Origin of the sequence: Sphingobacterium humi (assembly GCF_009768885.1) — a bacterium.
Taxonomy (GTDB): Bacteria; Bacteroidota; Bacteroidia; order Sphingobacteriales; family Sphingobacteriaceae; genus Sphingobacterium; species Sphingobacterium humi.
Map to the genome: position 1 here is coordinate 1 of NZ_WSQA01000002.1, position 115,343 is coordinate 115,343.

The 115,343-nt window shown below is 41.2% G+C and carries 102 protein-coding genes and 1 tRNA gene (1 of these 103 running past the window's edge); 50 read left to right on the plus strand and 53 right to left on the minus strand.

Annotation, left to right across the window (positions count from 1 at the left end; all coding sequences use genetic code 11):
• Nucleotides 1-90: 90 nt before the first annotated feature.
• Nucleotides 91-570: a hypothetical protein gene (locus GQF63_RS02375; protein WP_160367518.1), complete on the minus strand. Its 480-nt coding sequence runs from the start codon at nt 568-570 to the stop codon at nt 91-93.
• 288 nt (nt 571-858) lie between these two features.
• Here GQF63_RS02375 and GQF63_RS02380 point away from each other — a divergent pair, with 288 nt between their 5' ends.
• The 3 genes from GQF63_RS02380 to GQF63_RS02390 all read left to right on the plus strand — a co-directional run bounded on the left by GQF63_RS02380 (nt 859) and on the right by GQF63_RS02390 (nt 5,727).
• On the plus strand, nt 859-3,066 hold the full coding sequence (locus GQF63_RS02380) for a bifunctional alpha,alpha-trehalose-phosphate synthase (UDP-forming)/trehalose-phosphatase (protein ID WP_160367519.1): 2,208 nt from the start codon (nt 859-861) through the stop codon (nt 3,064-3,066).
• 8 nt (nt 3,067-3,074) lie between these two features.
• The gene (locus GQF63_RS02385; protein WP_160367520.1) at nt 3,075-4,877 is read left to right on the plus strand and encodes a glycoside hydrolase family 15 protein; all 1,803 of its coding nucleotides are present in this window, start codon (nt 3,075-3,077) and stop codon (nt 4,875-4,877) included.
• A gap of 70 nt (nt 4,878-4,947) precedes the next feature.
• Nucleotides 4,948-5,727 (plus strand): DUF4382 domain-containing protein, encoded by a 780-nt coding sequence (locus GQF63_RS02390; RefSeq protein ID WP_160367521.1) that lies wholly within the window; start codon nt 4,948-4,950, stop codon nt 5,725-5,727.
• A 56-nt stretch (nt 5,728-5,783) separates the two neighbouring features.
• Here the strand turns inward: GQF63_RS02390 and GQF63_RS02395 are convergent, their stop codons facing one another.
• The 10 genes from GQF63_RS02395 to GQF63_RS02440 all read right to left on the minus strand — a co-directional run bounded on the left by GQF63_RS02395 (nt 5,784) and on the right by GQF63_RS02440 (nt 18,524).
• Entirely contained in the window at nt 5,784-6,551 is a 768-nt protein-coding gene (locus GQF63_RS02395) for a DUF3050 domain-containing protein (RefSeq protein ID WP_160367522.1), read from the minus strand.
• Nucleotides 6,552-7,352: 801 nt separating this feature from the next.
• A complete protein-coding gene (locus GQF63_RS02400) occupies nt 7,353-9,386 on the minus strand; it encodes a heavy metal translocating P-type ATPase (protein ID WP_160367523.1) in 2,034 nt (677 codons plus the stop codon).
• Between the two features lie 21 nt (nt 9,387-9,407).
• Nucleotides 9,408-10,610 carry an efflux RND transporter periplasmic adaptor subunit gene (locus GQF63_RS02405; protein WP_160367524.1) on the minus strand — a complete coding sequence of 401 codons (1,203 nt, stop codon included), beginning with the start codon at nt 10,608-10,610 and terminating at the stop codon, nt 9,408-9,410.
• 38 nt (nt 10,611-10,648) lie between these two features.
• Nucleotides 10,649-14,995, minus strand: coding sequence for a CusA/CzcA family heavy metal efflux RND transporter (locus tag GQF63_RS02410; protein WP_160367525.1), 4,347 nt, complete (start codon nt 14,993-14,995; stop codon nt 10,649-10,651).
• A 64-nt stretch (nt 14,996-15,059) separates the two neighbouring features.
• The gene (locus GQF63_RS02415) at nt 15,060-15,425 is read right to left on the minus strand and encodes a hypothetical protein (RefSeq protein WP_160367526.1); all 366 of its coding nucleotides are present in this window, start codon (nt 15,423-15,425) and stop codon (nt 15,060-15,062) included.
• A gap of 129 nt (nt 15,426-15,554) precedes the next feature.
• Nucleotides 15,555-16,625, minus strand: coding sequence for a hypothetical protein (locus GQF63_RS02420; RefSeq protein ID WP_160367527.1), 1,071 nt, complete (start codon nt 16,623-16,625; stop codon nt 15,555-15,557).
• A 113-nt stretch (nt 16,626-16,738) separates the two neighbouring features.
• The gene (locus GQF63_RS02425; protein WP_160367528.1) at nt 16,739-17,440 is read right to left on the minus strand and encodes a hypothetical protein; all 702 of its coding nucleotides are present in this window, start codon (nt 17,438-17,440) and stop codon (nt 16,739-16,741) included.
• Nucleotides 17,441-17,466: 26 nt separating this feature from the next.
• Nucleotides 17,467-17,913 (minus strand): hypothetical protein, encoded by a 447-nt coding sequence (locus GQF63_RS02430; protein ID WP_160367529.1) that lies wholly within the window; start codon nt 17,911-17,913, stop codon nt 17,467-17,469.
• On the minus strand, nt 17,868-18,053 hold the full coding sequence (locus GQF63_RS02435) for a hypothetical protein (protein ID WP_160367530.1): 186 nt from the start codon (nt 18,051-18,053) through the stop codon (nt 17,868-17,870). The genes GQF63_RS02430 and GQF63_RS02435 overlap by 46 nt, the downstream gene beginning before the upstream one ends.
• Before the next feature lie 96 nt (nt 18,054-18,149).
• Complete coding sequence (locus GQF63_RS02440) at nt 18,150-18,524, minus strand: nuclear transport factor 2 family protein (protein ID WP_160367531.1); 375 nt, start codon at nt 18,522-18,524, stop codon at nt 18,150-18,152.
• Nucleotides 18,525-18,819: 295 nt separating this feature from the next.
• Here GQF63_RS02440 and GQF63_RS02445 point away from each other — a divergent pair, with 295 nt between their 5' ends.
• The gene (locus tag GQF63_RS02445; RefSeq protein ID WP_160367532.1) at nt 18,820-19,404 is read left to right on the plus strand and encodes a hypothetical protein; all 585 of its coding nucleotides are present in this window, start codon (nt 18,820-18,822) and stop codon (nt 19,402-19,404) included.
• A 26-nt stretch (nt 19,405-19,430) separates the two neighbouring features.
• Here the strand turns inward: GQF63_RS02445 and GQF63_RS02450 are convergent, their stop codons facing one another.
• From GQF63_RS02450 to GQF63_RS02550, 21 genes are all read right to left on the minus strand, one after another.
• Nucleotides 19,431-20,978 (minus strand): sulfatase, encoded by a 1,548-nt coding sequence (locus tag GQF63_RS02450; RefSeq protein WP_160367533.1) that lies wholly within the window; start codon nt 20,976-20,978, stop codon nt 19,431-19,433.
• Nucleotides 20,965-22,365 (minus strand): alpha-L-fucosidase, encoded by a 1,401-nt coding sequence (locus GQF63_RS02455; RefSeq protein ID WP_212592445.1) that lies wholly within the window; start codon nt 22,363-22,365, stop codon nt 20,965-20,967. The genes GQF63_RS02450 and GQF63_RS02455 overlap by 14 nt, the downstream gene beginning before the upstream one ends.
• Nucleotides 22,352-23,830: a RagB/SusD family nutrient uptake outer membrane protein gene (locus tag GQF63_RS02460; protein ID WP_160367534.1), complete on the minus strand. Its 1,479-nt coding sequence runs from the start codon at nt 23,828-23,830 to the stop codon at nt 22,352-22,354. The genes GQF63_RS02455 and GQF63_RS02460 overlap by 14 nt, the downstream gene beginning before the upstream one ends.
• Nucleotides 23,831-23,841: 11 nt before the next feature.
• Nucleotides 23,842-27,135 carry a TonB-dependent receptor gene (locus GQF63_RS02465; RefSeq protein WP_212592446.1) on the minus strand — a complete coding sequence of 1,098 codons (3,294 nt, stop codon included), beginning with the start codon at nt 27,133-27,135 and terminating at the stop codon, nt 23,842-23,844.
• Nucleotides 27,136-27,305: 170 nt separating this feature from the next.
• Entirely contained in the window at nt 27,306-28,448 is a 1,143-nt protein-coding gene (locus GQF63_RS02470) for a FecR family protein (RefSeq protein WP_160367536.1), read from the minus strand.
• 96 nt (nt 28,449-28,544) lie between these two features.
• Nucleotides 28,545-29,132 carry an RNA polymerase sigma factor gene (locus GQF63_RS02475; RefSeq protein WP_160367537.1) on the minus strand — a complete coding sequence of 196 codons (588 nt, stop codon included), beginning with the start codon at nt 29,130-29,132 and terminating at the stop codon, nt 28,545-28,547.
• A 190-nt stretch (nt 29,133-29,322) separates the two neighbouring features.
• A complete protein-coding gene (locus GQF63_RS02480) occupies nt 29,323-29,532 on the minus strand; it encodes a YgaP family membrane protein (protein ID WP_160367538.1) in 210 nt (69 codons plus the stop codon).
• A 24-nt stretch (nt 29,533-29,556) separates the two neighbouring features.
• A complete protein-coding gene (locus GQF63_RS02485; protein WP_160367539.1) occupies nt 29,557-29,862 on the minus strand; it encodes a hypothetical protein in 306 nt (101 codons plus the stop codon).
• A 277-nt stretch (nt 29,863-30,139) separates the two neighbouring features.
• Nucleotides 30,140-33,331: an efflux RND transporter permease subunit gene (locus GQF63_RS02490; RefSeq protein WP_160367540.1), complete on the minus strand. Its 3,192-nt coding sequence runs from the start codon at nt 33,329-33,331 to the stop codon at nt 30,140-30,142.
• A 33-nt stretch (nt 33,332-33,364) separates the two neighbouring features.
• A complete protein-coding gene (locus tag GQF63_RS02495; RefSeq protein ID WP_160367541.1) occupies nt 33,365-34,447 on the minus strand; it encodes an efflux RND transporter periplasmic adaptor subunit in 1,083 nt (360 codons plus the stop codon).
• An 11-nt stretch (nt 34,448-34,458) separates the two neighbouring features.
• Nucleotides 34,459-35,769 (minus strand): TolC family protein, encoded by a 1,311-nt coding sequence (locus tag GQF63_RS02500; RefSeq protein WP_160367542.1) that lies wholly within the window; start codon nt 35,767-35,769, stop codon nt 34,459-34,461.
• A 181-nt stretch (nt 35,770-35,950) separates the two neighbouring features.
• Nucleotides 35,951-36,262, minus strand: coding sequence for a rhodanese-like domain-containing protein (locus tag GQF63_RS02505; RefSeq protein WP_160367543.1), 312 nt, complete (start codon nt 36,260-36,262; stop codon nt 35,951-35,953).
• 174 nt (nt 36,263-36,436) lie between these two features.
• Nucleotides 36,437-37,453, minus strand: a complete 1,017-nt coding sequence (locus tag GQF63_RS02510) for a hemin-degrading factor (RefSeq protein ID WP_160367544.1) — start codon at nt 37,451-37,453, stop codon at nt 36,437-36,439.
• Between the two features lie 38 nt (nt 37,454-37,491).
• On the minus strand, nt 37,492-38,370 hold the full coding sequence (locus GQF63_RS02515) for a ChaN family lipoprotein (RefSeq protein WP_160367545.1): 879 nt from the start codon (nt 38,368-38,370) through the stop codon (nt 37,492-37,494).
• A 125-nt stretch (nt 38,371-38,495) separates the two neighbouring features.
• Nucleotides 38,496-40,595, minus strand: a complete 2,100-nt coding sequence (locus GQF63_RS02520; protein ID WP_160367546.1) for a TonB-dependent receptor plug domain-containing protein — start codon at nt 40,593-40,595, stop codon at nt 38,496-38,498.
• Nucleotides 40,596-40,731: 136 nt separating this feature from the next.
• Complete coding sequence (locus tag GQF63_RS02525) at nt 40,732-42,006, minus strand: HmuY family protein (RefSeq protein ID WP_160367547.1); 1,275 nt, start codon at nt 42,004-42,006, stop codon at nt 40,732-40,734.
• Between the two features lie 42 nt (nt 42,007-42,048).
• Nucleotides 42,049-43,764 carry a hypothetical protein gene (locus GQF63_RS02530; RefSeq protein WP_160367548.1) on the minus strand — a complete coding sequence of 572 codons (1,716 nt, stop codon included), beginning with the start codon at nt 43,762-43,764 and terminating at the stop codon, nt 42,049-42,051.
• Nucleotides 43,765-43,811: 47 nt separating this feature from the next.
• Nucleotides 43,812-46,370 carry a TonB-dependent receptor plug domain-containing protein gene (locus GQF63_RS02535; protein ID WP_160367549.1) on the minus strand — a complete coding sequence of 853 codons (2,559 nt, stop codon included), beginning with the start codon at nt 46,368-46,370 and terminating at the stop codon, nt 43,812-43,814.
• Nucleotides 46,371-46,927: 557 nt separating this feature from the next.
• Nucleotides 46,928-48,637, minus strand: coding sequence for a hypothetical protein (locus GQF63_RS02540; protein ID WP_160367550.1), 1,710 nt, complete (start codon nt 48,635-48,637; stop codon nt 46,928-46,930).
• Nucleotides 48,638-49,214: 577 nt separating this feature from the next.
• Nucleotides 49,215-49,736, minus strand: coding sequence for a PIN domain-containing protein (locus GQF63_RS02545; RefSeq protein ID WP_160367551.1), 522 nt, complete (start codon nt 49,734-49,736; stop codon nt 49,215-49,217).
• Between the two features lie 36 nt (nt 49,737-49,772).
• Complete coding sequence (locus tag GQF63_RS02550) at nt 49,773-50,837, minus strand: helix-turn-helix domain-containing protein (protein ID WP_160367552.1); 1,065 nt, start codon at nt 50,835-50,837, stop codon at nt 49,773-49,775.
• Between the two features lie 531 nt (nt 50,838-51,368).
• Between GQF63_RS02550 and GQF63_RS02555 the strand changes: the two genes are divergently transcribed.
• Nucleotides 51,369-52,619: a site-specific integrase gene (locus GQF63_RS02555; protein WP_160367553.1), complete on the plus strand. Its 1,251-nt coding sequence runs from the start codon at nt 51,369-51,371 to the stop codon at nt 52,617-52,619.
• A gap of 172 nt (nt 52,620-52,791) precedes the next feature.
• The gene (locus GQF63_RS02560) at nt 52,792-53,712 is read left to right on the plus strand and encodes a hypothetical protein (RefSeq protein ID WP_160367554.1); all 921 of its coding nucleotides are present in this window, start codon (nt 52,792-52,794) and stop codon (nt 53,710-53,712) included.
• A gap of 54 nt (nt 53,713-53,766) precedes the next feature.
• On the opposite strand, the gene GQF63_RS02565 is transcribed toward GQF63_RS02560, so the two are convergent.
• From GQF63_RS02565 to GQF63_RS02580, 4 genes are all read right to left on the minus strand, one after another.
• Nucleotides 53,767-54,048 carry a helix-turn-helix domain-containing protein gene (locus GQF63_RS02565; protein WP_160367555.1) on the minus strand — a complete coding sequence of 94 codons (282 nt, stop codon included), beginning with the start codon at nt 54,046-54,048 and terminating at the stop codon, nt 53,767-53,769.
• Nucleotides 54,045-54,389 carry a helix-turn-helix domain-containing protein gene (locus GQF63_RS02570; protein WP_246163252.1) on the minus strand — a complete coding sequence of 115 codons (345 nt, stop codon included), beginning with the start codon at nt 54,387-54,389 and terminating at the stop codon, nt 54,045-54,047. The genes GQF63_RS02565 and GQF63_RS02570 overlap by 4 nt, the downstream gene beginning before the upstream one ends.
• A 52-nt stretch (nt 54,390-54,441) precedes the next feature.
• On the minus strand, nt 54,442-54,825 hold the full coding sequence (locus GQF63_RS02575; RefSeq protein ID WP_160367556.1) for a hypothetical protein: 384 nt from the start codon (nt 54,823-54,825) through the stop codon (nt 54,442-54,444).
• 508 nt (nt 54,826-55,333) lie between these two features.
• Nucleotides 55,334-55,828, minus strand: coding sequence for a DUF3408 domain-containing protein (locus tag GQF63_RS02580; RefSeq protein WP_160367557.1), 495 nt, complete (start codon nt 55,826-55,828; stop codon nt 55,334-55,336).
• A 548-nt stretch (nt 55,829-56,376) separates the two neighbouring features.
• Between GQF63_RS02580 and mobA the strand changes: the two genes are divergently transcribed.
• The 4 genes from mobA (at nt 56,377) to GQF63_RS02600 (ending at nt 59,938) form a co-directional block, all read left to right on the plus strand.
• Nucleotides 56,377-56,811 carry a conjugal transfer protein MobA gene (gene mobA / locus GQF63_RS02585; RefSeq protein ID WP_160367558.1) on the plus strand — a complete coding sequence of 145 codons (435 nt, stop codon included), beginning with the start codon at nt 56,377-56,379 and terminating at the stop codon, nt 56,809-56,811.
• Between the two features lie 4 nt (nt 56,812-56,815).
• A complete protein-coding gene (mobB, locus tag GQF63_RS02590; protein ID WP_160367559.1) occupies nt 56,816-58,081 on the plus strand; it encodes a conjugal transfer protein MobB in 1,266 nt (421 codons plus the stop codon).
• 96 nt (nt 58,082-58,177) lie between these two features.
• Nucleotides 58,178-59,080, plus strand: a complete 903-nt coding sequence (locus GQF63_RS02595) for a helix-turn-helix domain-containing protein (RefSeq protein WP_160367560.1) — start codon at nt 58,178-58,180, stop codon at nt 59,078-59,080.
• A gap of 144 nt (nt 59,081-59,224) precedes the next feature.
• Nucleotides 59,225-59,938 carry a LytR/AlgR family response regulator transcription factor gene (locus GQF63_RS02600; RefSeq protein WP_212592447.1) on the plus strand — a complete coding sequence of 238 codons (714 nt, stop codon included), beginning with the start codon at nt 59,225-59,227 and terminating at the stop codon, nt 59,936-59,938.
• 34 nt (nt 59,939-59,972) lie between these two features.
• On the opposite strand, the gene GQF63_RS02605 is transcribed toward GQF63_RS02600, so the two are convergent.
• Nucleotides 59,973-62,153: a tetratricopeptide repeat-containing sensor histidine kinase gene (locus GQF63_RS02605; RefSeq protein ID WP_160367561.1), complete on the minus strand. Its 2,181-nt coding sequence runs from the start codon at nt 62,151-62,153 to the stop codon at nt 59,973-59,975.
• Nucleotides 62,154-62,438: 285 nt separating this feature from the next.
• Between GQF63_RS02605 and GQF63_RS02610 the strand changes: the two genes are divergently transcribed.
• From GQF63_RS02610 to GQF63_RS02670, 13 genes are all read left to right on the plus strand, one after another.
• The gene (locus GQF63_RS02610; RefSeq protein ID WP_160367562.1) at nt 62,439-63,197 is read left to right on the plus strand and encodes a hypothetical protein; all 759 of its coding nucleotides are present in this window, start codon (nt 62,439-62,441) and stop codon (nt 63,195-63,197) included.
• 48 nt (nt 63,198-63,245) lie between these two features.
• Nucleotides 63,246-63,833: a hypothetical protein gene (locus GQF63_RS02615; RefSeq protein WP_160367563.1), complete on the plus strand. Its 588-nt coding sequence runs from the start codon at nt 63,246-63,248 to the stop codon at nt 63,831-63,833.
• A 33-nt stretch (nt 63,834-63,866) separates the two neighbouring features.
• A complete protein-coding gene (locus tag GQF63_RS02620) occupies nt 63,867-64,898 on the plus strand; it encodes a hypothetical protein (protein ID WP_160367564.1) in 1,032 nt (343 codons plus the stop codon).
• 2 nt (nt 64,899-64,900) lie between these two features.
• The gene (locus GQF63_RS02625) at nt 64,901-65,395 is read left to right on the plus strand and encodes a hypothetical protein (protein WP_160367565.1); all 495 of its coding nucleotides are present in this window, start codon (nt 64,901-64,903) and stop codon (nt 65,393-65,395) included.
• 54 nt (nt 65,396-65,449) lie between these two features.
• Nucleotides 65,450-66,238, plus strand: coding sequence for a hypothetical protein (locus GQF63_RS02630; RefSeq protein WP_160367566.1), 789 nt, complete (start codon nt 65,450-65,452; stop codon nt 66,236-66,238).
• 74 nt (nt 66,239-66,312) lie between these two features.
• Nucleotides 66,313-67,101, plus strand: a complete 789-nt coding sequence (locus GQF63_RS02635) for a hypothetical protein (protein ID WP_160367567.1) — start codon at nt 66,313-66,315, stop codon at nt 67,099-67,101.
• A gap of 6 nt (nt 67,102-67,107) precedes the next feature.
• A complete protein-coding gene (locus GQF63_RS02640) occupies nt 67,108-67,905 on the plus strand; it encodes a hypothetical protein (protein ID WP_160367568.1) in 798 nt (265 codons plus the stop codon).
• Nucleotides 67,906-67,950: 45 nt separating this feature from the next.
• Nucleotides 67,951-68,775 carry a hypothetical protein gene (locus GQF63_RS02645; protein WP_160367569.1) on the plus strand — a complete coding sequence of 275 codons (825 nt, stop codon included), beginning with the start codon at nt 67,951-67,953 and terminating at the stop codon, nt 68,773-68,775.
• A gap of 32 nt (nt 68,776-68,807) precedes the next feature.
• The gene (locus tag GQF63_RS02650; protein WP_160367570.1) at nt 68,808-69,677 is read left to right on the plus strand and encodes a hypothetical protein; all 870 of its coding nucleotides are present in this window, start codon (nt 68,808-68,810) and stop codon (nt 69,675-69,677) included.
• Nucleotides 69,677-70,207, plus strand: coding sequence for a lipocalin family protein (locus tag GQF63_RS02655; RefSeq protein ID WP_160367571.1), 531 nt, complete (start codon nt 69,677-69,679; stop codon nt 70,205-70,207). Before GQF63_RS02650 ends, GQF63_RS02655 begins: the two co-directional genes overlap by 1 nt.
• Before the next feature lie 75 nt (nt 70,208-70,282).
• Complete coding sequence (locus tag GQF63_RS02660) at nt 70,283-70,978, plus strand: hypothetical protein (RefSeq protein ID WP_160367572.1); 696 nt, start codon at nt 70,283-70,285, stop codon at nt 70,976-70,978.
• A gap of 2 nt (nt 70,979-70,980) precedes the next feature.
• A complete protein-coding gene (locus tag GQF63_RS02665) occupies nt 70,981-71,526 on the plus strand; it encodes a hypothetical protein (protein ID WP_160367573.1) in 546 nt (181 codons plus the stop codon).
• Nucleotides 71,527-71,758: 232 nt separating this feature from the next.
• Nucleotides 71,759-72,121 carry an NINE protein gene (locus GQF63_RS02670; protein WP_160367574.1) on the plus strand — a complete coding sequence of 121 codons (363 nt, stop codon included), beginning with the start codon at nt 71,759-71,761 and terminating at the stop codon, nt 72,119-72,121.
• 293 nt (nt 72,122-72,414) lie between these two features.
• Here the strand turns inward: GQF63_RS02670 and GQF63_RS19565 are convergent, their stop codons facing one another.
• From GQF63_RS19565 to GQF63_RS02680, 3 genes are all read right to left on the minus strand, one after another.
• The gene (locus GQF63_RS19565) at nt 72,415-72,855 is read right to left on the minus strand and encodes a hypothetical protein (RefSeq protein ID WP_170292223.1); all 441 of its coding nucleotides are present in this window, start codon (nt 72,853-72,855) and stop codon (nt 72,415-72,417) included.
• A gap of 22 nt (nt 72,856-72,877) precedes the next feature.
• Nucleotides 72,878-73,468, minus strand: coding sequence for a hypothetical protein (locus GQF63_RS02675; protein WP_160367575.1), 591 nt, complete (start codon nt 73,466-73,468; stop codon nt 72,878-72,880).
• 358 nt (nt 73,469-73,826) lie between these two features.
• A tRNA-Ser gene (locus tag GQF63_RS02680) sits at nt 73,827-73,914 on the minus strand.
• Between the two features lie 105 nt (nt 73,915-74,019).
• On the opposite strand from GQF63_RS02680, the gene GQF63_RS02685 reads away from it, so the two are divergent.
• The 4 genes from GQF63_RS02685 to coaA all read left to right on the plus strand — a co-directional run bounded on the left by GQF63_RS02685 (nt 74,020) and on the right by coaA (nt 76,963).
• Nucleotides 74,020-75,084 carry a patatin-like phospholipase family protein gene (locus GQF63_RS02685; RefSeq protein ID WP_160367576.1) on the plus strand — a complete coding sequence of 355 codons (1,065 nt, stop codon included), beginning with the start codon at nt 74,020-74,022 and terminating at the stop codon, nt 75,082-75,084.
• A 92-nt stretch (nt 75,085-75,176) separates the two neighbouring features.
• Nucleotides 75,177-75,545, plus strand: a complete 369-nt coding sequence (locus GQF63_RS02690; RefSeq protein WP_160367577.1) for a methylglyoxal synthase — start codon at nt 75,177-75,179, stop codon at nt 75,543-75,545.
• 10 nt (nt 75,546-75,555) lie between these two features.
• Nucleotides 75,556-75,966: an OsmC family protein gene (locus GQF63_RS02695; RefSeq protein ID WP_160367578.1), complete on the plus strand. Its 411-nt coding sequence runs from the start codon at nt 75,556-75,558 to the stop codon at nt 75,964-75,966.
• 52 nt (nt 75,967-76,018) lie between these two features.
• On the plus strand, nt 76,019-76,963 hold the full coding sequence (gene coaA / locus GQF63_RS02700; RefSeq protein WP_160367579.1) for a type I pantothenate kinase: 945 nt from the start codon (nt 76,019-76,021) through the stop codon (nt 76,961-76,963).
• On the opposite strand, the gene GQF63_RS02705 is transcribed toward coaA, so the two are convergent.
• Entirely contained in the window at nt 76,950-77,885 is a 936-nt protein-coding gene (locus GQF63_RS02705; RefSeq protein ID WP_160367580.1) for a mechanosensitive ion channel family protein, read from the minus strand. The genes coaA and GQF63_RS02705 overlap by 14 nt on opposite strands.
• Nucleotides 77,886-78,020: 135 nt before the next feature.
• Between GQF63_RS02705 and GQF63_RS02710 the strand changes: the two genes are divergently transcribed.
• Nucleotides 78,021-78,974 carry an acetyl-CoA carboxylase carboxyltransferase subunit alpha gene (locus GQF63_RS02710; RefSeq protein WP_160367860.1) on the plus strand — a complete coding sequence of 318 codons (954 nt, stop codon included), beginning with the start codon at nt 78,021-78,023 and terminating at the stop codon, nt 78,972-78,974.
• 27 nt (nt 78,975-79,001) lie between these two features.
• On the opposite strand, the gene GQF63_RS02715 is transcribed toward GQF63_RS02710, so the two are convergent.
• The 8 genes from GQF63_RS02715 to GQF63_RS02750 form a co-directional block, all read right to left on the minus strand.
• A complete protein-coding gene (locus tag GQF63_RS02715) occupies nt 79,002-80,336 on the minus strand; it encodes a PDZ domain-containing protein (RefSeq protein WP_160367581.1) in 1,335 nt (444 codons plus the stop codon).
• Nucleotides 80,337-80,400: 64 nt separating this feature from the next.
• A complete protein-coding gene (locus GQF63_RS02720) occupies nt 80,401-81,261 on the minus strand; it encodes a sugar phosphate isomerase/epimerase family protein (RefSeq protein WP_160367582.1) in 861 nt (286 codons plus the stop codon).
• A 609-nt stretch (nt 81,262-81,870) separates the two neighbouring features.
• On the minus strand, nt 81,871-84,084 hold the full coding sequence (locus GQF63_RS02725; RefSeq protein ID WP_160367583.1) for an NADP-dependent isocitrate dehydrogenase: 2,214 nt from the start codon (nt 84,082-84,084) through the stop codon (nt 81,871-81,873).
• A 198-nt stretch (nt 84,085-84,282) separates the two neighbouring features.
• Nucleotides 84,283-84,942 (minus strand): NAD(P)H-binding protein, encoded by a 660-nt coding sequence (locus GQF63_RS02730; protein WP_160367584.1) that lies wholly within the window; start codon nt 84,940-84,942, stop codon nt 84,283-84,285.
• Between the two features lie 12 nt (nt 84,943-84,954).
• Nucleotides 84,955-85,236: a GNAT family N-acetyltransferase gene (locus tag GQF63_RS02735; RefSeq protein ID WP_160367585.1), complete on the minus strand. Its 282-nt coding sequence runs from the start codon at nt 85,234-85,236 to the stop codon at nt 84,955-84,957.
• Nucleotides 85,237-85,240: 4 nt separating this feature from the next.
• Nucleotides 85,241-85,663, minus strand: a complete 423-nt coding sequence (locus GQF63_RS02740) for a nuclear transport factor 2 family protein (RefSeq protein ID WP_212592448.1) — start codon at nt 85,661-85,663, stop codon at nt 85,241-85,243.
• Nucleotides 85,664-85,814: 151 nt separating this feature from the next.
• Nucleotides 85,815-86,795: a cation diffusion facilitator family transporter gene (locus tag GQF63_RS02745; protein ID WP_160367587.1), complete on the minus strand. Its 981-nt coding sequence runs from the start codon at nt 86,793-86,795 to the stop codon at nt 85,815-85,817.
• A gap of 50 nt (nt 86,796-86,845) precedes the next feature.
• On the minus strand, nt 86,846-87,832 hold the full coding sequence (locus GQF63_RS02750; RefSeq protein ID WP_160367588.1) for a bile acid:sodium symporter family protein: 987 nt from the start codon (nt 87,830-87,832) through the stop codon (nt 86,846-86,848).
• A gap of 147 nt (nt 87,833-87,979) precedes the next feature.
• Between GQF63_RS02750 and GQF63_RS02755 the strand changes: the two genes are divergently transcribed.
• The 4 genes from GQF63_RS02755 (at nt 87,980) to rplI (ending at nt 90,725) form a co-directional block, all read left to right on the plus strand.
• Nucleotides 87,980-89,185, plus strand: coding sequence for a pyridoxal phosphate-dependent aminotransferase (locus tag GQF63_RS02755; RefSeq protein WP_246163254.1), 1,206 nt, complete (start codon nt 87,980-87,982; stop codon nt 89,183-89,185).
• Between the two features lie 451 nt (nt 89,186-89,636).
• Nucleotides 89,637-90,005 (plus strand): 30S ribosomal protein S6, encoded by a 369-nt coding sequence (rpsF, locus tag GQF63_RS02760; protein WP_160367589.1) that lies wholly within the window; start codon nt 89,637-89,639, stop codon nt 90,003-90,005.
• A complete protein-coding gene (rpsR, locus tag GQF63_RS02765) occupies nt 90,005-90,268 on the plus strand; it encodes a 30S ribosomal protein S18 (protein ID WP_103906215.1) in 264 nt (87 codons plus the stop codon). The genes rpsF and rpsR overlap by 1 nt, the downstream gene beginning before the upstream one ends.
• A gap of 13 nt (nt 90,269-90,281) precedes the next feature.
• Entirely contained in the window at nt 90,282-90,725 is a 444-nt protein-coding gene (gene rplI, locus GQF63_RS02770) for a 50S ribosomal protein L9 (protein ID WP_160367590.1), read from the plus strand.
• A gap of 252 nt (nt 90,726-90,977) precedes the next feature.
• Here rplI and bshB1 read toward each other — a convergent pair whose 3' ends face one another.
• Genes bshB1 through GQF63_RS02785 form a run of 3 tightly spaced genes read right to left on the minus strand, consistent with a single transcriptional unit; the run spans nt 90,978 to nt 92,892 of the window.
• Complete coding sequence (gene bshB1, locus GQF63_RS02775) at nt 90,978-91,697, minus strand: bacillithiol biosynthesis deacetylase BshB1 (RefSeq protein WP_160367591.1); 720 nt, start codon at nt 91,695-91,697, stop codon at nt 90,978-90,980.
• A 38-nt stretch (nt 91,698-91,735) separates the two neighbouring features.
• Nucleotides 91,736-92,236 (minus strand): glutathione peroxidase, encoded by a 501-nt coding sequence (locus GQF63_RS02780; protein ID WP_160367592.1) that lies wholly within the window; start codon nt 92,234-92,236, stop codon nt 91,736-91,738.
• A gap of 11 nt (nt 92,237-92,247) precedes the next feature.
• A complete protein-coding gene (locus tag GQF63_RS02785) occupies nt 92,248-92,892 on the minus strand; it encodes a DUF4294 domain-containing protein (RefSeq protein ID WP_160367593.1) in 645 nt (214 codons plus the stop codon).
• Nucleotides 92,893-93,029: 137 nt separating this feature from the next.
• On the opposite strand from GQF63_RS02785, the gene GQF63_RS02790 reads away from it, so the two are divergent.
• From GQF63_RS02790 to GQF63_RS02815, 6 genes are all read left to right on the plus strand, one after another.
• Nucleotides 93,030-95,234: a RelA/SpoT family protein gene (locus tag GQF63_RS02790; RefSeq protein WP_160367594.1), complete on the plus strand. Its 2,205-nt coding sequence runs from the start codon at nt 93,030-93,032 to the stop codon at nt 95,232-95,234.
• A gap of 80 nt (nt 95,235-95,314) precedes the next feature.
• Entirely contained in the window at nt 95,315-95,809 is a 495-nt protein-coding gene (locus GQF63_RS02795; protein ID WP_160367595.1) for a Fur family transcriptional regulator, read from the plus strand.
• Nucleotides 95,810-95,937: 128 nt separating this feature from the next.
• Nucleotides 95,938-97,209 (plus strand): adenylosuccinate synthase, encoded by a 1,272-nt coding sequence (locus GQF63_RS02800; protein ID WP_160367596.1) that lies wholly within the window; start codon nt 95,938-95,940, stop codon nt 97,207-97,209.
• A 3-nt stretch (nt 97,210-97,212) separates the two neighbouring features.
• The gene (locus GQF63_RS02805) at nt 97,213-98,505 is read left to right on the plus strand and encodes an anthranilate synthase component I family protein (RefSeq protein ID WP_246163257.1); all 1,293 of its coding nucleotides are present in this window, start codon (nt 97,213-97,215) and stop codon (nt 98,503-98,505) included.
• A 151-nt stretch (nt 98,506-98,656) separates the two neighbouring features.
• Nucleotides 98,657-99,661, plus strand: a complete 1,005-nt coding sequence (asnA, locus tag GQF63_RS02810) for an aspartate--ammonia ligase (RefSeq protein WP_160367597.1) — start codon at nt 98,657-98,659, stop codon at nt 99,659-99,661.
• Between the two features lie 70 nt (nt 99,662-99,731).
• Nucleotides 99,732-101,126 carry an exonuclease domain-containing protein gene (locus tag GQF63_RS02815; RefSeq protein WP_160367598.1) on the plus strand — a complete coding sequence of 465 codons (1,395 nt, stop codon included), beginning with the start codon at nt 99,732-99,734 and terminating at the stop codon, nt 101,124-101,126.
• Here GQF63_RS02815 and dinB read toward each other — a convergent pair.
• Nucleotides 101,112-102,182, minus strand: coding sequence for a DNA polymerase IV (gene dinB, locus GQF63_RS02820; protein WP_160367599.1), 1,071 nt, complete (start codon nt 102,180-102,182; stop codon nt 101,112-101,114). The genes GQF63_RS02815 and dinB overlap by 15 nt on opposite strands.
• 174 nt (nt 102,183-102,356) lie before the next feature.
• On the opposite strand from dinB, the gene GQF63_RS02825 reads away from it, so the two are divergent.
• The 12 genes from GQF63_RS02825 to GQF63_RS02880 all read left to right on the plus strand — a co-directional run.
• A complete protein-coding gene (locus GQF63_RS02825; RefSeq protein ID WP_160367600.1) occupies nt 102,357-103,232 on the plus strand; it encodes a carbon-nitrogen hydrolase in 876 nt (291 codons plus the stop codon).
• A 60-nt stretch (nt 103,233-103,292) separates the two neighbouring features.
• The gene (locus GQF63_RS02830) at nt 103,293-104,366 is read left to right on the plus strand and encodes an agmatine deiminase family protein (RefSeq protein WP_160367601.1); all 1,074 of its coding nucleotides are present in this window, start codon (nt 103,293-103,295) and stop codon (nt 104,364-104,366) included.
• Between the two features lie 14 nt (nt 104,367-104,380).
• Nucleotides 104,381-105,583, plus strand: coding sequence for a porin (locus tag GQF63_RS02835; RefSeq protein ID WP_160367602.1), 1,203 nt, complete (start codon nt 104,381-104,383; stop codon nt 105,581-105,583).
• A gap of 308 nt (nt 105,584-105,891) precedes the next feature.
• The gene (lpxB, locus tag GQF63_RS02840; RefSeq protein ID WP_160367603.1) at nt 105,892-107,010 is read left to right on the plus strand and encodes a lipid-A-disaccharide synthase; all 1,119 of its coding nucleotides are present in this window, start codon (nt 105,892-105,894) and stop codon (nt 107,008-107,010) included.
• A 43-nt stretch (nt 107,011-107,053) separates the two neighbouring features.
• The gene (locus tag GQF63_RS02845; RefSeq protein ID WP_160367604.1) at nt 107,054-107,683 is read left to right on the plus strand and encodes a hypothetical protein; all 630 of its coding nucleotides are present in this window, start codon (nt 107,054-107,056) and stop codon (nt 107,681-107,683) included.
• Between the two features lie 42 nt (nt 107,684-107,725).
• A complete protein-coding gene (locus tag GQF63_RS02850) occupies nt 107,726-108,301 on the plus strand; it encodes an NADPH-dependent FMN reductase (protein WP_160367605.1) in 576 nt (191 codons plus the stop codon).
• 4 nt (nt 108,302-108,305) lie between these two features.
• Entirely contained in the window at nt 108,306-108,884 is a 579-nt protein-coding gene (locus tag GQF63_RS02855; protein WP_160367606.1) for a DJ-1/PfpI family protein, read from the plus strand.
• Nucleotides 108,885-108,898: 14 nt separating this feature from the next.
• Nucleotides 108,899-109,282, plus strand: coding sequence for a hypothetical protein (locus tag GQF63_RS02860; RefSeq protein WP_160367607.1), 384 nt, complete (start codon nt 108,899-108,901; stop codon nt 109,280-109,282).
• 65 nt (nt 109,283-109,347) lie between these two features.
• On the plus strand, nt 109,348-111,435 hold the full coding sequence (gene ppk1 / locus GQF63_RS02865; RefSeq protein ID WP_212592449.1) for a polyphosphate kinase 1: 2,088 nt from the start codon (nt 109,348-109,350) through the stop codon (nt 111,433-111,435).
• A 63-nt stretch (nt 111,436-111,498) separates the two neighbouring features.
• On the plus strand, nt 111,499-112,563 hold the full coding sequence (locus GQF63_RS02870) for a PA0069 family radical SAM protein (protein WP_160367608.1): 1,065 nt from the start codon (nt 111,499-111,501) through the stop codon (nt 112,561-112,563).
• Between the two features lie 109 nt (nt 112,564-112,672).
• Complete coding sequence (locus GQF63_RS02875) at nt 112,673-113,071, plus strand: hypothetical protein (RefSeq protein WP_160367609.1); 399 nt, start codon at nt 112,673-112,675, stop codon at nt 113,069-113,071.
• A 178-nt stretch (nt 113,072-113,249) separates the two neighbouring features.
• Nucleotides 113,250-115,343, plus strand: the 5' portion of a protein-coding gene (locus GQF63_RS02880) for a phosphatidylglycerol lysyltransferase domain-containing protein (protein ID WP_160367610.1). The gene runs 477 nt beyond the window's last position; 2,094 of the gene's 2,571 nt are visible here — the first part of the coding sequence; the start codon lies at nt 113,250-113,252; its stop codon lies off the right edge, out of view.

The following is a 115,343-nucleotide window of genomic DNA, read 5'->3' on the forward strand; positions in this document are numbered from 1 at the left end:
TTTCAATGCAAAACTTAAGGCTTTTAGAAGTGTATTTCGAGGAGTTAGAGATACTACCTTTTTCTTATATCGGGTGATGAAATTGTATGCTTAAAAATTATTACCCCCCAAACTTTCGGTATGATCCGTATTAATCAGCATCAGAAATAGGAAGAAAGACACGGCCATACCGAGTAAGGCCAATTTTTCAACGAATAAGGTTCGTTTCATTTCCCGGTTGATGGCTTTATTCTTGGCCGATCGGATCAACACAAATAAGGGATAGACCAGACTCGAACAAAATACCACCAACATATAAGGCAGCTGCATTGCTTTATACCAGGCTGTTGGGTCAAGCACAAAAAAGATACTAAAAACGGTTAGCGGAACAATATGGAGTAAAATGCTGCTTAAGGCAATCCTTTGCTCATTACTGCTTCGGTAAATAAACAGCAACATCGGGCCATAAACTAAGGGAACAGGCGCTTCGACCGCATTTATGATAAAAAATGCGTGAAAACATAAAATAATAAAAAACAATCCAATAAGAATTGCAAACAACTCAAATTGTTTTATTGCTTTTATTAACATATTTCTATTTAGAGTTAATTAATTTTAGTGAAAAGTTCCCGGTTGACCTATCTCTTCTGTATAAGCACAAATATAATGTTTACTTTTTACTAATTAAAATTAATCAAATTATAGAAATTCTTTTAATAATATGATTGTCTTTTTTTTACTAGTATTGATTTTGGTTAAAAAATATGTATTCGGTTGAAATCATGCCTTAAACCCCGAAAATCATCGATTTTTCACTTCTTTTTCCTTAAAAATCATTTTTTTCAAACAAAATGCTGGAAATCTTGTTCTTAGCTTAGTATGCAGAATCAATCCCCAAAACATTCTGGCAGCACTTTAATTATCTCGAACCGATTGCCAGTTAAAATTGAACGAAAAAAAGGTAAACTAAAATTTACAGCGAGTGAAGGCGGTTTGGCGACCGGCTTAGGTTCTTTTTACAAAGACAACGGTTCATGGTGGTTAGGCTGGCCCGGAATTATCCCTAAAACAGCAGCGGAAGAAGAACAGATCCGCGAAGAATTAAAAAAAAGAAACCTGATTCCCATTTTCTTGAATCAGCATGAAATCAACTATTTTTATGAAGGCTTCTCCAATGCTATTTTATGGCCCCTGTGTCATTACAGACCTAGTTATGTAGAATTGAAACCCGAGTATTGGACCTATTATGCCTCCGTGAATCAAAAGTTTGCCGATTTAGCCAAGCCTTATATCACTGAGCAGACTACCGTATGGGTACATGATTACCAACTGATGGTATTGCCGGGATTGATCCGACAAGAAAGCAGCCCGCGGAGTATCGGTTATTTTCACCATATCCCCTTTCCCCCGGCAGAACTCTTCCGGATGTTGCCCTGGCGGCAGCAATTGCTACAAGGGTTGACCCAAGCAGACCTCATTGGGTTTCATACCTATGAAAACGCGCAAAACTTTTCTGAAACCTGCCAAAGCATCTTGCATGCCGAAGTGCATCAGCAGCAATTGAAAATGGATGGCCGCTCCTGCCACGTCGATGTCTTTCCAATGGGGATAGATTACGAAAAGTATAAGCATCAAGCCATCTCAGAAGCTAGCCAAGGCTATTGCCAAGAATTAAAGGCACTATATCCAGGACAAAAACTCATCCTCTCGGTCGATCGCTTAGATTACAGTAAAGGTGTAATTCAACGCTTAGAGGCCTATGAACTCCTACTAAAACAACATCCCGAGCTTATTGGGAAGGTGAATCTTTATATGCTGATTGTTCCATCTCGCGATCAGGTCAACCAGTATAAGAAGTTAAGGAATGAAATAGACCGAAAAGTAGGTAATATCAATGCCATGCACAGTATTCCCGGTTGGCAACCCGTCTCCTATTTCTATAAATCCTTGCCTTTTGATCGCCTCTCGGCAGCCTATTGTGCCGCCGATGTGTGCTTTATTAATTCCCTATTCGATGGGATGAACCTGGTGGCTAAGGAATATGTAGCCAGTAAACAGTACCAATCTGGTGTATTGGTGTTAAGTGAATTTGCGGGCGCTTCCAAAGAATTGGCAGATGCCTTATTAATCAATCCCTACGCCATTCAAGAAACCTGCGACACCCTCTATCAGGCACTCCAGATGTCCGAAGAGGAAAAAGCAGAACGTATGCTGGCCAATCAACAGGTGGTCGAGAAATTTAACGTCTTCCATTGGGTAAACCTGTTTATGCTTCGCCTGCAAGAAATTTACGAAGCCAATCATCAGGAAATTGCCCGTAAAGTAACGGCCGATACCAAAGCGGCTTTACTTGCAACCTACCAGCAGGCAAACCGACGCTTGCTGCTATTGGATTACGATGGTACCTTAGTAGGCTTCCATAAAAATGCAGAAAAGGCCATGCCTACTCCGGAAGTGCATCGCATTTTAGATCAGCTAAGTGCCGATGCTAAAAACACCTTATCCCTGGTTTCAGGGCGGAAATATGATAACCTGCAGCAGTGGTTTCCTAAAAAGGACTTTTTCATAATTGCCGAACATGGCATTTGGTCTAACTATCCGCATAAGGAATGGCAAGTGAGACCCGGATTATCCAACAGCTGGAAACCAAAGATCAAGGCTCTAATGCAATATATTACCGACCGCACTGCGGGCTCTTCCATCGAGGAAAAGACCCATTCCCTCGCTTGGCATTATCGGAAAGTGGAACCTGCATTTGGAAAACTGAAAGCCCAAGAGCTCCTGTCGCAGTTAGTCGCTGTGGCGGAAGATCTAGAATTGCAAGTGATCAATGGCGATCGGGTAATTGAGGTAAAAGATCAGGTCATCAACAAGGGAAAAGCAGTCTTGCAATTGGTCAGCGATTTGAATCCTGACTTCATTCTTTGTATTGGTGATGACGCCACAGATGAGGACATGTTCCAAGAATTGCCGAGCGATTCCATGACCATCAAAGTAGGTGATAAACAATCTCACGCCAAATATTACGTTGAAAACTATAAGGAAGTATTAAAACTTCTGCAAGAAATCACAGCAATTACAGCATAAATCAAACAATGAATAAAAGACATCTTTACCATAGTGGCATCATCGGCAATTGTAATTTTATCGCGCACGTCCATAAAAACACCAATATAAACTGGCTCTGTTGGCCCACCTTTCGCGATAGCTTCGTCTTCGGAGGCTTACTCGATCAGGAAAAAGGGGGTGAATTCAGCATCAAATTAATCGCCGATGAAACCAGCAGCAAGCAATATTATTTAGAAAACACCAATATACTGGTTACTGAAGTACATTCCGAGCAAGGCAGTTTTAAGGTTACAGACTTTGCGCCTCGTTTCCATCAATACGAGCGTTATTTTAAACCTTTAATGGTCATTCGTATCCTGGAACCGATCCAAGGCAACCCCAAAATCAAAGTAACCTGCAAGCCGAAAGCCGATTATGGCAAGGCTGATTTTAAAAGTTTTCGTGGCAGCAATCATGTGCAGTTTAAACATGCCGATGAAGAAATGCGCTTAACCACGAACATCCCCATTAGCCATTTCTTCGATCAGGATAAAAGTAATTTCATCTTGACCGAAAAGAAATACATGATCTTAAGTTATGGAAGTCCGTTTGAAGCCGCCTTGGAGAAAACGGCGGAAGATTTCCTTTTGCGCACCAAGCAGTATTGGCGACATTGGGTGAAGAAAGCAAGCATCCCGAACTATTACCAATCCTTAATTATCCGTTCAGCTCTGGTCTTAAAACTTCACCAATACGAAGATACGGGTGCTATAATTGCCGCCAGTACCACCAGCTTACCAGAATCCCCCGGCTCGGGAAGAAACTGGGATTACCGCTATTGCTGGGTTCGCGATAGCTATTATGTGCTCACGGCACTTAGCAATATCGGCAAGTTTGATGAACTGGAGCAATTTGCCAGCTATATTACGGGCATCACCCAATCGGATACCGGTCGTTTACAACCCTTGTACGGTATCTTAGGGCGCCGAACCCTAACCGAGAGCACCTTAGATTACTTGGAAGGCTATGAGGGAAATCAGCCCATCCGGATTGGTAACCAAGCTTACGAGCATATCCAAAATGATGTGTATGGACAAGCCATGATTGCCCTCCTCCCCTTGTATACCGATTACCGATTTCCGGCCGATGAACGCAAAGATGCCAAAAGCTGGTTGAGTTATATCCTTGGGAAAATTGAAATGACCATCGATGAAAAAGATGCCGGTATTTGGGAATTCCGACATATCGCTAACCGCCATGCTTATTCCAATTTATTTCAGTGGGCAGGCTGTTGTGCCGCCTTGAAAATAGCCAAGCAAAATGGCTATACCGATATTGAATTGCAAGCGCGTACGCTGATGGAAAAAGCGGCAGCCCATATTGAATCTTGTTATGATCCAGACCGGCAGGTCTACCGCAATGCTTCCGAGGGCGAAAATTTAGACGCCAGCACCCTGCAATTGATTATGATGCACTATTTAGACCCCAGCTCTGAACGCGCCAAGCTTCACTTGGAAGCCGTAGAAAAAGAATTGCGCGGCAAAAATGGGCTTTTTTATCGCTATCTCCATCGCGATGATTTTGGCAAACCTCAATCCACGTTTCTGGTCTGTGCCTTCTGGTATGTAGAAGCACTAGCCTGTGTAGGACGGGTACAAGAGGCTCAGGAGATATTTGCTAATTTAATGAGCTACAGCAATCATTTAGGGCTATTTAGCGAGGATGTGCATGAAGAAGATGGTAGCCAATGGGGCAACTTCCCGCAGGCCTACAGCCATGTCGGATTAATGAATGCCGCCTACCGAATTGCTACTAAATTAGATCAACCCATTTTTACCTGTTCTTCTTAATGCAAATACATTAAAATGACTGTTGGCATATTTATTGTTTTTAACAGCATGTTATAATAAAAAAACTACTATGATGAATAAACTGTTTTTTCCGATTGCTCTTGCAACATTAGCATTCGGAAGTTGTACCACAGATGATGGGATTCCATCCGGTACAACGCCGGTAACCATTAGAATGACCGACGCACCAGCAAATTACGAAGCCATTTATTTAAACATCGATAAAATCGAAATATTAACCGTTGGTGGACGCGAAGAAATTGATATCGATGCCGAACCATTTGATATTTTGCAATATCGCTTTGGTAGAGATACTGTTATTGCTGCGCACGATGTGCCTTCCGGTCGAATTCAGGAAATTCGTTTAGTTTTAGAGGAGGATGGAAATGAAATCGTGGTAGACGGTGTGCATCACCCTTTAAAAACCCCAAGTGGACAATCTTCGGGCGTAAAAATTAAAATTCATGATGATTTAATTCCAAACGTAGCTTATACCCTCTTGTTAGATTTTGATGCGTCGAAGTCTATCGTTGCAAAAGGAAACGGCGGTTATAACTTAAAACCGGTTATTCGTGCGATCCCTGTGGCAGCATCAGGTGCTATTGAAGGGGTAGTAACTCCATTTACGGCATGGCCAAATGTATATGCTATTGCCGGAACGGATACCGTAGGAACCATTACCAACCCATTGGGAAAATTCTACTTTGCCGGAATGACAGAAGGAGCATATAAGGTAGTTATCGAGCCTACGCAAGGCGATTTAGATACCGTAGTGATTGACAATGTGATTGTAACCAAAGGTCAGGTTAAAGACTTGGGAACAATTAACTTGGATGTACCTGTAAACTAATACCGAATATACATATCAGAAAGGGCGCCTATTTATTTAGGCGCCCTTTTATTTGTTTATAGGCTTGCTGCAATAGCATCCCAAAGGCCTATTCTTTTTTCCAGAGCTTCTTTGGAAATAGTTTTCATTTCTTCCCATTTTTGGGCATCATCGCCACCCAATTCCATGATCATTTTCATGGCTAAGGGGCCATGCTCATCCCCGTCTAATTCAATATGACGTTGAAAATAATAGATTAACCGATCTAAATCCTCTTCCGGGAATTGTTGTTTTAAGGAGCCTAGTATCGAGCTAAACATATCCGGAATAAGGTCTTCCCTACCGAAGGTAAAAGCAGCGGCAATTTTATGTGGCTCTTTGCTTTCAATTGTTTCAAAGGTGAAGCGCAAGAAATCCTTAATGCGCTCATCGATTTCCAGGTCTGAGATAGCGGCCAATACCGGGCGGCCTGCCTTTAGCGCCTCTACCAATTGCTCGATGGGTTTAATATCGGCACCTAAGCGCTCCATAGCATCTAAGTACATTTCGTAATGACTTAAGCGTCGGCCATCAACATATTCGTCCGATTCTTCGGCCAACACAATTTCATTAATGAGGTATCGGGTGCTGGCGAGGTCTGTCGCAAACCAAGGAACCTGCGTACAGGTTAATTGAATTTGCAAGGCCTTTAACAAGGACATAAAGTCCCAAACGGCATATACATGTCCTTCGGTGAACTTACGTAAATCTTGGACAGTCTGGATGTTAGCATATAATGGATGGCTGAGTAAAGCCTCCCGTTCTCCTTGAATAAAGGAGTTTACTTCATTGATTTGGTTCTGCATGGGCCAAAAATAACCAAGATTTGGAGATTTTAAGGAGAAAGTATGGGCAATGGAAAAAATACTGACACTCGCATTATATTTCCATTGTTCATCTTTTAGCGTAAAAACTTCCCCATATATACTATAGAGCGTTGTTAAAGAAATAAGCCAAGTAGGTTCTATTTTTCCGCTTATGTTGTCCTTTTGCAAAGCCGTATCTCAGCCCACTGCAAAGGGGATTGAAAGGGGATTGAAAGGGGATTGAAAGGGGTGAGAAAAGGGAGAAAGTTAGACAAGAGCTGTGGTATTCTGCGTTGTCCTCTAGAGCTGTTTTGACATTATTTTGTCATCATTTTGTCATGGTGAGCGGAGTCGAACCACGAACCATTGGTACGTCAATGCAATCAATCACACCTAAAACACCAAATGATATATTTTATAACACATTGTTTATAAGTGTTTTTATAGACAACTGATTGCATTGACGTACCAGTCGTTCGACTCTGCTACCAATGACATGTTTCTGCAAAACACTGTAAGTAAGGTGGTATGAAATGCTTATTCAAAGCACTGTAAGTAAGGTGGTTATGAATTTTGGCTTGCATTGACGTACCAATGGTTCGACTCCGCTCACCATGACAACCCTGGCCACAACGCGACACAAAGCGGGCCGCAGTTTACCAGCATAGTGCCGTAGTTTGGAAGCAATGCTTAACAAGCAATGCCACTTCATGTCATCACCTTCCAATAAATTTTGCAAACATTTTACCCCCTCACGATGACAGCAGGATGACAACTCTCACATCTCACATCTCATATCTACTAAAAAACCCTACTTCGCTGTATTCTCACCGCGTTCAGTATCGCTAGCAAGGCCACGCCTACATCGGCGAAAACGGCTTCCCACATGGTGGCTAGGCCGCCGGCGCCCAGAATGAGTACGATGGCCTTTACCCCAAAGGCGAAGCTTATGTTTTGCCAAACTATGGTTTTTGTTTTCTTTCCGATTTGAATGGCCATTGGGATTTTCAGGGGATTATCATCTTGAATGACCACATCGGCGGTTTCTATGGTGGCGTCGGAGCCGAGTCCACCCATGGCGATGCCGACATCAGAGAGGGCAACTACCGGCGCATCATTTACGCCGTCGCCAACGAAACCTACAAACTTATCTTGGGTTTTAATTTGTTTTACCTGATTTACTTTATCTTCCGGCAGTAGATCGCCGAAAGCCTGATCTATGCCTAAGGTTTTGGCCACCTCTTTTACGACGCTAGATTTATCGCCACTCAGCATGGTTACTTTCACCTTCAGCTGGTGTAGACGGCGAATGGTTTCTGCCGCCGTGGCTTTAATCTTGTCGGCAATGGTTAGATAACCTTGGTATTGTCCATCGTAAGCAATGGCAATCGTGGTGTATACAATGTCTTGCGGATTAATAGGATAAGTAACCTGGAACTTATCGAGCAGTTTAAAATTTCCGACCAGCAAGTCCTTGCCATTTACTTTTCCTTTTAAGCCATGTCCGGCAATCTCTTCAACATCGCTGAGGTTTAAGTTTTCTTTAAGCTCGCCCACGTACTCGTGAATGGCGGTGGCTACCGGATGGCTGGATTTACTTTCGATCAGGTTTACATAATCCATGAGTTCTGGTATGGCAGGCTGATCGATCAGATTAAGCTCTTGAACCTGAAATACACCTTCGGTCATGGTTCCTGTTTTATCCATCACGATATGATCTACATCAGCCAAGATATCGAGGAAGTTTCCCCCTTTCACGAGGATGCCATGTCGGCTGGCAGCACCGATGCCCCCAAAATAACCTAATGGTATGGAAATCACCAAGGCACAAGGACAAGAGACCACCAGGAAGATTAAGGCCCGGTATAACCATTGCTGGAAGCTATAATCGGCCACGAAAAAGTAAGGGATAAATACGATGCCAATGGCCAAAAAGACCACAATCGGGGTATATATCTTGGCGAATTTGGAAATAAAAAGTTCGGTAGGAGCTTTTTGTGCACTGGCATGTTGCACCATTTCGAGAATCTTGCTTAACTTACTGTCTTCGTAAGCGACTGTCACCTCAACCTGCGCTAAGGTTTGTAAATTAATCATGCCCGCCAGAATGGTATCCCCTTTGGCTTTGCTGTCGGGTTTACTCTCTCCGGTAAGGGCTGCCGTATTAAAAGATGCCGATTCGCTTAATAGCAGGCCATCTAAACCTAGTTTTTCTCCAGGTTTCAATTGGACGATATCCCCTATTTTGACTTCTTTGGCCGGCAAAACGATGGTTTTATCGGCTCTGATGACGGTTGCTTCATCAGGGCGTTGATCTAATAAAGACTTGATATTGGCCTTCGCACGTTGTACGGCAAGGCTTTGGAAATTCTCTCCTACGGCATAGAATAACATCACAGCAACCCCTTCTGGGTACTCTTTAATGGCAAAAGCACCAAGGGTAGCAATCCCCATCAGGAAAAATTCGGAGAAGAAATTTCCCTTTTTTATACTTTTTACGGCATCTTTTAATACAGGAATTCCTACCGGTATATAGGCTGCCAGGTACCAGGCGAACCGAATATAGCCTTGAAACCAAGGCATTGGCCATAAATGATCGAGGGCTAAACCGCTTAACAATAAGACTAAGCTTAAAATGGCTGGCCCAAATAGGCGTAGCAGGTTTGAATTACCAGTGCTGCTGTGACTATGATCATGGTCATGCTCGTGCGCATGGTCGTGATCATGTTCCTTATTGGCCGCATGTGCCTCAGCTTGTTCATATACTTTTGCCGTTTGGCTACATATTTCGCAAACCCCGGCCTGATTATATTGATGTTGGTGTGATGTATTCATATGCCTTATGTTGAGTTCCCCTTAATGCTCATGCCCTTCGGAACCACTTAATACAGCATTGATAAAAAAGGCTCCTTTGGTAACAATCCGCGCTTGGGGATTTATGGTTTTAACAGGCGTAACGGCGGCATAGTTGCCATCGGTTAGCCCTTTGTGTACTTCTACTTTCTCGAATTTATAAACTCCTTCTGCTTTATCAAAACCCTGGTCTATAAAAATATAGTCTTTTCCTTCCTCATTTATAATGGATTCCAGGGGAAGACTAGGTTGTGTGCTGCTGCCCGAATGTACATAAGCCACGGCTTGCATCCCTTCAACCAGTCCGGATTTGTCACCCAATACGCTTGCATGCACAGGAATCGTCCGATTGGCATCCAGGCTTTTGTTAATCATATTCACCTGTGCCCAGTGACTTTGACTCGGATTATTAGCAAGGGTAAATTCAATTTTTTGACCCAGCTTGAGTTGAGGTAAGTCCTTCTCAAACAGATTGATCTGTAAAATTAAATTGCTGTTATCTTCCACGCTGGCAATGCTTACACTAGGGTCTACAAAGTTGCCGATGCTGCTATTTAGCTGGGTAATGTAGCCATTTAAAGGGCTTTTTACAGATATGGTATTGACCAAGCTTCCATTTTCAACCTGATTTGCGCCAATACCCATCAGTTGCAATTGCTTGCGTAAGCTTGCCTGCTGGGCGCGCAACGCTTTCAATTGGGCTTCTGCATTTTGAAGGTTTTTTAAAGCCCCCGCCTGCCCTTGTTGCAAGAGCTGCTGGCGTTCGACTTCCTTACGTGCAAAATCAATTTGACTGCTCACCGAAGCATAATTTTCCTGCACCTGAATAAACTCTGGATTGGAAATGCGCGCAACCACTTGCCCCTGTTTTACGTAATCACCCTGCTTAATCAATAGGCTGGAAATACTACCCGCATACACCGAGTTGATGGTCGCCTTGCGCTCATTCGGAATGATGAGGGCTCCATTAAACTTCAATTTATTTTCCAAATCTCTGCTGCTGATGCTTGTATATTCAACAGCGATGGTTTTAAATTGTTCTGCTGTAATTTCAGCTATGTTTTCGGCATGGGCACCTGCTTCTTCGTGGCTATGGTTATGCGCATCTTCTGTTGTCGCTGTAGGTTTGGATTGACAAGCGAATAATTGAACGCTTGACACAGCAAACAGAAGTAAGATTTTATAGCTATTAAATATATTTTTCATGCTTTTTGCTATTTATTCATGTCAATTGGGATGGCTACTTACCTTCCGAGGATATAACGCATCTGATTCACAGTTTGATTTAATTGGTAAATACTTTCGATGTAATTCAGCTCTAAATTAATGGCTGTTTGAATAGCCGTGAGGTATTCGATATAGTCCATATCCCCTACTTCATAGCCTAATTTGGCAGCATACAGGATATCATGGGCATTCTGAAGGCCCTGCGACTGGTAGAAACGGACTTGCTTCAGCTGTTGCGCATAAAGCTGCCCTAAATTATTCCATTCGGTTTGCAATTCCGCGTTACGTTGTTGCAAGCGTAAGGTATTGGCTTCCTGCTCGAGCTTATAGCTTTTTATGCGGGCATTGGCACCGCTATTGAAAATAGGCACAGCGATTCCTACCGTAGCCGAGTGAAAACGATCGCGCGATGTTAAGTGGTTGACCACTTGACCGTCTTTCATTTCCTGACCAATAAAGGAAGTATTGGCATAACCTACGGTAATATCAGGTAATCGTTGTTGTTTCTCTAGCTTGATTTCGGCATTTGCTCGTTCCAATTGTTGCTTTAACTGCAATATCTCTGGATTTTGCAGGCTATCGACCATCCAATGCTGCGCCGTCAGTTCTTCTACTTGTAGGTTGGCGGCGCTTAAGGCCGGTAAGCTTTGCATTTGACTTAAAGCCAGGAGTTGGTTTTGTAAATTAGCAATCAACACTTGTTGCTGTTGCCATTGCAGTTGAGCCTCTCCCCTTTTAGTTTTTGCCGTGGTCACCTGAATTTGTGCAATATCTCCTGCCTGAAATTTCACCTGCGATGCACGTTCAAACTCTGCATATAAACTATCCAATCGCTTTAATTTTTCCTCCAAGGCATGGGCATAGACTAAATTGTCGTAACGATTGGCTAAACTGAAGGCAAGCTCATTACGGGTAAGCAGGACATTTGACTCGGCTAATTTTACGTCTTGCGCCATTAATTCGCGCCGGGCCTTAAAAACCGTAGGAAATGGAAACTCCTGCGAAACCTCGAAGTTTTGGTCGAATTTTTCGGAGTTAAATTGCCCCAGTTGCGCAGCGATGTTTGTTTTTGGCAAACTTCCGGCCGTACGTAATAGGACTTTTTTAGCCTCGGTACTCTTGTTAGCGGCTTGTAAAAGGCCATTCTGCTGCAGGGCTTCCTGTATAAACAGGTCCTTTTGCGTTTGTTGCGCTTGTACAAATGGCATGCTGGCTAAAAACAATAAGATGCTTACTGGAATGGCTTTGGGTTTTATTTTCCATTTTCCTTCAAAGAGCGCATAGAGGATCGGCAATACCAATAAGGTTAAAAGCGTAGCGGTAATCAGCCCACCGATTACTACCGTGGCCAAGGGTTTCTGCACTTCAGCACCGTCGCCCTGGCTAATAGCCATCGGCAAGAAACCTAGACTCGCTACACTGGCGGTCATTAATACCGGTCGGAATCGTTCTTTGGTTCCCTCTTTAATGCGCTGCCAAATATCTGTTACTCCATCTTCTTTCAAATGGTTAAACGTGGCAATTAAGACTATACCATTTAGAACGGCGACACCAAACAAGGCAATAAAGCCAATGCCGGCGGAAATACTAAATGGCATCCCCCGCAACATCAAGGCAAAGACACCGCCAATGGCCGACATAGGAATGGCGGTAAAGATCAAGATGGCTTGTTTTACCGAGCGGAAGGTGCTATAGAGCAAAAAGAAGATTAATAACAAGGCCGCCGGTACAGCCCATGCTAAACGGGCATTCGCTTCCTCTAAATTCTGAAAAGAGCCTGCATATTTCAGGTAATATCCGCTGGATAATTGAAGCTTCTGGTTCATGTTTTTCTGTAATTCTGACACCACTGAGGCTACATCATAGCCGTTTTCTATATTAAAACCGATAACTACCCTTCTTTTGCCTTCCTCCCGGGAGATTTGAGCAGGACCATTGATGAAATTAACCGTTGCTAATTCGCTTAGGGGCAATAGAACGCCAGACTTGGTCGGCACAAATAAATTGGCCACCTGATCGATGTTCTGGCGATACTCTTCTTTTAAACGAACCACCATATCGAATTTTCGCTCGTTCTCATATACTACTCCGGTTTTTCGTCCGGCAAAGGATGCTTGCAGAATATCATTGACTTGCTGCACCGTTACACCATTATTGGCTAACCTAACCCGATCATAAGTCACTGTAATTTGCGGTACACCGGATATATTTTCCATCTGTGGTGTGCTGGCGCCTTCAATGCCTTGGATAATGCTGGTTGCCTGTTTGCCATAGAACAGCAGGCTATCGAGGTTTTCACCAAAAATCTTAACCGCAACATCTTGCCGAATACCGGTCATCAATTCATTGCTACGCATCTGGATGGGTTGATTTATTTCAAAAAATACCCCCGGAATTGTGGCCACTAATTTATCGTAAATGGCCTGCCCCAATTCATCGTAGCTGAGTCCGGATTTCCATTCCTTCTTAGGCTTGAGAATAATCATCATATCGGTCGCTTCAGGCGGCATAGGATCCGTTGGGATTTCTGCCGAGCCTGTTTTACCCACGACCATGCGTACCTCATCAAACTCCTTAATGATGCGCGAGGCTAACATGGATGTTTCTATACTTTGCTTTAAGCTTGTTCCTTTAGGAAGGATACAATGGAATGCATAATCTCCTTCTTTGAGGTTGGGTAAAAATTCACCCCCCATCCGGTTGAAGAAAAATAGGGAAAGGGAGAATACCGCGATAGTGACACCGACAACCCAGGTTTTCCAATCAAAAGATAAGTGTAATAAGGGCTCATAGCGTTTGTATAGCCAGTTCATCATGCGGTCGGAAAAGGTTTCCTTTTTCTTGAATTCCTTCGGAAGGAACAAGGCGCACATCATCGGGATGTAGGTTAAGGATAAAATTAAGGCGCCTAAAATGGCAAAAGATACCGTTTGAGCCATCGGCACAAACATTTTGCCTTCTACCCCACGTAAGACCAGGATAGGGATATAGACGATTAGGATGATGATTTCGCCAAAGGCGGCACTGGATCTGATTTTGGAGGCAGATACATAGACTTCCTGATCCATTTGCTTCTGACTTAAGCGACCCGTAATGCCCCGGTTGGACAGGTGGTGCAGGGTTGATTCTACGATAATGAGGGCTCCATCGACAATAAGACCGAAATCTATCGCCCCTAGGCTCATCAGGTTGGCTGAAACGCCAAATACATTCATTAAACTGATGGCAAACAATAAGGATAAGGGAATGGCTGAGGCCACAATAAGCCCGGCACGCAGGTTGCCCAAGAAGATAACCAGGACAAAAATAACAATCAGCGCCCCTTCTAATAAGTTGCGTTCTACCGTGCTGATGGCTCGGTTGACAAGGTTGGTCCGGTCGAGGTAAGGCTCAATGGTGATATCTTCGGGAAGGGTTTTCTCAATGCTTTTGATTCTTTCCTTCACCGCATCTACCACCTCCTTGCTGTTCTCGCCTTTGAGCATCATCACTACGCCGCCTACAGCATCGACCTGCCCGTTATAGGTCATGGCACCATAACGGATGGCACTACCGTATTGCAATTCGGCAATATCTCGTATATAAATGGGTGCTCTATTTTCTTTATGGATAGCGATTTGACCAACATCGTCTAAGGAGTTGACCATGCCTACACCTCGGATGTAATAGGCACTTGGTTTCTTATCGATGTAAGCACCGCCTGTATTCTGATTGTTTTGCTCTAGGGCTTCATAGACATCGCTGATAGATACCTGATAGGCCTGTAGACGTTCTGGATTGATAGCGACCTCATACTGCTTCAATAAACCGCCAAAGCTGTTGACCTCGGCAACACCCGGGGTTCCGTTCAATTGGCGGCGCACAATCCAATCTTGCATGCTGCGCAGGTCCATGCTTGAGTATTTCTTTTCTGAACCTGCTTTGGGGTGTAAAATATATTGATACACTTCCCCTAATCCGGTACTGACCGGCGCTAATTCCGGTGTGCCGACGCCCTCGGGGATATCCTCTTCGGCAAGCTTAAGTTTTTCCTGCAATAACTGCCGGGCAAAATACACATCCACTTCCTCCTTAAAGACGACCGTAATTAAGGATACTCCAAATCGGGAGATACTACGTATTTCTTCGGTATTGGGGATATTGGCAATGGCTTGCTCAATAGGGAAAGTAACAAACTGTTCCACCTCCTGGGTTGCCAAGGACGGGGAAAGGGTAATAATCTGGACTTGATTATTGGTGATATCCGGAACGGCATCTATGGGCAGCTTGGTTAAGCTCCAGATGCCCCATATAATCCAGGCCACGGTCATCATTCCAATAATCAGCTTATTATGTATGCTGAATTTAATGATCTTATCTAACATGAAATAGGGTTTTGCTGATGTAAATAGCAAGGGTCAGGATCTGACCTAATAAATTATAGACGAATTAGGAATACAAGCCTTTGGGGGGCTGGAAGATGGTGTTTTGGTGATTATGGATGTAATGGTTGCAATAATCGGGTTGATAATCTGCAGGTTTCCGCAGGGCCAAGAGCTCTTCGCTTAAGTTAAACGTGCTGGCCACCTGATCGGAAATAGCCATGTGGCAACATCCGCAGACACATAATGGCGAACAATGGTGTGTGCCATTGTGGGCTTCTTGTTCCTGCGCTGCCAGTTCATTTATGCTACCCTCCTCAGGGGTATGGCAAGCATGGGGTTCAGATTTTACAGCTTGTTGGTCTTGAAAATAATGGAAATGATCGCCACATGGCACAAAATGTAGTGCGATGAAGTATACAATAAATGCCATTATCAAAGGTCTCATCAGTAGATGATTATTGGGTTACAATAATCAAAGATAAACAGGAAACTATTGAGAATGAAAATAAATTATAGCTAGAAAATAGTTTTTATATCGAAAATAAGGAATTTGTTGGCCTTATTTTATGACCATATCATTTAAGTGTATTTTCTTCGATTCATCATAGAGTACCTTAGGCTGACCATTGGTCCATAATACGGCGGATGATTTAGTGCCGTTATAGTAATTTCCTAACACATATACCTTGCCTTCATGTACCTGAATAGCCTTTGCTTCCAGATTTTTTGTAGGAGACAACTTATACAAGAGGGTTTTATTTTTATAGACCGTTGCATTGCCCCTACTTCCATCGTAGCTATTGATGACAAAATAATAATCTTGTCCTACCATGGTTGCGGCTAAGCTGAGGATATTCTGACCATGCGGCAACACAAAGATTTCCTGGTCATTTTTCCATACGGCGGCAACATCCGTTCCTGACTTTTGATTGCGATAGCCTAATACATAGATATCTTTATTAATGGTTTTGATGAAAAAGGAATTGGAGGTGGCATCGGCCAGACTGATGATGTTGCCTCCTACCCACATGGCTGCCGTCAAGGCAAATTGCCCGGCACTAACGACACTTCCATTTCCTTCGGCCATCGAATTGATGCGCGTATGCGACAGGCAACAGCCTGCACGTTCTTTAACGCCATTCACCCATCTGTAATTACCAACACCTGTAGGTTCTTGCTGCATACCAGCCACATACACCTTATTACCTGTAGCAAAGATGGCAGTACCGGTACTGATGTTTGCAGCGGTGCCATATAGCGTTACTTTATTGTTCTTCCAATAGGCAACCTTCCTATTGCCTGCTTTATCTTGTTGATAGCCGGTAATATGTACATCATTGTTTAAAGGATAAACATCAACCGCATCGGAAATTAAGGTGCTGGAGAGGTTCACCAGCGAATCATTAATACGTAAGATGGCATGCTTTGTTGTCTCTTTGAAGCTGCTTGGGTATTTATAGCCTACGTAGTAGAACTTCGCCGGCTTTGGTGTTACGGGCGGTTTAGGATCTTCAGGGTTTACCGGGGTCTCAGGCTCTGGATCTGGGTTATTCTTTTTGTCGCAGGCCTGCATGAAAATAAACAAAGGCAACAGCAACAAAAGCATCGAAGGATATATTTTCTTTTTCATAGGTGTTTATGCTTGCTATACAAAGTAAACAGCTCGAAAAAGAAAATTGAAATATTGGGCTTGTTGAATTATATAAATAAAGGATGCAAGGAGCCTAATATAGGCTAATGGAGCTATTTCGCATTGTCCAGTCCCTCATGAATCCGATTCAGCAGGTAATCGTGCGTGCCAGGTATGCTACTCGGATAATGATACAATCTCCCATGGTTAGTTTTTAAGTTTAAATGTTGGATATAAGGCTGTTTCTCGTAATTGATGCCCAGTAAGAGTACTTCCTGCTCGTTCAACCAAGTAACCTGTTCAATACGTTCGCTGGGGCCAGAGAAGCTAATCCTCGTGCTGCTTTTCTGTTCCAGATCCACTAAGCTAACTTCCTGATCGGCTTCAAATGCAGGTTCTCCCTTTTCATCAGGGAACCAAAAATAACTGTCTATATCGATGTACTTATTTTTACTTGGCGCGTATATTAAAAAGGAAGTGTAAATAGGGTTAAAATCAGGATCATAACTCGCTTTAGCTGTAGCTTTCATTGGGTTAATATGAATGCTATCGCCGGCCTGGAAATGAGCCAAATGAAAGCTGCTGTCGTATTGCTGATAGTATTGCTTCCAATCGGTTAGATTGCCATCAGAGAGTGTATCCCACTGTTGCTGTAGGCTTAGAACCTTATTGCTGTCTGGCTCTTCTGATGAACTGTGGTTGTTTTGTTCTTGCCTATTGTTTTGACAGGCTAGGATGCTAAAGATGAGGAACAGCCCTAGGCTAATGGAACTTATACGGGTGAAAACGTGGGAACTTACTACGAATGGCTTCATACCTAAAGATAAGGATATCTTGTTGTTTAGGGAAAGATTCGTTTGTTTTCAGCTTTTGCGTAATATAGCTTTATTAGAATAAGCGGTTGATGGAAAGCATAGAAATAGCATGCTCCAGCTAAATACGCAAGGATATCGAATGGATCATAGGTATTATAGGTGGTATACTGAGGTGCCCAATATTCGAAAATAAAAGCGGTAAGCATGGCCAATAGCAGCAATTGATAGAGCGGAAACTTAAAGGTATACCGTTTCCCGATGAGGATATTGCCTGCGATAAGGCAGAAATGGGCTATCAGGGGAACAAATACAAAATCGGTTAACCAATTATTGAAGAAAGGAATAATGAGGTCTAACTTTCGGGAAAAGCGAATCAGAAACCAGCTTGCAGTATAGAAGAGCAGGTTTCCATCCCAATAGAGGTTGATTAATGCGCGAAAGAAACCGCGATCAGCATGGCGATCATTCCACATCCCATCAATAATAAAAACATAAACCAACCAATTTTCTTCTGCATCTTTTGTGCAGGGGTGTCTTGTGCATCCGTTGGGAATATAGTTTCCCGGATATCAATTAAATGTCGTTCAAAAAAGCCTTTCTTGGGCGTTTGCATGATGGAAAAATATCTTTGTATAGCTAATGCAACGCAAAGATAGCGATTAAAGTTAATCTAGCTTGAACTTAACAGCATGAAAGCTTGTAAATCCCTTTACTTTTCCAGTTCTATTTCACTGTGCATGGCGCATTTCCAAGCGCCATCTTTCAATACCCAAGTGGAATTACACACGCAGCTGTCCTGCCAAGTTTTGCCTTGATAGGTTTTCTCCGTAGCAACTTTGTAGGCTATTACCGCGGTTTGATCAGTTAATTCAATGACTTCTTCCTCGCTTATCGAAAGCACCTTAAAAACTAATTCCTTGCCTTGTTCGAACATATCAACGAAAGATTGCTTATCCGCCTTCCGAATTCCTTTGCTACTGGATACAATGCAAGGGAAATAGGTTAAGTCCAATAAGCCATCTAGCTCATGGTTTTCCATACGCTGCCAATACTGTTTTTCTAAGGATATGATTGCTGTGTTCATAGGTATCTATTTTAGGGCGGGTGTTTAATCCGGAATGACTTCCTCCACTTCTTGAATATTAGTAAATAAAAAGTGCCAAACCAAATATACAAGTATCAGGACAACGATAGTAATAATTACCCATATCCAGGTTTGCTTAAATCTTTTATCTTCCAACATGTAGAGAGAACACTTAAAGTGTATAAAAGGTTTAGATTAGGTTTCGTTAATTAAAATTTAACTTGCATCTTACAAGTTGTAGCAATAATATGTGTATTACCGTTTTGTTAAGGAAACCAATTATCATGTATATCCTATGAAACCATTTTATTTATTCTTGAGTATTCTTTTAATGTTGTCCTCTTGTTCTAAATCCGATCATGCTGCTGATGAAGGAACAGATGAGTATCAAATTGCGAATGGTTATTATTACTGGTCTACCGAACAAAAGATTCCCCTTTGGTCGGATGATTCCTATTATTTAGTGCAGTTAAAGGCTGGCCATAAGGCAAGTGATTTGGATTCCCCATTTAAGGAGAAGATTGTCGTGGCAGCAGAGGATCGCTTTATTCTAGATAAAGCAAATTTTAATGCATTTAATCAAGTCCATAAACAACTTATTGAAAAGGCAATTCCCACCTATAAAATGAAAGACGGGTATTCTTTAAGGCCTACAGGGAATATTGTTATCAAATTAAAAGCAGGCGTAAAACTGACGCAGGTTCTTTTAATCGTAGATAAGCAAGCAGTACTGGAAAATGAAAATGAATTTATGGACGATGTTTATGAATTACGGGTTAACGATATTACGCAGACGTTGAAAGTTGGTAATAAGATCAAAGAATCGGGACTCGTGGAGTTCAGTCATCCCGATTTCTTTGCAGATATTGTATTGAATTAAGATTCTAGGAAGTTTAAAGCCTGAACCTAGTTCAACTCATTCGGATAGGGTACTTTCTTGCCCGTCGCTTTATAAGTTGGCAATTGGGCGTCCCAGGCTTTAAACCTTTCGGTTAGCAGGTTGCTAAGCTCCTTCACTTTCTTTTTATGCTGTTTAGCGATATCTTTTGTTTCGCCAATATCATCACGCAGGTTATACAACTCCAGTTTCTGATTTTTCATGTCATAAACGAGTTTGTAATCGCCTTGACGAATCGCCGAAAAGAAGTTAATACCCGGGCCATCCTGTACAATCCATTTATTCGGAATATTCCAAACCAGATTACGGCTATTCCAAGAATTGTCTTGTTTGCCATCAATTAGGCTCACCAAACTCTGACCATCTATGGTCTTTTGCACCAAAGGGTAATCCTGAATACCGGCCAATTCCAAGATCGTAGGGAAAAGGTCTTCCACAATCACGGGCGATTCGGTACTTCTGGCCATATGGTTATTCGCATTTTTAATCAATAAAGGAACGCGGATTCCCCCCTCATACACCGATCCTTTTCCGGCTCGCAGCGGTAAGTTCTGCGTATGATCAGGTCCTGAACGTTGCGGATTCCGGCTAAGTCCGCCGTTATCACTCAGGAAGATAATCACTGTATTTTCATACTGCCCATTATCCTTTAAAAACTGAACAATATCTCCGATGCTCTTATCAAATCCTTCCACTAAGGAGGCATAGCCTGCTTCTACCGGATCTAGCCCTTTATCCAGGTACTTCTGTACAAAACGAGGATCAGGCATAATAGGCACATGCACCGCATAGTTAGAGAAATTTAAAAAGAAGGGTTCTTTCCGTTTAATAGGCTCCTTCAAGGTTTTAATGGCTTCTAAAGTTAAAGCTTCCGTCAGGAATGTATCTCTCCCATGGTATTCCATTAAATCAGGAACAGCCTGATGGCTAGCTTTGCCAGGCATATTGCCATAATTTTCTTCGCCATAATAGCTTTGCGGGTGTCCGGCAGAGTGACCGGCAATATTCACCATAAAACCCAGGTTCAAGGGGCTTGCTCCTGGCGTACCTGCGGAGCCCCAATGCGCCTTGCCGATATGAATGGTATAGTAGCCATTATCTTTTAAGATCTGCGGAAAGGGCGTCGCATATACCGTATGCGGGACATTAGGATCCGGACTCATGCCGTTGATATTCCAATCCGGCGGTGTCAGCATGTCGTCTGGATTATCCGTTGGTTTATTTGCGGTTGGATGCGTCCAATTCGTCACTTTATGATGGGCGGCATTTAAGCCCGTCAGCATACTGACCCGCGAAGGCGTACAAACAGGCGTTGCATACGCATTGGTGAATTTTGTTGCTTCTTTTGCCAAGGCTTCCAAGTGCGGGGTATGGAACTTACGGTTTATCGGCGTTACTTCTTTATAGAAAGGCTCAGAAATATCCTGCCAGCCTAAATCATCAACAAAGAATACTACAATATTGGGTTGCTTAGCCTGCTGTGCTTGCGCTGAGCCCCCCAAAAATAGGCAGCCCAAAACCGTGCAACAACTGAGGATTAAATTAATTCGTTTCATATACATTCAAGGTTGTAAGCGTAGGAGTTCCTACTGCTTGGTCTACTAAAATACGGATGGATTTACAAGTTACGGGTTTTTCTAACAGGATAATATGCTTATTGCCAATAGCGCTTCCAGAATAGATCGTTGTCCATTTTCCTTTGACTTGCGCTTGGACACGGAACGCACGTACCTTCTGCCCTTCCCGAAGATCCTCCCCCAGCACAATGCGACTTATAGGCTGATCACGATTAAATTGCAGCTGATTAGTGGACTTTTTAGCACCCTGCACCGGATCTTTATACAGGCGGGCTAGTTCCTGCCCAAATTCCTGCATCCTGATGTGGTCAGCTTGCGGAACAAGTCCGCTGGTATCCGGTGTAAGCCCTAAGATCAAGGTGGCATTCCGACCGACTGATTTATGGTACATATCCAGCAGTTTGGCCGTTGAAAAGATACTGTGTTCATCGTTGGGTTCCCAGAACCATTCATGGCGACCATTATCGCCACGTAAAGGCGCATCGGCCATAGCCGGCATAAAATAAGCCCCATTCGGATCACCCGTTTTTAAGAGCTCATACTTGTTCTCCCAAATAGCCTTTGGCGCACTCTCCCCAGATCCTGTATGTGGAAAGGGAAAAGTAGACCAGCAGGGATAATTGACGGTTCCCGATTCCGAACCGCCCCAGCGTGCTTCCGCCAATTGATCGTTATGATAGAACAAACAATCGGGTTGGTATTTCTTAACGATAGGCAATACGTCAGGTGCGCCTTTGTCCGGATGGCTAGCACCACCATCAAACCAGATTTCAAACAAGGGACCATACCAGGTGCATATTTCTTTAACCATCTCTTCCACCATCTGGTTATAAAACTTTTGGCGTTGCTTTTGCATTTCTCCTTGCCCATCCACAACAAAATCATGCACCCCCAAAAAAGAATTCCATCGGATGCCTAAATACACGCCCGGCTCTAATCCATGCTTTCTACAAGCTTTGATAAAATCACCTACTAAATCTTCCTTCCCATTGGTCCAACCCACCGCTTTCGTATTATAGGGGTTCGCCTTCGAAGGATATAAGGCGAAGCCCGTTTCATGGGTAGCCGTAATGAGGGCAAATTTCGCACCGGCGGCTTTCGCTGTCAGCACCCATTGCTCCACATCCAATTGCGTCGGATTAAACTGATGGATATCCGCCACAGGCGTAATCCTATTTTGCCCTTGGCTGTATGCTTTCCCATCAAACACGTGCAGGTCATAATGGAAAATTATACCCAATTCGGCCTGTTGCCAGGCCAATTGGGCTTTATTAGGTTTAGGTAACTCCTGCGCTTGCAGGCTTGCTCCAACGAAGCAAAGCAGGCCAGCAAGCAAGGTTGTAGTAAGCTGCTTAATACCCATCATTCTGCTCTAAATTTGGGTTGGCGTCAATCTGTTGCAAAGGAATAGGGTATAACACCTGATGGTCTTTAGCCGCATATCCACGAGAACGGGCCGAGCTGATAAATTTACCATGTCGAATGAGGTCCTCCCGGCGTAATCCCTCCGAATAAAACTCACGTCCTCTTTCGGCCAATAGGAAATCGCGTAAGCCCTCCTTGGTTGGGTAGCTGGCTAAGGTAAGTGTAGCTGCATTTGCCCGCTGCCGAACGGCATTTATTAAATCGATGGCTTCTTGGGTAGGGCCTGACAGCTCGTTTAACGCTTCTGCCCTACTTAATAAAATATCGGCATAGCGAATGTAAACAATATCATTGCCCATGGCTTCGCCCACTGCATTCGGATCGGGCCAATATTTAAAACTACGCACATTGTCTAAAGCTTTTCCAGCAGCATCTTCCAACAATTCAACGTTTTTCCCGGAAACATCCGTATACGAACGAATCAGTAACTCCCGTCGACGGTCATTCGCGTCAAAAGTTTTATAAAAAGCTGAATAGGTACGGAATTGTGCACCGAAATTAATTTGATTGGACAGGATCGGGTAATTTGGCGGAAATGCATGCGCCATGTAGTTATTGTGGTAACCACTCTGAGGTAAACAAGGTGCCCGGAAAATAAACTCCTTATTGCTCTCGCCCAAGACGTTAAAAAGCTTGGTATAATCGGCATACAGTTCATACTGTTTGCCATCGATTACCTGTTTGGTCACCTCGGCAATCTTGGCCCAGTTTTTCTCTTTTAGGTAAAGCTTCATCAAGTAGCCATAGGCCGCGCCTTTGCTCGCTCGGCCGATAGGGTTTTCTGCCAAGGGCAAATATTGAGCAGCAAACTCTAAATCTGCTACCACATAGTTCACAAAAACCTCCCGTGTCGCTCTAGCTGTATTTTTACCGATTTCTTCAATCTGTTCCGGGGTAGCATCTGCTGGAATATCAATTAAAGGTGTAGGACCAAACAAATTGTATAAGAAGTAATAGGAAGAGCCACGGATAAAACGTGCCTCCGCTTGAATCTTATTCAGCTTTTCTTGGTCTAAACCACCCAATTGGTTCGACAGCAGCAATACCGAGTTCGCACTGGCAATGGCCTGGTACATCTTCTGCCAAAATCCATTTAAAAAGCTATTGTTCACCGCCCAATTGAATTGAATAAAAGGTGCCGCATCCTTCTCCAGGCCGCCCCCGGTTTCAAAAGAAACATCGGTGTTAAATTCATTCATCATATAGGTATAGTTCCGATGATCGTAGGCGATGATACGCGAACGCGCATAGGCACCGGTCAGCAGGGCATCGATGCCACTGGCATCTTGCAAGAATCCATTCGGATCGTATTCCGTATATACTTCCTCGGCCAAAAACGACTTACAGCCGCTCGTAAAAAAAGGAAGACTTAATAAGAGTAGGTATTTTAATTTAAAAGTTGCCATGATAAAATAGATTAAAGGGTTAAGTTGATTCCTAAACGAAATGTACGCGCTAATGGATACGAGTTATAGCTGACTTTAGACGTCGAGCTCGTACCGGTAGCACTGGCATCCGGATCATAGCCCTTATACTTCGTCCAAGTCGCTAAGTTTTCCATCGCCAGGAATACATTTAACCGATTTATTTTATTGCCATTATTGAAAACCTCATAGCTTAAATTGACGTTCTTTAACCGCAGGAAGGAAGCATCCTGAATCGTCATGGAATTGATGATATAATCACCACCATAGGCCGTAGGATTTACAGCACTAGGGTATTTATTCGTGGGGTTATCCACGGTCCAGCGGTTTAATAAATATTCTGATAGTCTGTTTCTGTACTCATTGGTTGGGTATAAGGTTTCCGTAATGTTGGCATCCAACATACTGATACCTCCCACATATTGCAATAAGAAATCTAAGGCAAACTTCTGATACCTGAAATTATTGCTTAAACTGATATTGGCTGTTGGGAATGGTTTACCCAGAACCGTACGGTCGTTTAAATCAATTTTACCGTCTTGGTTTTTATCCACAAAGCGGATATGGCCAGGCTTCGCATTGGGTTGCGCCGAGTTGGCTACTTCCTCAGCATTCTGGAAAATGCCATTCGTTTCAAAGCCATAGAAAGATAGCATAGGATGTCCCCTTTCCACCAATTGGTAGTTTGAAATAAAGCTGGCAATATTTCCGGTAATCAATTGCGGAATAAAATCAGGAAGTTCCTTTACTTCATTCTTTAACAAGGAAAGGTTAAAGGTACTTTCCCAAGTAAAATCGTCACGTCTAATATTCTTACTGCGCAATTGGAAATCAATCCCTCTATTTTCAACATTCCCGAAGTTCACCATATAGCTGCTGAATCCTACAACAGAAGGAATCGGTTTGCTGAACAATTGATCTTTTGTGTTTCTTTTGAAGGCGTCGATCGATCCACTTAATATCCCATGGAGGAATTCGAAATCTAAACCCACGTTAATTTCTTCGGTATTTTCCCAACACAGGTTCTTATTTGGCAAGCGTGCAGGCACTACCCCTTGATAAATGGTATTGCCAAATACGGCATTGCCGGATGAAATTAAGGTATTGATGGTTTGGTAATTGGAAATCCCTTGGTTCCCCAATTGCCCATACCCTACCCGAAGTTTTAAGCTATTCCCCTGTTCGCGCCATTGGCTTAGGAAATCCTCATCGGTTAATTTCCAGGCTAAAGCTCCGGATGGGAAGAAGGCATATTTATGATCATCGGAGAAACGGGAAGTACCATCGGCACGTATCGATGCCGTAAATAAGTATTTACCTTTATAGTTGTAATTTAAACGGCCTAAAATACCGTGCAAGCGGTTTCTCGTTTTAGAGGAGGTTACATTATCACTTTTATCGCCATCCCCACTTTGCAAGAGGTGATAGGAAGTAACGTCTGACAGAAACTTCATCGAGCTGGCACCCACACCTTCAGCATCAAACTCTTCAAAGGTGGTACCCGCCATTATATTGAAACTATGGTCTGCAATATCTTTTTGATAGTTTAGCAAGAATTCCGTAAGCCATTGGTAGCCTGAAGTTGCATTTTTTTCCCCCATGCCGCCATTCGATAAACCTTTGATGGTCGAACGGTCGGTATAACTAGACATCATGCTATTTGCTGCAGAGCCCCCCACGCGAATCGTACCGGTCAAACCCGGCAAAGGCGTAATTTCTGCAGAGGCCAAGCCATAGAAGGTATTGGTCAAGTTGCGGTTATCAATCCCATTCAATAAGGCCAATGGATTATCCAAAGCGATAAAGTTATTCAGGTAATAGCGGCCATTCGCATCTTTTGTTGCCGCCAAAGTCGGGTCAAATTGAATGGCTGAGCCTAAAGGTCCGGCATTTTCATTAGCGGCATTAGAGGTTAAGATGGCTTTCTGGTTGCCACGGGTATAGTTTCCGTTGATATTGAATTTGATATAATCTTTAGGACGGAATTCTAGATTCGTGCGGAAGTTGATTTTCTTGTAGCCCGATTGTTTAATTAATCCGTCTTGATTAAAGTAGTTTAATGCCGAATAGAAAGTGCTCTTCTCGCCACCCCCCGAAAAACTCAATTGGTGGTTTTGCACCATCGCATTATTATTGAGCACTTCATCTTGCCAATTGGTTCCTTCGCCAATTTCAGCAATCTGCTGCTCGGTGAAAATTAAATCACGCCCCGCATCTTTCCGAATGCCATTAAGCACCTCCATATATTGGCGACCGTTTAACACCGGAATTTGACGAGAGGCCTGCTGAATTCCCGCATAAGCATCGTATTTGGTAATAACAGCTCCAGAACGTCCCTTCTTTGTGGTAATTAGCACCACACCATTGGCAGCTCGCGTACCATAAATGGCAGCCGCAGAAGCATCTTTCAAGATATCCACCGATTCAATATCATCGGGGCTCAGGCTGGACGGGTCTATACCTGGCATGCCGTCAACCACAATTAACGCGTCGTTACTGCTGTTGATGGAGCCTGCTCCACGGATCTGAATCTTTGTACCGGCCCCCGGAGCAGAGTTGGTCTGACTGATGTTTACCCCTGGCGCTTTTCCGTTCAACAATTGCAAGGCATTTGTATTGGCACCCTGCGTAAAGTCTTTGGCTTGCACCCCTACAATCGACCCCGTTAAATCCGACTTCTTTTGTGTACCGTAGCCCACCACTACAATTTCATCAATCTCACTGATGGAAGGGTCTAAAGAAACCGTCAAGGCATTATAACTGGTATATTCTACCCTTTTCTCCAGGTAGCCTATATAATTAATGACAATGGATCCGCGCGCTGGTGCATTTTCAAACACAAATTCCCCGGAACTATTGGTGCTCACCGTCTGTCCGGATGGCAATAGTTTTACCGTCGCGCCAGCCACAGGGCTATTATCCTGCAGAATAACACTGCCTCGTAAAGCTTGTTGAATGGAACTGCTGTTAATAAGGCTTTCAGGTTTCTGTCTATTTTTAGGGAAAATAAGCACGTTATGTTTCCGCAGTTCATAGCTCAGTCCTTGCGAACTTAACAGTTCTTCCAATGCAAGCGTCCAAAGTTTATCTTGCACCACAAGATCAACTCGTTTATTTTCATCGACAAGCCTCGCATTATAGAGGAAATCGCGTCCGCTCTGCTTTCTTATTTTAGCCAATACTTGTTTAAAACGTTCGCCTTTCGCGTGGATGGAAACATTCTGTCCGTAAGTATTTGCACTGACATGTATGCTGCCAATACACAGCAATAGAATAATCAGTTTCATATACAGCATAATTTTAAGTGCATTCTTTCGCAAAGGATGCAGCAATAATTGATAAGTTTTATACATTTGAGTAGGGTATAAAATGATTTATAATTAGTCGTTATTGGTCATGTATTATCCTTGGGGGGGTGTGGCAGCACCTCCCTTTTTGTTTGGTTTCATATTATAGGTTATTTATTTACCACATGTATTCCTCCTTCCTTGATCTTAAATGTGATACTTGAAACCTCCTCTAAATTCTTTAATAGGTCGGTTAATTGATTGGTTCTTTTATAGGTTCCGGAAAAACGATCCGTGTTATTTACCTCTATTTGTACATATTTTACATCATACCAATCTTTAATTTGGTTCATGATTTCGGTAATGCTGGCATTGTCAAATTTAAAATAGCCTTCTTTCCATGAGAGTAAATCCAACAAGTCAACGTCAAATTTATCAATGGCCTTAGCGCCGCCAACAGCCTGCTGTCCCGGTGCTAACAACAAGGATTTGCTCGCATTAGACACCTTCACTTTTCCTTCCATCAGGGTTACTGTAGCATCCTCGGAATTGGATGAGTTGACCGAAAAGTGCGTTCCTAGAACCTCGGTCAATAAAGCGCCGGCTTTCACCTGAAAAGGTTTCAGCGGATTTTTGGCCACTTCAAAATAGGCCTCCCCTGTTAATACCACATTCCTACGGATGCCTGAAAAGCGCGTAGGAACCACAATAGATGAATTGCTATTTAACCAAACTTTCGTGCCATCGGCTAAAACAAGGGCTTGAATTTGGGCCTGATTACTCTTGATCACTAAATTCGAAGGTTTGCTTGGAACACCTGAAGAAGCCTGATCATGAAATAATAAGGTGCCCGAGCTATCCATTTGCACGCCGTATTCGGCTAAGGCCACATCATTCATGGCGCTGGAACTATCCTCATCTGCCCCCTTTAGATAAACGGAAGCCCGATTATTTTTTAAAAGAATATTTTCTTCCGCATACAGTTCATCATGGTTTATGGTTGTTTTAAAGTATAGATACCACCCAGCAAGCGCCGTAAAAAACAATAATACTGCAGCAGCTATTCGGATAAGCGAGGGCCATCTTCTTTCTTTCCGGCCAATTTGTTGTTGAATACCTTTCCAAACCGCATCTTTCTGACGCAGTGGAAAGGGCATCGGTTTTTTATATTGCTCGTAATACTGGGCAAACATGGCTTCCGATTCGGCATCCAAATCGTTGGTCATATGCTCCTGAAGCTCTTGTTCTTCTTCAACAGACATTTGCTCGGTAAAAAACTTTTCCAGTAAATAGGCTAGCCTTACGTTGTTCATAGCATTGGTTTCTATAGTAAGAACAATACTCGTGGCCGGCAAGGACTAGTCTCTTGCAGAAAAATTTAAAAAAAATAAAATTGGAGATTTTTGGGATTAGAGAAACAGGTAAAAATAGAGCAAGGCATAAATGGAAGATTGGGTCCTTACTTCTTGCAGCTCCTCCTTCACGGCTTTAAGTGCCGCTATTAAATGGTTTTTCACCGTATTTTTGGATATCTGAAGCCTATCGGCGATTTCCTGATGGGATAAGCCCTCTAATCGACTTAAGCGAAACACCAACTGTTGTTTCGTGGGCAGCTTTCGAATGACCTTTTCCAACAGGTCTTTTAAGTCTTTTTCGGCCAACGGCTCCTCCTCATGGCTCCAAGAAGAATCCAGCTTGCTGTCCTCCAGCTCCACAAAACGCGATCGATGTCGTTGATTAACCTTTAGGCGGTTAAAGCTATTGTTTCGGCAGATCACAAATAAAAGTGCTTTGAGATTGGACTGTTCATCAAGGCGTTCGCGGCTATTCCATAATTGCACAAAGCTATCTTGCACCATCTCGTCGGCATGTTGTTCTTCCTTCAAAATGTGCATGGCCAATTGGTAAAGGCCTTCCGCATATTCATCATATAGCCAACGCAAGGCTAATTGATTGCCTTTACGTAGTTGAATGACGATATTATGCGGATTGAACAAGTTATTTAGTTTATGTAAGAGGAACTAAATTAAGTCATATTTATTTCATTTGCAATCTTAGGTAACATTTGTAAAGCCTCCAAAATCAGAATTAAGAAAAAAAAACTTCCTCCCCGGCATTTTAAGTATTATAAAGTCCAGGATAGGAAGGTATTGGTAACAAAGTAGGGCAAGTCTCCCTACCCTTTGCTTAGCATTTTGTGCAGTCCAGTTCAGACTTTATGCCCAATGCTTTAAGTATGGTATTTAATAAGCACCAATTGGTTAATGAAAATTGGAGGAGGTTTGCACCAACAAATACCCCCAGCCATATCCAGTTGATGTTTACAAAATAAGCGCCCAGCGATGAAATTAAAATCATGCTGCCGGCAATTAGCTTGATGTAGCGTTCTCTAGTCATGATGTTTTAGGTTATGTTTATGAATTAATTTGATTTTTCAATATTAGCGATGGCTAAATGTACTTTTGAGCGGAAGTCTTCTTCCTTATTCAGAATTTCAACGGCATGGAATACCCTATCCGATTGCTCAAGGGATACAAAAGCAAAGAACAAAACCGAGGGTGTTTTATTCATTTCTGTTCCAAACCAATTGCTTTCAACGGCATCTAAGGTGCTATCCCGATAGCCTACCACGCCATTATAGGAATAGGTACTCACCTGTGCATCTGCTAATATATTTTTAATGTGGTTTTCAAATGCCTTGCTGGCTGTAATGATAAGTAGTTTCATTATGTAATATTTTGAAGATGAATAATCTGACCATGCATTCAGCTCTTGCTATACTCTTGAATGCATCTATTCTTTGCTACGATTTCCTCCGAGCTCCTTCTGCTTTTCTACGTTCTACATCCCTTTCTCTCCCCTTTCACTCCCCTTTCACATCCGTATAAAACCCTTTTTGGAAGGGGGTTTAATTTGGGCGTGAAAAGGGGCAGTAAAGGGAAAGAACAAGCGGAGCCTTAGTAAAGAGTAAGCTTCGATTTATTAGACTCTCTTAGTGTAGGACTTAATGGGTCCATTTTTTCTTTTCAACGATGTAATACACCAAAGGCACCACGAATAAAGTTAGAATGGTAGAGACAATGGCACCGGCAACTAAGGAGATGGCCAATCCTTGGAAAATAGGATCGAACAAAATCACCGAAGCACCAATAACCACGGCTCCAGTAGTTAACAGAATTGGCGTTGTCCGCACTGCTCCAGCGTCAATAATGGCTTGCTTTAAAGGGATGCCATCTTTGAGTCGGATTTCGATAAAGTCAATTAACAGCACAGAGTTTCGAACCATAACCCCGGCCAGGGCAATCATTCCGATAAAAGAAGTGGCGGTAAAAAAGGCGCCTAGCAGCCAGTGCCCTAGCACAATACCGATAAGCGACAGCGGAATGGCCACCATCATGACAATAGGGGTTTTAAAGTTTTGAAACCAGCCCACAATCAGCATGTAGATAATGATAATTACCACCATAAAGGCAATACCCAGATCGCGAAACACTTCTAAGGTAATCTGCCATTCGCCATCCCATTTCACCGTGAAATTACTTTCATCCTGCGGTTGGCCCATGTAAATATCGCCAATGCTATAGCCTTTCGGCAATTTTAATTGTTTAAGCTGTTCCTCCATGCCTAATATCACGTATGCGGGGCTCTCTAAGGCGCCGGCCATATCGGCCAACACATATACCACCCGTTGCTGATCTTTTCTGCTGATGGATTTTTGCAAGGTGTCTTGCTTCACTTTCACGATATCGTGTACCGGAACCATGTTACCTTGCTGCCCCTTCACTTTCAGGCTTAAAATATTGTCTACACTAGTTTTGTCCTGATCGTCTAGCGCCATAACAATGCCGACCGGATCTACCGATCGCTCATCGAATAGATTGGAAACCGGTAACTCGCGCAATAAATAGGTAAGATTGCCTACCACTTGTTGTGGGGCTACCCCATTTAGCATGGCTTTTTCTTTATCTACTTGCAGGTGATATTCCGTTTGGGCATCTTCCACCCCCCAATCTACATCCACTACATCTTTCGTGTTTTTCAGCAATTCCTTCACCTGGTAGGCTACTTTGATTTGCTCCTTATGGTCGGGGCCATAAATTTCTGCTACCAAAGTAGAGAGTACAGGTGGCCCAGGAGGAACCTCAACAATTTTAACGTTGGCATGGAACCTCTTGGCAATTTCCTGCACCTTTGGTCGCACCCTTTTAGCGATGTCATGGCTTTGGGCTTTCCGCTCTTTCTTATCTAATAAATTGACCTGAATATCGGCCATATGGCTACCTTCACGCATATAGTAATGGCGAACTAAACCATTAAAGGTAATAGGTGCCGATGTGCCGATGTAATTCTGGTAATTCACCACCTCAGGAACTGTCGATAAATATTGGGCAATTTCTCTGGTAACGGCCGATGTACGCTCTAAGGTTGTACCCTCCGGCATGTCGATAACCACTTGGAATTCATTTTTATTATCGAAAGGAAGCATTTTTACCGCCACTGATTTGGTAAAGAACATCCCTACAGAGCCTATCAACAAAACCGTGGTTAATCCTAAAACCAGCCAGCGTTTCTTTTTGCTGTCTAACAGGGGTTTCTCAAATTTATGGTAGATCCTATAAATCCAACTGGTTTCATGGCCTTGTTCCTCCTTATGCTGTTGCTTATCTTTCTCTACCAATAAATGATAGCCTAAATAAGGCGTAATAGTCAAGGCAACTAATAAGGATAAGATCATGGCAATGGACGCCCCAATAGGCATTGGGCTCATATAAGGTCCCATCATGCCCGATACAAAGGCCATCGGTAAAATAGCGGCAATAACTGTGAAGGTCGCTAAGATGGTTGGGTTGCCGACTTCATTGATGGCATAAATGGCGGCATCCTTAAAGGGAAGCTTACGCATTTTGAAATGCCTGTGCATATTCTCCGCAATGATAATACTATCATCTACCACGATACCGACGACGAAGACTAAGGCAAATAGCGTAATCCGATTCAGCGTATAGCCCAGGATGTAATAGCTAAACAAGGTGAGGGCGAACGTCAGCGGTACCGAAAGAAAGACCACTAAACCTCCGCGCCAGCCCATGGCAAGCATCACCAAGCCCGTTACGGCAACGATGGCTACAAATAAGTGCAACAACAGTTCATTCACTTTATGTGAGGCTGTTTCGCCATAATTTCGCGTCACATCCACCTTAACTTCTGAAGGAATGATGTCTTTTTGTAGGGTTTCTACCCGAGATAAGACCTGCTCGGCAATTTTCATGGCATCGGCGCCCTTTACTTTTGCAATTGAAAGTGTTACAGCCGGATATTCCGAGGCATTGTTTTTATACTGCTCATTATTCTTGCTATAGCCAAATGACACATAGCTTCGCGCGGTGCCTGGTCCATCGACCACATCGGCTACCTGCTTCAAATACACAGGCATTTGTTTATTTACGCCGACAACGAGATTTTCGACATCTTCTTGTGATGATAAGAACTGCCCGGTGGTTAATAAATATTCCGTATCCTGATTGACAAAGCTTCCGGATTGTGAACTGCCGTTATTCGCCTGTACCATTTGCATGATACTTAAGGCATCGACGCCATTTTCCGCCATCTTATCCTTGTCAAGCACAATTTTCAATTCACGGCTTCTTCCGCCGATCTCTTGAATGCTGGACACATCTTTAATTTTTTTGATCTCGGAGGATACCTCTTCGGCTATCTGTCGAAGCTGGAAATCATCGTATTTTTCACTCCACAGCGTCAATGCCAGCATGGGCACATCATTAATGGAGCGGGTTTTTACCATGGGCGGATAAACACCCGTAGGTAATAACTGTTGGTTTTTGTTCAGTTCATCGTATAACTTCACATAAGAGCGTTCAATATCCTCGCCTACATAAAACTGAACAATAATCATGGCTTGCCCATTCATCGCCGTGCTATGCAAATGTTCAACGCCTTTTATATTGGAAATAACCTTTTCCAAGGGCTCCAACACCCTACTTTCTACCTCTTGAGGACTTGCGCCAGGATAGCCGACCAAAATATCGACCATGGGCACATTAATTTGCGGTTCTTCTTCCCGAGGAATCAGGGAAGAACTATAGATACCGATGATAATCAATCCAATCATCAATAAGATGGATAACTTGGACTGTAAAAACACCGATGCTATTTTTCCTGAAATACCGTTTTGCATGTTTTTCTATGATTTTATTGCCGGACTAATCGGTTAATTCCTTTTAATTTTGGCGCCATTAAACAATCTACCATCTGCTTTTACTACATACTGTTCGTTTGCAGCAAGGCCAGCAAGCACTTCTACTTCGTTGCCATGCACTTTTCCTAATCGCAACCAGCGTAACAGGGCAACATTGTCTTCATTGACGATGTAAATACCTTTAAGCTGCCCCTGCGAAATAAGGGCCTCTGTAGGAATGAGTACCTGATTAGCGGATACCTGCGTCGATGTTTTTTCGACTGGAAAAACGGCATTGACAAACATGCCGGATAGGATATCCTTGGTATTTTCCAAGTCAATCTTCACCAGGTACTGCCCTGCGGTTTGAGCTGCCGAAGTACTACGCTCTACCACCTTGCCTTTTATCGTTTTGTTTAAAGATTTGATGGTAACATCTGCGGCAAGGCCGGTTTTGATGGCGGATATTTCACTCTCAGGCACCATAACCACAGCTTGCAGCTTGGATTCTCCTTCTAAACTAAGGAGCGGCATTCCTGGATTTGCCATATCTCCAGCTTTGGCGAAGGTGCCGGTTACCACGCCTGAAAAGGGCGCCGTAATATTGCTGTAGGCAAATTGAGCAATAACTTCCTTTTTCATTTGCTGGGCGGTTTCCAAGCCTGCTTTGGCCATTTCATAACGCGTGGTCATATCGTCCAGTTCCTTTTGGCTAGCACTTTTTTGGGCATAAAGGTTCACGAAGCGATCGTAATCTTTTTTCGCATTGCTATAAGCGGCATTGGCCTGCGCAACGGCCGCACTTGCTTGCGCCTTTTTAGCTTGCAGATCGGTATTACTAATGCTGACCAACAGCTGCCCTTGGCTAACCCGCTGCCCTGTTTTCACGGGTAAGGCAGTAATATAGCCCATCATCCGGGTACTGATATTAGCAGAGTTTTGCGCTTCAATTTTGCCGCTGGCAGCAACGAAACTGCCTGCATTGCTATTGGAAATGATTGCAACTTCAGCCGGAATGGCTGGTATTTCGCTGGCCTTTTTTTCCTCGGGTGCTGAACAAGCAGCCAATAGTAAAAGGAAAGAAGCAAGGCTTAATAAACTTATTGTTGTTTTCATAAGGTGATCGATTAATTTGTTTGTTGTGTTAAAAACCTGATTTGTAAAGCGGAAAGATTAAAGTCTTTTACGGCTTCTAGAAAATTGACTTGCTTGCTAATGGCTGTCGCTTGGGAAACGAGGACATCCGATGTTTTCTCAAGCCCTTGGGCATAACGATTTTCTAAAATCTGTAATGATTCGCTGGCCTGTTCTTTTGCCGATTTTGCTAATTGAATTTTGGCGTTATTGGCTATTAAGTCGCGGTTGGCCTTCTCCAGCTCGAGTTGATTTTTCTCGACATGAAGGCGGATTTCCGTTTGCATGCTTTCTTGGGAAATTTTTAGTTGCCTGTCTTTATTTAGGGTTTCATTTCCATTGAAAATATCCCAGCTCAGGGATAGTCCAGCCATATAGCCATTATTACCGAAGCCAAACATCTTTTTGTCGTGAAAACCGAAGGAACCAAAGCCATTTAATCGCGGTAAAAGCCGCTTTTTATTCATATTGATCATTTCCTGCTGGGCATTTAAGCCGGACTTCATGGCCAAGAGATCATACCTGTTTTCTGCGAAGCTCCGCTCCTGGCTAGAAAGCTGATTTTGTACGAGGGAAACGGTTGGCTTATAAAGGGTCTTATTAGTTCTGCCCATTAGCCAATTGAGGTAATCGGAAAGATTGGCGATGTTATTATCAATATCGATCTCCTTATGCTGCACCTCTGACAAGCCTACTTGCACCATTAGTACATCAGCATATTTCGCATAGCCCTGTTTCTCCATGTTCTTGGTGTTTCGCAACACCTCCGCATACGCAGCAATCCCCTGTTTTACGGCTGTTTTTGCCTCATACAAGAATTGGAGATTGATGTATGCTTTTTCAATTTCTACGGCTAACATTTCTGTTGCAAATAGCTTTTTATATTCCGTCGCTTTTATTTTCTCCTTGAGTGCTTTTTTGGCAGAGAAAACATCAAAATTTAAAATGGGCATTTGCACCGATAGATTAGTATGGAAGTCTGCCGTTGCATCAGGATTGTTTAAAAGCTGCGGGTCAAAGTCCATTTGGCTGACTATGCCTTGCTGCAGTTTAAATCCAAAAGCATTTAATGGATCATTGGTAATATATCCCGTGTAACTCGCTGCAATTTTCGGTAGAAAGGCGGCATTAGTTCCCGACAGTTCCGCCTGTGAGAGGCTGATTTCACTGTCGGCCAATTTGAGTTGCGTATTATTTTGTTTCATTTGCGCAATGGCCTCTTCCAGTTGTAAGGCCTCTTGTGCAAATGCTAGTCCTAGTAAGCCGTAACTTAATAGGAAGAGCTTTAAAATTTTGCTATACATATTTCATAGGTATTAAAGTATGACACAAAATTCAGGCTTGTAAAGCACTTCCTTAGTTACATTAGTTACATAGTAGATAAATATTATATTATTGAAATATTGGGACGGGTGTAAACAAAAAATGCAGGCTATCTCATGGGATAAGCCTGCAGGATGAAGTCAAAAAAGAATAGAGCTTTTTTTACTTGATTAGCTGTTGTACAGTTTGCCAAGTACGGCCATTAATAACATGCTCGATGCCGTTTTTCTCTAATACACTTTTTGCTAAACTACTTCGGCTGCCACTTCTGCAAAACACAACAACGGCCGATTTATTCTTAAATTTTCCGAGTTGCTGACTAATATTGCCTAATGGAATATTTACGGCGCCAGCCACACTGCCTTCTGCAAACTCTGCAGCAGTGCGAACATCGACTAGAAAAGCACCAGCATCTAGCGCCTCCTGTAATTTACTCGTATCTGTTTTTTTGAAAAGGTTTGAAAAGAATCCCATGATATAAAATCTTTAAAAATTAATACAAATGCTTTTGATCCATTGTTGCTAATAAACTTATAGGCAAGGCCTTAAAGGCTATTGGCTTCAACAAATTTCCATTCTTTATTTTTAATTCAATGCTACTTATGTTACATATCGGTTTTTCATGATATGGGTTTATCCTTTTTCTGCTTAGGCATCTAACAGGGTTAAAACGCCACGCCAATCTTCAGATTCCGGTATTCCGGGTTTCCGCTTTCCGAAAAACTGAACGATGAGTTCGCCTGTTGCATCAAAGACTTCTAAACTACTCACGATTCCATCTACCGTTGGTTTGCGAACCAGCCAAGTGGCAGCAATATGATCTTCCCGAAGATGCATGTTAAACTCGCTATCCAAAACATTGAACCAAGGGCCAGTTTGTACAAGTTTTTCCATTTTCCCGCTGTGGATTTGAATGCAACCTTTATTGCCGATAAACACCATAATATCAATCCCTTTTTCGGAAACCTGATGCAGCACCGCCTTTAACTGCTCTACAGCGATTGCTTTGCTATGGCCCGGAGGCGCAATTTCCATGGCCTTGGTCCGCTCCACCTTATGTTTCTTCAACATGGCAAAAAAGTGATGCGTATCTTCTAACGCTAACCAATCTTTTTGAAAGGCCGCCACATCTACCTCCTGCTGAGAATCTTCGCTTGCCTCCAGTACTTGAGCATCCGTTGATAGGATGATGGGCTGATCGGTATCGAGCAGCTGGTATTTTTCAAGAATGGCTGCAAAGGCGGTGAAATCGCTCCTTTCAGTGAGGTATATTTTATGGATGGCCTCTCCATTTTTGGCAAAGAACTGTATGCTCTTCCGGTCGCCTTCCTGTACGGCAAAAATGGAATGCCAACTGAACAGAAAGAGTCGCAGATCAATTTCAGGATTGACAACCAAGCCTATCTTATCGGTGAAATGCGCTTCGGTATAAATGCCTTTGCGCTCGTGCACTGCATAATCATTTCTAGTTAAAGCCATAACATAGCCTAAGCGTGGGATTTCATTGAGTAGGGCCTCGAAAGCGGGCCTCAACCGGATGTTATTTGGCCCCACAGCGACAAGCTCGGCTTCAGTGACGCCTAGCTCTTTGGCTGCATCGCGGATTCGAACCTTAGGGTTTGCTGTTTTATATTGTTCATACTGGTAGGCGAGTTCATTATTCATAGTATGTTGTAATTATTAATGATGAATTGATTTTTTTGTTAAAAAGAACGGTTGACATTTGGGTCTGTGATGATGATAAAATCACCGAGGTGCTCCCAGGTTGCCCAATCAGGGTTTGCAAAGCTTTCATGGGGGAAGGCTGCAATATTGGACAGTTTGAGTTTCTTCGCATAGCCTTGCAAATGGGCATAAGTACCCAGCTTTTCGTCGCTATGAAAACGTCCGTTAAGGTGAAGAATTTGCTTTACTTGCCTCCTTTTGGCTAAGCGCGCAATTTTCCAGGCCATAGTGGCATCCCAGACGTTTTGAGACTGGTAAATTTTGAGGTTACCCATGCCGTTATGCCCACCCATCAGACCGTTAAACTTATCGTAATATGGCCCCCTAAGGGTGTCAATGGGTAAGGGCGCTAGGTATTTTTTGGCTTCTTTCGCTAGCCCCATTAAACTTGTTATGCCTTCGCGGGTTACGCGGTTCGTATAGCGCGATGGCGCATTGGCTGCCAATACATACAAGCCCTTTTCCTTCGCATATTCGACCATGCCTTGGTAGTCTGGGTAGTTTTTCCAGGGTCGCGCATCGGCTTTCAAATTCCTCTCGGTAATCTGTCCGGCAAGGTATTCATCAAGCACCAGTTGAACATCGGTTTGGAACATTTCCATGGAAAGAGATAGCCCTTGCCCATGGATGGCATGTAAACCTTTGAGTAATTCCAATTGCAGCACATGCGCAACAGAGTCGTTATGTTCCTCACCAAAGAAGACCACATCGGCATGGGCTAATTTGTCGGTCATTTCAGCCATGCTAACTTCCCTGCGGAGTTCAACGCTGTATATTTTGTAAAGCCCATCTTGTGAAAAAAGCATTAAAGGGCTAAAAAGGATAATCAGGATTAAGAAGCTATTGATTTTTAGCATGTGTTTTATTTTGGATTTATTTTTTGTCATTATTTCAATATACAATAAACAGCGGTAAACTGAATTAGTTGCTTTTATGAAGCATCAAAAAGTAGCGGAAACAGCGATTTTAGGTATTACTTTTTTTATAATTTGTAGCCAATGGAAAGTCGGTAACTCCTGCCGTATCCTGCATGTATACTCCTTAAACCTCCTTTAGCATGAACCATTCCGTCGTTTGCTTCAAATTCAATAGTTTTTGTGTTGAACAGGTTTTTGACGCCAAGCATCAGGTCTAATTGTTGCCCCAGAAAGGATGTGCCTAGATTCAAATCGGCCAAATGAAAGGTGGGGCTGCTGAATGCTATGCGCTTCACGTCTAGGCTTCCATAGGTTTGCTCAAAGGAATAGATGGGCTGCTTGCCAACATATCGGTAATTCAGTTGCAGCCAGAAATGCTTTGCTAGCTTGTATCGTCCTAAGATGGCCATTTCAGAATGAAACAGAAACCGATCATACTGCTTGCTGTCGGCAAAATCATTTCCCTTTAAGCCAAGGAGGCTGTAGCTGGCTTGGAATTGCCACATACTGCCCCTGCCCTCCAATGATATGCTGTTTGACCAGGATGCATACTGATGGAGATTGCTGTATTGAAAAGGTTCTCTTTGCGGCTCGGTTTGTCGCAGCGGTTTAATGGCAATTCGGTCGGTTAAGCGCCGATAACCTGAACTAAGCTGGGTGTTGAGTTGGAAATCTTTCGCTTGCCGTAATTGGTATGTCCAATGCGCAATAAGTAAGAGTCCCTTTTCCGGACGCAAGCGGCTATTTCCTGTTAAAATGCTGAATTCAGTAGCGAGGTAAGTAAACATTTCGCGCTGATTGGGGAATCGGTTTACACGTTCTGCTGTTAGCACTACGTGCTGCTTTGCTGTCTGGTAGCCTAGGCTAAGCGATGGCAAGGCATCGACATGGAAATTAACGCCCTGAAAGGCTAAGCGGAGGCCCGGTTGGATGCTAAACCCGGACTTAAGATTCCAGCGTACTTGGCTAAAACTACTAAAATGGGCAATATTCCGGTTGATTTCCTGGGTATTATAAGTGAAGGGATCTGCGGCCGTAAAGACCTGCGACCAATCGGTTTCATAGCCTATAAGCCAGTCCAATTGGTTTTTCAGGATAGGTTTCTCCAAAACCCCTTTGCTATACCAGCTACGAATGCCGTACATTTTTTGTAAGGGATTATCATCGAGCTGCCTGTTATCAGCTGTACGGATCCAATTTGTTTGACGCCGCGTACTGCCAGTTTGGTAGGCGATATTGAATTGGATTTTGCCATCCATCCATACCTTGCTTGCTAATTGGAGATGGTTCAGTTGCCGAAGATAGGCGTATCGCACATCGCTGGCGGAGTAAAAGTCCTGGTATGCGCCATTGATGTATTCCTGCCTATTGACGTGCCCCAATACCGTGGATTTTCTATCGGAAGTGCCATGCTTGTAAAATATCGACAGTCCTTTTCTACGATAGCCAAGCTTAAAATCGCCTTGAATGCCGGTAGATGGTGACCATGAATAGCCCCGATTGTTGGTGTAACCTACCTGATGTCGGTTTCCTTCATACTGATCCCAAACACCCTGAAAGGCATCCCGTAGCAAGTCGACCGTAACATACAGGCCTTTTTTAGTATGCTGACTTAAACCAAATTGTTGTACATGCCTGCCCTTAGCCCCATAATTTGTTTGCATATTGTATTCCGGACCAAGGCTCTGCTCATAAATCTTCACGTAAGCAGAGGTGCCTAGCGTGCTGCGCTCGGGCAAGGTGACTACATTGATGGTAAGCCCTAAAGACCCCGAATTGTTGGCGACGCCCTTCCCTGCTTGGGAAATTTCAACCCGCTCTACCCTATTTAAAGGTATGGAAGAAAGATCTACATGCCCCCCAAACATATCAGTTCCAGATAGAGGAACACCATCGATTAAGACCTGGCTGTACCTGCTGTTCAGATCATAGGCCCTTAGACGTACTCCACCAATGTCCGGTGCTTGTTCAAGCTCCATATTCAATTCAAAGCGTAATGCTTCAGCAAGGTTATTGACAGCCATTCCTTCCAGTATTGCTTTCTCCAAGACTCGTATGGGCTGTAAGTTAGTTGATATTCCTATGCTCGATGTATCCGACTGCGCATAACACATAGGCGTGGCCATCGCGCAGGTAATCAGCACTAATATTATTCTGAAAAACATATTTGATTGATCAATATTGGGGATAGAAGAGGTTGCCAGTATAATTGCAAAAATCCAGGTTATAGGGCATTAGCCTATAACCTGGTTACTATACCACCTGGTAACCTCTTCTGTTTCTATCCAAATGCCCTAATTGTTATAAGGTAGTGGCTATTTTTTCATACTTGATTTGTATGCCATCATTCACCGCAGAACTGTTTCCTTCACCTAAAGGCAAGAAACGTAGTTTGTATACATCGCCATTCTGCAGTTTGATGACGTAGAACCGATCTACAAATACGCGGTATTTTCCTAAATCTAAGGATCGGAAATATTGCCCTATTTCTTCCTGACTATTGGAGCTAAACTTGCTGTCATCAATATTGGCAGCCACGTAATTGTCAAAGTCTACGGTGATATCGTTTTTATCGTCTAATGCTGGATCATTTTGCCAGGTATAGTTCGGGTCGAACGGGCCAGGAGCACCAGCATTACTTTCTGTTGATTGCACACGATAGATTTGCACTTTCGGGTTATTGTTCAAGACCACACCCTTCACAGCAAAGGCATAAGCCCCACCTCCAAAATTAGGATTGAGATAACGCTTCAAGAAAACCGCCGATAAGCCAAGATTCCATTTATTGATTTTTGGCTGGATATCATCACGAATATTTTCCGAAGAAAAATTAACAAAGCGTGATTGGTAGTCTTTGCTTTTGGGAATGTTCAACTTATTAGCTTTTTTTGCTAATTGCCATTCACTTGCATTTTTACGGGTCAAACCCTGATAAGACAAGGTATAGGCATCATTCGTGGCTTCTACAGCAACGAGGAATAAGTTTGTGGTCGTAGGATCATCGGGGTGTACCTGTACTGCAGTAGCTGTACGGATGAGATATACACTAGAGGGACGAACTATCGGGGAACCAATAACAAACTGCCCTTCGCGATGGAAATCGAAGGTGCTAAGATCTCCCATGCCAAAGGTGCCAGCATTCATCAGTGTGAATGCCTCTTCTAACTTCGATTGTTTTTCCATAGCAGACCCAAGCGATGTAGCACCTTCAATAAGCATCCCTTGTGTTTTAACGCTGTAATTCAGGTACACTAACAAGTTACTCGATATCCCATTAACTGTAATATTGCCAGGTTGTGAATAAAAACCCAAATGCCAAGCATCACGATTGGATGATTTGCCCTGAGCTTGAGGACTTACCGTCGTAAAATCAAACCAAGTTTGATTCTTATCAAAAGATTCAAAATTATCAATTACTGAAGCATTGATTGCTTTAACTTTACTAGGCTCATTTACTGGGTTGTATACCACCGTATGTATAGTTGAATTATTTGGATTCTGTAATAAATCCTTTTGGCAGGAAGAAGCTATCATAGCGACTAACATTGCCATTGCGAAAATGATTTTCTTGTTCATTTTTTAAAAATTTAAAATAATATAAGAGAGGTTACTTTTAGTTTATTCTTTGTATTCAAGGGTTACGTTTGGAGCTGGAACACCTCGACCATTCTTGTGAATAGGTTTTCTTACTCCCTCAAGGCTTTTATGTAGAATGATTTTTTCAAGAACTTGTACGCCTTTTATGACGGTGTTAATATATATAAGTTCGAGATTTTTAAACCTACTTAAGTCTAATGTTTTATTAGGGTAATCTGCAAATCCTCCCACCTCGATATAGGTTAATGTTTCAGGATTTTGTTTGTTTTGCAATAATTGGTCAACTACAGAATAGGCTAAAGGCTTATTGCCTACTAAAATTTTACTAAATCTTAATATGGTTGTTCTTGAAATATTGAACCAATCAAAAGTAGTTCCTATGGGATAGCTAATATCCGTGAATTGCATGTACTTTGAATCATTATTTACGACATCTAAACCAAAGGCTGTGTTTTCCGTAACAAATTCATCTAACTTTATGTTGTGCAAATATAGAGTTGATGTGCTGATGTCTTTTAGAAATAACTTCTTGATGGATAACATTCCATCATCATTGTCATCCAAAAAAGAAGATGAAGGACTTACAGAAACGCCATTGTCGTTTATAGAGTAATTAAATCCTATCAATCTTACCTCCTCAACCTCAGTATTATCGGCGGAACCAAATTCGAAATGGTAAGCTCCATTTTTAATAGATTTACCTTCTATCACAAATCGTTTCATTTTCTGAAAGCCATCCCGGTTTGATATCCTTAGTGTTTTTAGATGAGGTTTATTCGGTAATAATAATTTAGTGAGTATTTTAGTGACAGGATTGGGAAGTACCAAAGTTTCTAACAATGGATATTTATTTGTAAAATCTATTTCCTCACCAAAAGGTGAAGTGCCATTATTTCCTTCTAATTCTAAATGTTTAAGCTTGTGGAGTTGATCAATTTTAAGTTCCCACACCTTCGGCGATCTATCAATATTTAATACTAAGGTTTCTAAGTTTTTTAGGTGATTAAAGTCCCAAACAGTTTCTACCTTTGAACTTGTTTCTAAATACTTCAACCCTTTAAAGTGCCGTATTACATTAGCGCTCATTCCGGGTTTTTCATCATAATGATGAAAATTAACTCTAAGGCTATCCACGCGTTCAATATCAGCACGCAAATATCTATTAGGTTTCCCTTCAATTGGTTTGATATTAAAATTCTTGGAAAGGAAAAATGCTAAACTTCCTCTAGTCAATACCAGCTCTAAGAACTCAATTTCGTCGGTGTTGTAGTTTAAGAGTGCCGTTTCGAGTTCCTTTATCATTTTGGCCTTACGTGGAAGCTTATCCGTTACATGTTTGATTTCTTCTTGCAACTGGGCATGGAATTCTTTGAAGTTGATATCATAATCTGTTCGGAGTTTGTTAAATTTTTCAATCAAGATTTTGATTAATTTCACGCCCTCAATCATATCTGCATAGCTTGATTTCATATTTTTATTTGTAACCTGCGCGTTCAAGCGTTCTAAGATTGCGATATCCTCGTCGCTAATGCTAGCCTGCTCTGAAATTTCAAGGATACGCTGTTCAGTAATCAGGTTATAGTCTATGCCTGTATTCACTTCCTTTTTGCAGGAATAAGAAATGGAAATAACTAGGAGAAAGAAAAGCATTCTCCAACCATGGCTGATACTTTGCTTTTCCATGACTAGGCTTGGAAAGAAAATATCCTGTTCTGTTTTATAATGTTGATTCTTCATGTTGGTTATGGAATAAATTATTGATTTATATATGTTTATTTAATCGGCTACAGGTTGTAGCTTAGTTTTAAGAAATAGGTATGGCCATAATACAAGCGGATAGGATTTAACTCCCGATCTATGATATGCTCGGGTGGATCTACCATCACGTAGGTGATATCAGTGACGCCGAAGATGTTCCGGATTCCGACGCGAACATCAAGCTTTTTATTGTAGAAGCTTTTGGCTAGGTTGAAATCCAAATTATGGTAAGGATCCGTTTCGGCGAGGATTTTATAATAGCCTTCTGTGACTTCTAAAGAAGGGCCTGTTGGCAATTTTTTGGGCAGGAATACATACTGCGGTTGTTTTCCTACGTAGCGATAGAAAAGAGCTGCGCGGAAATTGAAGGGAAGATTATAAGTTGCCTGCGCATTCAGCTGCGAATTAATCAGGAAATGCTGATAATCGTTTTCCGAGGCTTCATCAGTTCCTCGGTAGCCAACAATTGATCCGGCCAGCTTAAGGTGGAACTTTGACGACAGCAATTTGGCTTCTATCTGATTGGCCAATCCCCGATACTTGTTTTCATTGGTGAAGGTGTTCAATCCTGTCAATACGCCTTCACGCTCGCTGGGGTAAACGATGTTTACAATACGATCTTTAATGTTCTGAAACATCGAACTTAGACTGGCTTGCAGGTACATATTATCCCCTACTTCACGCTGATGGCTCCAGGCTAGCTCGGCCGTCTGCCCATATTCAGGTCGTAAATTGGGATTTCCCCGGTATTCATGAACGGGATCCACAAATTGCATATACATCTCGTGGAAGTTAGGAAAGCGAGTGGAAGTTCCGATAATGAGGCGAAGGTCGTTATGCTCGTTGATTTTTAGGCGCGTGGTAAGCGATTCATTGCTACGAACCTTATAGACCGAACTGAAATTAGCACGAAAGCCAGGCCGAATGGTAATACGTGGCGTAACGTTCCATTCTGCAGATAACCAGGCCCCTCCATTAGTTAAAGTATGCTGTTGAGGCGTCATTAATGGGATGTCCAAAAAGGCCAAGGTATAGCCCTGATCTGCTGTGGTTTCGTCAATCTCATAGCCAAGGTTAATATTCAGCTTGCCAGAAAGCACAGGTTTTAGGAAAGTACCCCGCGAGTAAAATCCTTTCGACTGATAATGTTCCATCCAATCATTAGGAACCAGATTAGTGGTTTTAGGAAGCCCATTGCCAGGATTGATCTCTGAATTATTAGCCAGATTAATCCCTCTCCGCTTATGGAGAAGACCATTGAGTTGATAGGATCCATCAATGGAAAAATAAGCATTCTTCCAAATATCGCCCCGTGCACTGAAATGATGATTATAACGCTTGTTACGGTAATAGTCGTTGATGCCTAAAGCCACCTTAAAGTTTTCATCCCGCAAAAGGAAACCCTCATAAACCATGCGTCTATGATTAGTTAAATCGGATTGGAAATAATTTGCCTTATAGAAAATCGAGAACTTCGAGGTAAAAAAGGAAACATAAGCATTGCCATTATAGGACGTTTTAGGAGACCACTCATAACCGCGGCTTGAATAATTCCCTTGCCGATCGCGCTTCCAATCCTGATTAAAGGTGCTACCATCCATTTCGCCCCAGTAACCAGCAAAATGATCCCGAGAAAGAGCGCCGCCAATAGACAGTTTTTTGCTGAAGTTATGACTCAGGTTCAACCGTTGAATATGCCGTCCTTTAGCCTCTTCATAAAGCCGCATATTGTATTCTTTCGCCACCGTCTCCTCCGTGATATCAATGGATAAGTCGGTCTTTTTATTGGCGCGACGCTTGGTGATAATGTTAATGACACCCGCAATAGCATTGGCACCATACTCCACCCCCATGGCTCCTCTGACAATTTCAACACGCTCTACATCATCCATACTGATGGTAGATAGGTCCACGTTGCTACCCATATTCTCGTCACCCGCAATCGGGATGTTATCCATGAGGATTTTACTGTACTGACTGTTTAAGCCGAGTACACGAATTTTAGAACGACCAATACCCGATTGGTTTTCAACATCAATATTAATCTGTTGTTTCAGCAGTTCAGCGACATTGCTGACGGCCATGTTCTCAATGATATGCTTATCAATAACCTCCACCCGATAAATGGATTGGTTGATGGATTGCGGCCTGTACTGACCAGTTACCACCACCTGATCTATCAGGAGTTCTTTTAACGGAGTTTTACTGCTATCCTGAAGGCCTTTAGGCACTTGATTGGCTTCCAAGATTGATGAGTTGGAGGTTGGTCTGCCCAGAATATGCACCTTATTTCCTTTCAGAACAAGCTGACTTTTTTCAATACCAAAGATGTCTTGAAGGATGCTATGCAGTGGAATGTTGGTATAGTCCAATCGCACTTTGTCTTTGTTCTTTAGCAAAGACCTGCTGAGCACAAAAGAACAACCAGCTTTTTGTTCCAATTCCCGAAGTGCTTCTTTAAGGGAAATCTCATTAGTCTGTATACTTATTTGCCTATTTAGAATTTCCGTCTGCGCAAATAAGTCTATCGCTAATAAGTGGAGAATAAGGAGCAGCCAAAGCAACCTGCTCTTTTTTAATACCATAGCAAGGCTATGCCATGTAGAATTGCTACATTTGTAAAAATGATTCATATATGGTCTAATCTGTATGTGTTCATTGGACCACGGTCTACTGTTTTGCCGACGGAGCCGTGGTTTTTTATTTTATAAATATTTAATTTCCTATTTGCCTTAGTTTTTTAACTAAACGAATATACCTTATTATTTAGAAATGTTCTAAATAGCCCCACTCCTTCGCTCTATGATTTTCATTACCATTATTGATGAATAATTCAAAATATTAGTTAACAACACACCCGTAGTAGCATTTTTGCAGTTTAAATAGGTAAAAATCATTATTCGGTAACATTAAATACCTAACATCCTTCGGTATTATAATGGTATTGTCATAAATTACCAAAAGAGAGATATTAGGTATCGTCATACGAATAATTGTAACTTTTGAGTAGAATAACAAGGCTGTAAGCTATTTAAAACAAATAAAAAAGGGAGCAAAAAGAATCCCCTTAGAATCTAGGTTCTAAGGGGATACAAATCCTTTGTACAATATTTATATTTCTGATAATAGAAACAATATTACCTTATTCTACATATTCCCATTTATAGAATGGCATTTCGACTCCAGCCAAAATCTCTCCACTCGCAACAATACTACGACCAACATGCAGTTTTAGGATAAGTTTTTCTATAAGAACTCCTTTCGCATCAGCAGACATTAATCGGAGATATACTAACTTATTAAACATTTGGAGGTCCACTGTCTTATTCGGATAAACTATCGATCCCGTTAGCCACAATGTGTTAACAGTTTCTTGGTTTGCTTTGTTAACTACCATAGGTTGTATATCAGCAAACACTAAAGGGCTTCCTCCAAAAGTCATAAATTGAAATTTATATTCATATATGCCATTACTTCCTATCCAAGCAAAATTAGGCTTACTTGGGAAATCAACATGTTCAACAATGAGTCTTGAATTACCTTGTATTTTAACTTTATCTCCGAATTTGACGTTTTCTATAACCGATTCTTTGAGGTTTAAAAACCGAAGCCTAGCGACACTTGCATTTATATTTTTTAAAGAGAACTTCTTAATTGTTATTCTTTTTTTTGATTTTATTAAATCTTCAGCAGCCAAAACAGCAAAAGTAGTATTCTCTTTTACCTGCTTAAACCCACTTAGCCTTACTTCTTCAATCTCCAGATTATCGGCTGCTCCTAATGAAAAACTATAATCTTTATCTTCAATAGCTTTGGCCTCTATTACTAACCGTTTCATTTTAGGAAATCCAGTTTCATGATTTATCGACAATGTTTTTAAGTGCTGTTTGTTGGGTAATACTAGAGCTGTTAAGGATGTTGTTACGATTTTAGGTAATATTAAGGTCTCCAATAAGTGAAATTTATCCGTAAAATCGATTACGCCAGCAAATGGAGAATTCCCTCTTTCGCCTTTTATTTCCAAATGTTTCAGGTTTTTAAGTTCGTCCATTTTTAATTCCCAGCTATTTGGTGCCTGATTAATATCAAGAATTAAGGTTTCCAAACTTTTCATTTGGTTAAAATCCCATACCGTTTCAATCTTTGAGCCTATGGCTAGATACTTTAAGCCTTTAAAATAACGAAACACCGTTGCCGCCATGCCTGCCTGTTCGTTTATATTATTTAAATAGATTTCTAACCTATCTACGCGTTCAAGATCCGTGCGTAAGTATTTAGTTGGCTTGCCTTGAATAGGTTTGATGTTATAATTTTCTAATAGCTTTTTTGCTAAACCCGCATTTTCCAAAACAACCTTCGGAAACTCAATTTCTTCTGTATTGTGCTTTAATAGGAGCGCTTCAAGTTCCTTCAACAATTTTGCCTTACGCGGCAATTTATCCGTTATCTTCTTGTGCTGTTCTTGCAGTTTAGCGTAATCCTCTTTGAAATTGCTAGGCTGTTCTTTCTGGAACTTACCTAGGCTCTCGAGTAACTCTTTAATGATTTTCACACTCTCAATCATCTGGGCCAAGGATGCTTTTTTGTTTCTATCCGTAACCTGGCTGTTCAATTTTTCTAACGTCACGATATCTTCTTCACTAATGCTGCTCTGTTCAGAAACTTCCAGGATTCGCTTTTCAGCAGCTGCGCCATGGTCAATTTTAGGAGCTTCATTCTTGTCGCAGGAAATCGTAAATGCAATAAGTAGTAGCGATAGGACAACCTTCCAACACGCGTTCATGCATTTCTTAGCATAGTTTAGGTTAGGAAAGGAAATAATCTGACTTGATTTTAAATCTTGATTTTTCATTTTGGTTCTGTAATTAAATATGGATGTATTGATGTTTATATGTTCGCAGAAAATGGCAGCAGTGGATTGCAATATAAATTGGAATAGTCCTAGTAGATTTTGCATCTTTTTTCAATCAAAAGCTCAGTATATAGGGAAAGGAAAAGAAGAAAAGGTGGTATACCTGGAAGGATGATCCACTTTTGCTAAAGGGAATTAAAGGGCTATACCATGATGATTTATTAGCTTTGTAAAATTGACTCATATATAGTGCAATCTGTATTCATTCATTTTACCACCGCCTTTTGTTTTGCAGAGGGCAATGATGGCATTGTATTTCCTAAATATTTAATTTATTAACTTAAACGAAGTTACAGGAATGATTGGAGATATACCAAAGAAACTTAGGGTTTAGCTAAAAGTCTGACAATCATTAAGATGTTGCTGTTGTTTTTTCTATTGAAGATCTACTTTTCGGTAACCTAAAATGAAGAGGATAGAGAGCTATTTTAAGGTTAGTTTATTGGAGCACTTAACATATATTACATGCAGAATGTATTGTAACGATTGTAACTTTCTATAAGACTTCCAAGAAATATTAATTAGAGTCTCCCCATAACATCAATCTCTTTTGTATCTCCTCAACTAATGGCTTATTGTTTTGATAGATGAAATTTGTTGTTACTAGTTGCTGTAATTTTATAGCAGCGTCAAAATTGGTTAGAATTGCTGATTCTACAAGCATATCGAATACCCAAATCATACCGTGATATTCAATACCTTTATTTTTCGCGAAGTTACGGACAGTTTTATCACTGCTCAAAACACAAGCATTTAATCTTTTGGCTATGTGCAATACAGATTTATCTGTTTGTGATAAGGATTTAGGATAAGGTTCTGATTGTATTTGAAGGTAATCTTCTTCTTTAAGATTATGAATTAAAAGCTTAGCAATAGATTGATAAGTAGTTAATACTTGTTGTTGTTCAACAAATAATTCAAAGTAAACAGAAGTTGTTGTATGAATATCAATTTCAAGTTGAAAAAATGCATTGACTAGATCTAAATCAAAAAGATCAATAAAAATACAAGCGTCTGTAACAGCTATTTTTAGTTTCATTAGTGCTACTTGTATTTAGTATTCATTGAATTGATACTAAAACATGGGTTGATGTTGCTTCTTAAATTCTGCCAATGATTGATTAGATAAGGCAGCTGCTTTAGACATAGAAATTTGGTCTTCAATCAAGGCTCTAAATAGTAATTGCTCAAAGCGATTACTTTCTTCAATTCCTTGATATTCGACGGATTCTTCTGCTTTCCAATTTTGCTGTTTTATTAAAAAAACAAACTGTTTAGCATAATTGCTATTGATAATACCGCAAACTTGGGCTCTCATCACTATTGTTTGCATGGAAATACCATATTGCTTTTTTATGTTTCCCAATTCAATAGTTGACAGCCTATTCCGATAATTACCCAATTCTGCTTTAATAGTATCTTCTGGAAGCAACATCGCGGCAGCAAACTGATGGCACAGGGTTTCTTTTTGCTTTTCGGTTGTATCAGCAAATACTAATAACAAATGTGCTAACTCATGAAGCAAAGTAAAACGTATTCTATCTGCCTTATTTGCTTTTCTTTCATTATATGCTATAACAGGTATGGTCTTATTAACAAATGTCTGCAAGCCATCAAAATCGTCATCCACATGAAGTCTTACCACTTTGATATTCTTATCTTCTAAAAGCTCAACGATGTTAAATAATGGCCCCGTACCCAATGACCATGCTTTTCTTAAGCGTTCTGCGGCTTTATTTATCTGCTCATAAGTGCTGACCTTTCCAAGATTTTTTAATGGATTATCAAAACTATGAGAAAGACCAATAATTTCTTCTAATTCTAAATACCGGGAAAGATACGCTTTGGTAGTTTCATTAATAATTGCTACCTCTTTTTGTGGCATTCTGCTTAGCTTACTATATTTAATATCGCTAAATTCAACTTTAGTTGTTGTAAAAAAATAATCAGGACTAATATGGAGCGCTTTGCTAAGCATGTTTATTTTTTCTGCATCAGGAATAACCTCTCCTTTTTCGTAACGATGCAAGGCTTGACGTGATAAAGTTCCACCTAATGCATCAACCAAATCCTGCAATGAGAAACCATTCATCAGACGGGCTGATTTAAACCTTTCCGCAAAAATTGCTTTTGTTTCCATTGAAGTACTGTATTTATTCTCTACAAGTTAATTTTATTAGTTGACAAATACAACACAAAAACTACACATTGTAACGGTTGTTATAATGCTTGAGAAAATTATATTTAGTCTAGATTTACTAGATAAAAACATTAATCTTTGAAGTACAATAAAATAGTTGAATTTAATTTTAAGTTGACAGAACACCTAATTTACCCAAAATTGTAAGCTTTACTTAATAAAACCTAATTAATCACATATGGAGTTATTAACGTATTTTTAAGTTTAAAATAAATTTTCAGTAAAAATACATCAAAGATTAATAACAGGGAAAACGATTGTAAATAAAGGCTTTACAATCGTTTTTTGATTTTTTGGTAATGATGTAAAAAGCAGAAAAAAGCGAGGTTAGGCAAAAGTAAGGTTACTAAAACGTTACTTTCAAACATTAGAATCAACCGCTTTAAAATGCTGTATTTCAGCTTTCTGCATAGTTTTTCATATTGTTCCGTAGCTCACATAGGTTTAATTTTATCATTAAGAATTGTGAGTATGGAAACGACAAAAAAATCAACGTTTAAGGTTCTTTTCTACCTTAAAAAGAATGCCCCGAAGAAGAACGGGAAAGTTACGGTTATGTGCAGAATTACCGTAAACGGTAATCAGTCTGCATTCAGTACAAAGCTGGATATTTCTGCATCAAATTGGGATTTGAAGTACGGCAGGGTTTTAGGAAAAAGCCGAGAAGCCCAAGATGTGAACGGCAAGCTTGATAAAATCCGTTTGGGCATTGAGGAATGCTATTCCAAAATTCTGAAGAACGAGGGGGCTGTAAACAGTACTAAACTTAAAAATGCCTTCCTCGGTATGGAAAGCGGAGAAATGACCTTTTTCAAGTTCTATGAACAGTTTCTTTCCGACTATGAGAAAAAGGTCAATAGCGGGCTTCGGGTAAATGGTACACGAAGTAAGTATAAAACACTATTAAGACATCTTCGTAATTTTGTACTTACAAAATACGGTTACTCCGATGTGTCTTTTAACGACCTTACTCCTGATTTTGTACAGGACTTTGATTACTACCTACGTGATGACCAAAGCTTGACACATAACACGATTTGGCTGTATATGATTGGCTTTACCACACTTTGCCGATTGGCAATGAGCAGAAAGCATCTTGCTTTTAATCCTTTCAGCGAGTACAAGAATACCAAAAAGGACAAAGACAGAGGTTATCTGTTGCGGAACGAGTTGGAACAGCTTGTAACGTTCAACTGCGAGAAAAAGAAAGACGAATTGGTTAAAGACCTGTTTGTTTTCAGTTGCTTTACTGGTCTTTCCTATTCAGATATGAAAGGGCTTAGAAACAGCAATATTCAGGATTTCTTTGACAGTAACCAGTGGATTATCATACGTAGGAAAAAAACAGCCACATCGTCAAACGTGATGCTGTTGGATATTCCCAAAATGATTATCGAAAAATATGCAGGATTTTCAAAGGATGGAAAGGTATTTCCTGTACCATCAAATACAGTCTGTAATGATAGCCTAAAGAGAATATCCCAACAGATTGAATGCCTGAAAGAAAAGAAAGTTACCTTTCATTTAGCACGCCATACGTTTGCCACGCTGTTTTTGAGCGAGGGCGTTCCGCTCGAAAGTTTGAGCAAAATGTTAGGGCATAAAAACATTGCTACCACACAGATTTACGCAAAAATTCTTAATGAGAAAGTTGGAAAGGATATGCAAAAGGTATCGCATAAGTTTAAAAGTATGGAAAGCTCTTTTGTGGTTCAACTTTAAAACTAATAATACCATTGACGAAAGCCAATGCTGTTTTTGCATTGGCTTTTTTGTATTTTAGCTATCTACAAATAACATCTCACATTAGTTAAACAAGACCAACCTATTTAGCTGTATTGCCTAGATTTTGTGAGAGTTATATTTACAATAATTAAAACAATATGATTGAAGTATGTTGACATATAACGAACGTATCGAATTAAGGGAAAAGTTGGCTAATGGAGAAATTTCATTAGAACTTGCCAAAGAACTATATTGGAAGGATTATAAAGAAGGACAACGGTCGTGGCACACAAAAGATTGGAAAGAAAGGCGAGCTAAAATTCTTAAAGAAAAATGCGAAATATGCGATAGTACAGACACATTAACAATTCAGCATCTTTCTCACCCCAAAAAATATTCCGACTACGAAAGAGAAATAACAAGAAAATATACTCAAATTTTCAAAGAAACTAATTCTGACCTTGATAAATCAGAATTTAAGAAACATATTGTAAAAAACTATGATTACATAGCTGTTCCCTTATGTCCAAATTGTGGAGACAACCGTCCCAACAAAAGAGTAAGAAAACTACCTCAATATCGTTGTGCAGTATGCAAACACGAGTTTGATCAACCAGTTTATAAATCGTTAGAAGAACTAATCACAATATTTTATACGGATGAGGAAGCTCTTGATGTTCGAGACAAGTGTTTTGTTTCAAAAGACAAATGGAAAAATACCCACAATTTATCAAATATAAAATATTGGTTTCAAAGAGAAAACGCTAAAACCAAAAATGAAGAAATAATTGGAAAAGAAGCATTTTTACTCTACTTAACTGACGACATAAAATATCTTTCATTTGAAGACACGATAACCGCATGTAGAAGATGTGCTTCTAACTATGACTTAAAAAATATGGAGTTATGTCCTAATTGTAAAGTACATTACAAAGGCATTCAGTATCCTACTTGCATACAATGCTTGCCAGAAGACAAACGAAAAGCTGCATTAGAAATGGTTGAATTTGGAAAAGAATGGCGGGAATGCACGATAAACTTGGAATTTAATCCCCTACACGTTTATAAAACACCACAGCGCACTGCTTGAAGCAGTGCGCTGTTTCTTTAATTGACTGATACGGTTACAGTTTCAGACAATCGGCTAGCGCTGATAGTTATCTTCCAACACCTTGATAATATCGCTTTCACGGAAAAGAATTTTCCGTTCGAGTTTGATAAAAGGTATCAGTCCGTCATCTCTGTACTGTTGCAACGTCCGTTTGCTGATGTGTAACATCTCGCAGACCTGTTCGCCTGAAAGATAAATTTCCCCTTGCAATAAAGGGTGGAAATATTCCCTGATATACAGCAGTTCATTTTTGATACCTACCACAGCTTCGAGCAGGGCAAGCATATCTTCGTTTGAATTTCCAATCTGTTTCATTTCTTTTGCTTTTTTAATGGTCGCTCTCCCTGCATAAGTAACTCCACTTCGGATAATCTGAAATACGTTTTCCGATTGATTTGCGTTGCTCCAAGAATGCCTTTTGCCCTATACGTCTGCAACGTTCTTTTGCTGATGTTGAGCAATTGGCAGGCTTCCTGTTGGTCGAGCCATTTAGTTGCCTGTTGCAGTGCTTTGTAGGGTGTAGTCATTTCCGCTATCAAATTGGAAACTTCCTTAACTTCCCTATGCAATGCTTTCAAAATCTGAATGTCTAAAACTGTTATTTCCATATCTGCATCATTTAAACCTCTAAAATAAAAGCTATTCACATAGGTCATTTTAATGTTGCATCCGATGGCGGTATTTGGCGTACAGTTGCCAAATACTAGGCTATAATCCTAACTTTGGTTTCTTACTTTTAGGACGAGACTGTTGCGTTATGATTGTATTGTCCATTTTTAAAGCAGGCTTTTTATAGGTCTGTATAGCCTGATTTTTTTCTTCATTTTTGAAGTCCGAACGGATAAGCGTTTTTGTCGCACCTATTATGCTTTCAGGTTCGGAAGTCTGTTTTTGTTGTTCAGTACGTTTTCCCCCGAATAGCCTGTTCCAATCTATTAAGCCTTTTGCTTCCCTGAACTGACGTTTTAAATTAGCGATGAAATTGGAAATCGGGTCGCTCTTCTTATCAACCTGTATCAAAGGACTATATTCTTTTTTTCTGATTTGTTCTTTCTCTTTCTGCTCTTTGTCAGGTATTACTTTTTGTGCCATAGGTTCAAAATTTGCACCCAATATAGAACACAAGGGAATGTGTTGTTTTCATTTGGCATTATGTGGCAGTATTTGGCTTATGCTGGCACAATATGAATAGAAAGTAATCCTCAAAACACTTTAAATTTTCCTCGCAAAGCCCTCACACATTTAAAGAGTTTTGTAAGGATAAAGGAAAGCATACAAAAAACATCCTATCCTTAGCCCTTACGTGTTTTTTATACCCTTTCTTTGATTGGAATTGATTAAAAAAAGAATAACAAAGGGAGCAAAGATAAGGCGGACAGCCACCGCACCACCCAACCAAAAGACTACGGCATAATGGCAGGGCAAATATGGTGGCTTCGCCGAGTTTGTTGTGTGCCCTGCCACCCTTCGGGACTTATTCCGTTTCCTTTTGGTTTTTCCGCCTGTCCCCCTTGTTAAAATGGCTTTCTTTTTTTTCTGTTTTTTTCTTTTGGAAAATAATTTTAAGAGGTAGAAACGTACCACCCACCACGTATAGTTATCAAAACAACGGTTTGTGTTTCTCGTTATAGATTTCGCTAATCAATTCCCCAAACTCCTGAAAGTGGTATTCGATTATGTTGTCCAGATACGCATAAATCGTCAGTTTGTCGATGCCCATAATATTTGTAAGCCTGTTAAATGTTTCGTGGTGTTCCTGCCGTACATACACTGATTTCCCCCTGCTTGCCGTTGTCGTGGGAATTTTGAAGAACCGTCCGCAGTAGTCCTCTTTGGTCAGCTTCTTTGGCTTGTAAATCATCCTTCTTGTATTACTCGCAGGTGTTTTTGTGTTTTCCGTTTCAGTTTCCGAAGGTTCTTCGCCTGCCATTACACGCATAATAGCTTCCTCATCTACTTTGGGTTTGACAAAATCTTCCCGATGTGTTACTGCCTGTTGTTCCGTGAAAGATTGTTTATTTTCATCAGTTATGAAATTTTCAATAGAGAAATCCTCTTTTTCGGGTTGCTGATTTTTGTTTTCTTCGTGTATCATATCTGTCATTTTTAATATTATATCCAATTAGCTGTTTGGTTAACTAAGCAATCAGCTGTATATACAGTTGTATCTATGTAACTACCTATCTACCTAAGCACCTGCAGACCCTTAATTGGTTAGTTCATTAACTCAAAAATCTGCAATTCGTCTGCATTCAATCACGCAGATTTACTGTCGGGATTTATGCTGTTTTAGTTACTTCCTTAAGGATATAACCAATCAGCTAGCTAGCCATATACAAAGGAAATAAAAGCAGTCCCAATCTGCTTTAAGGTGGTATTCAGTGGCATCATTTGGCGTTCATTGTCATTGTTGTAAATAGCTGTTATTCAAATAGTCTTACCGAAATTTGTAATGGAAGCGATGGGTTTTCCCTGCTAACTACAATCCGTTTGCAAAACGGATTTTTCTGAACCCTTGTTCAGAGCAAGTTATCTCTTGAGGTCCTCGAAATAAATTTCAGCATCTCAAGAGCACTTGCCCTTGCAGGGGGCAGGAAACGGCTCCGAAGTCGCTCGTTTATGTAAAATTAAAAATGGATTATTATGGAAGAAAAAAACAGAAAACAGATTAAGAAATCAGGAAGAAAACCAAAGATTGACCCTGCGGTAAATCGGTATTCCATCAACCTGAACGCAGAGGACAATGCCAAATTTCTTGCCCTCTTTGACCAATCAGATATGAAAGTAATCGCCCATTTTATTACCGCCTGCATCTTTCAAAAGACCGTAAAGACCGTAAAGATTGATATGGATGCAATAGAATATCACGAAAAGTTGACCCGATTTTTTAGCCAGTTCCGAGCAATCGGAACAAATTACAATCAGATTGTGAAGATATTATACCACAATTTTTCGGAGAAAAAAGCAGGAACCTACCTTTTTAAATTGGAAAAGAAAACCATAGAATTGGTACAAGTTACTAAAGAAGTCATCCGTTTGACACAAGAATTTGAAGAAAAACATCTGAAAAAAGAGTAAAGTTATGATTGCAAAAATTGGAAAGGGAAGCAATATGTATGGAGCGATTTTGTACAATCAACAGAAAGTAGATAAAGAAAACGGAGCAGTTCTGCTCTTGAACAAGATACCTGACACAGTTGACGGCAAGTATTCCGTAGCCTATTTTAACAAATGCTTTGAGCCGTATTTATCGGCAAACATCAAAACGGAAAAGACGGTACGCCATATTTCGCTGAACCCAGATCCTGCGGATAAGGTCAGTGATGAACAGTTTACAGAAATGACTCAGGAGTATATGGAGCGTATGGGTTACGGCAGTCAACCTTATATTGTTTTCAAGCATACGGACATTGACCGAACGCATATCCACATTGTTTCAACCTGCGTAGGTATTGACGGAAAGAAAATCCTCGATGATTACGACCATCCACGCTCAATGTCAATCTGTCGGGATTTGGAAACGAAATACAATTTGCATAAGGCAACCGAACAAGAGCAGAAACAGGGCAATAAAGTTTTTAAACCTGTTGATTATCAACGTGGAGATATAAAGAGCCAAATTGCTTCGGTAGTACGGCATTTGCCAAAGTATTACAGCTTTTCAACTATGGGAAGCTACAATGCTTTGCTATCACTTTTCAACATTACAGTAGAAGAAGTCAAAGGCGAACGTAACGGTCAAACTGTAAATGGATTGGTCTATTTGGCATTGGACGAGAACGGAAACAAGGCAAGCAATCCGTTCAAAGCATCGCTATTCGGAAAAGATGCAGGGATTGCACAGCTTCAAAAGCATTTTGAGCAGTCCAAAGAGAAAATGAAGACCAATCCTGCAAGGTCTGTTCTGAAAAATACGGTGGAGCTTGCCATACATACCACAAGCAACGAAACAGATTTTAAAAAGCAGTTGACTGAGCAGGGTATTAATACAGTTGTAAGACGTAATAGTGAAGGACGAATTTACGGTATGACCTTTACTGACCACGAAAGCCGTAGCGTTTGGAACGGCTCACAATTAGACAGAAACTTGTCGGCAAACGTATTCAACGATTGGTGGAACGACGGAAATAAACCCGAATTGAAGATACAAGATAGACCTGTTTCCAAAACAAATGAATTGGACAGCCTTCCAACAAAAGACCTCTTTGAATTCATTTCACAGGAACATTCGCGTAATTTCGATTTGGGATTGTTAAGCTTGTTACCCGATGCACAGGGTGAAGATTACGAGGAGGAACAGTTTGCTAAACAAATGAAGAAAAAGAAGAAAGGGAGAGGGTTGAGATAGTATGAATAATAAAGGTAAAAAAACACATATACTAGTGGTTTAAACAATATTTTTTATAAATTTAATCCATGTCGGAAATGAAAAAAATGGAACATAATGCAGGTCAAATTCTACGAATCGGATACTTTACTTAAAAATTATATATTGATGTTCGCCTACGCAGAGCTTTCTGTAAACGAGCTTTCAAAAACAAAATTTTTACCTGATAATGCCACCTCGCTTACTTTGTTTCTAAACCAAAATCCTTTAGTAACAGATTATTTCACAGGCAATACCGTTAATTACAGAATAGCTTTTGCAGGACAGCATTCCAAATCCGTGCTTTATACATCTAATGAGAACATCCGAATTATAAATATCGATTTTCTACCTTGGGGAGCTTACTCCGTTTTTGGACTAGAACAATCACAGTTCCATAATATCACCGTAGATGCTACCGAATTATTTCCGGCATTAAAAGATTTGTTGCCCGATTTGGAAGCTCATTTGCACGATGATGAGTACTGCATGCGGATTTTGGAAAAATTTCTGATTGCCGAACTGCAAAAACGGTCAAAAACAACTGACGAACGTATCATTAAAGTCAGCCGGGAAATTACAGAAAAATCTGGGAATGTGCCGATAAAGGAAATTTGCAAAAAAGTGGATATGTCACATTCTGGGCTAACCAACCATTTTACGGAAATTATAGGTGTTAACCCCAAATTATTCGGACGTGTTGCCAGGTTTACTGCCGTTCAAAATTTTTTGGGAGAAAATCCCAATGCAGGTTGGTCAGATATTGTACACCAGTTTGATTATTTTGATCAAAACCATTTTATCCGTGAATTTAAACAGTTTACCGGAGCTGTTCCAAAAGACCGTAGAAAATGGGAAGCTTTGTTCAATCCCCTGAAGAAAGCCATAGAAGAAGGTTTTGAAACCGATGCCGAACAAATGAAACGTTACCGGAATGCTTCCCTATATCAGATTTTGCATTACATTAGTCCAGAACATTAGTATTTATCGTTTCCCTTATTCATTATACACATTCAATCATTTTATAGGACAGCACACTCAATTTAATATTTTTGAAGTGTATTTTACCGTATTTTTGAAGAAATACTTTTCATTCGGAATTTGTATTAACAAATAATTTTCACAATGATTATAAAGGCAATAATATTAGACGATGAAGAAAAGGGAACTTCTCTTTTAAACCATAAGCTTGCAAATTTTTCAGACAAATTAGAGGTTGTAGCCATTTTCAATGATCCCAAAAAAGCTTTGACTATTATTAAAAATTTAGATATTGATGTTCTTTTTCTGGATATTGAGATGCCCAAAATCAACGGCTTTCAATTTTTGGAGCTCTTGGGGCAATTTAATTTTGAGGTTATTTTCGTAACTGCTTACGATGCCTATGTACTGGATGCTCTTCGCAACGATGCGTTGGATTACCTGATGAAGCCTGTTGATCCCGAAGAATTGGAAGCAGCCATCAACAAGCTTGAAGAAAAAGTCAGCAAAAAAGCTAACATACAGCAAAACAACAAGAAAGACAGCGGGAGACTGTCTTTAGCTACCGCCGAAGGAATTTATTACATCAAAAAAAGCGATATTATCACCGTTGAAGCCATGAGCAATTACAGTGTTTTCCATGTCGTTTCTGGAAATAAGATTATTGTTTCGAAAACGCTGAAAGAATATGAAACGATACTTTCAGAAGACTGTTTTTTTAGGGTGAACCGCAGTGCGATTGTCAATTTGGAATATGTTGTAAAATTCCGAAAAGGCGATGTTTTGGAACTTGCAAATGGTGCAGAAATTGAAGTTTCTTCTACAAAAAAAGCAATGCTACTTGAAAAACTGGCGTAAACTTTCGCATTCTAATATTCCGTAACGTTTAATCCTACTTTCTTTCTTCAATTTTTGGTAGACGCAGCAAAGAAATACAACCTTTTTCCCCTAAAGTGGCACGGTCAATAATTTCAAACGAGGCTTGCGTATCAGGATAATCGCTATTCAGAATCTCGATGCGATCTTTTATAGAGGACAGTCCAAATGATTTATTTTTGTATCCCGGTGTTTTCACTTTAGCGTTGCCCAATCCTGCTCCGTTATCTATCACTTTTATTTCGATGTGCTTGTCGGTTTCTGTTGCCGTAACAAGTAAAGATGCTCCCAGCTCCCGTTCGTATCGCAAACCGTGAAGTATAGCATTTTCTATGAGGGGCTGTAACATCATTGGAGGAATGAGATACTGGCGTAGATCCAGTCCTTTTTCGACCTCAAAGCGGTAATCGAAATGTTTGCCAAAACGAATATGCTCAATATCGGTGTAGATTTTGTTGACCTTCCATTCGCTTTCCAGTGTAGAAAGCGGCTGTGTCGAGTTTTCCAAGATCATACGGCTTAGCTTTGCAAATTTTTGTACCAGTGAACGCGCCTTTTCGGGTTCGCTCTCTACAATATATGCCTCTATAGAATTAAGAACATTAAAAATAAAATGCGGATTCATCTGCGAACGAATAGCTTTCAGCTCGCTTTCTGTTACCTTATTTTTTTGAAGTAGTTCTTCAGCTTCTTTTTCTTTCAATTTATTTTCTGTTTTCAGCTGTTGCAAACGGTTTTTATTCCACCAAAGAAAAAACAGCAATCCGGCAACGAGTATTCCAATGAATCCGTACAGCCAGAATTGTTTTAGCTTAAGTGTGGCCAATTCATTCTCTTGTTGCAGACTTTTATTCTTATTCTCTGCCAATGCTTTTTCCTGAGTAGTTATTTTTAGTTTTTGGGTGTTTTCAGCGTTTTGCAATTTTTGGTTTTCCAGTTCGGCTGATTGTAATTTTTGTTCTTGCTGCGTTTTGGCTAATTCGTTTTGATTAAGCTCATTCAACAAGAGTTGTTGCTGCAAATTCAGGTTATGTACAATTTGCTGGTGCTTGTATTGCTCTTCTTTTTTATCAAAATCATACTGCATTTGCAATCGTGTCAGCTTTCGGGTATTATCCTGATTAGATATGCTATCTGTCAACAGTTTGCTGATTTGATAATATTTTTGTGCGTTATCTGGTTGATGCAGGTAATTGTAAATTTTCATGAGCTGGTCGGCACTTTCTTTCTGCACGTCGATAGATTTCACCTCTTTCCCTGTAGAATAAGCTTCTGATGCCAGTTTTTCTGCTTCGCGGTAGTTCTTGGTTTTGAAATAAAAATCTGACAAACCTATTTTACTAACCGCTTGACTTTTTGTGTTTTTAGTTTCTGTCGTTACCTCGTACGCTTTGCTGAAATAATAAAAGGCAGAATCGTTTTCGTTCAGATTGTTGTACCCGCTACCCAGATTGTTGTATATCTGCGAGAGCAATGTTTTATTCGCTTCAACCCCATTTTGCGCCAATGCTTTGTGCAGAAGTTCGTTCGATTTTTTGTAGTTCTTTTGTTTCTCATAAACCAGTGCCAGATTATTATAGTTTGTAGCCAAAACGTTTGCCATAGCCGGTATTTTGCTATAAAAGCGAATGTTATCTTCCAGATGATGTTTTGCAAGATCAAAATCATTCATTTGCAAATAAATAGCAACAAGATTATTTTTTATCAAATGGATTGTTGGTTCATCTTTAAGCGATTCTGCGATTTTCAGCCCCTGATTTTGTGTTTCTAATGCTTCGGGTAGTTTAGATTGCATAATCTGCGCATTGCCTTTTGTTGCCAGAATACGGGGCATTTGCGAACGTACATTGTATTTTTTTGCCAGTTCATAAGCCTTTTGTGCCACTTTTTCTGCTTCTACAAATTTTCCTTGATAGAATAACGACGCCCCCTTTAGACGTGAAAGACTTACTACCGTGACGTTATCCTTTTTGCGTTGGGCTATCCCTATCAACTGATCTATTCTGGAAGTGGCTCCGGCAGGATCGGCAAGTATATTTTTCTCCAATGCCGAAATCAGTTCGCTGCTGGATGTAGAAGATGTCTTTTGTGATGTATAATTATTTATTAGCGCATCAAGGTTATTTTCCTGAGCCAAGGCAGACAAGGAAAGACTACTGAATGCAATAATAAGAATAAGCTTATAAAAAGATGGCATTGGCTAAATGTTTATGTTTCAGGTAAAAATAGTAAATATTCAATATATAATCTAAATCTTCCCTTGTTGAACACGATTACTCACTCATTCAGTTTTGCGCTTTACTCATTTGGACAAATTTGCTTTGATTTTCTTGTTTCATTTGTCATATAATATGAATTGAAAATGGAGAATGGAGCGTTGAAAAGAATAATAACATCGAAATTCTAATTTGCGATTTTATGCTATTTTCTGATTGCTCGTTTTTCTATTTTTCAAAGATTTTTTAACGATAAAAGTGAAGTTATGAAAAAAAGTAGAATCTATTCTTTGCTGTTGCTGATGAGCTTCTTAATGTTGCTTTCAAATTGCTCAAGTGATGATAATAATCCAGAACCTGAAATCCCGGCAAACAACGACGTAAAAACCAAAGCAGGCTCAACCAACGGCGCCCCTTACAAGGTTTTCTATCAGGAAGCCAATCAGACCAACACCCGTAAAGGTATTATCATCCTTGCCGTAGGCGATGGTGGCAATGAAAACGATGCCACGCTGAATGCCCAATGTACAGCTTTGGCAGATAAAGGGTATGTGGCAATTACCACTACATACAGAACCAATTCGGAATATTATGCAGGGTTCAAAGAAGATATGGAACAGATTATTACCAAAGAAACTGCAGCTTTTGGTATTGCAAGAAATAAAGTGGTGCTTGGCGGATTGTCACGAGGAGGAAATCGCCTGCACGGTGCTGTTCTTCCTGCAAACCCACAGAATAACAGCTATCCCATAGAAGGTATAAAAGGGGTTATTCTCGAATGTGCCGGTGGCGATTATTGGAAAGGCAGAGGCATACTTTATCCTGTACTGTTCATGAATAACAAAGTGGATAATGCGGTACAAACTACTGATGCCGAAACTTTTGTAAATGGTTTGCAGCAGAATGTTAATCCTGGGGTAAAGGATAAAAGCAAAACGCTTATCGTTCCCGGATCAGGACATTGCACAAACGCTAATCAATACAAAGATTTTATAGTGAACAATATAGACAACTTATTCAATTGAAAATGGCTAAAAGAAAAAAAAATAATTAACATTTAAAATAGAAATAATATGAACAGAATAATCAAACTTATAATGCTTGCAGGAATAGCAGCAAACGTTACATCTTGTTCCAGTGTACAACAGGCAGCACGTACAGTAAACAATTCAGGTATCTTGAATATGCCTACATCGTCTGGTACAGCAAAAAAAATGGGTAGTCTTGGTACAGGCGTAAGCAATGCTCAAAAAATCACAATGGGTACCTACTACATTATCAACGTGGGCAATCAAAAAGCATTGACAAATCCCAAAAAAGAAAAATTTACAAAGCTTAGATTGGAAGATTTTGATGGTAGCGATTTGCAAAAATGGGAGGTCATCCAATCTAAAAACGGTACCATTCAATTCAAACAGTTTGATACACCTAACTGGTTCGTTTACTTTTCTAATTCAAAATGGCTAAGTGTAAACAGCGATGGTGCAGAAAATTTTACGTTGAAACCAGCAGATGGTACAGCGAATAGATTCCATTTTGTAACCAGTACCTATGGCGGAAAAGTATTGATCTGGGACGGCGATCCTAACTATAACGGAACTCAAACAGCTGTACTACAAAACAATAAATTCGACCAATGGGAACTGGTTCCTGCGAGATAATATATTCAAGAATAAGTTAAAGAAATGAATATTATGAAAAATCTAACAAAACTTACATTCGCAATTTTCGCATTTATGCTGTTGTTTATAGCGTGTAGTAAAGACGATGATGATGGTAAAAACAAGCCTTCATCTGCCGAAATAGATATTTACATCAGTGGTAATGGAAGAAATTATTGGAAAAACGGACAAGAATTTTTTGTTCCTCATATGCCACAATACCAAGGCGACAATTCAACTTCTGCCATAATGAATATGTTTGTTAATGGTAATGATGTACATTTTGTAGGAGTTTTATCAGCCGTAAGTTGGACTGCAATTTATTGGAAAAATAATAACCCAATTAGACTAGAAGAGTACGGGAATAATTCATTTCAATCAAGAGCCGAAGGAATTTATGCAAAAGGAAATGATTTATATGTATGTGGATGGTCATATTTACAGGGCGAAAAACGACGTGCTAAATATTGGAAAAACGGCATTGCCACAGTTTTAACAGATGGCACAAAAGAAGCTTGGGTTACTTCTATCCTTGCAGAAGGAGACGATGTTTATGTTACGGGTTATGAGGATTATAAAGCGGTGTATTGGAAAAATAATGTGAAACATGAATTACCAGAGGGTAACAATGCAGAACAAATTATAATCCATAATGGAGATGTATATATATTGGGATTGGGTTATGTTGATATAAATGCTAACAATGGTCCTAAAAAAATTATTGTTTGGAAAAATGGTGTAGCAAATATAGTTGATGAAGGGAGATATAATGTTACAGGTATGTTTATAGATAACAATGATATTTATATCTCGGGCGAAGAATCTACAAATAGCAATAGTAACAACTATGTTAGAAGTGCTATTTATTGGAAAAATGGACAAAAAACAGTGTTAACAACCAATACAGAAGCAAGAACCTCTGGTATTGCAGTTAATAATGAAGATGTATATGTATCGGGAACAGAAGGAGACAAGCCCGTTTATTGGAAAAATAGAGAACGAGTAGATTTGAATTTTACTGGAGATTATGCATCAACTACAGCAATTCAAATAGTAAATAAATAGTTATGAAAAATCTAACAAAACTAACATTCGCACTTTTCGCATTTATGCTGTTGATTACAGCGTGCAGCAAAGATGATGATGATGTGCAAAACAATAATATAAAAGAAGAGCAATTACATGGCAAATGGATAGTAAATGCAATTGACGGAAAACTATTTGTAAAGGTTGGAAATATCCCCGAAACGGAAGTTCCGCTAATGTCTTTTTGGGGCAGTAAAATTTTCTATTTTGAAAACAACAACCGCTTAAGCGTTTTAGAAAACCAAACCGAAATTTTAGATTTTGGTCCCTATCAAATCAATGGCAGCAATCTTACCGTTGCCAACGGACCAGGTGTTTTAAAAATTGCTTTGTTAGGAAATAGCGAAATGACACTCACCAACAAACAAGACGATTATTACAAAATGATGGCTTTTTATAACAATCAAACCGAAGATGAAGTCCGCCAAATGTATCGTGTGGAAGGCGATATTGTATTTCGCCTAAAGAAACAGTGAAATTAGTTGACAACCCATAATTGATCATTACAGCTTTAAATTAAATCTATTATTATGAAAAACCTAACAAAACTAACATTCGCAATCTTCGCATTTACGCTGTTGTTTACAGCGTGTAGCAGTAGCGACGATGACTCACCGCAACCGGAACAAGTTGCCAAGGAAATCACGGCAGAAGAATTATCGGACTACATCATTATTGAAGAATATAAACCCAAAGCATCAGCGTCTGCCGCAAGTGGAGACAAGCCGATATTAGTAACTACGTACATAGCATATACAAATCAGTATATGCTAAGAATGGCAGAAGCCTGGAGCCGTTATGAGTACACTTTACAAACAACTTATGATGTAAGTACCGGCATTACCTCTGTGGAAACGTACTTCGGATATTATGATTTGACCCGAGACGCATCAGGGCAAATTTTGGTCATAAAATCACGACATAATAACGATAGCCAATATTCTATAACCAAAAGTTTTGATTCGCAATACCTACAATTGGTGAAGAAAACACAATCCATCTACGACAACACAACTTACAAAAATCTGACAGGTAGTGGCTATTATCGTTTTAAGAGAGGTGATAACACATGGCGCTATAAAGAAAATGGCGTACCCACTGAGATAGAATTAACCTGGTCATATTCGCAAGCCAATAATCATATTTGGTATGGACAAGACGGAGGAACAGCAAAGTATAAAAATCTTTTTATCGCACTTCCTAAAGGCAACGGCTGGAAAGGCAACCACAAAGACAAAGATTTATTGCTGATCAACACGGTTGAAAAAGATCATTATAAAGCCGTTGGCGATATCGGTATTTATGAGGTGAATAATTAATCAATTGACAGTGGACAATGGAGAATGGACAATTCATTGTCAACTGTCAATTATCAATTATCAATTCAAGAAATATGAAAAATCTAACAAAACTTACATTCGCGTTAATCGCGTTTACGCTGTTATTTACAGCGTGTAGCAGTAGCGACGACGACACACCGCAACCGGAACAAGTTGCCAAAGAAATCACGGTAGAAGAACTGCAAAATTATATGATTGTCGATGAGTTTTTATCCAAGCCCGAATATCAAAATCAACTTGGAACGAAACCATACCTATTCGCGACCTATATTACAGAAGACAACAATGACGGCAAACTTTATGCCTTTAGTGAAGGTTGGTTTGCCTCTGTTGCTTACAATCTGGAAGAAGACGGAGCAATTACATACGATGCCACAACCGGCATTACCACGCTCAAAACCAAATGGGGCTATTATGAATTGACCAGAGATGCTAATGAGCAGATTATCGTAAAAGGAAATCACCACGACCCCAACAATCCTTATACCTATTGGTTTACATCAAACTATACGCAATTGGTCAAAACAGATGGAACGGTTTACGAAAACTCTACTTACAAAGCCGTAGAAAATCTTACAGGTTTTTATCGGTTCTCTATTGATTTTTGGCGATACAAACAAGATGCCGTACCTAATGATGGAGATTTAACATGGTCTTACTATCTAAATCACAGAAATGTTTGGACAGGGCAAGACGGCGGAACAGAACAGCTATACAATGTTTTTATCGCCATACCCAAAGGTAACGGTTGGAAAGGAAACCACAAAGACAAGGATATTCTATTAGTAAACACCGGCAAAACAATGACCATAGGAGATGTGGTTTTGTGCGAGAAAATGTAAAATCAATTGAAAAATCTAACAAAACTAACATTCGCAATATTAGCTTTTATGTTGCTGTTTACAGCGTGTAGTAAAGACGAGGACGACAACACACCACAAGTTGTCAAGGAAATCACAGCAGAAGAATTATTGGAATATATTATTATAGAAGAATATGTACCAAAAGCATCAGCGCCTGCCGAATTTGGAGATAAGCCGATATTAACAACTACAGCCATAAAAAAAGAAATAGATATAGACAAGTTTTTTACAACAGTGACAACTCCCTATGGTCCTCATGCAGTAAATTTCTTACAAACAATTTATGATGCAAATACGGGTATCACTTCTTTGGAAACAAAATTCGGATATTATGATTTGACCCGAGACGCATCCGGGCAAATCGTGCTCTTAAAATCACGACACAATGACAATAGCAACCTGTATATAAGTAGTCATTTTGACTCGCAATATCTACAATTGGTGAAGAGAACGCTATCGATCTACGACGATGCAACTTATAAAAAAATATCAGGTAACGGGTATTATCGTTTTTATAGCGATGAACGCAAATGGCGTTATAAAGCAAATGCCCAACCTGTCTATGGAGAATTAACGTGGTATTACGAGAAACTCAATAATAATATTTGGTATGGTCAAGACGGTGGAACGGAAAAATATAATAATCTTTTTATCATCATACCCAAAGGCAACGGCTGGAAAGGGCAACACAAAGACAAAGATTTGTTGCTTATCAGCACGATGCATAAAGATTATTATAAAGCCATTGGTGATATCGGTATGTACGAAGTGTATGATAATTAAAAAAAAAGGATGAACTATGATTTGTAAGATTAAAAGATGAACAGGATGTGGAAAGGAAAAAAAATCAAAGTAATCACAGAAATCAAAGGAATCAAGGTTCAGACAAATAACACATTAAAAAAGAAAAAAATGAAAAATCTAACAAAACTCACATTCACAATCGTCGCATTTATGCTGTTGTTTACAGCGTGTAGCAAAGATGATGACGACAATTCACTTACCAAAGACAAAAAACTAGCAAGTCTTGTATCTCCTCCTAATGATCAAGCTGAACAGTCGGTGATTAACTACCAGTACGATGACCAAGAGCGTTTAATAGAAATTGCACAAGAAAACCCTTATTTGGTTTTTTTTACATTTACTTATATGCCCGATGGCAGGGTAGAAAAAATAAAAGCATTAACGGACCTACAAAGTCAATTATATACTGATTATACCTTTTTTTATGAAAACGAAAGTAAAATTCCCAACCGAATGAGATATAGTGGCGCAGTACCTACCTATACTACCGATGTTGTGAATATAGATAATACCTTGTTTTGGAACAATGGAAATGCCGATGAATTTGTACTTGAAGGAGTAAATGCTGCTGAAAATACATTTCAAAGTTTGGTAATAGACAATACGACATATACGCTGCATTTTACTAACCAATTAAAAAATGGTTTAGCTACACAAGGGGCTCTTAACATTCCGCTGGCCATGACAAAAGATTACACAGGACTTTTAGTTTATTTTGGATTGCAATTAAACTCGCATCCGATTACACGGTTAGAAACTTCTGGCGGAGGGCTAAATAATTGGCAATACGAAACGGATGCCGCAAGTTACATTACAAAATTAGGAGGGATAGAATACCGTTACCAATAAATATTTATGAACTTTTAATAAAGAACAAGACAATGAAGACATTTAACACCATATTAAGCACTTTGTGTCTATTGGCTTTTCAAACTGTTTCAGCACAGGTTGTAAATGTACAAGAAGCTATCAAAAATGCACCCAAAGAAGTGCCCGATAAAGTCGGTTTTGTAAAAAAGGAGAACGGCAAAACTATATCCAGCAAAACGATTACGTATTCCTATGACAAAGAAGGACGGCTGACCGAAATCAAATCAAACACAGATGATTATACCTTTAAATACAGCTATGCCGATAATAATGTCAGTCGCGTGATTGTATCTTTTAGAAACAACGATTATGTGCAGGCAGATTTTACGTACAACAACAAAGGAGCTATGACCAAAGTAGAGCGGTCAGGTCAAGAAAAAACGGTCTTAAATCTTAAAGACAAAAACGATACACGGCAAACATACAGTTGGACAGATAATAAAGGGCGATACCACGAACTTTACATGGACAACAAAAAAAACAGCCATTACACCATTGTAGAACACCGCATAGGCAAAGATGCTTTTAAGTTTTCGTATGACAAATCCGGAACCAATGGATTGGAAAATCTTCCTGTTCCCATCATGCTTGCAACCTATATGGCAATGGAATACTATAATACCGACTTTTACAGCAGCGGTTTTCTGCAATGTATCATGTCTAAACCTTTAAAAAGTATTACAGACCCTCGTGAAAATGGCAAATTGTACACCTACAATAGCAACAACGGTCTGTACAAATACTTAAAGAATACCAGTGTCAAGAACGGTACTTTTCTGAATACTTGGAGTTTCAGCTATAGAAAGCCAGCGTCCGAACTGAAAGTTGACCCGAAAGTGTTGGAAAATAAGAAAGTAGATAAAATAAAAATAGGGAAATAATGAATAAATATATCATCATTGGTTTAGCGTTATCGCTATTATCTTGTGGCGAAAACCAAAAAACAGAACAATCAAACACGGAAAACAATCCGGCAACAGAACAGGTCGCCAAAACGATTGAAGAAACTACTAAAGAAGCTGACATCAATGGTAAATGGCAGATTACAAAAGTTTCCGGCGGACCGGTAAAAATCTACCCATCAGGCAAAAGTAATCCGGGAATGGAAATTGATTTTAACCCAATATGGAAAGGAGGAACCTATGAATTTACCAATGGCATTTGCTTTTTGACACTTCCAAACACGCCACAAGACCAAATCGGCGGTTACAAGATAAAAGGAAATACCATTATCTTTGACAATGCCGAGGGCGAAGAACAGCAGATGACATTCACATTAGAGAGCAACACGATGACCCTCACAATAGATTCGCAAGTCTATCAAAAGCTCATCGCGCAGAAAAGCAACGGACAGGTAGAAATGGACATCAGCAGTCCGCTTGTTTTTCATTTGAAAAAGCAAATTAATTGAAAATGGAAAGTTGAAAATTGAAAGTGATATTTCTGCTTTCAACTTTCCCTTTTCAACTTTAAACTAAATATGCTTATGAAAACATTATTTTTTCTAATAACGGCACTATCATTCAAAACTGTAATGGCACAAGAAAAAGGAATACCATCTTGTTTTCAGCAAAAGATTGCCGAAAGCAAGGATTATCTGGGATTGTATCTTGCCGAAATCGAGGGCGATACCTTGTATCATCTCAAAACACCGCCATTGCCGGGAGCCGACAGAATTAACGTTGCTGTTTTTTACTACAAAGATTGTAATCAGGCAAACAGTTCGGCTTCGGGAGGTATCACCGGAAGACCCAAAGGCTACAAACCATATAAAATCATCAAAACTTTGTGGGAAAAAGAGATTTTCCCGATGAAAAGCCTGTCACAAACCAAGCAAAAGTTTGAACATCTCAACAGCTACAATCTCGTTTCACCATTCAAATTTGCAGACCATCAGACGTTTTATTTTTCGTTTAAAGACGGTTTGCAATTGATTAATAAAGGAAAAATTACAAAAACCTACAAAATCATTCCGCAAAAACTGGTACATTACAGTTCGCATAGCGGTAGTGATGAGCCTACCGAAAATATACCTGCCAATGCCTGGTTGTTTACATACAATGAAGGTTATTGGTTGCTTGTGGCTTCAGATAGAGGATACTTTAATTTATTTGAGACCGATAAAGAAGGGAATAGAATCAATAATAGAGCATGGACCTCCTTAGCACATTTAGAAAAATAAATATGGTAAGAAAAACAGTAGCAGCAGGTCTCTTATTTTTAATTTTTGCCTGTACAGAACAAGAAAAAAGGAATGCAAAATCAGAAGTTGCCGACACAGAAACTACAACACAAAATGATGATATTGCAAATGAAGCACGAGAATGGCTTGTGAAAAATAGCACTAACTATTTTGCGACAGAAGAACTCGGCTCGCTTGATAGTTTTATGCAAAAAATGACAACAGCAGAATACTACGAATACAAAACCGATGCTACCAACGTAGATTTGGAGATAGATGGGAGCCTGACCGAAACACAGTTTCACGAAAAATGGAAAAATAAATTCGACACATCGAAAGCAGGTATAGGCACAGGTTTTCTGATTTCCGGGCAAGACTGGGATAAAATAGAATTCGAAAAATGTGACCTTATTTCTACGACAGAAAAAGGATTTTTGTTTGATGTTATCTTAAAAGACGAAACATTTCAGTCAAAATGTCCAAGTAAAATACTGGTTGTACATTTAGGTGATGGTTACAAGATAGCAGATGTAATCGGCGAACATTGAATCTCATAATCTATGAGGTATGTTCTTATACTGTGATTCTTTTATTATATAATTTGTATATTTGCTACGAGCTAACGGAAACACATTGAAAAGCAAAGCAATAAGCACCGTTACCAAATCGTTACCTGACTTTTTTGATAATCTTTATAAAAGCTTAGTATTCAACCAATACAGCTTTTTCCTGAAAACTTTAAAATAAATTACTAAATTGGCTCAACCAAATAATCTGATTATGAAAAGCAGGTCAACAGCAGTTATTTTAGCACTATTGTTAGGAGGAATTGGAATTCATAGATTTTACTTAGGAGAAACCTGGATTGGATTATTCTATTTATTATTTTGTTGGACATTCATCCCTTTATTTTTCTCAATTATTGACTTTTTTTGTTTCTTATTTATGAGCGACCTCAATTTTAATAGAAGGTATAATTTTACAAGAATCAAGGTTGGATATTATTCAGAAGCAGAGCTTGATAACAACTATGAAGATAATTCGAAGGTTTTATCTTCAGAAATTGAAAAACTCCATCAGTTAAAAGAAAAAGGAATTCTCTCGGAGTCAGAGTTTCAAAAAGCAAAAAGCAAATTGCTTTAATTTTTTTAAAATGTAGTAATATATTTTTTAACTTAAAATATTCTTTAAATCCTTATCAATTTCCATTTTTTCAATAATTACAAAAATTCTTAAGGCTCTTTCTTCCTGATTTAGCATTTAATCCATATTCTTAGATAAACTTTTCCATAACTTATTGTCTATGGTTCCAATATCTACAAATTCTCTACTAATTTATGAGCCTGATCGTTTTGAAAACACATTTGCCCTACTTTGATTTTTGCTTTGTATCATAATTGAAAACAATTGGTTCTAATAAAGCTTTGGGTGCCCTCTTATCGTCTTCGAGGAGCACTTCTAGTATGTGGTCTAACATAAGTTCCATTCTTACGATAATACCCTTTTACATGAACAGTACCGCCAGAAGCAGGGGCAGTATATGTTCTTATTGGTTCATTTTTTAAGGAGTCTTGAAGGATAACTGAACCAGAAGAATTTCGATAATCAGATTTGTTGTAAGCCTTAAAAGAAGGTCTATATACATACCCTACTTTACCTTTATAGTTAACTTTTCTAAAGCCTTTACTAGATTTGTCTAAAATCATATAAATAGGCTCGCCAGACTTTACTAAATCTATGCTGTTAGAGTTTAAGTCATTTTTAAAATAAATATTAGCATCTTCGGTTATAGTAACCGTATAATAGTTTTCAGTGGTATGAACCCTACATGATGATATCAATAAGATTACCCATAGAAATAAAAAATACTTTCTCATAATAATAGGTTTATATGTTAATTTAATTACTAAAAGATAGCTCTATAAACATAAGCAACTGATTCATAGCACTATTGTAACTTTCCTCTAATGCTCTTCTGGATGTGGAATGCCCCCAGAGGTTGTCTTTAGAAACTATAGACGTTAATTCTTTAGATTCCTTAGTTCCATTATCAATAGTTTCACAGTTTAAAGATGTCAATGCATTCCATTTTCCACTTGGAAAAACCATAGTGCTTAAACTCCCTCCAACACTTCCAATACCTGTACTTATTTCAGTTCCGAATCCAGCATGATACGAAACTATTGATATTCTAATTAACCTATGGGTCGCATTATTGTATGTGCTGTCTAAAATTAAAAAATTACTTTTTGGGAAGGATCTAGCAACGGAACTTTCAATGAAACTCTTTATCTCTTTGAAATCAGTATTGGTAACAATCTTTTTTGGTTTTATGGACCTATCTACCACATATAAATAAACAGTATCACCTAAGTTAACATCCTCTCTAATTGAGAACACTGCATCAGGAGGTCTCCACTGGTATATTTTCTTTTGTTCGAAAGAATCAAACACGCTGATAAAAAACACAATTGACAGTAAAAATTTCATAATATTGGCTTAATTCTTATTTACCGTTTCACACTGACATACACGCTTCATATCGGCTAACAAGGTTGTAATCCTCATCCTGTAACTTTAAATGTATGCAATCATCTTCAATCTTAACGAATTCCTTTATAATTATTCCGTTTATTGTCTGAAACACATAAACTTTACCCTACCCCTCAAGCCACCTATCGATATCTTCAATTTCGTAATTTTTATATATAGTCTTTTAAACTGCAAACTTATGTAAACAATTAGGGTGCTAGCAAAACATTAATATTATTAGCAAATTAGGTATAGGCAAAATGGCTTTAAATAGAAAAGGAGCTTATTTTGTGAAATAAACCCCTTTTTTCTTTTGCGGAGAGGGAGGGATTCGAACCCTCGATACAGTCATCCCGTATACAGACTTTCCAGGTCTGCTCATTCGACCACTCTGACACCTCTCCTGAGAATGTGGGTGCAAATATATAATTTTTCGTAACTTCATCCTCATTAAAAATGAAAATAATTTCATATAAATTATAACTCCCTCATTTTAAGCATTGGGCAGCATGAAAAGAATTCTATCAATTGACGGAGGTGGCATCCGTGGCATTATCCCCGGGATGGTTTTAGTCGCGTTAGAGGAAAAAATAAGACGCCAAAGCCAAAATCAAAACTGTTATCTATCCGATTATTTCGAATTCTTCGCAGGCACCAGTACCGGCGGTATCCTCATCGCCTTACTCCTGTGCCCCGACCCGGAGAACAACAACAGACCCAAATATTCCGCGCAGCAGGCCTTGGATATCTACCTGCACCATGGCACCGAAATATTCACCACCAGTAGCTGGCGCAGGTTCCTCAGTGAGTTTGGACTGCTTTCCGAGCTCTACGACGAAACGATTTTAGAAAAGGTACTCCAAGGTTACCTCGGCGATTTAAAGCTCAGCCAGCTCATAAAACCATGCTTGATGACCGCCTATAACATCGAGCTCCGTAAAAACCACCTTTTCCGACAGCAAAAAGCTATTTCACATGGCCCATCGCGCGATTTCCTAGTTCGGGATGTTTGCCGAGCTACCACAGCAGCGCCCACCTATTTTTCTGTGGCGCAGATTTTCTCCCTGGCCGGAACGAGGTATCCCCTACTCGATGGCGGCGTATTTGCGCACAATCCTTCGATATGTGCCCTGCTGGAAGTGCTCAAAACCTTCCAAACCTTCAATATCGAAGATGTACATATCCTGTCCTTAGGAACCGGATTGGCCAAGAACGCGTACAACTACGACGATTTCAAAAAGAAAAAAGCCATATCCATAGGTCCCGCCTTGGTGGATATCATGTCTAGCGGCTCCTCCGAGTCCAACGATTACTTCCTGCGCCAATTATTCCGATCGGTGAAAAAGCAGGCCAATTACATCCGCTTAGAGCCCGCCAACCTCTCCTCCATCGAGCCATCCCTCGATGCAGCCTCGCCGGGAAATATCCAAAAGCTCGTTTCCCTGGCCGATAAGTTAATCAGCGAAAACGAGGAACTCCTCGATGCCCTCGCTATGGATTTAATTCGCGATAAAAACAAACGCGAGGAAAAAAAGGAAAACTCCGTATGGCAATACCTGAAGGAAAAATTATAAGGAGGCATAATTTCCGTCTAGCTTTTCCATCCTCTTAATATTTTTATTAACTTACGATTGTATATTAATCATACGAACACAAGCTATTATTTATGGCAAAAACAATTGCATTAATTGCACACGACGGTAAAAAAGCAGAAATGGTGGCCTTTGTAAAAGACCATCAAGATGAATTAGCAAAAGCACACCTGGTAGCCACCGGAACCACAGGCTCCTATATTCAACAAACCGGATTAGACGTCGAGCTTAAGCTCAGCGGACCCAAAGGAGGTGATGCCCAAATTGCCGCCATGGCCGCCGAAGGAAAAATATCAGGCATTATTTTCTTCCGCGATCCGCTAGGCAAACATCCGCACGAACCCGATATCCAAATGCTGATGCGCATCTGCGACCTATGGAACGTGCCCTTGGCCACCAACCCGGCAACAGGCACTTTGATTATTAAAGGATTATTAGAATAACAACATATCTATGGCGAACGAAGTTCAAGTCACAATTGAAGAAGAAAATTATATAACCAAAGTAGCCTACGGCGATCTTTCGATCCTGGCGGATGAACCCGAAGAACTCGGCGGACAAAACAAAGGCTTAACACCCAATCAACTCTTGCTGGCCTCGGTAGGCTCTTGTAAGGTCATTACCATGCGCATGTATGCCAACCGGAAGAATTGGGACGTAAAGAAAATCAATATCCAACTTAGCAGCGAATCGGTAAAGAGCGACCTACAACAAACGACCTATATTAAATGCCACATCTCTTTTGAGGGGAATTTGGATGAAGATCAGATTAAACGCCTCTATATCATTGCCGATAAATGTCCGATACAGAAAATATTGCAGAACCCCATCGTTATAGAAAGTAATGTAATTGATACAAATTAACTAGGAATTAACAGAAGATTGTATATTTGCGCTCACAAATACAGAAACGGTTATGCCTTTTATTAGCGAACATACCTTTACCAGTCCGTTCCAAAACTTTACGCGTGAAGAATGGAAAAGGTTAAATGGCCAGTTAAGCAATATGCTTACCGAGGAAGATCTTGGTAGTCTACATGCCCTAAACGAGCCCCTAACCATGGAAGAGATTGAGGATATCTATATCCCCTTGGCTCATCTATTGGATGTTCACATTAATGGCTTCCGAGATGTACATACAAAAAGCAATGCCTTCTTCCGTCGCAATAACCGAAAACTACCTTTTATCATCGGTATTGCAGGTTCCGTAGCTGTAGGAAAAAGTACAACCGCACGCGTATTGCGCAAAGTCCTATCCCTATTGCCCAATAAACCGACCGTAGAGCTCGTAACGACCGACGGTTTTCTGTATCCTAATAAAGAGTTAATCCGTCGCGATATCTTAAACCGCAAAGGATTTCCCGAAAGCTATAACACCAAAGAGCTCTTGCAGTTCCTGTCGGACGTAAAATCCGGTAAATCATCCCTCACGGTTCCCATTTATTCCCATTTGGAATACGATGTATTACCGCAGGATAAAATTACCATTGCCCAACCCGATATCCTTATCGTGGAGGGCATCAATGTGTTGCAGGTCAATTCCAGAAAGAATGGGGTCTTCGTATCCGATTTCTTCGATTATTCCATCTATGTAGATGCCGATGAACGCAATATCGTAGCTTGGTATATCGATCGCTTCGAGTCTTTACGGGCCACGGCTTTCCAAAATGAAAAATCATACTTCCATCGCTATGCGAATATGGATGAAGAGGAAAGTATTGCGATGGCCACGCGGATCTGGAATGAAATCAACCGACCAAACCTCCACGAAAACATCCTGCCCACACGCTATCGTGCCGACCTGATCTTAAAGAAGGGATCGCATCATTTTGTAAAACGCGTAAAGGTTAGGAAGATTTAAGGTATTGCCTTTCAAACTTGAGTACCTCTCTCAATATTTCGTTTTCCAGCTTTTTATGCATGCGGTTGCTGTTGCTAATGGCGTGTAGATCAATTTTATAGCGAACAAAATCTTTCCCCACTTCCATAATCCGTAGCTGAAAGTCTTCCGGATCATTACTCAAATTAGGATGGGTGGTTAAGCTTACACGCAAGGTTTCTTCCAGTTCCTCCACATGTAGGGAAGCCTGCAAGGGCAATTCAAAACGAACCGTAAACAAGGAGGATTGATGCGCCGAGAGGTTCATAAAAGTAGCCGTAAACACCAAATTGTTCGGCACCATAATAATATCATCTTCCTCATCTTGTAACACCAAGTTGGCAAAGGTAATATCCACGATGCGCCCACGATGCTCACCTACTTTAATCCGATCACCCACATTCAATTGTTCCGAGAACATAATAATAAGGCCGGAAATCATGTTGGTAATATAATCCCGAAACAGCACCGCAATGGCCATCGCCACAATGGTTAAGCTGGTAATAAAATCTTTCGGGTTGATGCCAAAGGCAATCATAATGGCAATAATAGCAAAAACCGCATTCAGCACTGCTGTTAATCGACTGACCCCAATCACGAAGTTTCCGCGAATCAAACGCTGTTTATGGCGGGCGTTATAAATCGTGACCACGAAGAAACGAATCATCGATAGGATAATGCTGGGGATTAAAAAGGTAAACAAACCTTCAAAAATCTGAGGCCTTAAGGTTGAACTCTGGATCAATTCCACATGGTTATTCTTGATGTAAAACAAGCCAATAACCAGCAATACTTTTATTAAAAAGATATAGGGGAATTTTAATTTGCTATCCGTAGCCTTTGCAATCATGCTGTTGAAGTTATCAATTTTTAACAATTGCACAAAACCCCAGCTTAGCATCATCCTGTATACCCCTCATTATCAATAACAAAATATAATTCAAAGCTAGCCCCGACCACGAGCAGACAATTTAGGTTTTATATTTTCTTAAAAAACAATTAACTTAGCTTCGCCTATGAAGGCAGCAAATAGTTTATGATGGAAACAACATTTGATTTTGAAAAGCCGATCGCTGACTTGCAAACTCAAATCGAAAAGGTGAAACAAGTAGAAGAAAAAACCAAAGTAGATATGGGCGCAACAATCCGCGAACTGGAAGAAAAACTAGAACAAACCAAGGTTGAGGTGTACAATAACATGACAGGCTGGCAAAAAGTACAGATGTCACGTCATCCGGATAGACCACAAACTTTTGACTATATCGACCTGATCTGTGACGATTTTATCGAATTACACGGCGACCGTACCGTAAAAGATGATAAAGCAATTGTGGGTGGCTTCGCCTCCATTAATGGCCAATCGGTTATGGTAATCGGTCATCAAAAAGGGAAAAACACCAAAGAACGCCAATTCCGTAACTTCGGAATGGCCAACCCGGAAGGCTATCGTAAAGCGTTACGCTTGATGAAAATGGCCGAGAAATTCAACAAACCTGTTGTTACGTTAATCGATACGATGGGTGCTTATCCAGGACTTGAAGCTGAGGAACGCGGACAAGGCGAAGCCATTGCGCGTAACTTGCTTGAAATGTCGGTATTGAAAGTCCCTGTTATTTGTATTGTTATTGGTGAAGGTGCTTCAGGTGGTGCATTGGGTATTGGTATTGGCGACCGGGTTTACATGTTACAAAACACCTGGTATTCGGTAATCTCCCCAGAATCTTGTTCTTCCATCCTTTGGAGAAGTTGGGACCATAAAGAACGTGCTGCTGAAGCCTTGAAGCTTACCGCAGAAGACATGTTAGGCAACGGCTTAATCGATGGTATTATTGAAGAGCCTATGGGTGGTGCACACCAAGACCCAGAAACAACTGCATTAAATGTAAAAGCGAAGATATTGGCCGACTTGGCCATCCTTGGCGCAAAAGATAAAGAGACCTTAGTGGCCGAACGCATCGATAAGTTCAGTAACATGGGTGTTGTTTACGAATAATAGAAACCGGGAATTATCCCGGTTTTTTTATGTCCGATAAGGAATCGGATCTCTTAATCGAAACTCCAATTGTAAAGGGACGCCATCGCGCTCCAAATGAAGTTTTATTAAATCCCCATCCTTATGTTGAAGCTTATCTAAAATCCCCTTCAACTTCATCTGCCGCAAATTCCGACCGTTCAGTTTCAATAAGACATCGCCCTTTTTCACCCCGGCAATTTCTGCCGGAGAATTTCGCCGAACACCCGCCACCACATAGCGCGGAAGGAGCTGAAATTTATAGCTGTAGCTTTTTTCCTGCCACACTTCAATGCCGGCATTCGGATCGTTTTTAGGTTGCTGACTGATATTGGTGGGCACCAACAGCTGCTCCCACACCAAACCATCATGCTTCAAATCCATCCCACTCATGTTAAACTGAAAGGGTTTCCCAAAACTGCGGTTTGGTTTAAGGTATATTTCCTCGGTCACGTAATTAAAAAGTACATGAAAATGCCGCATCACCTGATTGCCAATGGATCCGATGCGATCTTCCGCTAAGCGTGCCGCATGCACCGCATTGGAATCTGGATAAGAAACAATAGGTTGATTTATTTGAAAGCCCGCCCAATTCAAACCGGCAATTCGATTACGCTTGCCAAAGATCTCCCCATTAAATCCCCGACCTATAAACTCGTAAACACTAGGCTCACGAACGGTAAAAGAATCGATTCGAAAGGGAAATAATAGCAATCCATCGGAATTCCCTAGGTCAATCAGCATTTTCGCGGGCAGGCTCCGATTTTTATCGAGTTGAATCTCGACTTCAGTATAGGGCCGGTCGCGCTCGATGCTAATGGGGATCTGCCGGAAGCGACGCGTAAGCTTTTTAGGATAATCGATGGGATCATGAAGTAGGATTCTCGTTTTCTCGTAATCGATCTGTACCATAAAATCCTGAAAGAATCGACTGCCCAAGATACCGTTTACTGGCATCCCGATATGGCTGGAAATATCGAGCTCATCGCCATCAATCACATAGAGGTTATGAATGGAGTCGCGCAGGTTGTCATCAATTACCAAATCATTGCCAATGGCCATCACGCCTTCTACCCCATCCTCAATACCTATGCCCGAGAATTTTACCCTATGCACATTCGATAAGGGCACCGAGTCCTGCGGGCTGGCAAACAAAATGGTTTCCTTCACACCGGTATCCAACAGAAAAGCTAAAGGAACACCATTGACCTTTACCGGGATAATGATCACATTCCCCATCAACTCAAACCGAATCTCATGTTTCTTCCCCTTCCAATAAAAATTAGATTGCCCCACAGCTGAAAAGCTGAGGAAACACAGGCAGATGAGCACGGTTAGTTTCATATCATAGGCTTATGATATAAATTTACCGAAAAAAAATCAAGAAATTGCAGGAATCGTCGCTTCCTTAAACGGCGCTTAAAACTCCTCTAAAATAACCCACCGATTCGGCGAGTCCCGCTAAAGGGTCTTTCATATCTTTTTCGAATTCCAAACTACAGGAACCGGTATACTTAATTTTCAGCAGTCCTTTCACAAAGGCAGGAATATCGATAACACCCCTACCCAATTCGCAGGTTTTACCTTCGGCGGTCGCGGAGGTCACATTTTTAAGGTGCAGGTCAAAAATACGATCCTTATAGCGTAGTAAATCTTTTAACGGATCTTGCCCATCGCGCATGTTGTGTCCCATGTCAAAGCACATGCCCACATGCTTATCCAAATTTTTAATCTGATTCCAAATCACCGTCGCATTCGGGTAGATTTTATCTTCCGGCCCGTGATTATGGATGGCATAGCGAATATTGGTTTCCTTACATTTTTGGGATACGTAAGGAAGATCCTTAATCTCCGGAATACCGACAATCAGGTCTACCCCTACACGCTTGGCATAGTCAAAAGCCTTATCAATATCTTGCGTCGTTTTAGTATAAATTGGCCCCACGGCATAACCCTTCACATTGGCATCGGCTAATTTTTTATGAAAAGCCGCAATTTCAGCATCGCTGCTGGCAAAAGGCAAATGAAAATCTTTAATGCATAAATAGCGAACATCCATCCGTTTCATCATGGCCAGCGATTCATCCAACTTAAAATGCACAAAGCTATAGCCGGCAATGCCGAGCTTTAATCTATCCTGCTTAGGCTGTGTAGATTGCTCAAAAGCAGCTGAAGTATGACTTAATAAGGTTGGCGCCGTAAGAACCGCTGCAGCTCCTAAAAGAGAATGCTGTAAAAAATGACGTCTGGAGGTTGATTTACTATTCATTAGAACGGGTTTATAAGTGTATAGGCTAAATATACTAAGTCTGAAAATCAATCGCAAATACTTTATAGCCTTGATATAGCATATGCCTATATGCTATTAATCTAGTTTTTTGCTGTTCCGTTTTTGTCGCCTAGTTCTCCCCTTGTACAGCCCTTTGCAAAGGGGATTGATACGGGTGAGCAAGGGAAGTGAAAGGGGGGAGAGTAGTATTTAGTATGGAGTAGTTAGTATTTAGATGTGGCCCCGTGCTGACATCTTGCTGTCATCTTGCTGTTTTCTTGCTGTCATGGTGAGCGGAGTCGAACCACGAACGACTGGTACGTCAATACAATCATTAATACATATCAAACTTATTTAATACTTGTTAGTAAACTAGTTATGCATGAGGGATTGCAATGACGTACCAGTCCTTCGACTCCGCTCAGGATGACAATACTTGCCGCAACGATAAACACAGCGTGCCGCAGTTTACTAGCATATCGTGCCATAGTTTGATAATAAAGCTTACCCCCCCCGCTCTCATATCTCAAATCTCACATCTCATATCTAAAAACAAAACGCCCAGAAATATCACTTCCTGGGCGTGTTATATATTAAAATACCTAAGTCTTAAAACTTATCAATCGCTGCGTTTAAGGTTGCAGAAGGGCGCATCGCTTGTGCTGCCAATTCATCATTAGGGAAGTAATATCCATTGATGTTTTGTGCTTTTCCTTGCGCTGCAATAAGCTCTTCGTTGATTTTAGCTTCGTTGTTTGCTAGCTCTTCTGCTAGGCCAGCGAATGCTTTTGCTAATTCAGCGTCTTTGCTTTGTGCGGCTAAGGCTTCTGCCCAATATAAAGCTAAGTAGAAATGAGAACCGCGGTTATCGATTTGGCCTACTTTACGTGCTGGCGATTTATCGTTAGCTAAGAACTTCGCGTTTGCTTCGTCTAAGGCGTCTGCTAGGATCTGCGCTTTCGGATTATCTTGCGTTTGAGCCAAGTGTTCGAAAGAAGCTTGTAATGCTAAGAACTCACCTAATGAATCCCAACGTAAGTAGCCTTCTTCCAAGAACTGCTCGACGTGTTTCGGAGCAGAACCACCGGCTCCGGTTTCAAATAAGCCACCACCATTCATTAAAGGAACGATAGATAACATTTTCGCGGAAGTTCCTAATTCCAAGATTGGGAATAAGTCGGTTAAGTAGTCACGTAATACGTTTCCAGTTACGGAGATGGTATCTTCACCTTTGCGGATGCGTTCTAAAGAGAATTTAGTCGCTTCGATTGGCGAAAGGATACGGATATCTAATCCGTTAGTATCGTAGTTTGGTAAATAAGCATTTACCTTTTTAATGATCTCTCTATCGTGTGCACGGTTTTCATCTAACCAGAATACCGCAGGTGTATTGGAAAGACGAGCACGGTTTACGGCTAATTTAACCCAGTCTTGAATAGGTGCATCTTTGGTTTGGCACATGCGGAAGATATCGCCTGCTTCCACTTTTTGCTCCATTAACGGGGTACCGTTTGCATCTACAACGCGGATAACACCGTTTGCTGCTGCTTGGAATGTTTTATCGTGTGAACCGTATTCCTCTGCTTTTTGCGCCATTAAACCTACGTTAGGCACAGAGCCCATGGTAGTAGGATCGTAAGCGCCATTTGCTTTACAATCGTCGATTACGGCTTCATAAACACCAGCGTACGAGCGATCTGGAATAAGGGCAAGAGTGTCTTGCTCGGCTCCGTTTTTATCCCACATTTTACCACCGATACGAATCATAGCAGGCATAGAAGCATCTACAATAACATCGGAAGGAACGTGTAAGTTGGTGATTCCTTTGTCGGAGTTAACCATCGCTAAATCAGGACCATTAGCAATTGCTGCTTCAATGGCTGCTTTAACTTCGGCTTCTTGAGCATGGCCAGCAATTTTTGCATAAACCTCACCTAAACCATTATTTTTGTTGATGCCTAATTCAGTAAATAATGCACCGTATTTCGCGAATACATCTTTAAAGTAAACTTCAACAATAGCACCGAAGATAATAGGGTCAGAAACCTTCATCATCGTTGCTTTCAAGTGTGCAGATAGCAATACGCCAGCAGCTTTCGCTTCAGCAATGGCATCAGCTACGAAGGCTTTTAATTTAGCCACATTCAATACCGATGAGTCGATAACTTCACCTGCTTTTAAGTTGGCTAAGCCTTTCAATTCTTTTACTGCGCCATCAGCGCCTACAAATTCAATTTTAAATTGCGAATCTGCAGCTACAGTTACCGATTGCTCGCTGCTGTAGAAATCGCCATCCTGCATAGAAGTAACCTTGGTTTTGCTGTCTTTAGCCCAAGCGCCCATACGGTGAGGGTTTGCTTTAGCATAGTTTTTAACCGCTTTCGGTGCACGACGATCGGAGTTTCCTTCACGTAAAACCGGGTTTACAGCAGAACCTAATACCTTGGCATAGGCAGCTTTAATTTTCTCTTCCTCAGCATTTGCCGGAGCATCTGGGTAATTAGGAAGGGCATATCCTGCTTTTTGAAGTTCGGCAATGGCAGCTTTTAATTGCGGAATGGAGGCCGAAATATTAGGAAGCTTAATAATATTGGCTTCCGGTTGTGTTGCCAACTGGCCTAATTCTGCTAATGCATCAGCAGTCTTTTGGTCAGCCGGTAAATATTCGTTAAAGGTAGCCAAGATACGTCCGGCTAATGAAATGTCTCTTAATTCGATTTCAATATTCGCAGGTTTTGCGAATGCTTGAACAATGGGTAGAAATGAATACGTAGCCAATAATGGCGCTTCATCTGTCTTTGTGTAAATAATTTTAGATGACATAGTTTTCTATTGAAATGATATTGTTTTGCGTAAAAAATTGAAAAACAAGCATGGTAAATCCTTGTTTTTTTAAAATTCGCCTAAAGATAATAAAATGATAACAAAAACGCCATACTTCCAGAAATTAAAAGGTTTTCCGAAAAATCGATGGCAGTATCCGATTAAAAACTAGGGTTAATGCGCTTGAAAAAGGGATTTTCAAGCATTTAAAACGCCACGCAACAATTGCTTAGATGTATAGACCTGTTTACCTGATTTTAACATAGGAATGGAAACATCAACCATGGCTTTAGCTAAATCAGCTGTACGGATTGGTGCCAACCCTTTTAATGCCCCCATGGCGTTGATAAACCGTATAGTTTTCAAGGCTATTTTCTCGCCACGCCGTTCGGTGCCTGGGCGATCGATAATACCGGGTTGTAGAATGCTTAAATTGGGGAATTCAAGCGCGATGATATCCTTCTCTAGCTGGCCTTTCATTTGAGAATAAAAGATTCGGGAATCGGTATCTGCGCCGGCAGCCGATAGCAGCACAAAGCTGGGGATGCCATGCTCCTTGGCGATGGCTGCAAAGGTGAGCGGAATATCGTGATCTATCCGCCATTGCTCCGTTTTACTGCCTGCATCTTTGATGGTGGTGCCTAAGGTAGAATAGGCTATATCGCCTTTGATATGGGCACTATAATCAATTAAGCGGTCGAAATCGACTTGCACCTCTATCAATTTCGGATGGGCCTCGAAATAGGGACGACGCACTAAGACGCTGACCGTTTCTACCTGCGGATGGGCGAGCAATTGACGCACTAATTCACGGCCGGTAGCTCCGGTTCCGCCTATAACAACAACATTTAACCTCATAGTAAGCGCTGATTAAAACAAGACATCGCGAATCGTTACATCCCGATCGAAGGACGCTTTCGCAAAAGGACATAAGGGCATAATTTTAACTTGGTTATCACGGGCATATTCCACGGCCTTCATCAATAACACATGGCCAATCCCCTTCCCTTTTTCCTGCTCGTCTACTTCGGTATGATCTATTATTATTTTGCCAGGGCCGGCAGCAGAATAGGTCATCTCCCCTATTTTCTTTCCGTCTTCCACAGCAACAAAGGCTCCTTTATTGCCATTTACTTCATGATTTACTAGCATATGTTCACTCCTTTTCCTTAATTGAATCTATAACTTTATTTTCTAACGCTGATTTGAGCCGAATGACTTCAGACGACACCTCATTGGGCACACACATTGATAAAACATACTGTTTGATCAACCATCGTCCTTGCTGCAGTTCCAAAACAGCAGCTCCTCGGCACAGCTTCATCTGTGTATCTAACAATTCATCCAGCCAGGCGGTTTTCCCATCGGCTGAAAAAATGATATTTCGTTCCAAAGCGGTAAAGCTCCAAGCTTTGCCTTTGGCAAAATGTGGGCGGGCATAGGCCATAAAGGCTGGTTTCGTCCAACGTTCGGTGGCATCGGTGCCTATAAACACCGAAGCAGTATCCATCAGCTTAAAATAACCTTCAAAGTCGGCCTTTGCTGCCGCTGCATGCCAGGCATCCATGAGCTTCGACACGGTCTTTTCTTGATCTTGCGCGAGAACCGGATAAGAGAACCCCAGAATAAGCAGGGTCCATAGCAATTTCTTCATTTCGAGATATTAAACCTAAATATAAGGAATTAAAGGGGGATAATGAATGGTTTTTAGGCTAACGTAAAACATATCGCTATGCTTTGCGAAAGTGCTTCATGTTTTTCGTTACGTTCTGCGTCGTCCATTCAATGTGCTTGCGGAAGTCTTCACTACGGATCGGACAGTTCTTTACGGTGCAATAATGACAACATTCAGACATACACGGGTCGGCATGGATAAAGAATTCGGTCTTCGAATCTAGGTTTTGATTTAAAATGGTATCAAATTCAGAGATGCTATCGTGCACCTTGGTTAAGGTATAATACTTGGGCAGGGTTAAATGACAATCGATATGCATCTCTTGGCCATAACGTTGTACACGCAGGTTGTGTACATCTATCCATTCGGGTTGGCGACTTTTATTCAAGATCTGAACCACCTCTTCCACTACTTCCTGATCCGATTCATCCATTAAACCAGAGATGGATTTCCGCAAGAGCTTATAGCCGTTGTAGAGAATAAAACAACCCAGTACGATCGATAGGGCTAAATCTATCCAAGGCAACTTGGTCAGTTTCATGATAAAGAGTCCGGCAATCAAACCTATCGAACTGTAGGCATCCACTTGCAGGTGTTTTCCGTCAGCTTCAATGGTTAAGGAGCGTAGCGTCTTACCCCGCTTCATTAAATAAAATCCTACCCCAAAGTTGATCAGGGAAGTGATGAATATCAGGATGATACCCTCTTCTACATTCGCTACGGGTTGAGGAAAGAAGATATTGTAGAAAGCCTTAATTAGGATGACACTACCGGCAATAAAGATGAGGGCGCCTTCTACAAATACGGAGAAAAACTCTACCTTACCGTGGCCATAAGGGTGATTCTCGTCCTTGGGTTGGGCAGCCAGGTATATGCTGTAATAGGCAAAGCCGGAAGCCGCAATATTCACGATACTCTCTGCTGCATCAGAGAAGATGGCATTCGACTCTGTGATAAAATAGGCAATGAATTTTATCAACATTAATACGATCCCGGTAACCAGGGAAAGTAAGACCAATCTCATCTGTCTTGACATAGCGCTTCGTTTTGGCATGCCAAAGTTAAAGATTCAAAATTAACTATATATTATTTTCTTTTCAACAGCTCTTCCTCATATTGCTTTCCCATTTTCTGCGCAATAATGGTGACTACAAAGATTTGGAACGCATGGTAGATCATCAACGGTAAAATATACAGGCCTAATTTCGGGTTATTGGCGAATAGAAACTTAGAGAACACACTACCATGGGTAAGCGATTTTTTAGAGCCGCAGAAGATGCCTGAAATCTGATCTTCCCGATTGAATTTCAGCACATAACGAACCAGCAGGTAAATAATGAGGTAAACTGTAAAAAACAACAGTATAACGCCAATAAACAGGCCTATTAAATAGTATTTGCTCACGCTATGGAACACATCGCTCATAAAGGACTCCGCAAAGCTGGAATATACGATGGCTAACACCACGCCTTTGTCGAATCGGGATAATGCTGTGCCGTATTTATGGGCCCACTTGCCCCAATAGGGTTGTATAAGTAAGCCTAAAATAACCGGCAATAAGACCTCGAACAATAAGCCAATATATAGTTCGGTAAAGACATTCATTTCCTGCACGTCTAGAAAGAAGTGCATTAATAGCGGGGTAATGGCCACGCCTACTAAGCCAGATATACTGGCATTAAAGATGGCTGCCGGCACATTGCCTCGCGCAATGGAAACCATGACCACCGAAGATGTAACCGTGGAAGGCAGGGCGGCTAGAAAATAAAAGGATAACCAGAATTGCTCCTGGGTTTCGGTATGGATAAATGGCCGAAAGGCCAACACCAGCAAGGGGAAAAGGCCAAACGTGAACAGCTGCACGGAAAGATGCAGCTTCCAGTTTTTCATGCCATCCTTAATCTCTATAAAACTTAATTTTAATCCGTAAAAGAAGAAAACAAGGGCTACCCCGATGCTTATCAATGTGTTTAAAAACTTTCCTTCCAGGAATGCCGCAATATCCGGGTAGATATAGGCAAAAAGAATCATCCCTATGAGGGCCACAATAAATCCGTCGAACTTTAACTTCATAGAACGTATTTAATTTTGGCTACAAAGCTAGCTTTTATTTATGGGGAAGCCTTTTAAATCGGAGATTTTAAATTGTATCATTTTTATGGATATTTTATTACATTTTTATCAGCAATAATGATTTGTATATAATATATTTGCAATATCATGAGTACAGCATCATTTCTATCAAACCGGATAAATGAACTATCCGAATCAGCAACATTAAAGATGACCAAATTGGGTCGCGAATTGGCGGCAAAAGGCATCAATGTAATAAGTTTAAGCGTAGGTGAACCTGATTTCAATACGCCGGATCATGTGAAAGAAGCCGCGAAGAAGGCCCTGGATGAGAATTTTACCCGCTACTCGCCGGTACCAGGATACCCAGAATTGCGTCAGGCTATCGTGAATAAGTTGAAGAATGAGAATGGGTTAGATTACGATATTTCGCAAATCGTCGTATCTACCGGTGCAAAGCAATCCCTATCTAACGTATTGTTAACCTTGGTAAATCCGGGTGATGAGGTTATCATCCCTACACCTTACTGGGTTTCCTACTCAGAGATGGTGACTTTAGCCGAAGGAAAATCTGTATTTATTGACACTGAAATTGATTCAGATTTTAAAATTACGCCAGCACAATTAGAAGCGGCCATTACCGATAAATCAAAGGTATTCATGTTCTCCTCCCCTTGTAACCCGACCGGTTCGGTATACACTAAAGAGGAATTGGCGGCCTTGGTGAAGGTTTTTGAAAAACACCCGAACATCTTTATTATCTCTGATGAGATCTATGAGCATATCAACTTCGTCAATCAGCACGAGTCTATTGCGCAATTCCCTTCGGTAAAAGACCGCGTGATTATTATTAACGGTTTCTCCAAAGCTTTCGCAATGACCGGATGGCGTTTGGGCTATATTGCCGCAAACAAGGAAATTGCTGCCGCAAACGATAAACTACAAGGCCAAACAACTTCAGGCACTTGTTCCATCTCGCAACGCGCCGGTATTGCCGCGTATGAGCAAGGATTAGAAAGTGTATTGGAAATGAAAGAAGCATTTGCACGTCGTCGCCAATTGGTATTCGACCTGTTAAATGATATCCCTGGGGTAAGAACAAACCTTCCGCAAGGTGCTTTCTACTTCTTCCCTGAAATAAGCTCGTTCTTTGGAAAGAAAGATCCGGAAGGCAATGTAATTAAGAACTCGGCAGACCTAGCCTTATTCTTATTGAACTATGGCCATGTGGCAACCGTGGGTGGCGACTCCTTCGGAAATAACAATTACATCAGACTCTCCTATGCTGCTTCAGACGAAAGCCTGAAAGAAGCATTACGCAGAATAAAAGAAGCCTTGGCAAAACTTGCCTAACGAAAAAAAGCCTCTCAACTAGTTGGGAGGCTTTTTTTTTTAGCGAATAACTGCTTATAGCAAGAAGCGGTAAGCCCTGCTTTAGATAACGATAATGGTGATGCCTTTACAGAATGATATAATACAATACCTCTGCTAATAGACAGCCCAATATGACTCCAGTAGTGATAGAAAATATAACTTTTACCCAAAATGGTAGTCGTTGAATCGTTGCCCTCAATGTTTTTCTTTTTTTACGGTTAATTTGTATTGCAAATATCATCAGGATTGCGCGGGGGGTCAAGCATGACCTGCTATTAACTTTAAAATGTAGTTTTTCAGCTACAGTAAATTGTCGCTAAGTAGAGCTAACTAAAATATTCACAAATAATTAGTATTTTATTAATCTATTTGCTATTTTTGCACTTCCGTAAAATAACTCGGAGTATTAATAAACATAATTATTCAAACAATGCAACAGTACGAATCTGTAATCATTCTTACCCCGTTGCTTTCTGAAGATGCTGCGAAAGAAGCTATTGCGAAATTCAAAAACATCTTAACAGAAGGCGGAGCCGAAATTGTCGCTGAAGACAATTGGGGTTTGAAAAAATTAGCGTATCCAATCCAGAAAAAAACAACTGGATTTTATCACTTAACTGAATTCAAGGCTCCAGGTGAATTAATTAAAAAATTAGAGGTTGAATACAAACGTGATGAGCGTGTGATGCGTTTCTTAACCATCTCTTTAGATAAGCATGCCCTTGCTTACAACGAGAAAAAACGTAGCGGTGCATTCAACAAAAAGGCAGAAACTAAAACTGAGGAGGTAGCAAACTAATGGCAAACGAAAACATCCAATACGTAACTGCTCCTAAAGTAGAGGACAACCGTAAGAAATACTGCCGTTTCAAAAAGAACGGTATCAAGTATATCGACTACAAAGACGCAAACTTCTTATTAAAGTTTGTAAATGACCAAGGTAAAATCTTACCTCGTCGTTTAACTGGTACATCATTGAAATTTCAACGTAAAGTTGCTCAAGCCGTAAAACGTGCGCGTATTATCGGATTACTACCTTACGTAACTGATTCATTAAAATAAGGAGGATACGATAATGGAAGTAATATTAAAACAAGATGTTAAGCACCTTGGAGAGAAAGACGATATCGTAGTAGTAAAACCAGGTTTCGGCCGTAACTACTTAATTCCTCAAGGATTTGCAATTATGGCTACGGCCTCTGCAAAAAAAGTGTTAGCTGAGAACATTAAACAAGCTCAGTTTAAACAAGAAAAAATTAAGAAAGATGCTACAGAATTAGCTGGTAAATTAGAAACCGTTAAATTATCTATCGGTGCTAAAGCTGGTGAAACTGGTAAAATCTTCGGTAAAGTAAATAGCATCCAAATCGCTGACGCCCTTAAAGCGCAAGGATTTGATGTAGATCGCCGTCGCATCACTTTCGAAACTGAACCTAAAACTTTAGGTGAATACATTGCAAACTTGAACTTACACAAAGAAGTGAAAGTGCAAATCCCTTTCGAAGTTGTAGCTGAGTAATCTGCTTTACAATAAAAAACAGAAAACCCAATCGATTGATTGGGTTTTCTGTTTTAAGATATGAGATGTGAGATTTGAGATATGAGAGTATGGCGAGAAGCTTATCTTCTTCTAGTCGTTGAGGAAAAAGATTTTTATTACTATACCTTAAAAACTAGAATCTGCAAGACTACTAAAGATTATTGGACAACCAGCATCTTACCCCCAAGCTCTCATATCTCACATCTCATATCTCATATCTCATATCTAAAATCAGATGAGATCAAACAAATCCCCTACTCCTAGTATTCTTCTCGAGGTAAATCCTTCCGCGTATTTCACTTGGATGGAGCGTCCTAGCTCATGCGCACGTGCGCGAGTTGAGGCCATAAAGTCGGGGTTGGAGATATAGGTCTGCGGCTCGTTATCTTGTTCAGACGCATTAAATTGGGTGGTATAAGCCAGGATAGAGCGTTCCTTAATGTCCCAGAAGTCGGTGATATCAATGAGAATATCAGGCTGAATATATTTATCTTGAATAAGTTGCAGTTGGAGGCGCGGACGATGCACGTCTTGAAGTTCCCCGTCTACGCTAGTTTCAATGCGACGTAATCCTGCTAAGAAGATAGCATCATTAACCAACTTACTGGCACGCCCATGATCAGGGTGGCGATCATCCCATGCATTGGTAATCACGATTTCTGGTTGATATTTACGAATGGCTTTAATGACTTCCACCTGATTAGGTTCATCGTTCTTGAAAAATCCATCCCTAAGTTTTAGATTCTCCCGAACAGCAACGCCTAGAATCTTGGCAGCATCAGCAGCTTCAGCAGCTCTGGTTTCAGCAGTACCGCGGGTTCCTAATTCTCCTTGCGTCAAATCGACAATACCTACCTTCTTCCCTTCAGCAACATACTTGGCAATAACACCCCCTGCGCCTAATTCGGCATCATCGGGATGTACCGTCATCACTAACAAATCTAACTTCATTGAATCTTTATTTTGTACAAAAATACAAAATATAAGACTTAAGAGGCTTTGCTAAGTAATTCTTCGATCTTACTGTGGACCTTTTTTGACATTGGACTGGTAATCGAATAGAAGAAATCGACTACTTCCCCATTGCGATCGACTAAGTATTTATGGAAATTCCATAGCGGGGAAGAATCTACTTTCCCATTGATAGACTCATCGGAAAGATAGCGATACAGGGGATCGGTATACTCACCAACCACATGAATGCGCTTAAATACAGGGAAGGAAACCTGTTGCTGCACGCGGCAGAAGGTTTCTAAGGTTCTTCCGGTCAAAGGTTCTTGATTGCGGAAGTCGTTGGATGGAAATGCTAAGATTTCGAAACCTAGTTTATTGTATTTGCGATACAGGTTTTCTAATGTTTTAAATTGCTTGGTAAAAAAGCATTTACTGGCCGTATTCACGATCAGCAATACTTTCCCCTCGAAGTCTTTAAGAGACTTCTTACGGCCATTAAATTCCAATGCATCAAAATCATAAACAGTAGGTTTCATAACGTTAGGTATTAAGGGTTGGCGATAGGTCGAACACGTTCGTATTCCCGGATGATGTTCTCAATTTCGAAGTCTTCCTGCGGATCGTAGGTGCTCTTTAAATTATGTCCGAAGATCTTTGCTACACCTTGGTATACGAAAGCAGAGATGCTGCCTTTCATGTCTTTCACAAGGTCGTAGCTGGTATTTCCGGTTTGGCGCTCTATCAGTTTTATCAGAATCTTCCCTTGCGAGATAGATAGATTCTTCACTTCAGAGGTTATTTTCTCTTTAATCTCTCGTTCACATTCATTGATGAGCCGTTTCTCTTCCCGACGAGAGTTGGCTACAGCGAGGTCGCGATCTAATTGATCATAGCGACGTTGCGCATAGATAGCATAAGGCAACACGCGAATCACATTTCTTTTTAGGCGTAAATAGCGCTGTCGCTCCTCTTCGCTCTTCCAGGTTCTTACCGCCGTTACTACGACTTCCTCAATAGGAAACCACGGAACTACCTCGCCATTATCTAGCGTGGTGGTCGCATAATGTTCAACGACCTCCGCTTTCCCTCCTCCATATTGGGGTTTCGTCAGTGCTTGCCCTTTGCTAAGAACAGGAAAGAGCATGCCCATGAACATCCATAAAACCCACTTATTTATACTTCCACGCCTCATTAATAAAATGTATCCGCTAGATTAAATACAATAATTTTGTGTATATTTATACATTACATTTTACATACACAATGTAATATATGCCCAATAAATTTAGCAAATAATATTTAATTATCATAGTCATTTACAGGAGTTTTATGCAAGAATATGTGATCGATATAGAGGCTGAAAATAAGGAAATCCGTAAAAGATACCGTGCGTTATTAAGAGCTTGCAAACCAACATTACAAAAAGGCGACAAACAACAGATACGTAAGGCTTTTGACTTAGCATTAGAGAGCCATAAAGATATGCGTCGGAAATCCGGCGAACCATACATCTACCACCCTATTGCTGTAGCGCAAATTGCTGCCGAGGAAATTGGTCTTGGCACCACTTCCATCGTCTGTGCTTTGTTACACGACGTGGTAGAAGACACCAGTGTTACCCTTCCGGAAATTGAGGAGCAATTCGGAAAAAAGGTAGTTCGGATTATCGATGGGCTGACCAAGATATCCGGGATCTTTGATCCGAACAGTTCAATGCAGGCGGAGAACTTCCGCAAGATGCTACTCACCCTTGCCGATGATGTCCGTGTGATTCTCATTAAGCTTGCCGACCGTTTGCATAATATGCGGACGATGGAGTTTATGGCCCGCCATAAACAGCTTAAGATTGCCTCGGAAACCAGTTATCTCTATGCACCTTTGGCGCATAGGCTCGGGTTATACGCAATCAAGTCGGAGCTGGAAGATCTTTCCATGAAGTTTACCGATCCGGACACCTATAAGTTTATCGCGAAGAAGCTGAATGAGAAAAAAGCAGAGCGCGAGAAGTTTATTGGTGATTTCATAGGTCCTATTCAAGAGATCTTGAAAGAGGAAGGCATTAAAGCTTCGGTATTTGGACGCCCGAAATCCATCCATTCCATTTGGAATAAGATGCGTAAGAAATCCATTCCTTTTGAGGAAGTCTATGATTTATTTGCTATCCGTATTATCATCGACACCGATGATGAGAAGGAAAAAACAGAGTGTTGGAAGGTTTATTCCATCGTTACGGACCTTTACCGTCCGAATCCTGACCGCCTTCGCGATTGGGTATCCTCGCCAAAGGCCAATGGCTATGAATCCTTGCATACCACAGTAATGGGCCCTAGAGGCCAATGGGTGGAAGTTCAAATCCGTACCAAGCGCATGAATGAGATTGCCGAAAAGGGATTTGCAGCACACTGGAAATATAAAGAGTCTAACTCCGATAACGGCTTAGACCAATGGATACAGAAAGTACGTGATATCTTAAGTAATCCGGAGTCCAATGCGATGGATTTTGTGGACGACTTCAAGATGAACCTCTTTTCGGACGAGATCTTTATCTTCACCCCGAAAGGAACCTTGGTACAGCTTCCGAACGGCGCCACAGCTTTAGACTTTGCCTTTGAAATACATACCGACATTGGAGCCACCTGTATCGGGGCGAAGGTAAACCATAAGCTAGTGCCTTTAAGCCATGAACTCCAAAATGGAGACCAGGTCGAGATCATCACCTCCAGCAAACAGACGCCGAAAGAAGACTGGTTAAGCTTTGTTGTAACGGCAAAAGCCAAGTCGAAGATCAAGTCTTCCTTAAAAGAAGAGAAGCGGAAAGTTGCTGAAGATGGGAAGGAAATTCTGGAGCGCAAGCTGAAATCGCTAAAGATTACCTACAATACGGAAAACATCAATAAGATTGCGAACTACTTTAAGTTCCCAAGTTCTCAAGAGCTGTTCTTTAATGTAGCGAAGGGTTCTATCGACATCAAGAACCTACGGGAGTTTGTTGCTGCCGAACGATCGGAAGATGCCAACCAAAATCAGTTCCAGTCGCATATCAACGGGCTCGTAGAAAAAATCAACAAAAAGGATGACACCATCCTGATTGGGGATGACTATCAGAAGGTAGATTATACCCTCGCGCCTTGTTGCAATCCGATTCCGGGCGATGATATCTTCGGATTCCTGACCGTTAATGATGGCATCAAGATTCACCGCACCAGTTGCCCGAACGCGTCCAAGCTGATGGCCAACTATGGCTACCGAATCTTGAAGGCCAAATGGGCATCCTTGCACAACGCGGTTGCTTTCTTAACCGGATTACGCATCATCGGTATTGATGATGTAGGCCTCGTGAACAAGATTACTACGGTTATTTCGCATGACTTCAAGGTTAATATTCGTTCCTTGTCAATCTCAAGTAACGAAGGGATCTTTGAAGGCGATATCATGGTCTTTGTGAACGATGTAGACCAATTGGAAAGCCTCATCCGACATTTAAAACAAATCCCAGGCATTACGGTAGTCACGCGCTACGAGTCAGAAAACTAAAGACTTACAGCCGTTTGACATAAGTACTAGCGATTACGCTACTATTTTGGTAATTTTGACACTTAAACTTGCTGAATAATATGAAACAGGGCGAAAACTACGAAACTGTTAAAAAGATTTTCGAAGCTTACCTAGAAAATAAAAACTTGAGAAAAACCCCAGAACGCTATGCCATTCTGGAAGAAATCTACTCCCGTTCCGATCACTTTGATGTTGAATCTTTGTATATCCATATGAAGAACAAGAAGTATCGGGTAAGCCGCGCGACGGTATACAACACCTTAGAGTTATTGGTATCCTGTGATTTAGTGACCAAGCATCAGTTCGGTCGCAACATGGCCCAATTCGAGAAATCTTACGGGTACAAGCAACATGACCATGTAATTTGCATTGAATGTAACAAGGTGGTGGAGTTTTGTGACCCCCGCGTCTACCAGATCCAAACCATGATTGGAGATCTGTTAAACTTCGATATCAAGCACCATTCCTTAAACCTCTATGGTATCTGTGCTGATTGCCGTAAAAGCAAGGCTGCCAAGGACACTCCGGCCGCTGAAGCAGTAATTTCAAATTAATTTAACAATAGACGAATTAATATATACCTTTGTTCGGAAAAAGGCTACTAGCTTCCCTTTTTCCGAACATTTATTTTTTATTCAGGGAATACAAACAAAATTTTAACATATAAATTTCAATAAATACTATGCAAGTTGATGTGCTTTTGGGTTTGCAATGGGGTGATGAAGGAAAAGGAAAAATCGTAGACGTATTTTGTCCTAAATATGATTTAATCGCTCGCTTTCAAGGCGGTCCAAACGCAGGACATACCTTAGAATTCGATAACAAGAAATTCGTATTAAATACTATTCCTTCCGGAATCTTTAATGAAGACACCTTAAACCTGATTGGAAATGGTGTCGTTATCGACCCTATTATCCTTAAAAGAGAACTAGACAACCTGAAGGCTGCAGGATTTGATCCGGTAGGCAAAGGGAAATTGGTATTGGCGCGCAAGGCACACCTTATTTTACCAACACACCAATTGTTAGATGCCGCATCAGAAAGTAATATGGGTGCCGGTAAAATTGGTTCCACTTTAAAAGGTATCGGTCCTACTTACATGGACAAAACCGGACGTAACGGTCTTCGCGTAGGGGATACTACCCTATCCGATTTCAAGGAGCGCTACGAGAAATTAAAACAAAAGCACCTTTCTATGCTTGCGCATTACGGGGAAGTTCCAGACTTCTCAGAAAAAGAGCAAGCCTTCATGGAAGCTATTGAGTTTATTAAGTCTATCCCACACGTTGACTCTGAGCACTTGGTAAACGAGTACTTAAAAGACGGAAAACGGGTATTGGCCGAAGGCGCACAAGGTACGCTATTGGATGTGGATTTCGGATCCTATCCTTTCGTAACCTCGTCGAATACCACCACTGCAGGTGCTTGTACAGGATTAGGTATTGCCCCAAATAAGATTGGTGAAGTATTCGGTATCTTCAAAGCCTATGCAACACGTGTTGGTGGCGGACCATTCCCTACAGAATTAGAGGACGAAACAGGCGAGAAACTACGTCAATTAGGCCATGAATTTGGTGCTACAACGGGTCGCGCACGCCGTACTGGATGGATCGACCTTCCAGCATTAAAATATGCCATCATGATCAACGGAGTAACCGAATTGATTATGATGAAAGCCGACGTACTGGATACCTTCGAGAAGATTTATGTATGTACGCACTATAATTACCAAGGGGAAACGATTGATTACATGCCTTACGAAATCATCACCAACAAACCGGAACCGGTATTGAAGGAAATGCAAGGCTGGAATCAAGACTTAACAGGCATTCAATCGAAAGCTGAAATCCCTGCGGCATTACAGCAGTATATTCAATTCTTAGAGCAAGAACTACAAGTGCCTATTAAATATTTATCAGTAGGTCCAGATCGTAAGCAAACTATCGAATTGTAAGATATGATGGCCAGTGCCATTTTTCAAGTTCAAGCGGATGAGTTTCTTTCCAAGGCCTTAAGTTGGTCTAAAGGGTTTGATCAGCTATGCTTATTTGAATCGAATGGTTTCCAGAGCCCATATGCTCAGGTAGAACGTATGTTGGCCGTTGGTGCCCAAGCGGTTTTTACGCCAAAAGCAGGCGAGTCTACATTCGAGCAATTAGCACATTTTAAATCCCGGTATCCTGATTCATGGATGCCGGGATTTCTTAGTTACGACCTCAAGAACGAGCTTGAGGAGCTGCAAACACAACATCCCAATCGCATCGGCTTCCCCGACGCCTATTTCTTTGTGCCACGCATCTTGATCCAATTTGAAAAGAATCAAGTCAATATCAGCAGCGAAATTGAAGATCCGGCAGCGGTTTACCAGCAAATCATCAGCCATCATCCCCTATCCCCAAGCTACACGTTCAAGGGTCAGGTGAAGGCCCGCATGAGTCAGGCTGAATATTTCAAAGCTTTCTACGGCATTAAAAACCATATCCAATTGGGGGATATTTACGAAGCCAACCTTTGTCAGGAGTTCTATGACGATGAGGCCTTTATCGATCATCCTGAAGCTTTGTTTCTTCGCTTAAATAGCCTCTCCCCAACCCCCTTTGCCTGTTTGTTCAAAATTGAAGATGCCTATATCCTATCGGCATCGCCGGAAAGGTTCCTGGCCAAACGAGGAACCACGCTTATTTCCCAGCCCATTAAGGGCACCTCGGCGCGTGGAAAAGATGAACAGGAAGATGCTCGTCTAAAAGAACTATTACTAAACAACCCGAAGGAAATCGCCGAGAATGTGATGATTGTCGATTTGGTTCGCAATGATATGACCCGCAGTGCGGTTCCAGGCACAGTACGGGTCACCGAAAAACTCGGACTTTATACCTTCAAGCATGTGCATCAATTGATCTCCACCATCTCCTGCGAAAAGGATCCAGCGCTTAGCGATTGCCAGGTGATTCAAAATACCTTCCCTGCAGGATCGATGACCGGCGCCCCAAAAATATCGGCCATGCAGCTGTGCGATCAGTACGAAAACTCCCGTCGCGGGGTATACTCCGGGGCTATAGGTTACTTTGCGCCCACCGGTGATTTTGATTTCAATGTCGTCATCCGCACCATCCTCTACAACCGAAGCAAACAATACCTATCTTTCCATACCGGAGGGGCCATTACCATGGACGCGGAGGCCGAAAAGGAATATGCCGAGTGCATGACCAAGGCTTCTGCCATTCTTTCGGCATTAGGACAATCTCTTTAAATAAATTAAACAGAATTTCAAGATGTTGTGTTTATTTTTTCAATAAACTAGCTAAATCATTAACATTTTTGTATTTTTGATTAAAATTATGATCAGGTGTTAATTGCATTTAGCATCACATTCAACTATGTTTATTTTGTTGTAAAAATTAATGGGACGACATATCTTAAAAAGAGAACAAGCAATCACGTTTGTCAAGGAAACGTTTGCTAATAAATTAAAACAGGCCTTAAATTTAATCCCCGTTTCTTCACCGATTGTGGTCCTGGATGGAACCGGCATCAACGACGACCTGAATGGCATCGAGCGCCCCGTTTCCTTTCCGATCAAGTCCTTACAAGACCAACGTGCAGTGGTGGTTCATTCCCTAGCAAAATGGAAAAGAATCCGTTTGAAAGAGCTGGAAATGGAACCCGAGGAAGGTATCTTAACCGATATGCGCGCTTTGCGTCCAGATGAGGATTATTCGCCAATCCATTCCATCTATGTCGATCAATGGGACTGGGAGAAATGCATCTTGCCACAAGACCGCAATCTGGCCTACCTGAAACAAACGGTAGAAAAAATATACCAAATTATCTATGATACCGAACAAGCAGTACATGCTCAATATGACCATGTTCCTGCCGTGCTGCCCGAGAAAATCCACTTCATTTCTGCCGAGGAGCTGTTGCAGCAATACCCAACCTTTACCGGCAAAGAGCGTGAAAATGCCATCGCCAAAGCACATGGCGCCGTATTTATCTATGGTATCGGTGGATCCTTATCTAACGGCGAGCCTCATGATGGCCGTGCGGCAGATTATGACGATTGGAGTACCGATAATGAAAAGGGCTATTGCGGCTTAAATGGCGATATCCTGGTCTGGAACCCTATCCTAGGAACGGCCTTTGAATTATCCTCCATGGGTATCCGCGTAGATAAAAAGGCCCTAATTACCCAATTGGAAATCAGAAACAGCCTGGAACGCCAGCAACTAACCTTCCATCAGATGTTATTGAACGATTTATTGCCGGAATCTATAGGTGGCGGAATCGGACAATCCCGCATCTGCATGTTTATGCTTAAATTACAGCACATTGGCCAGGTACAAGTGAGTATCTGGGACCAACTCAAAAAAGAAGAACTTTCCAGTAAGGGCGTCGAACTCTTATAAAATCTATAAAATTCACAAAAATAATACTAATAATTTTAGTAAATAACTTATTAGTATTATTTTTGTTTAAATGAAGAAGCCACGCTACGCTATTGTCGATATTGAAACAACCGGAGGATATGCATCCGCCAGTAAAATTACCGAGATTGCCGTCTTTATCTTTGATGGTAAAAAAGTAATTGAAGAGTATAGCAGCTTAATCAATCCAGAACAACCCATCCCCTTTCATATTCAGGCCTTAACCGGCATTACCGATGATATGGTGCAAGATGCACCTCGCTTCGAAGATGTGGCCGAAGACATCTACCACCTGCTGAGCCAAAATATCTTTGTGGCCCACAATGTACATTTCGATTATTCCTTTGTGCAAGCCGAGCTGAAAGCCGCCGGCTATGAGTGGAAGGCCCAACGCCTGTGCACGGTTCGCTTATCCCGCAAAATGTTCAAGGGTCTGCCCTCTTACAGCCTGGGGAAATTATGCCAACAGTTGGGGATAGTGATTGAAGACAGGCACCGCGCCTACGGCGATGCCAAGGCTACCGTTACTTTATTTCAACGCATCTACGAAGCAGATAGCGAGCAGTTTATCAAACTTATTGAACAGAGCAATGCAAAGGAGCAACGCTTGCCAACGCATATTCCGGTTGAAGTTTTCAATAAGTTGCCCTCCAGCACTGGGGTCTATTTATTCAAGAATAGCCAAGGGAAAATCATCTATGTAGGCAAGGCGATAAATATCAAAAAACGTGTAATCAGCCATTTCACCGGCAATAATACAGGGCAAAGGCGGCAGCATTTTGTCAATGAAATCAGCGATATCGGCTTTGAGGAAACCGGCACCGAGCTGATGGCATTATTAATGGAATGTAACCTCATCAAGAAGCTATGGCCCATTTATAACCGCGCCCTCAAGAAATACGACCCTAAATACGGATTAATCAGCTATGAAGATCAGAATGGCTACTTACGCTTAAGCATTTGCCAAATCCGCAAACATATCACGCCGCTATACGCCTTTAATACGGTGCATGAATCCACGCAATTTCTCTTGCAATTAATACAGACGCATCAGCTCGATTTTCGCTTATGCGCGTTCTTCCAATCGGCTAAGGCGGAGAAGGATCCGCATAAACCAGAAGCAAAAGGCGAACTGCCCGATCGAGAAACTTATAACGAACAGGTAAACTTGGCCATAGATAGTTTACAGGCCAATAAACGTAGTTTTGTTATTCTTGGGAAGGGCCGGCATGCCGACGAGCAAAGCTATATCTATTACAAGGAAAACAGGGTACACGCCTTAGGCTTTATCGATTCTGACTTGCAATGCAACGACATCGAAGAGCTCGTGATGAATGAGAACCTGGTACACAGTAATTTTTACATGAATAATTTAGTGGAAAGCCATGCGCGGACTTACCCATCCCGCATTATTTACACCCAAGGCAGCCCTTTAAAAGAGGGATAGCTGGGCATTTTCAGGCCCTTGCCCATCCTCCGATAGAAAATTCGATACCGTAACCCCCAGCAGGCGCACGCGCTTATCTTCAAAGTTCTGCTTATCTAACAAGTCCATCACGGCACTTTCCAATTCAACAAAGCTTTCAATAGGGCTTAGCAAGGTTTTGCTACGTGTGATGAGGGAGAAATCCGAAAACCTAATTTTCAAGGTCACCGTTCTCCCCTTTTTGTTGCTCTTTTCGGTGCGTTCAAATACCTTCTCGCTGAGGCGCAGCAATTCGATTTTCATCAAGGCCGGGTCTGCCAAATCGGAGGAAAAGGTATCCTCGGCACCTACCGACTTGGAAATCCGGTTAGGTCGAACAGGACGATCATCAATCCCCCGCACCATATGAAAATAAAAACGCCCTGATTTACCAAAGTGCTGCATGAGCTCGAACTCGTTAAAACGCTTTAAATCACGACCAATATGAATACCCATCTGATTCATTTTCTGCGCTGTTACTTTGCCTACCCCAAAGAATTTATGAACCGGCAATGCTTCCAAAAAGGAAACAACCTTAGAAGGACCAATAAAGGTTAGTCCATTTGGTTTTTGCAGGTCGGAGGCTATTTTCGCTACAAATTTATTGACAGATACACCCGCGGAGGCTGTCAATTGCAGTTCGTTCCAAATGGCCTCTTTAATTTCTTTAGCAATATCGATGGCCGAGCCAATCCCTAATTTATCGTCGGTCACATCCAAGTAGGCTTCATCCAACGATAGGGGCTCGATTAAGTCGGTATAGCGACGGAAAATGGAACGGATATGCTGCGACACCTCTTTATACACCTCAAATCGTGGCCGAGTAAACAGCAGATGGGGGCAGCATTGCAAAGCCATTCGGGAGGACATGGCCGATCGCACTCCATATTGTCGGGCCTCGTAGCTGGCTGTTGCCACCACGCCCCGACCATCGGGTGAGCCCCCTACGGCTAATGCTTTTCCACGGAATTCCGGGAAGTCGCGTTGCTCCACGGAGGCATAAAAAGCATCCATATCAATATGAATGATCTTGCGCATACACAAAAGTAAAAAATCCAACAGATATGATTACCCTACACAATATAAGGAAAAAGGGCAAGGTAAAATTTGACAGGAAATAAACCGTATTCTAGGCATAATGTGTAGCCTAATCCCCCTATCCTCATAATTTTATCCTATCTTTGCGCAGAAAACCTTATATGTATAGATAACATGAGTAAAGTAAAAGTTGGTTTAGTTCAAATGTCCTGTGTTGAGGATAAACAAGCAAATTTGAATAAAGCGATTGAGAAAGTTCGCGAAGCTGCAGCCAAAGGCGCACAGATAGTGTGCTTGCAGGAGCTTTTTACCTCCTTATATTTCTGTGATGTGGAAGATTACGACAATTTCGATCTTGCCGAAGCCATCCCTGGCCCCTCAACCGATGCTTTATCGGTAGTAGCCAAAGAGCTTGGCGTCGTGATTATTGCTTCTTTATTCGAGAAGCGCGCAGAAGGTTTATACCATAACACCACCGCCATTTTAGATGCCGATGGTGCCTATTTAGGCAAATACCGTAAGATGCATATCCCGGATGATCCGGCATTTTACGAAAAATTCTATTTTACGCCGGGCGACCTTGGTTACAAGGTGTTCAACACGAAATTTGGAAAAATTGGGGTGTTAATCTGTTGGGATCAGTGGTATCCGGAAGCATCACGCATCACCGCTTTAATGGGTGCAGAAATCTTATTCTACCCGACAGCCATTGGCTGGGCAACCGATCAAGACGAAGAAACCAATACCGACCAGTACAATGCATGGCAAACTATTCAGCGTTCGCATGCGGTGGCCAATGGTGTACCGGTAGTATCGGTAAACCGTGTAGGCTTCGAACAAGATGGCGCCATGAAATTCTGGGGCGGTAGCTTTGTGGCCAATGCACAAGGTAAACTGTTATACCTAGCCTCGCACGAGCAAGAAGAAGTGGAAGTGGTGGAAATCGATAAAAATCAATCTGATTATTTCCGCAAGCACTGGCCTTTCTTACGCGACCGTCGTATCGAAACCTATTCCCCGATCACCAAGCGCTTTATCGACGAAGATTAACACAACATACAATATTTAGAACAATGCTTTTTAGGAAGCATTGTTTTTTTACACTATAGCATGAGTACCGAAAACAACCAATCCATATATAATTACGCGGATACCCCAAAAGCCCAAGGCTTTTCATTCCCTGCGGAATGGCACCAACAAGAGGCCCTATGGTTAAGCTGGCCACACAAAGAAGAATCATGGCCCGGCAAAATCGACACCATTTATGCGCCTTATTCTGCCTTCATTAAACTGGTTGCCGCCGACCAAAAAGTACGCATCAACGTGGCTGATGAAGCCATGAAAGCCTTTGCAACGGCTCATATTGAAGCTTCAGGTGCCAACATGGCCAATGTTAGCTTTCACTTCAACCCGACCAATGATGCCTGGTGTCGTGACCATGGTCCGGCATTCGTTTTGAACAAGGAAACCGGCGAAAAGGCAGTGGTAGATTGGGGCTACAATGCCTGGGGCGGCAAATACCCTCCATATGACCTTGACGATGTGGTACCTACGCGTATTGCCGAAGAATTTGGATTAAAATTATTTACCCCGCCCATTGTGATGGAAGGTGGATCGGTAGAGTTCAATGGCGCAGGAACCGTATTAACCACGACGGCTTGTTTATTGAATGAAAACCGGAACCCAACGCTTACAAAAGAGCAAATTGAGCAATACCTGAAAGATTATTACGGACAGGAGCAAGTGCTTTGGTTGGGCGATGGTATTATTGGTGATGACACCGATGGCCATATCGACGATATTACGCGTTTTGTGAACGAAGATACCGTACTGACCGTCGTGGAGGAAGATCCAAACGATGAAAACTACCCTATTCTTCAGGAAAACCTAGAGAAGCTAAAGGAAATGCGTTTATTGGATGGAAGACCCCTACAAATTGTGGAATTGCCGATGCCGAAACCGGTGGTTTATGATGATCAGCAATTACCTGCCTCCTATGCCAATTTCTACATTGCCAATAAAGTGGTGGTGGTGCCAGTATTTAACGATAAAAATGATCAACGTGCATTGGATATTATCCAATCCTGCTTTCCTGATCGCAAAGTAATCGGAATCGATTCAGTGGATATTATTTGGGGCTTGGGAAGTTTCCACTGCTTAAGTCAACAAGAACCTACAATATAAATAAAAACTTATAAATGAGTAAACTAACAAAACTTACCTTAACCCTTAGTTTCGTGTTTCTTGCCCTCGGACTGGCCCATGGACAAGAACGTGATGACCGTGCAACAATTTTAAATTTTAAAGGCATTCAGTATAAATCGCAAGATTCTTTATTCTATATCAACTTCCGGTTTCGGATGCAGAATCGCCTCGGTTTCAATAATGTATTAGATGGGGAAGACAACGGTAAGTTTGATGCACGTATTCGTCGACTAAGAATGCGGATGGATGGCTATATTTATACGCCTAAAATTTCCTACACCGTGCAGTTAGCCTTTACCCGCAGTGATCAGGATTTCGATGATACCGGTATTCCAAACATCGTTCGCGACGCGGTGATGTTCTATAATTTTTCGGATGATTTCTATATTTCCTTCGGACAGAATAAGCTGCCGGGTAACCGCCAAAGGGTAAACTCTTCCGGATCCTTGCAATTTGCAGATCGTTCCATGGTGAATGGCAACTTCACTTTAGACCGTGACTTCGGGGTTTCCTTAAACCTGAGCAAGAAGATTGGCGATATGCCTTTCAACGCGAAAGCAGCCATTTCTACAGGTGAAGGCCGACCAGCCAGTGCTACCGATGATGGTTTAGCCTATACGGGTCGGGTTGAGTTCCTGCCTTTAGGAAACTTTACCAACGATAACGATTATTCAGAAGGTGATTTGGAGCGTGAAGAAACGCCAAAACTTTCCATTGGTGGTGGTTATAGCTATAACGACCGTACCATTCGTGAAGGCGGACAATTAGGCCGTTATGTACAAAACCCATTTACTCTAAAAACTAGCTTTGCCGACGCCATATTCAAGTATATGGGCTTTGCCTACCAGGCCGAGTACATGCGCCGTGATGTGGATAATCCACTAAACTTAACCGATGATGATAAAGCCGAAGTGGCCTATGCCTACAAAGGCTGGGGGGTAAACCAACAGGCTTCCTACCTCTTGAACAAAGGCTACGAAATTGCGGGCCGTTATACCTATGTATTGCCACACCGTGATATCCGCCCTTATGAAGATCAAACTGAAATTATTGAACTAGGCTTAACTAAATACGTCAAAGCACACCGTTTGAAATTTCAATTGAACGGAAACTACACCTTTAAAAACGGCTATTTCAATAATGGAAATAATAAAAGCTCGTGGGGTGGTACCTTCCAGCTCGAGCTTGGTATCTAAACAGAACTAAACCCATACCAAAAGGAGCTGCAAAACATGCAGCTCCTTTTTTATTGCCCCTTCCGTCCGATCCTCCCCTTTTCTCAACGCTATCTCCCCCCTTTCCATCCCATTTCGGCTCCCTTTGCCAAGGGGCTTGAAAGGGGATTGATACGGGTGTGAAAAGGGTGTGAAAGGGATCTAGACTTTCGTTGGTCGGTTTAAGGCCGGCAGCATGGACCTAAGAAAATGCAATTTTGTTTATGCAAAATCCGGGAAAAATCATCTTCATCATAATGAATGTGTATCTTTAAGGGTTATTACAAAACATGGTATATTATATTATTGCAGGCGAAACATCGGGTGATCTTCATGGTGCAAATTTGATTAAAGCATTGAAGAAAGAAGACCCCGACGCTATATTTCATATTGTTGGTGGCGATCAGATGGCGGCAGCAGCGGGAGTGCCCGTTTTGATCCATACCTCCGAGATGGCCTTTATGGGCTTTATTGAAGTGATTAAAAACCTCGGCAGCATTGCCAAGAACCTGAAGAAGGTGAAGGAAGACATCGCGCGTGTGCAGCCCGATACGGTTATTCTGATCGACTTCCCGGGCTTCAACCTCAAGATTGCAGCCTATGCCAAGAAATTAGGCATCACTACTTGCTATTATATTTCTCCGAAAATATGGGCCTGGAACCAGAAAAGGGTGTATAAAATCAAAAAGATCGTGGATCATATGTTTTGTATCCTGCCCTTTGAGGTTAAGTTTTACAAGCAATTTCACTATCCGGTCGATTATGTGGGCAATCCGCTCTTGGATGCCATATCTGCATACAGCTTTAATCCGAACTTTAAGGCGGACAATGGTTTGAGTGCACAGCCGATTATTGCTTTACTGCCGGGCAGCCGAAAGATGGAAATTGAAAACATCTTGCCGGAGATGGTGGAATTAATCCGTTTTTTCCCGGTTCACCAATTGGTGATTGCCGGGGCGCCGAATTTCGATAAAGCCTATTACCAGCGCTTTATTGGCGATTACGATATTCCGGTTGTTTTTGATCAGACTTACGATTTACTTAAGCATGCCGAAGCCGCCGTAGTTACTTCCGGCACGGCCACGCTGGAAACGGCCCTATTGCGGGTTCCGCAAGTGGTTGTTTATAAAGCCAATCCGCTTTCGGTGATGATTGCCCGAGCGGTGATCAAGGTGCAGTTTATTTCTTTGGTGAACTTAATTAATGATTACCTATCGGTTCGGGAATTGATTCAGAAAGATTGCAATACCCGGGATATTGCGGAAGAGCTGCAAGAAATCATCATTAATCCGGAGCATCGCGCGAGTATTATGGAGAATTACGATGTGTTGATGGAGAAGATGGGAACACCGGGGGCATCTGAAAAAGCAGCCAGCCTCATGGTCAAGTATTTAAAAGAGGGTAAATAAACTTTTTCGGCTAAAATTTGTCTAAGCTACAGGAGGATAACATATGAAATATATCATTTTTAGTTTAAGCTTATTTTTTGCTGCCTATAGTGCTCAGGCACAGCAGGTGGAACATATTCAGAAATTGGAAATTGCCAAGAAAAAACGTAAAAGCATCGGCGGAAGAGATTCAACGGTAGTCATTCGTATTGACACCTTAATTATGAAGGACCAAGCGAAGTTGGAATTCTTTGGCAAGAAAGACGTGAAATTGGAAATTGGCCATGCTATTATTGGCAATAAGGCTGTGATTAGCGGAACCGATGGAAAGAACAACGCCACGAATTTTGATATTAAGGCCAATATTCAATCCTTAGGTTCGCTCTACGTCATTGCGCGTGGTTGGGATGCCATGAACGGCACCAAAACATTCCCGAATGGCGATGGTGGTGAGGTAAAATTCGCTTATGCCAGTTCAGGTATTGTCCCGCAAACCGATAATAAAAAAGGAAAGAATTATTTAATGGTGGATGTGCAAGAAGGAGGTCTTCGCGGGAACCCAACGAGCGACTTACGCAATATCTATTCGCAGATACAAACTTCGGCACCAGGGTTACGCGGTATCCCACAAGGGCAAGTGTACTCGGGTTCGCCGGGCAAAAAAGGAAAAGTAGAAATTAAGGCCTATGATTAATCATAGGCTTTTTTTATGGCGATAAAATCGTTAAATTTAAGCATGAAAATTTTGGCATTCGCTGGCAGCAGCAGTAAAAACTCCATCAATAAAAAATTCATAAATTCCGTTAGCAAGTATTATAAAGAAAAAGAGGATGTTATCGAACTCATCGATATCAACAGCTACGAAATGCCTTTATTTTCGGAAGACCGGGAGGCGGAATTGGGCAGCCCTGCCGAGGCTTTGGCCTTCGCGGCGAAGCTAGATTGGGCCGATTTGATTTTAATTTCCCTGGCCGAGCATAACGGGAATTACCCTGCGGCCTATAAAAACTTGTACGATTGGACCTCCCGCATCAAGGGCAGGAAACTTTTTAATGGCAAAGCTGTTTTCTTAGTATCCACGAGTGAAGGCTCGCGCGGTGCACAATCGATCATGGATATAGCCTTGGCGCGCATGCCCAAAGATGGCGCTAACATCCTGGAGCATTTTTCCCTGCCCGAATTCAGTAAGAATTTTGAGGAAAGCAAAGGCGTCAGCAATCCCTTATTACGCTCGCAATTGGAGGCCAAGGTGCGCAAGACCAAACGGATGATGGCGAGCCTATTAACAGAAGAACAAGAATTAAAAAAATAATATTATGGCAAAGAAAGTTTTATTATTAGTTGGCGATTACGTAGAAGATTACGAAGCGATGGTTCCTTTTCAGGCGATGGGTGCTGTGGGCATTGAGGTAGATGCGATTGCTCCTGATCGTAAAAAAGGCGACGTGGTGCCTACCGCGGTGCACGATTTTACCGGCGACCAGACCTATAAAGAACTACGCGGGCATAATTTTGCAATCAATAAAGATTTTGACAGCGTAAACCCGGAGGACTATGATGGTTTATACATCGCAGGGGGTCGTTCTGCAGAATATATCCGTTTAAATAAACGTGTTATCGAAATTACGAAGCATTTTTTCGAAAAAGACAAACCGGTGGCTGCCATCTGTCACGGTATTCAGGTTTTAACCACCGCGCAGGTGTTGAAGGGTCGTACCTTAACAGCTTACGTTGCCGTTGGTCCGGATATTGAATTGGCTGGAGGCACCTGGAAAAATATTCCAGCAGACCAAGCGGTAGTTGATGGAAACTTGGTGACTTCACCGGCCTGGCCTGGGCATCAAGCCATCTTAAAAGAATTTTACAAACTATTAGGTATTCAAATTACCGTTTAAAAAGACAATCATTAATGTCGCAACCCAAAATTAAAAAGGTATGGCTTTTTGCCATACCTCTCATTTGTTTCTTAGGCTACTTTATATGGGATGCCTATTCGCAACCTTCCATTGCCGATATTCCTGGCGATTTTCAGGAGGTTGCTTTTATCCGAAATGAACAGAACAAAGGCGGTATCATTCGGATCTATGCGGTGACCGTTGGTGACCCCTTGAATGCCCAATTTGAAAAGGCGGCGGACTTGTTTCCGACCAATGATTACGGCAGTGTCACCAAAGTTTTCTTCTTCGATATGAAGAAGCCATTTCCGACGGCGGTTACCGTTAAGGAACCTCATTATGACACAGCGAAGTACGAAGCAATCAATATCCAGAAACGGTATGGTTCCCGGAAGTGATTTAACAATTTCATTTCTTTGAGTTAACATAAAATTTACATAGCGCCAATAAGTTTGGGGCTATTATGAGTGAACAAGACATGGCAAAAAAGTTTATCCCGAGGGATATTAGTTGGCTAAGCTTTAATGCGCGGGTGCTTCAGGAGGCTGCAGATACCAATGTACCCCTACCCCAGCGCATCAAATTCTTAGGTATCTTTTCGAACAATCTGGATGAATTTTTTCGGGTTCGGGTGGCCGCCTTAAAGCGGGCCGCAGAAATTGATACCAAGGAAACCAAAGGCTATTTTTATGAAGATCCGAATGTGATTTTGGAACAAATTACCGAGCTGGTGATTAAGCAGCAGAAGAAATTTGACAAGATCTGGCAGGAGGTGCAAAAAGAAATGGCCAAACAAAAGGTATTTATCCGCACCGCGGATCAACTTTCGGAGAGCCAATTAGCCTTTGTAACCGATTATTTCGACCGGGAGGTGGAAAGCAGCATCATCCCTTTAATATTGGATGAGGTGCGTCCTTTACCCTATTTACGCGATAAGAGTTTGTATTTAGGGGTGGCCATGTACAAAAAAGACTGGCAATATCAAACGAAGTTTGCCATTATCGAACTTCCTTCCCGACAGCTGGGTCGCTTTGTGATATTACCGTCGCCAAAAGGCGAAAAACACATCATCTTAATTGAGGATGTGGTAAAAGTAAACCTGCCTTATATCTTTTCCTATTTTGGATTCGATGAATTCGTAGCCAATACGTTTAAGATTACCAAAGACGCAGAGTTTGACCTGGATAACGATGTGAACACCACCTTGGTCGAAAAAATAAGTAAGGGCATTAAGAATCGCCGGAAAGGGAAGCCGACCCGTTTTGTTTTCGATAAGGATATGGACCAGATGCTGTTGGAGTTTCTGATTCGTAAGCTGCATCTATCTAAGCGTGACAGCATTATCCCGGGGCAAAAGATTCATAATTTTAAGCACTTTATGGATTTTCCGGATGTGTTTAAATCGTACCATAAACCTTTTGAACGTACCTCCTTTGAACACCCGGATTTTAGCAATGCCGAGCGTGTGACAGATATTATCCTGCAAAAGGATGTGCTCCTCTCCTTTCCCTACCATCAGTTTCGACCGATGATCGACCTGCTTCGCGAAGCCGCTATGGATCCGGATGTCAAAACCATCAAGATAACGATCTACCGGATGGCCACCAATTCTAAAATTGCGAACGCCTTGGTTAATGCCGCGCGAAATGGCAAGGAAGTGACGGTGATGCTGGAGCTTCGTGCACGCTTTGATGAAGAGCATAATATGGATTGGAAGGAACGCTTTGAAATGGAAGGCGTGAAAGTATTGGTGGGTATTCCCAATAAAAAGGTGCATGCCAAGCTCTGTATCATCAAGAAAAGAGTCAATAACCGCACGATTCAATATGGCTTTGTCAGCACCGGCAATATTAACGAGAAAACAGCCCGTATATATGGTGATCATTGCCTGATGACCAGCAATAAAAGTGTGATGGCCGATATCAACAAGATATTTGCCGCCTTACAGAAACCCAAGTTGCCGTTGGAAAACAGCATTAAAAACTGTAAAAGCCTCTTGACCTGCCCAATCGATATGCGTCAGCAAATTATGCTGTTTATCGATCAGGAGATTCAAGAAGTGAAGGCAGGCAAGAAAGGGCATATTATTCTGAAAATAAACTCCTTGAGTGATAAGGACTGTATAAAAAAGCTATATGAAGCTGCAACTGCCGGCGTAAAGATCGAATTGATTGTTCGCGGAATTTACTGCGCCATCAATCAAAAGAAATTTGTAGAACCCCTACACGGCATTAGCATTGTGGACGAATACTTGGAACATGCTCGGGTATTCTACTTCTACCATGGCGGCAAGGAACTGACCTATATTTCCTCGGCCGATTTAATGACCCGTAATTTAGATTACCGGATTGAAGCCGCGGTAAAAATCAATAGCCGCAAATTGAAGACCGAATTGAAAGACTTGTTACAACTTCAACTGAAGGACAATGTGAAGGCCCGTATCTTCAATAACCTGCAGAATAATGAATACGTAAGCAATAAGAAACCGGACTTCAGGTCGCAGATCGAGATATTCAAATACCTCTTCGAGAAGACCCAAGTTCCCGCATAAATTTTCCACCTCCTTTTGTTTTGCTAATATTTTTAGTAATTTAGTGAAATAAAAGGAGGAATTATGGCTGGGGAATACATTCAAGGCCGTGGGGCACAGAAGAATATTCATAATATTTTTCTGAAACAGCAAATCAGCAAAGATTTTATTGAAGCTATTGATGATTGGGAAGAAGATAAACCACAAACACAGCATACGGTGGTCTATCCGAAATCTATTGTCAATAAAGTCAGCAGTCCCGATGTAGGCATGGCTTATTCGGCGAATCCCTATCAGGGATGTGAGCATGGCTGTATCTATTGCTATGCCCGGAACTCGCATCAATATTGGGGCTATAGCGCGGGTCTTGATTTTGAAACCAAGATTATGGTGAAAGCAAACAGCGTAAAACTGTTCGCCAACTTCATCAGCCGGCCGAGCTGGGACGGCACGCCGATTTCCTTCTCTGGCAATACCGATTGCTACCAACCCTTAGAACGCAGCTTTAAGCTGACCCAAGGGATGTTGAAGGTGGCCGAGGCCCATGGGCAGGCCGTAGGCTTAATTACGAAAAATAGCCTTATTCTGCGCGATATTGATATTCTCCAAGAATTGACTAAGCGCGATCTATGCCTGGTGTATGTATCGATCAATTCTTTGACAGAAGAAACGCGCCAGAAAATGGAACCCCGGACGGTAACAGCGAAACAGCGCTTGAAAGTGATTGAGGAATTAAGTAAAGCGGGGATCCCGGTAGGTATTATGTGTGCCCCGGTTATTCCGGGACTTACCGACCATGAAATTCCGAAAGTATTGAAGGCGGTGGCTGATGCGGGTGCCAAATATGCCGGCTATACCACCGTGAGGTTGAACGGAGAAATAGGCAAAATATTTGAAGATTGGCTGCATCAGGCCTACCCCGACCGGGCAAATAAGATTTGGCACAGCATACAAAGTTGCCATGCCGGAAAAGTGAACAACAGCGAATTTGGCAACCGCATGCGGGGCAGTGGCGAATTGGCACAAATTATTCGCGATTCCTTTAAATTACACTGTAAACGCAATAAATTGAACGAAAATCCCTTTGCATTTGACTTGACTCACTTCGCTAAAAACAAGGATAAACAGCTAAAACTTTTCGAAAATTAAACGTTAAGTTTTGTTAAAAACAAATTGTAACAGTCCTGTTGCAGGAGAAATGGCATTGTGTTTGGATGTTTTCAGGCGAATAAACAATTGAAAACTAAAAAATAGTACTATGAAAAACACATTGAAATTATTGAGTCTTTTATTTGTTGTTTTATTTACGGCAGCCTCTTGTTCAAAGGATGATGATCCGGCAGACAACTTGGTTTTCACTGGCAATTATACAGGTAATGTGAGTTACACAGACGGAAATGATGCCAGTAAAAGTGTAGAAATGGGATCAGGTTCTGTGCGGGTTTATAAAGTAGGCGATAATTATGCCTTCGACTTTAAAAGCGATAATGGAAGTATTCCTAGTTTAACAGGAATTAAGATGGAAAGAGGTGATAACAATACGATTTTCTTTAGTTCAGAAAGTCTTGGTACTATTACCATTTCTGAATCTAGCTTAACCATTGCGTATGCCGATTTAGAGAAGAAACAAACCTGGACAGCAAGCGGAGAACGCTAGTATCCATTTGTATGTACGATATGAAAAGCCGCTAGTTGCGGCTTTTTTTATGGCCGATCTGCAGCGAGGAGGTAATTTAGAATTTACCCAAAATTTACTCTGCTTTAATATTATTTTCTAGATATTTATAAAATAATCTTCTAGTTAGTATAATCTATTAAAAAGCTGAACCTGGGTAATGTTCAAACACCTCAAATCACGTCGCTACTATTTCAAAGAAATCCTCGCCTTCTTTTTTCTTCTTGCAGCAGCGTATTTTTTTAAACAACAGAAACAAGAAATTGCAGAAGCCGGTAAATTATTACAGGAAGCCGATGCGACCCTTATCCTTTGGGGGATGTTGGCCACCCTGCTCCTGCTGCTCCTGCATGGCTTGATGTATTGGTATTCTTTTCAAGCCATTCGCGAGAAACTGGCCTTCCGCGCCTGCATGCGCTTATTTTTAAAGCGAAACCTCATCAGTGTGTTTTTACCGGGTGGCGGCGTCACTTCCTTGGCCTTCTTCAGCGATGAAGTGGCAAAACAGGGCATCAGTAAAACGAAAACCGCTTTTGCCTCCTCTATCTTTGCGGGAATCGCCTTTCTTTCCCTTGCTATCGTTGCCATTCCGGTCATCAGTTTCTTAGCCTTCAAAAATGGAAACTCCAGCAGCAATTGGATGGCCTTAGGCAGCTTAGTAGGCTCGTTATTGGTTCTTTTCTGGGCCACGCAATCCTTCCTTAAGCAAGGCTGGGTTTATCGTCAGTTATATCGCATTAATCCAAAAATTGAGGCGGTGCTGTTGGAAATAAATCAGAAATCAATGGCCAAAGGCAAGCTATTGCTGGTTTTGTTTTGTTCTACAGCCATCGAACTGCTGGGGATGCTGCACATCGGCATTGCCATGCTGGCCATTGGATTACCCATTAACCTAGAAGCTTGTATTGCCGGCTATGTGATAGCCACCTTGTTCTATGCGATTTCTCCCTTTTTAAGGGGCCTCGGGGCAGTTGAAGTATCCTTAGTCCTCGTCCTCAAAAGCTATGGCATACCCGATGTGGATGCTTTCTCAATCACCCTGCTCTATCGGATTTTTGAATTTTGGATGCCCTTAGCTTTCGGTATTTTAGCTTTCTTTTCGAGTAGGGCTAATATTATTTTGCGCATACTGCCTGCCTTAAGCTTAGCCGCATTGGGCATTGTGAATATGGTTTCTGTTTTAACACCGCCTATGGTGGATAGGCTGCGCTTCTTGAAACATTACCTACCCTTGGAGTTTATCCAATTCTCCAACCTGTCTATCTTGGGCATCGGACTTATGTTGCTGATCACGGCAGCTTTTTTAATAAAAGGATTAAAAAATGCCTGGCGGATTGCCATGGCCCTAAGCTTACTCTCTTTAGTGGGCCACCTCACCAAGGGGATAGATTATGAGGAGGCTGCTTTTGCACTGCTAAGTATATTTACGCTATGGTTTACGCGGCATCATTACAACTTGAAAAGCGATCCGAAAACACAAAGCTTGGGCATTCAGACCGCCATGCTCTTGTTTGGTATCGTGATGATCTATGGCGTGATGGGCTTTTACGCGTTGGAGTATCAGCATTTTCAGAAGAACTACAACTGGATAGAGGCCTTATTCGAGACCTTGCGGGCCTTTTTCTTAATGGATACCAAGCAAGCGCCAATCAGTAGTTTTGCCAAATGGTTTGTCAACTCTATCCATGGCTTGGGGGTCTTCTCCTTATGTACGTTAATTTATACCCTCTTAAAACCATACATCTTTAATTTAGGGGAGGATGCGGAAGAAAGCGCGATGGCCAAGACCTTGGTTGAGCAATATGGCCAATCCGCAGATGATTACTACAAGACCTACCCGGATAAGTCATTCTACTTTTCGGAACATAAAAACAGCTTTATTGCCTATAAGGTATCCTCAGGCTTTGCGATGGCTCTAGGGGAACCCGTGGGTAGCAAGGAGCAGCTGCAGGATATAGAAACCATTAGCGGCTTTGAAAAGTTCTGCCTGCAGCATAACATCAAGCCTGCATATTATAAAATTAGCGAAGCTGCTTTGCCATTGTTTATAGAAATGGGAAAGAAATACATGCCAATCGGTCAAGAAGCTATCGTGGATCTGCAAACTTTTAGCTTGGAAGGTAAGGATCGGAAATCCCTCAGGAATGGCTTAAACGCCCTCCAAAAGAAGGGATTTTTTTGCCGGCTATACCAGCCGCCATTGAAGGATGGACTCTTACAACAGCTTAATTTCGTGTCGGATGAATGGCTGAGC

Coding starts and splice junctions, on each gene's coding strand:
- GQF63_RS02730 (WP_160367584.1), bottom strand. CDS start 84,942: ATGAGGTTAAATGTTGTTGTTATAGGCGGAACCGGAGCTACCGGCCGT.
- GQF63_RS02695 (WP_160367578.1), top strand. CDS start 75,556: ATGGCGAACGAAGTTCAAGTCACAATTGAAGAAGAAAATTATATAACC.
- GQF63_RS02685 (WP_160367576.1), top strand. CDS start 74,020: ATGAAAAGAATTCTATCAATTGACGGAGGTGGCATCCGTGGCATTATC.
- mobA (WP_160367558.1), top strand. CDS start 56,377: ATGGAAGAAAAAAACAGAAAACAGATTAAGAAATCAGGAAGAAAACCA.
- GQF63_RS02420 (WP_160367527.1), bottom strand. CDS start 16,625: ATGAAAAAGAAAATATATCCTTCGATGCTTTTGTTGCTGTTGCCTTTG.
- GQF63_RS02635 (WP_160367567.1), top strand. CDS start 66,313: ATGAAAAATCTAACAAAACTTACATTCGCGTTAATCGCGTTTACGCTG.
- GQF63_RS02490 (WP_160367540.1), bottom strand. CDS start 33,331: ATGCAAAACGGTATTTCAGGAAAAATAGCATCGGTGTTTTTACAGTCC.
- GQF63_RS02860 (WP_160367607.1), top strand. CDS start 108,899: ATGTCGCAACCCAAAATTAAAAAGGTATGGCTTTTTGCCATACCTCTC.
- GQF63_RS02595 (WP_160367560.1), top strand. CDS start 58,178: ATGCAGGTCAAATTCTACGAATCGGATACTTTACTTAAAAATTATATA.
- GQF63_RS02670 (WP_160367574.1), top strand. CDS start 71,759: ATGAAAAGCAGGTCAACAGCAGTTATTTTAGCACTATTGTTAGGAGGA.
- GQF63_RS02870 (WP_160367608.1), top strand. CDS start 111,499: ATGGCTGGGGAATACATTCAAGGCCGTGGGGCACAGAAGAATATTCAT.
- GQF63_RS02485 (WP_160367539.1), bottom strand. CDS start 29,862: ATGAAACTACTTATCATTACAGCCAGCAAGGCATTTGAAAACCACATT.
- GQF63_RS02815 (WP_160367598.1), top strand. CDS start 99,732: ATGAAGAAGCCACGCTACGCTATTGTCGATATTGAAACAACCGGAGGA.
- GQF63_RS02400 (WP_160367523.1), bottom strand. CDS start 9,386: ATGAATACATCACACCAACATCAATATAATCAGGCCGGGGTTTGCGAA.
- GQF63_RS02390 (WP_160367521.1), top strand. CDS start 4,948: ATGATGAATAAACTGTTTTTTCCGATTGCTCTTGCAACATTAGCATTC.
- GQF63_RS02665 (WP_160367573.1), top strand. CDS start 70,981: ATGGTAAGAAAAACAGTAGCAGCAGGTCTCTTATTTTTAATTTTTGCC.
- GQF63_RS02835 (WP_160367602.1), top strand. CDS start 104,381: ATGAGTAAACTAACAAAACTTACCTTAACCCTTAGTTTCGTGTTTCTT.
- GQF63_RS02540 (WP_160367550.1), bottom strand. CDS start 48,637: ATGAAAAATCAAGATTTAAAATCAAGTCAGATTATTTCCTTTCCTAAC.
- GQF63_RS02625 (WP_160367565.1), top strand. CDS start 64,901: ATGAAAAATCTAACAAAACTAACATTCGCACTTTTCGCATTTATGCTG.
- GQF63_RS02555 (WP_160367553.1), top strand. CDS start 51,369: ATGGAAACGACAAAAAAATCAACGTTTAAGGTTCTTTTCTACCTTAAA.
- GQF63_RS02450 (WP_160367533.1), bottom strand. CDS start 20,978: ATGAAACGAATTAATTTAATCCTCAGTTGTTGCACGGTTTTGGGCTGC.
- rplI (WP_160367590.1), top strand. CDS start 90,282: ATGGAAGTAATATTAAAACAAGATGTTAAGCACCTTGGAGAGAAAGAC.
- GQF63_RS02410 (WP_160367525.1), bottom strand. CDS start 14,995: ATGTTAGATAAGATCATTAAATTCAGCATACATAATAAGCTGATTATT.
- GQF63_RS02735 (WP_160367585.1), bottom strand. CDS start 85,236: ATGCTAGTAAATCATGAAGTAAATGGCAATAAAGGAGCCTTTGTTGCT.
- GQF63_RS02500 (WP_160367542.1), bottom strand. CDS start 35,769: ATGTATAGCAAAATTTTAAAGCTCTTCCTATTAAGTTACGGCTTACTA.
- GQF63_RS02460 (WP_160367534.1), bottom strand. CDS start 23,830: ATGGCAACTTTTAAATTAAAATACCTACTCTTATTAAGTCTTCCTTTT.
- lpxB (WP_160367603.1), top strand. CDS start 105,892: ATGGTATATTATATTATTGCAGGCGAAACATCGGGTGATCTTCATGGT.
- GQF63_RS02380 (WP_160367519.1), top strand. CDS start 859: ATGCAGAATCAATCCCCAAAACATTCTGGCAGCACTTTAATTATCTCG.
- GQF63_RS02690 (WP_160367577.1), top strand. CDS start 75,177: ATGGCAAAAACAATTGCATTAATTGCACACGACGGTAAAAAAGCAGAA.
- GQF63_RS02675 (WP_160367575.1), bottom strand. CDS start 73,468: ATGAAATTTTTACTGTCAATTGTGTTTTTTATCAGCGTGTTTGATTCT.
- GQF63_RS02750 (WP_160367588.1), bottom strand. CDS start 87,832: ATGAAGTTAAAGTTCGACGGATTTATTGTGGCCCTCATAGGGATGATT.
- GQF63_RS02855 (WP_160367606.1), top strand. CDS start 108,306: ATGGCAAAGAAAGTTTTATTATTAGTTGGCGATTACGTAGAAGATTAC.
- GQF63_RS02560 (WP_160367554.1), top strand. CDS start 52,792: ATGTTGACATATAACGAACGTATCGAATTAAGGGAAAAGTTGGCTAAT.
- GQF63_RS02620 (WP_160367564.1), top strand. CDS start 63,867: ATGAAAAATCTAACAAAACTTACATTCGCAATTTTCGCATTTATGCTG.
- GQF63_RS02455 (WP_212592445.1), bottom strand. CDS start 22,365: ATGATGGGTATTAAGCAGCTTACTACAACCTTGCTTGCTGGCCTGCTT.
- GQF63_RS02445 (WP_160367532.1), top strand. CDS start 18,820: ATGAAACCATTTTATTTATTCTTGAGTATTCTTTTAATGTTGTCCTCT.
- GQF63_RS02545 (WP_160367551.1), bottom strand. CDS start 49,736: ATGAAACTAAAAATAGCTGTTACAGACGCTTGTATTTTTATTGATCTT.
- GQF63_RS02660 (WP_160367572.1), top strand. CDS start 70,283: ATGAAAACATTATTTTTTCTAATAACGGCACTATCATTCAAAACTGTA.
- GQF63_RS02425 (WP_160367528.1), bottom strand. CDS start 17,440: ATGAAGCCATTCGTAGTAAGTTCCCACGTTTTCACCCGTATAAGTTCC.
- GQF63_RS02845 (WP_160367604.1), top strand. CDS start 107,054: ATGAAATATATCATTTTTAGTTTAAGCTTATTTTTTGCTGCCTATAGT.
- GQF63_RS02705 (WP_160367580.1), bottom strand. CDS start 77,885: ATGATGCTAAGCTGGGGTTTTGTGCAATTGTTAAAAATTGATAACTTC.
- mobB (WP_160367559.1), top strand. CDS start 56,816: ATGATTGCAAAAATTGGAAAGGGAAGCAATATGTATGGAGCGATTTTG.
- GQF63_RS02415 (WP_160367526.1), bottom strand. CDS start 15,425: ATGGCATTTATTGTATACTTCATCGCACTACATTTTGTGCCATGTGGC.
- GQF63_RS02725 (WP_160367583.1), bottom strand. CDS start 84,084: ATGTCATCTAAAATTATTTACACAAAGACAGATGAAGCGCCATTATTG.
- GQF63_RS02465 (WP_212592446.1), bottom strand. CDS start 27,135: ATGAAACTGATTATTCTATTGCTGTGTATTGGCAGCATACATGTCAGT.
- ppk1 (WP_212592449.1), top strand. CDS start 109,348: ATGAGTGAACAAGACATGGCAAAAAAGTTTATCCCGAGGGATATTAGT.
- GQF63_RS02850 (WP_160367605.1), top strand. CDS start 107,726: ATGAAAATTTTGGCATTCGCTGGCAGCAGCAGTAAAAACTCCATCAAT.
- GQF63_RS02710 (WP_160367860.1), top strand. CDS start 78,021: ATGGAAACAACATTTGATTTTGAAAAGCCGATCGCTGACTTGCAAACT.
- GQF63_RS02610 (WP_160367562.1), top strand. CDS start 62,439: ATGAAAAAAAGTAGAATCTATTCTTTGCTGTTGCTGATGAGCTTCTTA.
- GQF63_RS02755 (WP_246163254.1), top strand. CDS start 87,980: ATGAGTACAGCATCATTTCTATCAAACCGGATAAATGAACTATCCGAA.
- GQF63_RS02510 (WP_160367544.1), bottom strand. CDS start 37,453: ATGAATAATGAACTCGCCTACCAGTATGAACAATATAAAACAGCAAAC.
- GQF63_RS02800 (WP_160367596.1), top strand. CDS start 95,938: ATGCAAGTTGATGTGCTTTTGGGTTTGCAATGGGGTGATGAAGGAAAA.
- GQF63_RS02480 (WP_160367538.1), bottom strand. CDS start 29,532: ATGACTAGAGAACGCTACATCAAGCTAATTGCCGGCAGCATGATTTTA.
- GQF63_RS02575 (WP_160367556.1), bottom strand. CDS start 54,825: ATGGCACAAAAAGTAATACCTGACAAAGAGCAGAAAGAGAAAGAACAA.
- GQF63_RS02745 (WP_160367587.1), bottom strand. CDS start 86,795: ATGTCAAGACAGATGAGATTGGTCTTACTTTCCCTGGTTACCGGGATC.
- GQF63_RS02495 (WP_160367541.1), bottom strand. CDS start 34,447: ATGAAAACAACAATAAGTTTATTAAGCCTTGCTTCTTTCCTTTTACTA.
- coaA (WP_160367579.1), top strand. CDS start 76,019: ATGCCTTTTATTAGCGAACATACCTTTACCAGTCCGTTCCAAAACTTT.
- GQF63_RS02825 (WP_160367600.1), top strand. CDS start 102,357: ATGAGTAAAGTAAAAGTTGGTTTAGTTCAAATGTCCTGTGTTGAGGAT.
- GQF63_RS02565 (WP_160367555.1), bottom strand. CDS start 54,048: ATGAAACAGATTGGAAATTCAAACGAAGATATGCTTGCCCTGCTCGAA.
- GQF63_RS02535 (WP_160367549.1), bottom strand. CDS start 46,370: ATGGTATTAAAAAAGAGCAGGTTGCTTTGGCTGCTCCTTATTCTCCAC.
- GQF63_RS19565 (WP_170292223.1), bottom strand. CDS start 72,855: ATGAGAAAGTATTTTTTATTTCTATGGGTAATCTTATTGATATCATCA.
- GQF63_RS02615 (WP_160367563.1), top strand. CDS start 63,246: ATGAACAGAATAATCAAACTTATAATGCTTGCAGGAATAGCAGCAAAC.
- asnA (WP_160367597.1), top strand. CDS start 98,657: ATGGGACGACATATCTTAAAAAGAGAACAAGCAATCACGTTTGTCAAG.
- GQF63_RS02605 (WP_160367561.1), bottom strand. CDS start 62,153: ATGCCATCTTTTTATAAGCTTATTCTTATTATTGCATTCAGTAGTCTT.
- GQF63_RS02530 (WP_160367548.1), bottom strand. CDS start 43,764: ATGAAGAATCAACATTATAAAACAGAACAGGATATTTTCTTTCCAAGC.
- GQF63_RS02600 (WP_212592447.1), top strand. CDS start 59,225: ATGATTATAAAGGCAATAATATTAGACGATGAAGAAAAGGGAACTTCT.
- GQF63_RS02470 (WP_160367536.1), bottom strand. CDS start 28,448: ATGAACAACGTAAGGCTAGCCTATTTACTGGAAAAGTTTTTTACCGAG.
- GQF63_RS02385 (WP_160367520.1), top strand. CDS start 3,075: ATGAATAAAAGACATCTTTACCATAGTGGCATCATCGGCAATTGTAAT.
- GQF63_RS02720 (WP_160367582.1), bottom strand. CDS start 81,261: ATGAATAGTAAATCAACCTCCAGACGTCATTTTTTACAGCATTCTCTT.
- GQF63_RS02650 (WP_160367570.1), top strand. CDS start 68,808: ATGAAGACATTTAACACCATATTAAGCACTTTGTGTCTATTGGCTTTT.
- GQF63_RS02780 (WP_160367592.1), bottom strand. CDS start 92,236: ATGAAACCTACTGTTTATGATTTTGATGCATTGGAATTTAATGGCCGT.
- GQF63_RS02795 (WP_160367595.1), top strand. CDS start 95,315: ATGAAACAGGGCGAAAACTACGAAACTGTTAAAAAGATTTTCGAAGCT.
- GQF63_RS02630 (WP_160367566.1), top strand. CDS start 65,450: ATGAAAAACCTAACAAAACTAACATTCGCAATCTTCGCATTTACGCTG.
- GQF63_RS02645 (WP_160367569.1), top strand. CDS start 67,951: ATGTGGAAAGGAAAAAAAATCAAAGTAATCACAGAAATCAAAGGAATC.
- GQF63_RS02570 (WP_246163252.1), bottom strand. CDS start 54,389: ATGACCTATGTGAATAGCTTTTATTTTAGAGGTTTAAATGATGCAGAT.
- GQF63_RS02805 (WP_246163257.1), top strand. CDS start 97,213: ATGATGGCCAGTGCCATTTTTCAAGTTCAAGCGGATGAGTTTCTTTCC.
- GQF63_RS02430 (WP_160367529.1), bottom strand. CDS start 17,913: ATGTGGAATGATCGCCATGCTGATCGCGGTTTCTTTCGCGCATTAATC.
- GQF63_RS02405 (WP_160367524.1), bottom strand. CDS start 10,610: ATGAAAAATATATTTAATAGCTATAAAATCTTACTTCTGTTTGCTGTG.
- GQF63_RS02785 (WP_160367593.1), bottom strand. CDS start 92,892: ATGAGGCGTGGAAGTATAAATAAGTGGGTTTTATGGATGTTCATGGGC.
- GQF63_RS02375 (WP_160367518.1), bottom strand. CDS start 570: ATGTTAATAAAAGCAATAAAACAATTTGAGTTGTTTGCAATTCTTATT.
- GQF63_RS02790 (WP_160367594.1), top strand. CDS start 93,030: ATGCAAGAATATGTGATCGATATAGAGGCTGAAAATAAGGAAATCCGT.
- GQF63_RS02655 (WP_160367571.1), top strand. CDS start 69,677: ATGAATAAATATATCATCATTGGTTTAGCGTTATCGCTATTATCTTGT.
- GQF63_RS02395 (WP_160367522.1), bottom strand. CDS start 6,551: ATGCAGAACCAAATCAATGAAGTAAACTCCTTTATTCAAGGAGAACGG.
- dinB (WP_160367599.1), bottom strand. CDS start 102,182: ATGCGCAAGATCATTCATATTGATATGGATGCTTTTTATGCCTCCGTG.
- GQF63_RS02580 (WP_160367557.1), bottom strand. CDS start 55,828: ATGATACACGAAGAAAACAAAAATCAGCAACCCGAAAAAGAGGATTTC.
- GQF63_RS02875 (WP_160367609.1), top strand. CDS start 112,673: ATGAAAAACACATTGAAATTATTGAGTCTTTTATTTGTTGTTTTATTT.
- GQF63_RS02440 (WP_160367531.1), bottom strand. CDS start 18,524: ATGAACACAGCAATCATATCCTTAGAAAAACAGTATTGGCAGCGTATG.
- rpsR (WP_103906215.1), top strand. CDS start 90,005: ATGGCAAACGAAAACATCCAATACGTAACTGCTCCTAAAGTAGAGGAC.
- GQF63_RS02515 (WP_160367545.1), bottom strand. CDS start 38,370: ATGCTAAAAATCAATAGCTTCTTAATCCTGATTATCCTTTTTAGCCCT.
- bshB1 (WP_160367591.1), bottom strand. CDS start 91,697: ATGAAGTTAGATTTGTTAGTGATGACGGTACATCCCGATGATGCCGAA.
- GQF63_RS02435 (WP_160367530.1), bottom strand. CDS start 18,053: ATGCAAACGCCCAAGAAAGGCTTTTTTGAACGACATTTAATTGATATC.
- GQF63_RS02715 (WP_160367581.1), bottom strand. CDS start 80,336: ATGAAACTAACCGTGCTCATCTGCCTGTGTTTCCTCAGCTTTTCAGCT.
- GQF63_RS02505 (WP_160367543.1), bottom strand. CDS start 36,262: ATGGGATTCTTTTCAAACCTTTTCAAAAAAACAGATACGAGTAAATTA.
- GQF63_RS02550 (WP_160367552.1), bottom strand. CDS start 50,837: ATGGAAACAAAAGCAATTTTTGCGGAAAGGTTTAAATCAGCCCGTCTG.
- rpsF (WP_160367589.1), top strand. CDS start 89,637: ATGCAACAGTACGAATCTGTAATCATTCTTACCCCGTTGCTTTCTGAA.
- GQF63_RS02525 (WP_160367547.1), bottom strand. CDS start 42,006: ATGAACAAGAAAATCATTTTCGCAATGGCAATGTTAGTCGCTATGATA.
- GQF63_RS02830 (WP_160367601.1), top strand. CDS start 103,293: ATGAGTACCGAAAACAACCAATCCATATATAATTACGCGGATACCCCA.
- GQF63_RS02520 (WP_160367546.1), bottom strand. CDS start 40,595: ATGTTTTTCAGAATAATATTAGTGCTGATTACCTGCGCGATGGCCACG.